Raw genomic sequence first — 115,343 nt, forward strand, 5'->3', positions numbered from 1 at the left:
CGAATGCCTGCACGCCGAGCGGCAGGGTGAAGGTGTCCTCTCGGTTGAGGATGAAGAGCGGCAGCAGGTAACTGTTCCAGCTCGTGATGAAGGTCAGGATGGCCACGGTGATGACGCCCGGTCTGGAGAGCGGCAGCACCATGCGCCAGAAGAAGCCCAGTCGGCTGCAACCGTCCATCGACGCCGCCTCCTGGATCTCGTTCGGGATGGCACGTACGAACGGGACGAGGATGATGATCGTCATCGGGATGGCGAACCCGATCTGCGGGAGGATCACCCCGGGCAGCGTGTTCATCAGGCCGAGGGTCCTGACCAGGATGTAGAGCGGTGTGATCGCCACGGTGAGCGGGAACATCAGACCAGCGGCGAACAGCGAGTACATCGCCCCCCGTCCCCGGAACCGGTAGCGGGCGAGGATGTAGCTCGTCATGAGGCCGAGCGTGACCACGCCTGCGGTGGTGCATCCGGCGACGATGCTGGAGTTCACCACCTGACGCCAGAACACGTCGCCGGTCAGGACGTCGAGGTAGTTGCCGAACTGCCACGGACTCGGCCATCCGGCCGGGTCGGTGGTGATCTGCGCGTTCGTCCGGAAGCCACCGATGACGATGTAGACGATCGGTGCCAGCATCGCCCCGATGAGCAGCAGCGCGACGAAGTACACACCCGGGCTGCCCCACGCCGCCTTCCGGCTGGCCCTGGTTGCCCTGCGCGCTGCTACGGCAGTCGCGGCCATCAGATCCTCCCCCCGGTGATCGCGCCCTCGGTGTCACGGCGCAGGACAAACCGTTGGTAGAGCAGCGCCGCGACGAGCGAGATGAAGAACAGGACCACGGCCACGGCGTTGCCGTACCCGTACTCCCCCGCGATGCGCCCGTTGGCCACCATGTACGTGGCCATCGTCGACGTTCCTGCCGTCGACGCGACGTACTGGCCCCAGATGATGTAGACGAGGTCGAACAACTGGAGGGCACCGATCATCGACAGGAACGCCCAGATGCGGATCGTCGGCCCGAGCAGCGGCAGCGTGATACGGCGCTGGATCTGCCAGTAGGACGCCCCGTCGATCGCCGCCGCCTCCATCAGCTCGTCCGGGATGCCCTGCAACCCGGCGAGGAAGAGGATGACGGCGAAGCCGATGTACTTCCAGGTGAGGATGCCCATGAGGGTCCAGATCGCGGTCTCGGGGTCGGAGAGCCACTCGTTCTGCAACCAACCGAGCCCGACGCTCTGGAGGAAGGAGTTGACGGCGCCGCTGCCCTGCAACATCAGGCTCCAGCCGGTGCCGACGACCACCTCGGAGATCACGTAGGGGATGAAGACGAGTACCCGGATGAGGGTCTGGCCCCGCATCTTCCGGTTCAGCAGCAGTGCGAGCAGTACGGCGGCCGGTCCCTGGATCACTAGCGACAGGACGACGATCACGGCATTGTGCTGTAGGGCGTCGACGAACGTGCCGTCCTGGAAGATCAGCACGTAGTTGCGCAGGCCGACGAACTCGGTGGGTGGACCGTAGCCCTGCCAACTGAAGAACCCGTAGTACGCGGCCATGGCCACGGGGAAGATGACGAAAGACAGGAACACGATCAGCGTCGGCCCCGTCATCAGCGCAATTTCCAGCCGGGCGGGCCACCCGATGCCCTTGCGTGCACGGCGCCCGGTCGGGGGCGACGCGACAGGCGCGTCACCCCCGACCGTCGTCAGCCCCACCGACCGGTTCTCTACGAGCTGTACGCTCTCGCGGTCTGTATCGAACATGACGTACTGGTCTAGGACCTCTTGGCGGCGGTCTTGACCGCGTTGACGATGTCCTCGGGGCTGCCCTTGCCCGCCAGCAGGTTCACCACGGCGGTGTTGAGGGCGTTTCCGACGTTCTGCCCGTAGACCGTGTCGAGCCACTGCGAGACGAACGGCGCCTTGCTGTAGGCCGCGAGCACGGACTTCAGATGCGGCTCGGTCACCACGCCCTGCGCCTCGCTGTTCACCGGCGGCGCCTGGAACGCCTTGTAGTAGGCCTCCTGCACGCTCGTCTGCACCATGAAGTTGAGGAAGGCGGTGCACGCCGCCTTGGGAGCCTTCGCGGAGCAGGAGTAGCCGTCGACGCCACCGAGGATGGCGCCGGGCTCTCCCGCGCCGCCCTCGATGCTGGGGAACGGGAACCAGTCCAGGTCGGGAAGCGGCTTCTGGTCCGGCGTCAACGAGCCGATGACACCCGGATTCCAGGCGCCCATGAGTTCCATCGCCGCCTTGTGGTTGGCGATGAGCCCGGCCGAGCTGCCCGCGCCCTGCTGGGCCGACGTCGTCAGGAAGCCGTTGTTGAACGGCTGCGTCGCGGCGAAGCGCTGCACGTCCTGGCCGGCCTTGAGCCAACAGGGGTCGTCGAAGGTCATGCTCTTGGCGGTCTCGGTGACCGTGCTGGTGCTGCACTCGCGCAACGCGAAGAAGTAGTAGTAGAAGGCGGCCGGCCAGGCGTCCTTGGCCCCGAGGGCGATCGGCTGGGTACCCGTGGCCTTCAGCTTGTCGACCGCGGTCTGCAAGTCGGCGAGCGTGGTCGGCGTCTGGGCGATGCCGGCCTTGGCGAACAGGTCCTTGCTGTAGAAGAAGCCGCCGGGCAGGACGGCCACCGGCATCGCGTAGACCTTGTTGTCGATCGTCTGCGCCTTGAACGAACCCTCCGAGACCACCTTCTTGGTCGCGTCGGTGATCCCGCCCGTGATGTCCATAAGCTGGCCGGCCTTGACCATCGCGGCCATCTTGCCGCCGCCGCGCTGCATGAACACGTCCGGGGCGTCTCCGGAGTTGAGAGCGGTCTGGAGCTTGCCGTCCAGGTCCTCGTTCTGGATCGACTGGATCTCGATCTTCACGTTCGGGTTCGCGGCCTCGAAGTCGGCGACGGTCTTCTCCCAGAAGGCCCTGCCGGGCCCCGTCGTGGCGTTGTGCCAGAAGCTCATCGTGGCATTGCCGCCGCTACCACCGTCGCCTTCCGAGTCCCCGCCACCGCAGGCGGCTGTTCCCAGGACACCCATCGCCAGAACTACCGACACCGTCAGTAGTTTCGTTGCCCTCATCAACCCTGTCCTCTCTGCCGGATGTGCCCAGACGAGGCTCCCTCCGGGCGAGCGGAACGGCCGGTCCCGGTTGTCCGCGGCGGACGCGAGGCTGCCGTTCCTCCTGTCGACAGGCGCCGGTCCGGCGGCCGGACCGCAGCCACTCACGGTTGTCACTAAGTCCGTCGGACGTCACATCTGCTGTCTATCGACGCGCAAAGATTCGCAGACCAGACCGAAAAATACAAGACACGTTTCTGAAACTTCCAAGACCCACGGAAGCCCTGCGTAGCGACACCATCGCAGCGCGGGACACCAGCGCCGCCGCGCCCTCCTCCGAGGTGAAGCGACCGTACGACGATGCACACCGCCAGCGCAGCCGACCCGCGCACCACATCCCGGGTAGTCCATCGCGTTCGCTTATAGGCAATATGTCAAAACGTATACCCGAGGCCCGTCAGGTCTTGTATCGGAGAAGTTCCGGAAATGCTAGGGTGCCCGCAACCGCTGCCGGGTCCGTGGCGAGGGTCGGTCACGGCCGGGCACTGCTGCACCTGACCTGGAGTAGGACGACAGCAGTGCCGCCGTGGCCGAGTTGCGCCCGCTCGACTCGGCCGTCGACGTCCAGCGGGCCATCGCGCTCGGCGCAACGGCGGCCGGCACGGGTTGCGGCGGCGACGGAATTACGGGGTCTCCGGAGCGGGCAGATCATCCACCTGAAGGGTCCCGTACGCCGGCCGGTGCAGGCCGCGGTGCTCGCCGTCCCGCCGGTACTCGTCCTGCTGGTGCTCTTCGGCGACGGCCCGCCCGTCGAGGCGGAGGTGGCGCGGCTTGATCTGACCAAGGCGGAGTACGACATTCTCGCCGTACTGCGGTCGCCGGGAAAGCGCTATCGGCTGCGTCCGTCGGTGCTGACCCAGCGGCTCGTGCTGACCTGTGGTGGCACCAGCAACGTGCTTCGTCGCCTCGCCGTCGCGGACCTGATCGAGCGCGACCCCGATCCGTCCGACGCGCGTAGCTCGTGGGTACGGCTCGCGGCGAGCGGGGTGAGCCTGGCCGAGGAGGCGGTGCGCGCCGCCAGCGCCGCGCGGGCCGCCGCACTACGCGGCGTGGCACCCGCACACCACCCGTGCTGCCAACGAAGCCCTTCGGGACGTGCTGGTCGCGCTCGGCGATACGGCGACGTAGGCCGCGCGACATCCTGATGCCGGCGCGCCAACCGTCACTGAGACACCGACGGATCTGCCTGCCGATCAGCACGAATGCGCTCGAACAACTCGACACGCGCGAACACCCCGGCCCCCGATAGAGAACCTGCCGGGGTGGTCGCCGTTCGACCTGCCCGAATCAGCTAGCGCAACGCCTGATCGCGCGGCTGTGCACGCCGGAACCGGTGCGCGAACCGCGCCAGCAGATCAGCCAGGCCCGCCCGCAGCCCGCCGACCGTCAGTGGCAGTGCTGTTGAGGCTGTGCGCCGACCGGCCCGACTCCTGGCCTGGTCCATTGCGGCACGGGTCGGCCGTCCCTGCGCCACCTGGTGTAGCTGGGTTCCTGCGGCCAGCCCTCCGGTGAGTCCTCCCAGACCTCCTGCCGGCCGTAGACGGTCATGTCGAGCAGTTTGTGCGACGACATGATCGCTTCGACGCCCCGGCCGGTCGTCTCGTAGGTCAGGAAGAATCGGTCGTCTCGCCGGAGGAAGCAGGCGATCTCGCCGCCGCCGGCATAGGCGGGGTCGTCGATGCCGTGCGTGGAATACCACGGGTGCGGGTAGCCCATGAAGTCCCGGAATGGCGCCAGCTCTTCGTAGGGCCCCTCGCAGAAGACCGCGAAGGAGATGCCGCGTTCCTCGAGGTAGGCCGCGTTCTGGAAGTCCCAGATGCTGGCCGTGCAGCCTTCGCACTGATCCTCGAACGGCTTTCCGAGGTGCCACATGTGCCGGTAGACGACGAGTTGGTCACGGCCGGCGAAGATGTCCTGTAGTGGTGTCGGGCCGTGCGCTCCGATGAGCGGGATCGGAGTTACCTCGGTCATCGGCAGGCGCCGCCGGGCGGCGGCTATCGCGTCCCCCTCGCGGGTGTGCGCCTTCTCGCGGACGAGCAACGCCCCGCGCTCGCGGAGCCAGGTCTCGCGGTCGACGACCGGAGGAGCAGAGGTCGTGGTCTGGATGATTGCCATGTCGATATCCTAAGCATAGTGTGCACTTGCTTGACCATAGCTAGAGGAAAGGCAGTGAGACGGTCATGCCGACCAAGCGGACCTTTCGAGACCTCGGCGACGCCTGCCGGGCCGCGAACGCTCTCGACCTGGTGGGCGATCGATGGACGCTGATCGTGGTGCGTGAGCTGATTCTCGGGCCCAAGCGGTTCACCGACCTGCAGGAGTCGGTGCGTGGCATCACCCCGGCCGTTCTCACCGACCGGCTGCGGTCGCTGCAGGAAAACGGGATTGTCGAGCAGGTCGTCCTCTCGGATCTGGCCCGCACCCGCGCGTACGTCGCGACGGACTGGGGACGCGAGTTGGAGTCCGTCCTGGGATCGCTCGGGCGTTGGTACTCCGCCGGCCCCGACCCGAGGACGGACGGCGGCATGACCCCTGACGGAACGATCCTCGCCATGCGGACGATGGTTCCGGAGGTGCCCGGCGAGGTGCCGGTCCTGGCCCTCCGCCTCTACGACGGCCGGCGCTCCGACCCGCCGATGTGCGACTACCGGGTTGCCGCGATCGACGGGCGCCTGGACGTCCGGGCGGTTGTCGCCACGGAGCCGGCGGCGACGGTGACCGCAGAGTCGACGGTCTGGAGCAGCCTCCTCTTCGAGGATGTGCCACTCGCCCAGGCCGAGCGCGACGGGACCGTACGCGTCGAGGGCGACCGGGAGACAGTCGTACGGATCCTGCGCCTCTACTGCTGAGCAACGTTGGCGTGCGGCCGGGAAGCTTGGCTCCGGTCAACAACCCGTCGCCGCGCGACGTGCGATCAATCATCGACGGCTTGCCGCAGGGCTACTCGTCGAGCACGGGTGGGTTGGTAGTCGAACCAGTCGAAGGCGGCTTCACCTGCGGTGACATACATCCCGATGACGGCTGGGTCGGTCCAGCGCGTTTCCGATCTGCTGCCAGTGCGCGAGGTCGAGGCTGTGGAACACGGAAAGTCCGGGGAACTACTCGAAGCTTGAACACACGAGGTAGCAGTCCGGGCCGTACCTACACACGCTGGGATCGCGGAAGAATCCAGGGATCACGGGATTGTCCAGGGACATTACGACAACCGCCCTTCGACGCTTTCAATCGCACTCCGGCAGGAGGGTTCCCGGCTCATGCGTCCGGCGTGTCGAGGCCGGTGAGCTCGGCCGACAGTGTCCAGAGCCGGGCGGCCTCGGTACCGTCGGCGGCGTCGCCCTCGACAATCCGGCGATCCGTGTAACAGTCGCCACCGGCACCGTCGAGCTGGCGCGAGGTCGCGGCCCAGACCTGGGTTGCCGCGCCTTGCTCGACACTCCTGAAGAGACCGGGTCTGGCGGTACCGTCGGTGTCGATCCAACCGGCGGCGACCATCTCGTCGAGCTCAAGGTGTCGTTGTAGCGGAGTGAGGATCCAGCCGGGATTGACCGAGAATGCCTGGACGCCGTGCCCCCGACCGAGTACGTCGAGATGACGCGCGAACAGTATGTTGGCGAGCTTCGACTGCGCGTAGGCTTCCCACTTGTCGTACCCGCGCTCGAAGTGCACGTCGTCCCATCGGATACGCCATGCCGGCGTCCGGCCGGAGGCGACCGAGACGACCCGGGCCGTTGGTGCCTGGGTCAGGGCCGGCCAGAGCAGGTTCGTCAACGCGTAGTGGCCAAGATGGTTGGTCGCGAACTGTGCCTCCCAGCCCGGACCCACCCGCGTTTCGGGACACGCCATGATCCCGGCGTTCGCGATCAGAATGTCGAGGGCGTCGTGCGTGTCGAGGAACCACTGTGCGAAGGCGCGTACCGAGGCGAGGTCCGCGAGGTCGACCGTCACGAGCTCGACGCCGGTCGCGGAGGCCAGCGCCTGCTGTGCCGCGTCGGGCCGGCGGGCTGGAACGACAACTCGTGCGCCCGCGTGGGCGAGCGCGCGGGTCGTCGCCAGGCCGATGCCGGAGTACCCCCCGGTCACCACCGCGGTCCTGCCGGTGAGGTCGATTCCGTCGAGGACGTCGGAGGCGGTGAGGGGGGCACCGGAGTTCGGTTGGGTTGCGTTGCCGTTCATGGCGGCGAACGCTAGATGCTAGATCTGGGTCTAGGTCAACAGATAGCCTCTCGCGTCATGACGGAGGCGACGCTGAGCATCGGGCAGGTGGCCGAACGCACCGGTATGAGCGTTCACGCGTTGCGGCTCTACGAACGCCGCGGGCTCCTGGCCAGCGAAATACGGCGCGACGCGGCGGGCCGGCGTCTCTACACCGGCGGGGACGTCGAGTGGTTGACGAACTGCGTGAGGTTCCGGGCGTCCGGGATGTCACTGGAAACCATCGGTCGTCTGGCGGAACTGGTCCGACAGGGCACCGGCAACGAGGCAGAACGGCTGGAGCTACTGCGCGAGCACCAACGAAGAATCAACGAGCAGCTTGACCAGTTGCGGGCCTGCCTTGACATCATCGACGCCAAGGTGTCCGGCTACGAGCGACATCTCGCGTACGGGGTCACCGGAGATCCGTGGCAGTCCCACGTCCCGGCTTGAAGGAACCACACCGGCCACCGGACTTGTCGGGTGCCGCGACGCCGGCATCAGGTCAGGATCTGACCGGAGTCGCTGTGAGGCTTTGCGCCATGAACAATGAAGTCCTACTTCCACCGGAGTCGGTGCCCGGCGGTGGCGCAGTGCTCAACCCGTTCGTGATCGTGGACGACGCGGCCGGTCTCGTCACCTTCGTATCCGAGGTCTTCGGCGCTCCGGAGGACACCGAGGCGAGGACACCGATGCCGGACGGCAAGCTGATCCATGCCCAGCTTTCCCTGGGTACCGTCGATTTGATGATCGCCGACCGGCTCGACGGCTGGCCGCTGCGCCCCGGCCTGCTCCAGGTGTGGGTTCGCGACGTGGCGGCGGCGTTGGAGCGCGCCAACGCTCGTGGCGCCACCACCATCACCGAACCGACCCCGTTCTACGGCGAAACGACCCTCGGCAGGATGTCCGACCCCTGGCAGAACATCTGGTGGCTCTGGGCACCGGCACCGGGTCAACCCGATCCGGCACCAAGCTGGGAAGCCGGCTCGGACGTCATCTTCAGCACGCTGGACGATGCCCTCAAGTCGTTGACCGCCTGAACCGAGCCGTATCCGCCGCACCCGCCGCACTGATCTCGTCACGACCTCGCGTCGAGGTCAGTGCGGCACCCGTTCCGTTCCGCGCGGCGGCAGCAGCATGATAGATCTGGATCGGTTCGGGCGGCGGGACGAGCAACGGGTACGGGGGACGGACTGGTGACCGGAAGCCATGGCATGTATACGCCAGAGTTCTTCGCCGACCCGCACCCGGCGTACGCGCAGCTTCGTGAGCAGGCGCCGGTGCAGCGGCTCCGCAATCCGAACGGGTTGGAGTACTGGCTCGTCACCAGGTATGACGAGGCACGCGCGGCATTCGCCGACGGTCGGCTGTCGAAGGATCCCCGCCGCGCCTGGGACGCGCTGCGGGCGGCCGGGGTGGTCACCGGTGAGCCGGGCGACGCGACCTTCGACCTGCACACCACCGACCCGCCAGAGCACACCAGACTGCGGGCGCTGGTGGGCCGGGCGTTCACGGCGCGACGGGTGGCCGAGCTGCGGGAACGGACCCAGCAGATCGCCGACGACCTGCTCGACGCCGTCGCCGAGCGGCAGACCGCAGACCTGATCGAAGACTACGCGTACCCGTTGTCGCTCACCGTCATCGCCGAGCTGCTCGGGGTACCGTCGATCGATCATGGCCGGTTCCGGACCTGGACCGTCGCGGCGATGCGTCCGCCGTTCGTGACCGACGCCCCGATGTCCCGCGAGGAGGGTCGCCGGCTGCTGCGGGAGTACGTCGTCGAGCTGGTGGCGCGCAAGCGTGCCCAGTCGCGTAGCGGTGATCCGGACGACGTGCTGACCGCGCTGCTCGCGTAGGTAACTTGCACCGGATCACCCCCGCATGCGCGGGGAGCGGTCCTACGCGTAGTGGCCGGCCGAGTCCCAGTCGGGATCACCCCCGCGTGCGCGGGGAGCAGGGCACCGTGACGCACCTCGTCGACCGGTGGCGGGGATCACCCCCGCGTGCGCGGGGAGCAGGGCCGGATTGGCCTCCTACAGCCGACCCCGTACGGATCACCCCCGCGTGGGCGGGGAGCAGAGAACGATCCAGATTGGGGTGCCCAACACCACGGGATCACCCCCGCGTGCGCGGGGAGCAGACTTCCTGACCTGCTGCGCTAAAGATCAACTCCATCATTTTTCTTCACTTTGGTCCGCAGGATCAATCTCCTTGCTTACCGCGCCTCGGCGTGCGGTGTGCGCTGCTGTACCGGCTCCCCAACCTCAGCCTCGCCTGCGCCCCGGACGAGCTGAACCGGCTCCCCTCCCCCGTCGTCCGTGGACTGGCGACCCTGCCCGTACGGGTCAGCTAACGCGGTAACTGGCACATTCGTCGCTACTACCGTCGAGGCCCACGACGTACGTGCAGATCGAGCTGTGAGCGACAGCGACACTATCAGTTCGGCTGTCATCGACCTCCTCGACCGGTGACCTATGTCCACTCTCGCGACAGCTAGGCAACACCTACCGCCAAGGCTACCGTCTGACGACCGACGGTCGACAAAGCGAATCGATCAGTCATCGATTCCGATGCGTCGGCACCGCCCCGGCCGGCAGAACAGAGGAGTTTGCCAAAGGTGCGCGGTCGCTACGCTCACCCAACTGATGCAGGGAGTGCCGTGATATCCGTGCGGCGCTCCGCCGTACGCCCTTGGAAGAGGTGTGGTGAGTCGCGCGGAGCGTTCGGACTACTGGCGTCGGGTACGTCAACGCTGGGACGCCGCCGAGGGCGCCATCAGCACCGAGCGAACCCGGACGGCGACGGTCGACAGGTCACTGATCCGGTCGCTGGCGACCCGGTTCCTCGGCCCCGAGGCAACCATCGTCATCACCGGGGAGCGAGGGGCGGGCAAGACCGAGTTGTACCGAACCCTCACCGGCGCGCTGCCCAGGCGAAGGGTCGGCCGAAGTGACCGCCGAGAGGAACTGCGCGCGGGACTGCGTACCGAGGCGCAGCGGATCCGCTCCACGTTCTTCGTCGTACCCGGACAGGACTCCGACCCGCAGGGCACCTCGTTGGAGGAACTGTTCTCCGGCGATCGCGCGCCTCGGGGTGTCGTCCATCTGGTCACCGGCGGCTACGACTGGGTCTGGGGAACCCGGGAGCGCGCCCTGGTCGAGGAGGGGCTTCTCGCCGAGCAACGCATGCGGGCAGAGGAACTGTCGCGGCTGGATCCCGACCAGCCCGGCGACGCCGACCGGCTCGCCGAGCTGACCTCGTTGCAGGAACACCCGCTGCTCTGGCACCTGCGGCAGAACCAGATGGAAAACGAACTCCGCCGCTTCCAGGAGCTGTGCCGTGACTACCTGCGGCCGGCCTGGACCAGGCCGGCCACCGCCAACCGCCCGATCTGGCTGATCGTCGGCGTGGTCAAGTGCGACCTCTGGTACGACGAACGAGCTGCCGTCCGCGACCACTACCTGCCGGGCGACGCGACCCCCGACACCTCGTTCCGGACCGAGCTGCGGAACCTGGTGAACGAGGTCGGTGCCGCCCGGCTCGCCCAGCTCGCCGTCGTGCCGGTGGCCAGCTATCCGCAGCCGTACGCGCTCACGCCGAGAATCGGTGAACATCGGCCGGCCCTGGGCAAGGAGGAGACCGACAGCTTGGTCAACCACTTCCGGAACCTGGTGGGAGAGTTCTGTGGCACCCCAAAGCACTGACCAGGAGGTGCCGGTGACCACCGGCGCCGAATTCGAGGAGGCGCTGGCCCAGGCCGAGGTCCTGCTTCGGCAGGCAGACGCCGCCCGCCAGGCGATCGGGCGCTACCGGACAATGAGCGTTCTCGGTTGGGGGGCGGCCGGGGCGGTTGTCGCGACGCTGCTCGCCCTCACCCCGGATCTGGCACTGCTGCTGCCTGCCACGGCGCTGATGACGGCAGCGAGCGCGACGCTGACCTGGGCGATCGGCAAGTGGGGCATCAACCCGCTGCGCGACGTCGTACGGCGCGACGAGCGCTGCGCGGCTGCGACGGTGAGCCTGCTGCGGGAGATGTTGCCGTTCGTGGCGCGAGAAGAGCAATGGACGCTGTTCCGTACCGAGCGCGCCAAGCTGCGCTTCGGGCGGTTCCCGATCCGGGGCGGGAGGGCCTGAGTGTCCGAGCGCAGCGTCTGGCCTTACCTCCGCAACCTCACCACGATCCTGAGCCTGGCCAACGTCGTCTCCGCGTACGCCGAGAAGACGGTCAGCGGCACCAGGAGCATCACCGCGATACTCGACGACCCGACCGTCCGGACCCGGTTCTGGATAACCGCCGTACTCCTCGGCCTCACCGGGCTGCTCGCCCTGGTCTATCTGGTACGCAGCACCGGGGACATGGCCGGCGACCTGGGTGACGGCGTGATTCGACAGCGGATCATCGCGCTCGCGTTCGGCGCCGGCCAGGTGCTGCTCGCCATCGGGCTGGCGACGCTGCTGATGCTCGTACCCTGAAAGCGGTCGGCCTCCCGGCCGGCGCCGAGAGAGTCGGTCAGGTGATTCCGCCGACGTTGTCGACGCGCGGCGACGCGACGTGAGCGCCCCGCCGCCGCACCGCCGCCGCCGCACCGTCACCGAGCAGAGCCGAACCACGCTTGCGGGTCAGGCGTTCGGCGTGGTGCGAACGTCATGCTCGCGCAGCGCTTCCAGAGCGGTCAGCGCGCGGCGTTGCTCGTCGTGGTCCTGGGTGTCGGTGGCGATGGCCAGTGCGGCCCGGTGCGCAGCAAGCGCTTCCGGGCGCCGTCCGAGGGCGCACAGGGCCTCGCCTATACCGTTGCGCGCACTGGCCTCGCCGTAGCGGTGGCCGGTCTCCTGGAAGATGCGTACCGCTGTGTCGAGGTCGTCCAGGGCGGCGTCAGGGGTGCCCAGCCGCAGCTTCAACTGTGCGAGGTTCGTTCGGACCACCGCCTCGCCGTTGCGGTGCCCGGCGGACTCGAAAAGCGGCAACGCCTCGGTCAGCCGCTCGCCGGCACGGGTGTACTCACCCAGTGTCAGGAGCACGTCGCCCAGGTTCGACAGGGCGGCGGCCTGCCCGGTCGGCTCGGCCAGATCGTGGAAGATCGCGTACGCCTGCTCGAACGCGTCCGCCGCGCGCTTCGGCTCGTCCTGTCCGCTGTACGCGTTGCCCAGATTGACCAGGACACCCGCCTCACCGCGACGGTCGCGGCAGCGGCGGTACAGGGTGAGTGCCTCCTGGTGGTCGCGGATCGACCCGGTGTGGTCGCCGAGCCGCTCGGCGACGATCCCGGACGCCGACAGCGCCCGCGCCTGACCGTGCACGTCGCCGGTCCGGCGGTGTCCGGACAGCGCCTCACGCAGGTGGGCGGCGGCCACGTCGTAGTGGCCGAGCAGCCGGTGAATCTCCCCGATATGGGTGCACAGGTGCGCCACGGCGGCGTCGTCACCGAGGTCGCGCGCGGCCGTCAGGGCGAACGCGTGGACCGTGAGCCCGTTTCGGTACCTGCCGCCCTCGAAGTGGCGTTGCAGGTTCACGGCGATCCCGATGGCCTGTCGCGGCCATCCGTTGCGCGCCGCGTGGGCGCACAACGCGCTGAGGTTTGCCTGCTCGCGGTCCAGCCACCCCACTGCGGCGGCGTCCGACAGGTCCGGGGCGGATGGCGTCCGGGCCGTGGACGGCTCGGGAAGGTAACCGTGCCAGGTCGGGTACAGCACCGCGCGGGCCCGGCAGACGCCGCCGAAGTAGTGGTCGAGCAGGCGTTCGGTTGCCGCCGCGCGGGCCGCCGGCACATCGAGTTCCCGGGACAGTTCCTCGGCGTACGCGCGCATCAGGTCGTGCATCCGGAATCGTCCGGCCCGACGCTGCTCGACGAGGTGACTGCGGGCGAGCACCGCGAGCGCCCGGTCCGCCGCTCGGTCGTCCAGCTCACACAGCGCGGCCACCGTCGCGCCGTCGAACTCGGGACCCGGGTGCAGCGCGAGCCGGCGAAACGCGAGCGCCGCCACGCCGTCCACGTGGTGCAGCGACCAGGAAAGCACCTCACGGACGGCGGCGTTGCTGTCGCCGCCGGCATCGAGAAGCTCCAGTCGCGCGTGCCGATCGGCCAGTTTTCCGACGATGCTGGCCAGGCTCTCCGCCGGCCACGAGGCGGCGAGCTCGGCGGCGACGCGCAGCGCCAGCGGCAGGCACTCGCACTGCTCGACGAGAGTGCTGGCGCTGTCGGGATCGTCGGCGACCCGGCCGCCGATCAGCCTCCCCAGCAACGCGATCGCGTCGGAGGTCGGCAGCGGCGCCAGCTCGACGCGGCTCGCGCCGTCCAACGCGACCAGCCCGCCGAGGCGGTCGCGGCTGGTCACCACCACCATGCTCGGCCCGCTGCCCGGCAGCAGCGGTCGGATCTGGTCGGCGTTCGCGGCATTGTCGAGCAGGATGAGAAGGCGGCGACCCGCCGACTCGGTGCGGAACAGCGCCGCCCGTCCGGCCGTGTCGACGGGCAGTTCGGCCTCGGCCCGGCCCAACGCCACGCACAGGTACCCCAGCGCGTCCAGTGCGGACAGCGGTGTTCCCGTCCCGTAGCCGCGCAGGTCCAGATAGAGCTGACCGTCGGGGAACCGGTCCCGGGCCCGATGTGCCCACCGCAGCGCGAACGCCGTCTTGCCGACGCCGGCCGCGCCGCAGACCACCACGGTCACCGGGCGGTTTCCCGGCTCTCCCGCACCGGCCAGCAGCCGGTCGAGGTGGTCGAGTTCGGCGCCGCGCCCCACGAAGGCGGATACCTCGGCGGGCAACTGCCGTGGTATCCCTCTCCCGCTCTGCGCCAACTCCGTCGGCGGCCGTTCCTGATGCGGTGGCGGCAGGGGTGGGTCGGGTTCGGCGCGCAGCAGCTCGCTCAGCGCGGCGGCGAGTTCGGGGCCGGGTGTGACGCCCAGTTCCTCGGCGAGGTGCTGCCGTGTCCGGTGGTACACAGCGAGGGCCCGATCGCGCTGGCCCATCGACCGGTAGACGCGGACGAGCCGGGCCTGGGCGGACTCGTCGAGGGGGTTCTCCGCAGCGTCGGCCACCGCCGCACTCACGACCCGGGCGCCACCGCCGGTGCTGACCATCGCGTCGACGTACCGGGCCAACGCACGCCGTCGGTCCAGTCCGACACCGAGCACCCAGCGGTGCTGGGCCAGCGCCGGAACGTCGGCCAACGCCGGACCGCGCCACAGCCCGAGCGCGTCGCCGAGCAGCGTGGCCGCCTCCGCCTGATGTCGGCTCTGCTCGGCCCGGTCGGCAGCCGCGACCAGGTCCCGGAAGTGTGTCAGGTCGACGCTGGCATCGTCGGTGACGAGTCGGTACCCGTCACCGACCGTCCAGATGCGCCGGCCGGGCGAGCGCGCGACCCGGGTCGGCTCCAGCAGCCGCCGCAGGTGCATGACGTGCGCCTGCACCACGTTGGCGGACGAGCTCGGCGGGGCGTCACCCCACAACGCGTCGACCAGTTCGGCACGGGTGACCGGGCGCCCGCCGGCCAGCACCAGGAGCCCCAGGACAGCACGTCGGCCGGGTGGACCGAGCGGAATCTCGTCGGTGCCGTGCCAGACCCGGACCTGTCCGAGGACTTGCAGCACCAGCACCAGCACCTCCGATGCGCGACATGCGGAGCCTAGTGTCGCGTGATCAATCGGTGCAAGTAAACGTCATCGATCTTTCTGTCATCGATCGGAACCGAATCGTCAGTCGGTACCAACTGAATGTTCAGTCGTGACCAGTGGCCGTTCAGAGCGCCTATCTACCGTCCGGCACACCTGCAAAAAGATCAGGAGGTAAGGATGGAGAAGATACGGGGACAGTTTCACCGGCGACGGGTGGCCGCCGGGCTGGTGCTGTCCGTCACCGCGGCCGGTTCCATGGTGGTCGTCGGGCCGTCGCCGGCTGCGGCGCAGCGACCTGCGGCCTCGGCCGTCACGGTCACGGAGAAGCCCGCGAAGGAGGTGCCGGTCGACCCGGCCGCGCTGCTCAAGGGACTGGTGTTCGGGGTCGGGCCGGCCGCCGAGAGGTATCCGGACCTGGCCCTGACCTCGGTACCGGCGACGCCGGAGAACATCGCGGCCATCGACCGGCTGCTGGCCGACGGAGAGAAGGTCGAGCCCGGATTCGTCGACCGGTTCGCCGCCGCGATGCGCAGCGGTGACCACGTCGAAATCCAGCTCGGCCTCGAGGACGCGGGCGACGTGATCGCCCGGGTCGTCGAGGTCGAGGCCCGCGCGCAGATGCAGGACGGCACCGGTACCGGCCAATGCGCCGCGATCACCCTCGCCGTCAACATTCAGACCGCCGTGAACATCACGACGGCTATCGCGGTCCTGATCATCAACTGGATTGCAGTGATCAACATTCAGTACATGATGATGTCCCCGCCAGTCGACAGTTCCGAGGTCCGCACGCTGCCCGTCGAGAAGTGGGTCGACGCGGTCGCCCGCACCCTGTGACCCCGACGGTACGGGTCGGGACGCGCGGAAGCCGTGCCGACCCGTACCGCCTCCAGCATTCCGGAAGGACGACGACATGACACAACCGGACGCGACCCCGGGCACGCGGCGGCTCGGCGCCGTGGCACTCGCGCTGCTGGTGGCGGGCGCGGCGCTGGCCGGCTTCGTGGTGCACGCGCAACTGCCGGCCAACGCGGTCTCGCTGCCGTTCGAGGAGTCCGCCCGCACGCCGGTACGGCAGATCCTGCCGCAGGGCTGGGCGATGTTCACCCGCAACCCACGCGAGCAGGACGTGCTGGCATTCGTGCGCAGCACGGACGGAGGCTGGCACAGCGCCCTGCGCGGGCCGCACTCCCAGCCGCACAACGCCTTCGGGTTCAACCGCGCCTCCCGTACCCAGGGAGTCGAGATCGCCACCATGACCACCCGGCTCACGGCGGAACAGTGGCAGGAGTGCCGACGTGGGATACCGGCCTGTATCGAGCGGGCCGTGCCCGTTCCGATGGACAACCCCAGTCTCGACCCGACATTGTGCGGTGACGTGGGCTTCGCCGGCCAGGTACCGGTGCCGTGGGCATGGAGCGGGTCGGACCGCACGATCAGCATGCCGGCGCAGGTGGTGCGGCTGGTGGTCACGTGCTGACCCGGCTCGGTGCCGCAGCCCTGCGGTGGACGGAGCACGCGCCCTGGACCAACGTGTACGGCCTCGCGCGCACCCTGCTCGCCCTCGGCACGATGGGAACGTTGGTGTTCAGCCAGCCGAGTGCGTTGTTCGCTCCGGTGGCCGGGATGCCGAACGCCCCTTACTGCGACGGGTTGGGGCAGATCAGCCTGTTCTGCGTGGCACCCGACCAACCGGGTGTCGCCCGGTACGTCGCCATCGCGCTGCTCGCCGTCGTCGCGTCCGGCTGGCGGCCACGGTTCACCGCACTGCCGCACTGGTGGGTGTCGTTCAGCGTGCCCGCGTCGGTCAGCATTCCGGACGGTGGTGACCACGTCACCCAGGTACTCGCGCTGCTGCTGCTGCCGGTGGCGCTCACCGACCGGCGCCGCTGGCACTGGGCCGCGCCGCCCGAGGGCACGCGGCGCAGGGAGACGACGCTGCTGGCCGTCGCCGCGCTGGTGCTGATCCGCGTCCAGGTCGCCGGCATCTACCTGCACGCCAGCGTGGCCAAACTCGGCGTCACCGAATGGCGGGACGGAACGGCCCTCTACTACTGGCTCGTCGATCCGATGTTCGGCGCTCCGCTGTGGATCCGAGATCCGCTGATCGGCGTCCTGAGCCACGGAACGGCGGTCGCCGCACTGACGTGGGGCTCGATGGCACTGGAGTTCGCGCTCGTGTTCGGCCTGTTCGCGCCCCGCCACCGGTGGCCGCTGCTGCTGGCCGGTGGGGTGGCGCTGCACCTGGGCATCGCCGTCCTGATGGGACTGTGGAGCTTCGGACTGGCGATGTTCGCGGCGCTGGTGCTCTACCTGCGTCCGGTCGACCTGCCGTTTCCGATGCCGGAACGGGTACGCGCGGCAGCACTTGCCGTTGCCGGGCGGATCAGGCGGGCGACCCCGTCGCGCATCAGCGCGGTGCTGCCGGTCCGGGCGGTGACTCGTCGGCCGTGACGCGGAAAGTCGACAGGGCGTTGGTGTGTGACCGGTCCGAGGGAGGGCGCCGCGCCGCTTTCCCTCGGCGTCTACCCTGATCGCGAATCGCGCGAATCGCGCGGTGAGCGACGGCGGCGCTGTCAGTTCGGCCATCGTCGACCTCCCGGCCGGTGATCTGTGCCCGCTCCCGTGACAGACAGGCAACACCGACCGTCAGGGGCAGGTCTCACGTCCACTGGTAGCCACGGCAACAACTTCGCCGCTGCGACTACAGGCAACTCCGGCGCCCGACCACTGGTCAGGTCCTGCACCGCCGCCTGACATCCGCCGACCAGCCGACTATTGTGCCGGGACTCGGCGGGACGCCGCCCGGCTCGGACGAAACACGGAGACATTCGAGCCGGGTGTAACTGGCGACTTGCGTGGCGAGCAGGGCTCGTACATCGCAGACAAGCAGAGGGACGGGGGCACCTCGCGTGCGCGGGGGCAGTGCATGTCCGCCTCCAGCGCCGTCCGGGCGGCCGGATCACCCCCGCGTGCGCGGGGAGCAGAAGGACAACGACGGCCGCCGGCTCTACCCGGCGGGATCGCCCCCGCGTGCGCGGGGAGCAGTGCCGTGGTGAATGCCGGCAAGTCTGCCTGGAGGGATCACCCGCGCGCGGGGAGCAATCGCGGCCCTCCCGGGCGCCGTCCGGCCAGCCCGGATCACCCCGGCGTGCGCGGGGAGCAGCGGGCCAAGTCGGTACCGCACGGCAGCACCCCGCGATCGCGTGCGCGGAGAGCAGCTGAGCAGCGGCGCGTACCCGGACGGCAGCTTCGGATCACCCCCACGTGCGCGGGGAGCAGATCGGCCTGTTGGCCGTGAAGGAGGAAGAGATGGGATCACCCCGCGTGCGCGGGGAGCAGGTCCGGCTCAAGGGGCGGGAGGTCACGATCTGCGAATCACCCCCGCGTGCGCGGGGAGCAGGGATCGACGTGGTTCTAGAGTAATGAAGAATGTGGATCACCCCCGCGTGCGCGGGGAGCAGGCTTCTCGCGTGAAGCCAAGCGCGTTGCCCAGAGGATCACCCCCGCGTGCGCGGGGAGCAGTGTTTCTGGTTGCTGTGAATGCTCACTTTGGCTGGATCACCCCCGCGTGCGCGGGGAGCAGACTTCTTGACCTGGGGCGCTAAAGATCATCTGCGCCATTTTTCTTCACTTTGGTCCGCAAGATCATCCTCCTGGAACCACGCCCGAGCGTGTGGTGTGGCTAGCTTGAAGCCTGAATTCAGCGTACAGGGACCTGGGCGGTGCCCAGCGACTGAATCTCCGGGCACAGCAAGCTGTCAGCGTTCGTACGGACTGGCACGGGACATTTCAGTCGGGCGCCAGCCGGTTACCCACATCCGACGGTCGGAGGTGGATCGCCGGCTTCGTACACAAAGGGTGCGATAGCTCGGATCGGCGATTCACGCGACATCGTCAGAGCACAAAGAACCTACGAGGACAGTTGCCCGTGCCTCGTGAGAGCGACGAACCCGCGCCACGGTTGAGGGTTGAACGTCAGGACTGGCCCCTGCGGGTCCTTGCTGTCGCGTACGAGGACGCGGCCGGGGAGGTTGTCGGCTACCTCGACGCAGGTCCCGCTGTCGCTACGCGTTGACTTACGCCAGTTCGGGGCGGTGCTCACGTCCATTTCTCAGCCGTCCTCATGATCAAGTCTAGGCTCTGGTTACCGGGTAGAGCGTAGTCCCGGATGGCCTCCCAGGCGCCTTCAAGGTCCATCGTGGCATCCGGACTCTCTACGACACGGCCCTTGAGATGCCCCTCCAGGAAGCCGACCGAGCGGCCGTCCACGGTCGCGATCGCCAGCGGGCCGTCGAGCCCGGCGTATGCCCCAGCGTCGAACGGGACGACCTGCACCCGCACATTGGGGTGATCGCACGCCGCCACCAGGGCCTTCAACTGATCGCGCATGACCGCCGCGTCGCCCACCCTGCGGTGCAGGACTCCTTCGTCGACGACTGCAACCAACTGGCAGGGATCAGGCCGACGATGCAAGATCTCCTGCCGACCGAACCGCGTCGCGAGTATGCCTTCCACGGAATCCGCTTGAACACGATAGCCGGCCAGCACGGCCCGTGCATACGCCTCGGTTTGCAGAATCCCCGGTATGAGAAGCGGCTGGTAGACCCTGAGCAGGCTCGCCCGGCCCTCGTACTCGATGAAGGGCCGGTACCAGATCGGGGCATGTTCGCCCTTCACGAACATCCGGTAGAACTTCATGAACGCAGTGCCGAAGGCGCGGTCGACGGCGCCCAGGTAGTCCGGGAGTGCCGGTCGTTCGCCGCGTTCAACTGCGCCGACATGCTTAGCAGAGAAGTGGATTCGCTCGCCCCACGCGTCCTGGGTCAGCCCGATCAGCTCGCGCGTCCGACGAAGGTCCTCTACCAGATATTGACTCGCAGACATAGGTTTTCACGTCCCCCAAATCACTTCGGCTTTCATGGTCATGACGAATGGCGTGCCGACGGGTTACCCACGCCCGACCAGCATCTTCCGACCAAACGGGGCCACAGTCCAGGGTGGAATTAAGGCACTCGCCCGCCCCCGTGACCTTCTCATCCGGGTGGGTGCCCACGGCGGCGGTGTCAATGGTCGGAGCCTGGCGCCGCCCCCGTCCCATTTCCCGGACGGAAGGCATCGATCATGAAGCTCTGGCGCAGAATCAAGCCCTATCACCGCCGCGACTGGCGCCGATTCTGGCGCTACTGCCGATGCGGTTACCGGTGGCGCTGTCCGGACTCGGTCGAGCTGGTGCCGATGCCCTATCAACCACCGCCGCCACCGCCACTCTCCCGAGCGAACTACCGGGCTGCCCTCCGCGCGGCACCTGCCGACCCAACCCGAACAGCCACGCCGTCCCGTCGCCCGCGGCCGACCAACCGCCGCGACCCCTGGCTCGCGCCCATCCACGCCCACCACACCAACAGCCGTACCGCCGACCTCACCTCAGCACGACAGCACCGAGGCCAACCCACCACCACTACCGCCTGGGCGTGACAGGTGATCGGGCCGCAGGAGCGCTGGTACCGGGCCGTACGCCGGAATGCTCGCCGCTCCCCCGCCGGCCGGCACAGCCCGGCACGGACGTACCAGTGTCAGACCTGCCACGACCCGTGGCCGTGCGCGGCGGCCCGCCTTGCCCTCCTCATCGGGTTCAAGGGTGATCGGGCGGGTCTGATGATGTACCTCGCCGCCCACCTCACCCGCGCGCTGCAAGCGCTGCCCGACACCCACCCCGCACTGATAACCGGTCAACTGCTCTACTGGGTGCCCCGGCGACGCTGAGACCCGCCTCGTCACCCGCCGGCCCGCCCTGGACCCAGGTCCCCGGTCCGGGGCGGGCTGCGTGCAAGGTACATCGGCCCAGCCTGGGCGCCATACCTCCGATGTATCCGCTCGATCACCCCCGGCAGTCCCGCCCATACAAGGTTCAAAAAGATCGTGGCCAGGGATTGACGGATGCAAGACATCCAATGTTAACTGCAAATCACAGACATGAGTCGATGGTTACCCGGAGGTCAGCGGACCCCTGGGTGGCTCACCGACTCGGTCCGTCTCGACGTCGCTCCCCGTTTTCGGCGGATGGGGAGCTGCACCGGCCTCCGGGGCGCGAGACGCAAGCCATTGGACGATCTAGAAGGGGATCGTGTCGATGAAGGTGAGTACGCCGATCCGCGTCATGCTCGCCGCCCTGCTCACCGGTGGTCTCGTTGCCACCGGACCGGCCGCACCGGCCGCAGCGGCGCCCACGGACGCCGCGTTCAATCAGAGCACCGGCACCTTGAACGTCAACTACGCCAACTACATGTCGAAGCACGACATCGTCTACAACCGGCCGAACACCAACCCGATCCACGGGCTGACCGTCGGCAACGGCAAGACCGGGGCGATGGTCTGGAACCAGAACGGCCTGTCGATGCAGGTCTCCAACGTCGACCTGGCGCAGCAGTCGACCTACGCGGCCGGCAACGTCAACCTGTTCAGCAACCCGCAGATGGACACCGGCTACACCACGTTCCAGCAGCGGCTATCGCTCTACGACGGCACCCTGACCACCAAGTATGACAACAACCGCACCGTCACCATCATGGGCTCGCCCAACTCCGAGGTGATGGGGATCAACGTCCAGGACACCCGGTCCGGCGTGACCAGTGTCGGGCTCGACCTGAGCCTCTGGGACCTGAACAGCGTCCAGAACATCGCGGACGTACCGAACCTGACGACCTGGCGTACCGCGAGCACGTTCGCGGACTCGACCGGCGTCGGGATCAGCCGGGGCCAGGCCGACCCGAACAACTTCGGCTACACCCTGGCGGCCACCGTCGAAGGCGCGAGCTACACGTCGCAGACGGTCAACGGCACCCGGGTACGCCTGAACATCACCCCGACCAGCAACTACACCATCTGGTTCACCGCCGCCTCCCGGATCAACTCCCCCGGGCTCAACTCGGTGCAGCAGGCGAAGAACCAGCTCGCGGCGGTGAAGGCGACCGGCTACGCCACCACGCTCAACAACTACCGCAACTGGTGGCACAACTTCTGGGCCAAGTCGTTCGTGCAGTACTCGAACTCCGGCGGGGACGCCGACTACCTGGAGAACGTCTACTACCTGGCCACCTACATGATCGCGGCCGGTGGGTTCGGCAACTACCCACTCCACTTCATCAACGGGGTGTTCCGGGCCACCCAGGACAACTCGAAGTGGAGCAACGGCTACTGGTACTGGAACCAGCGCGACGTCTACAACTCGTTCCTGGCCAGCAACCACGTCGACCTGATATCCGGCTTCAACCGGCTCTACAGTCGCAACCTCTCCGCACTCAAGTCCTACACCACCACCCGCTACGGCAGTGACGGGCTCTGGGTGCCGGAGACGATGGGCTGGGACGGCAACGCCCGGGGCACCATCAACAGCGACTACGTCAACGACCTCTACTCCACCGGCACCGAGGCCGCCTACAACATGTACCTGCAATACCGGTACACGAACGACGAGAACTACCTGCGGAACACTGCATACCCGTACATGCGGGAGGCGGTGAAGTTCTACGAGGACATCCTGAGCCGGGACTCCTCCGGCCGCTACTACATGGCGAACTCGAACGCCCACGAAACCTACTGGGACGTCCGGAACGCGATCACCGATCTCGCCGCCGTCCGGCTGCTCTTCCCGCTGACGATCCAGGTCAGCACGCAGCTCGGGCTGGACTCCGGACTCCGCGCCAACTGGCAGAACATCGTGAACAACCTGGCGCCATACCAGATCTCGAACGGGGCGTACCTGCCGCACGACCCGCCGTCGTCGCCGACCCGTAACGGCGAGAACGTGGCGTTGGAGCTGGTCTGGCCGTACGACCTGACCGGGATCGGTTACCCGGACTACCAGACCGCGGTGAACACCTTCAACGTCCGGCCGCACCCGTACGGCAACGTCTGGGCCAACGACCACGTGCACGCCGCCCGGCTGGGCCTCGGCAACCAGGCGTTCCAGGGCATGAAGACGATGCTCCAGAAGTACCAGAACTACCCGAACGGGATGACCAACAACACCAACGGCGTCTTCGAGTACCTCGGCATCCACCTGGCGGCGATGAACGAGTCGCTGATGCAGTCGTACAACGACAAGATCCGGGTGTTCCCGGCGGTGCCGACCGACTCCAGTTTCGTCGGCAAGTTCACCCTGCTGGCCAAGGACGGCTTCCTGGTCAGCTCGGAGCGGGAGGCCGGCGAGATCAAGTACGTCGGGCTGCGCAGCCTGCACGGCAAGCAGGCCCGGGTGGTGAACCCGTGGGGCAACCAGGAGGTACGCGTCCGGCGTACCTCGGACAACGCGATCCTGACGACCAGCACGGCCGGCGAGATCACCTTTGGCACGGCGGCGAACACCAACTACGTGGTGGAGCGGACCGGCAAGCCGCTCTCGAACTACTCGGCCACCACGTTGACCGGCAGCGCCAACCAGGGCGCGAAGTCGCTCTCCGGTACCGCCTCCACGCTCGGCCTCGGCGGCGGCTCCGGCAACCCGGGCGGCGGCGACCTGGTCAACAACACGATGCTGACCTACGACGCCAACTGGCACCTGACCAACGCCCGAGGGTACGGCGACTACAACGACGACACCCACCACAGCAACACCGTCAACGCCGCCGCGTCGTACACCTTCACCGGGACCGGCGTCGAATACCTGTCGGAACGGTTCAGCGACATGGGCAACGTCGACGTCTACCTGGACAACGTGTTCCAGGCCAACGTCAACCTGAACGCCTCCGGCGCCCGCCAGGTGCAGCAGGTCGTCTGGCGGCGGACCGGGCTGACCAACGGTCAGCACACGATCCGGATCGTCAACAAGACCACCTCGGTCGGCATGATCGACGCGCTCCGGATCCTGACCGGCGGCACCCAGCCGACCGGCGCGGTGGCGCTGCGCGCCCAGGCCAACGGCCAGTACGTCAGCGCCAGCAACGCGGGCGCCGGCAACCTGATCGCCAACGCCGCCGCCGTCGGGTCGTGGGAGCAGTTCGACCAGGTCGACCTCGGCAGCGGCAACATCGGGTTACGCGCCCGGGTGAACAACCAGTTCGTCTGCGCGGCCGACGCCGGGGCCAGCCCGCTGATCGCGAACCGGCCGTCGACCGGCCCCTGGGAGACGTTCGCCCTGATCCGCAACTCGGACGGCTCGGTCAGCCTGCGGGCCAGCGTGAACAGCAAGTACGTCGTCGCCGAGAACGGCGGCGCGGCGGCCCTGATCGCCAACCGGGATTCGATCGGCCCCTGGGAGAAGTTCGACCTGGTTCCCGCCTGAGCACCCCCCGGCCGGCGGGTTCCGCCGACGACTCGCCGGCCGGGCCGGGTCACCCCACCGCACCACCTCGACCCCGAGCCGGGGCATCGGCGGCCCTGGCTCGGTCCGCACCCGCCCGACCCGGCTGACGCGTACCCGATCGGGGGCTGCCGCCCCGGGCCACGCGCCCTGCCGACCAGGCCGGGCCCACCGTTCCCACCCCACACCGCCGGAGCGAATGATGAACCGAAGAACCCCACCGCGTCGTACCATCGCCGGCGTCGTGCTGGCCACGGTCGCGGCGCTGCTGCCGCCGCTGGTCGCGGTCAGCGTCGCCGCCCCGCCCGCGACGGCGGCACCGCCGCCGACCACCCAGTTCGAGAAGGTCAAGCTCGACGGCGGGCTCTCCATGGGCGAGCCGATCGAGCTTTCCGTGCTGCCGGACGGCAAGGTGCTCTACATCAACCGGGGCACCAGCTCCGGCGGCGGCCAGGTCCGGCTCTACAACCCGGCCACCGGCTCGACCACCGTCGCGCTGACGTTGCAGCTCGACGCCCGGTTCGAGGACGGGCTGATCGGGATCACCCTGCACCCGCGCTTCGCCACCAACCGCTGGGTGTACCTGTTCTATTCGCCGGTCGCGAACCCGCTGGTCAACCGGATCTCCCGGTTCACCTTCAACACCAGCACCCTGCAACTGGGCAGTGAGACCAGGCTGATCGAGTGGCCCACCGAGCGGCGGCTCTGCTGTCACTCGGCCGGCTCGATGACCTGGGACAGCGCCGAGAACCTCTACTTCGCGGTCGGCGACAACACCAACTCCGGCGGCGACTCCGCCGGGATGGCGCCGATCGACGAGCGGTCCGGCCGCGACCCGCAGTACGACGCGCAGCGGACCTCGGGCAACACCAACGACCTGCGCGGGAAGATCAACCGGATTCATCCGGAGGACAACGGGACCTACACGATCCCGTCCGGCAACCTCTTCGCGCCGGGTACGGCGCAGACCCGGCCCGAGATCTACATCATGGGGGTACGGAACCCGTACCGGATCTGGGTCGACAAGAAGACCTCGAACACCCTGTACTGGGGCGAGGTCGGGCCGGATGCGGGTGCCACCATCGCCAACCGGGGGCCGGCGGCGTACGACGAGTACAACCGGGCCACCGCGCCGGGCAACCACGGCTGGCCGTACTGCGGTGGGCCGAACGTCGCCTACAACGACTGGAACTTCGCCACCAACCAGCCGCGCGGCTGGTTCCCGTGTGGCGGCAGCACCGGCCCCGTCAACAACTCGCCGAACAACACCGGGCAGCAGCAGTTGCCGGCGACCCGGGGCGCGCTGGTCTGGGAGCAGCACGGCGGCAGCCGGGAGTGGCCGGCGCTGGACAACCCGGGCGGCTGCGGCTCGCCGAACCACGCCGAGGTCTACCACTACGACCCGAACCTCAACTCCGAGGTGAAGTGGCCGGCGTACTACGACAACAAGCTGATCATCACCGAGTACTGCCGCAACTGGATCAAGGAGGTCCAGTTCGACAACGGCAACCCGCGTACCGGCAACCCGACCATCATCGAGCCGGTCCTCGCCGGGATGCAGTTCGTGCACCCGATCGACATGGAGTTCGGCCCCGACGGCTCGCTCTACCTGCTGGAGTACGGCAACGGCTACTTCTCCGGTGACGTCGCCGCCGGCCTCTACAAAATCAACTACGTCGCCGGTGGCCGCTCCCCGACCGCCGTCGCCACCGCCAACCGGGACAACGGGCTCGCCCCGCTCCAGGTCAGCTTCTCCAGCGCCGGCAGCTCCGACCCGGACGGCAACCCGCTGACGTACGCCTGGGACTTCGACAGCAACGGCACCGTCGACTCGACGGCCGCGAACCCGACGTACACCTACACCACAAACGGTGACAAGCGGGCCCGGCTGACCGTGAACGACGGTACCGGCCGGTCCGGCACCACGCAGATCGCCATCGTGGTCGGCAACAACCGGCCGACGGTCACCCTGGACGGGCTGCCGAACGGCGGCATGATCTCGTGGAACGAGAACATCACCTCCACCGGTACCGCCACCGACCCGCAGGACGGCACCGTGCCCTGCGCCAACGTGGTGATCCGGGCCGCGCTCGGGCACCAGGAGCACGCGCACGAGGAGGGCCAGGGCACCGGCTGCGGCTTCACCGTCAACACCGGACCGGTGCACGCCGGCCCGGACTCGGTGCTCTTCTTCGTGCTCCGGTCCAGCTACACCGACCGGGGCGCCACCGGCGCGGTCCCGCTGACCGGCGAGAAGGAGATCACCCTCTGGCCGAAGCAGTGGCAGGCCGAGCACTACGTCTCGCTCAACGGCCCGCAGGTGATCAACGCCGCCGGCGCCGAGGGCGGCCGGCGGCTCGGTGACATCCAGACCGGCGAGTACGTCCGGCACCACGCGGTGAGCCTGAAGGGCATCACCGGGGTACGGGCCCGGGTCTCGTCGGACAAGGCCGGCAACGTCGTCTCCTTCCGGTACGACTCGCCGACCGGCCCCGAGGTCGCTCGGGTGACCGTGCCGAACACCGGCGGCTGGGACAACTACACCGAGGTCACCGCCCCGGTCACCAAGCCGGACGACGGTACCCACGACCTCTACGTCGTCTTCACCGGCGGCAGCGGCGGCGCCCTGCTCGACCTGGACAGCTACACCTTCACCGGCGCCGGGGTCAGCACCCCGGTCGGCGGCGGCGGTACGCGTACCGGGGCGATCCGGGGCATGAACAAGTGCGTCGACGTCAACGCCGGTGGCACCGCCGACGGTACCCGGGTCCAGATGTGGGACTGCATCGCCGGCTCGGCCAACCAGACGTGGACGCTGCCCGGCGACGGCACGATCCGGGCGCTCGGCAAGTGCCTGGACGTGGCGGCCAGCGGCACCACCAACGGCACCCTGGTGCAGCTCTGGACCTGCAACAGCAGCGGGGCGCAGCAGTGGGTGGCCGGTGCCAACGGCAGTCTACGCAACCCGCAGTCGAACCGCTGCCTGGACATCCCCGCCTCCAACCCGAGCAACGGCCGGCAGTTGCAGATCTACGACTGCAACGCCTCTGGGGCGCAGAACTGGACCCTGCCCTGATTTCGCTCGGCTGATCCGTCCGCTGGCCGGTTACCCCCGGTGCCGGCCAGCGGCACCGCCGCCCGGAACGGGTGGCGGACGGCCCGGAGGGCTGCCCCTCGGCAAGGCGGCCCTCCGGGCACCGAACCCCCGCTAGCTAGGAGCTTCCATGCGCAGACGTCTCCTCACCGGCGTGGCCGCGGCCCTCGCCGCCGGTCTCGCCCTGGCCGCCGGGGTCACGGCGGTGGCACCGGAACCGGCCGAGGCCGCCCCGCTGACCCGGGTACTGGTCTTCTCCAAGACCGCCGGCTTCCGGCACTCCGCCATCGCACCCGGGATCGCCGCGATCCGGCAACTCGGCACCGCCAACGGCTTCACCGTGACCGCCACCGAGGACGCGGCGGCGTTCAGCACCGGCAACCTCGGCCAGTACCAGGCGGTGGTCTTCCTGAACACCACCGGCGACGTACTCAACGCCAGCCAGCAGACCGCGTTCCAGTCGTACATCGCGGGCGGTGGCGGGTACGTCGGGGTGCACGCCGCCGCCGACACCGAGTACGACTGGGCCTGGTACGGCGGGCTGGTCGGGGCGTACTTCGCCTCGCACCCGGCGACCCAGCAGGCCCGGATCAGGGTCGAGGACCGGGGCAACGTCTCCACCTCGCACCTGCCGGCAACCTGGACCCGCACCGACGAGTGGTACAACTACCGGACCAACCCCCGGTCCCAGGTGAAGGTGCTGGCCAGCCTGGACGAGTCGTCGTACAGCGGCGGGTCGATGGGTGGCGACCATCCGATCACCTGGTGCCAGAACTACGGCGGCGGACGGTCCTGGTACACCGGACTCGGGCACACCGACGAGTCGTACTCGGATCCGAACTTCACCCGGATGCTGCTCGGTGGCCTGCGGATCGCGGCGGGGGCCGCGCCGGCCGACTGCCGGCCGGAGACCGGCTACACCGCGATCTTCGACGGCACCCAGGCCACCTTCGGGCAGTGGCGGCAGGCCGGGCCGGGCGGGTTCACCCTGGCCGACGGCACGCTGACCTCGTTCGGCGGGATGGGGCTGCTCTGGTTCCCGGTCCGCACCTACGCCAACTACTCGCTCAAGGTCGACTGGATGATGCCGGGCGACGACAACGGCGGCGTCTTCATCGGCTTCCCCGACCCGGCCGGTGACCCGTGGCGGCCGGTCGACGCCGGCCACGAGATCCAGATCGACGCCACCGACGCCGACCCGTCCCGGACCACCGGCAGTGTCTACAGCTTCTCCGCGCCGAACGCCACGATCCGCAACGCCGCGCTGAACCCGCCCGGCTCGTGGAACACGTACGAGATCGGCGTACACGGCCAGCGGGTCGAGGTCTGGCTCAACGGCGTCAAGGTGAACGACTACACCAGCACCCGGAACATCGCCAACGGCTACATCGGACTCCAGAACGACGGCGCCGGGCTGGACATCAACTACCGCAACGTCCGGATCAAGACCGACGGGCCGACCCAGCCGCCCGCGACCGACCTGGCCCGGGGCAAGTCCGTCACCGCCACCAGCGTCGAGCCGGGCAGCCCGCACGTGGCGGCGAACGCGGTCGACGGCAACTCCGGTACCCGCTGGGGCAGCGCGTACTCCGACCCGCAGTCGATCACAGTCGACCTCGGCGCGGCGTACCCGCTGAACCGGGTGCGGCTGAACTGGGAGACCGCGTACGGGCGGGCGTACCAGATCCAGGTCTCGCCGAACAACTCCACCTGGACCCAGGTCTACGCGACGACCACCGGTGACGGCGGCGTCGACGACGTGCCGATCTCGGCCAACGGCCGGTACGTCCGGATCACCGGTACCCAGCGGGCCACCCAGTGGGGCTACTCGCTCTGGGACCTGAACGTCTACGGCGGCTGACCCCGCCACTCCCCTCGTCCCCACCACGCGTGGGCCGCGTCCCGCGATCCGGGGCGCGGCCCACGCACCCCCGCCACCAGAAGGAAGGTCCCCGTGACACCGCACCCCACCAGACGACGGCCGTGGTCGTTGGCGACCGCGACCGTCGCCACCGCCGCGGCGGTCTTCGCCGCGCTGCCGATGGCGGCGGCCCAGGCCGACCCGGTCCCCGCCGCCGACTACCAGCAGGTCACCCTCGCCACCGGCTCGGCCGAGATCGGCGAGGCGATGTCCCTGGCCGTGCTGCCGAACCGGTCGGTGGTGCACACCGCCCGCAACGGCACCGTCCGGGTCACCGACGCGGCCGGCAACACCAAGGTCGCCGGCAACATCCCGGTCTACACCCACGACGAGGAGGGGTTGCAGGGCGTCGCCGCCGACCCGAACTTCGCCAGCAACCGCTTCGTCTACCTCTACTACTCGCCGCCGCTGAGCACCCCGGCCGGGGACGCCCCGACCACCGGCACCGCCGCCGACTTCGAGCGGTGGAAGGGGCACCTGCGGCTGTCCCGGTTCACCATGAACGCCGACGACACGCTCAACATGGGCAGCGAGCGGGTGGTCCTCCAGGTGCCGAACGACCGGGGGCAGTGCTGCCACGTCGGCGGCGACATCGACTTCGACGCCGCCGGCAACCTGTACCTGTCGACCGGTGACGACACCAACCCGTTCGAGTCGAACTCGTACACCCCGATCGACGAGCGGACCAACCGGAACCCGCAGTTCGACGCGCAGCGCTCCTCCGGCAACACCAACGACCTGCGCGGCAAGGTGCTCCGGATCAAGCCGCAGGCCGATGGCACGTACACCGTGCCGTCCGGCAACATGTTCGCGCCGGGCACCGCCGGAACGCGGCCGGAGATCTACGCGATGGGCTTCCGGAACCCGTTCCGGATGAGCGTCGACAAGGCGACCGGGATCGTCTACCTCGGTGACTACGGGCCGGACGCGGGCGTCGGCGACGCCAACCGGGGTCCGGGCGGACAGGTCGAGTTCAACCGGATCACCGGGCCGGGCAACTACGGCTGGCCGTACTGCACCGGCACGAACACCACGTCGGAGACGTACAACGAGTACACCTTCCCGTCCGGGCCGTCGCAGGCGAAGTACAACTGCGCGGGCGGGCCGACCAACAACTCGTTCCGGAACACCGGCCTGACCACCCTGCCGGCCGCCAAGCCGAGCTGGATCAAGTACGGCGACGCCGGCTCGCCACCCGAGTTCGGCGGCGGTTCCGAGTCGCCGATGGGCGGCCCCGTCTACCGGTACGACGCCAACCTCAACTCCAGCATCAAGTTCCCGGCCTCGCTCAACGGCCGCTTCTTCGCCGGTGAGTACGGCCGGCGCTGGATCAAGGCGATCGCGGTCAACGCCGACGGCTCGCCCGGGGAGATCAGTGACTTCCCGTGGCGGGGTACCCAGGTGATGGACCAGGCGTTCGGCCCGGACGGCGCGCTCTACGTGCTCGACTACGGCACCGGCTCGGGCAACCAGGCGCTGTACCGGATCGAGTACATCGGCGGCGGCAACCGCAGCCCGATCGCGGTGGCGAACGCCAACCGCACCTCCGGACCGAGCCCGCTGACCATCAACTTCTCCTCGGCCGGCAGCTCCGACCCGGAGGGCGGGGCGCTGAGCTACCTGTGGACGTTCGGCGACGGTACGACGTCGACGGCGGCGAACCCGACGAAGACGTACACCACGAACGGGCGGTACACGCCGACGTTGCGGGTCACCGACCCGGCCGGGCTGACCGCCACCGCCAGCCTGGTGGTCACGGTCGGCAACACGGCGCCGACGATCAACCTGACCGTGCCCGGCAACGGTGCGCTGTTCAGCTTCGGCGACACCGTCCCGTACCAGGTGACGGTGAGCGACCCGGAGGACGGCACCATCGACTGTGCCCGGGTCCGGGTCGGGTACGCCCTCGGGCACGACAGCCACGCCCACGACATCACCTCGAAGACCGGCTGCTCCGGAACCATCGCCGTGCCGGTGGACGGTGAGCACGACGCCGCCGCGAACATCTACGGCGTCTTCATCGCCAGCTACACCGACAACGGCGGCCTGACCTCGCAGAGCAGCCGGACGCTGCAACCGAGGCACCGCCAGGGTGAGCACTTCGGCGCCCAGTCCGGCGGGGTGCAGACCGCCGCGCACGCCGCCGCCGAGGGCGGTGCGACGGCCGGGTTCATCGACAACAACGACTGGATTTCCTACCAGCCGTACCAGCTCGGCAACGCCACCCGGTTCACCGCGCGGGTCTCCTCCGGCGGCCCCGGCGGCACCATCGAGGTCCGGGCCGGCTCGGCCACCGGAACCCTGCTCGGCACCGTCGCGGTGGCGAACACCGGTAGCTGGGACACCTTCACCAACGTCGCGACCAACCTGACCAACCAACCGTCCGGGACGACCACGCTCTTCCTGGTCTTCAAGGGCGGCGCCGGCAACCTCTTCGACGTGGACTCGTTCACCTTCGCCACCGGCACCACCGGCGGCACCGGGACGGGCCTGCGGGCGGGGGCGAACAACCAGTTCGTCAGCGCCGTCGGCGCCAGCCCGCTGATCGCCAACAAGGCGACCATCGGCACCACCGAACAGTTCGACCTGGTCGACCTGGGCGGCGGCAACGTGGCGCTGCGGGCGCGGAGCACCGGAATGTACGTCTGCGCCGAGAACGCCGGGGCGAACCCGCTGGTCGCCAACCGGGCGTCGGCCGGCTCGTGGGAGACGTTCGCGCTGGTCCGCAACTCGGACGGCACGATCAGCCTGCGGGCCACCGTGAACAACATGTACGTCGCCGCCGACAACGCCGGGGCGAACCCGCTGATCGCCAACCGGACCGCGATCGGTCCGTGGGAGAAGTTCACCACCGTCACCGGCTGAGCACCGCCGGGCCGGGCCGGTGCAGTCGGCGTCCCCCGACCGCATCGCCCGGTCCGGCGTCACTACGGAGGTAATGCCATGTACTCGAAAACACGCTGGCTGCGGAGCGTCGCCGCCACCCTGCTGCTGGCGGCCGGGCTCACCGCACCGGCCGCCTCGGCGGCAGCCGCCGCGCCGCCGGGCACCGAAGCGCCGATCGCGGCGGCGGCACCGCCGCAGACCGCCGACAACGTGCACATCTTCTACTACTCCTGGTACGGCAACCCGGCCCATTCCGGCAGCTACCGGCACTGGCAGCAGGGCGGGCACACCCCGCCGCAGGACATCGGCGCCAACTTCTACCCGACGCTGGGGGCGTACGACTCCGGTGACCCGGCGGCGGTGCGGCAGCACATGGCCTGGATCAGCCGGGCCGGCGTGGGCGTGGTCGTGCACAGTTGGTGGGGGCAGGGCTCCTTCGAGGACAACCTGACTCCGGTGGTACTGGACGCCGCCGCCGAACACGGCCTCAAGGTCGCCTGGCACATGGAGCCGTACACCGGGCGGACCGCCGCCTCGACCGTCGCCGACATCAACTACATCCACAACCGGTACGGCGGCCACCCGGCCTTCTACCGGGACGCCGCGCACGGCAACCGGTCGGCGTTCTACGTCTTCGAGAGCCTGCGGATCACCGACTGGACCCCGTTGGAGCAGGTCAAGGGGAACAGCATCGTGCTGGCCCAGACCACCGACACCACGAAGGTCGCGCACTTCGGCGGGATGTACACCTACGACGGCATCGCCGGGGCGACCGCGCCCGGCTGGGCCAACGCCAGCGCCTTCTGCAAGGCCAACGGCCTGGTCTGGGCACCCTCGGTGGCACCGGGCTACCTGGACGACCGGGCGGTACCCGGCAACACCACCCCGACCGTGGACCGGGCCAACGGCGCGGCGTACGACCGGCAGTGGGGCAACGCGCTGAACGCGGCGAACGGCTCGCCGACCTGGGTCTCCATCACCTCGTTCAACGAGTGGCACGAGGGTTCCACGATCGAGCCGGCCCGCAGCAGCCCGCCGGCCGGACACGGCTACCTGACCTACTCCGGCGCGTACGGGCAGACCGGCACCGCCGCCGAGACCGCGTACCTGGACCGGACCCGGTACTGGGTGCGCCAGTTCAACCCGGCCGTCGGCCCGGGGACGGGACCGGATCCCAACCCGGTTCGGCCGGTGAGCCTGCGCGCCCACGCCAACGGCCGGTACGTCACCGCCGGCACCGCCCCGCTGATCGCCAGCCGGACCGCGATCGGTACGGCGGAACAGTTCGACCTGGTGGAACTCGGCGGCGGCAACGTCGCGCTGCGCGCCCGCGCCAACGGCCAGTACGTCGCCGCCGAGAACGCCGGGGCCGCGCCGCTGGTCGCCAACCGGGCGACGGTCGGCGGCTGGGAGACGTTCGCGCTGGTCCGCAACGGTGACGGCAGCGTGAGCCTGCGCGCCCTGGTGAACAACCGGTACGTGGTCGCCGAGAACGCCGGGGCCGCACCGCTGGTCGCCAACCGCACCGGGATCGGCCCGTGGGAGCGGTTCGACCTGGTCGGCGGCTGACCGGCCACGGCGGGTGGCCCCGGCCAGGGCCACCCGCCGTGCCCCGGCCGGCGGTTCCGCCGCCGGGCTGGGTTTGAGTACCGGCCGGCGCGACCCGAGCCGACACAGATCCGCACCCTCGGCCGCGACGGCCCCCTCGACCTCGTTCGGGTCCGTGGTCACGGACTCCGGCGGCTGGTCGGGCAGGCATGTCAAGGCCGGCCGATACTCCTTCCGCTGTCGGATGACGGCGGGGCACCGGGCGACGGACGACCTTGCGACGCTTCTTCGCGTCACCATAGCGTCACCGACAGACATCGATCCCTCGGCTACCGGCAGCCGGGCACGGCACGGCGTCCCGGCATCCGCCCGGCCGGGGTAGTTGCGTCGGAAGGACAAGCATGGCAAGTACCCCTCCGCGTGCCCGTCGTACGTCGATCGGCGCGAGCCTGGCGGTGGCGGTCGCCACCCTGCTGGCCGTCCTGAGCCCGAGTCCCGCCTCCGCCGCCGTCGTCTTCGCCGACGGCTTCGAGAACCCGGTCATCTTCAACGACTTCACGACCTTCGCCGCCGGCCAGCAACTGGGCCCGTGGACGGTCGCCGCCGGCACCGTCGACCTGACCCGCGACTGGCAGCACGCGGAGGGCAACCAGTCCCTCGACCTCAACGGCTACAGCCCGGGCGCGGTCGCCCGAAGCCTGCCGACGACCGTGCTCACCACCTACCGGGTGCGCTTCGCCCTGGCCGGCAACCCCGACAACGGCCCCGTCGTCACCAGCGGCACGGTGACCGCCAACGGCCAGACCATCGACGACCTCACCTTCGACACCACCGGCCAGAGCCCGTCCGACATGGGCTACGTGTACCGGACGGCGTACTTCACCAACGTGCTCTCCCACTCCACCACCCTCCGGTTCACCAGCACCACACCAGGCGCGTTCGGTCCGGTCGTCGACGCCGTACGCGTCGAGAGCTGCCTGCTCGTCGTCTGTCCCGCGAGCGCGACGAGGACCGCGATCCGGATCTCCTGACGGTCGTACGGTGGGCCGCCCCGCCGCCGTTCCGCCGGGGCGGCCCGCTCGCCCGATGGCGTACGGGGCGGGCAACGGGTAGAAACATGTCAACCTTCTTCGTTCGGCGGCGGGTACCGCCGGTCGGGTGAGAGAGCGCTCTCTGACCCGCCGGGGCACTCCGCCGCCGTCCGTGAGAGGCGACCCCACCCCGTCGCTGCGACCGGAGCCGCCGCTCCGGCCAGCGGAAAGGACGGACGAACCGCATGACGACCTCCTCCCCCGGCCTCCGGCGGCGCTCCCCGCGCCGGACGCTCCGCCGGGCGCTCGTGCTCGGCCTCGTACTGGTCACCGCCAGCACCGCGACGAGCGCACCCGCCAGCGCCACCGGCCCGTCCCGGCACGGTACGCAGGACCTCGGGCGCAACGTCACCGTCTTCGACCCGAGCATGCCGGTCACCGAGATCCAGGCGACCCTCGACGCGACCCACGCCCGACAGGTCGGCAACGAGATGGGCACCGACCGGTACGCCTACCTCTTCAAGCCCGGCACCTACGGCAGCGCCGAGCAGCCACTACAGATAAAGGTCGGCTACTACACCGAGGTCTCCGGGCTCGGTGCCTCCCCCACCGACGTCGTCATCAACGGCAAGGTCGAGGTCTACAACCGCTGCCTCGAAGGCGGCGGTACCGGCAACTGCATCGCCCTGGTCAACTTCTGGCGTACCCTCTCCAACCTGTCGATCAACATCATCGCGACGGGCCAGGACGGCTGCCGGGCCTCGGCGAACTTCTGGGCGGTCTCGCAGGCGGTCTCGCTGCGCCGGCTGAACATCGGCGGCGGCGGACTGTCCCTGATGGACTACTGCACCGCCGGCCCGCAGTACGCCAGCGGCGGCTTCATCGCCGACTCCCGACTGCCGGCCACCACCAACGGCTCCCAGCAGCAGTGGCTGACCCGCAACAGCGAGGTCGCGAGCTGGTCAAACGCGGTGTGGAACCAGGTCTTCGCCGGCGTGGTCGGCGCACCCGACGACGCCGAGTTCCCGAACCCGCCGTACACCACGCTGGAGAGCACGCCGCTCAGCCGGGAGAAGCCGTACCTCTTCGTCGACGCGTCGGGGAAGTACCAGGTCCGGGTGCCGGCCGTACGCCGGGACACCCGGGGCATCACCTGGGGCGACGGCATCACGCCCGGCCGGACCATCCCGTTGCGGGACTTCTTCGTCGCCAAGCCGTCCGATTCGGTACACGTGATCAACCGCGAGTTGGCACGCGGCCGGCACCTGCTGCTCACCCCCGGCGTCTACGACGTCGCCCGCAGCATCGAGGTCAAGCGTCCCGACACGGTGGTGCTCGGCATCGGGCACGCCACCCTCACCGCCGTGAACGGCGCCACCCCGCTGGACGTCGCCGGAGTACCCGGCGTGGTGGTGGCCGGCGTCACCGTCGACGCCGGACTGCGCGAGTCGCCGGTGCTGCTCCGGGTCGGCGACCGGCACGGCCGCGACCACAGCACCCCGGCCAACCCGATCACGCTCTCCGACGTGTACTTCCGGGTCGGCGGCCCGCACATCGGCAAGACGCACATCGCGCTGGAAGTGAACAGCGACCACGTCCTCATCGACCACACCTGGGTCTGGCGCGGCGACCACGGTGTCGAGGGCTTCACCGAAGGAGTCAACGGCGACACCGACCGCTGGCGGACCAACACCGGACGCTACGGCGCCGTCATCAACGGCGATCACGTCACCGCGACCGGGCTGTTCGTCGAGCACTTCCAGCGCTACAACACCGTCTGGAACGGCGAGGACGGCACCACCATCCTCTACCAGAACGAACTGCCGTACGACCCGCCGACCCAGGCCGACTGGATGAACGGCGACGTCGAGGGCTGGGCCGGCTACAAGGTCGGCGACCGGGTGAAGCGACACACCCTGCACGGCGGCGGTGTCTACGTCTTCAACCAGAACAACCCGACGATCCACACCGAGAACGGCTTCGAGGTGCCGGAGACGCCCGGCGTCAAACTGCACCACATCATGACCGTCAACCTCAGCGCCGGCATCATCGACCACGTGGTCAACGGCGTCGGCGAGGCGGCCGACACGACCCGGATCGGCGCACCCGTCTACCTGACCGAATACCCGGCCCCGTAGTCGGACAGCGGCACACCGGGCGGCGGTCGGTCGCGGTACGGACCAGGCCGACCGCCGCCCCGCACCGTGCGGCGCGGTCAGCGACAACGACAACGACAACGACAACGACAGCGACAACGGCAGCGGGCGGAGCGTCGCCGACCCGGAGCACGCTCGGCTGACCGCGACGACGACGGGGCGGCTTCGGTGAGGTCGAACCAACGCGCGGTGCGCCGGTCGGCTCAGGCTGGAAGAGTCCGGCGGAGCAGCGCCGCCAGCTCGGCCGGGCGGGTCACCGGCGCGAGATGTACCGAATCGGTCCGCAGCACCTGCCAGCCGAGCCGGTCGGCGGTGGTCGCGTCGTCGTCGTATGCCGCGCTCAGCCGCAGGTACACCTGTGCTGCGTGATCGGGCACGGTGGCCGTCGGTGCCGGCTCGGTCAGCAGGCCGAGCGGCGTGGCCACGAGTTCGGCACGGAAGCGCCGTCCGGGCGGTCCCGACGGCAACTCCCGGTCGAGTGCCCCGGCCGGGAACCAGGTGTCCCACGGAGGCAGCAGGCCGTCCGTGGCCAGCCCGCGCAGCCGGTCGGCCCGGTGCTCGTCGAGCGAGTCGAGCCAGCTCCGACCCGGATGCGGCAGCCGGGCGTCCACGAAGACCACGGCGGCGACCCGTGCACCGAGTACCTCGGCGACCGCCGGAAGCAGCGGACCGGCGGCGCTGTGTCCCAACAGCACGACCGGCCGGTCCGGATGGTCGCCGGCCGCCGACAGCACCACGTCGCGGAGCCCGGTGTAGTAGGGCGGGCGCCGGATCAGGGCCGGCCGCAGATCGGGTACGACGACGGCGTACCCCGCCCCGCCCAGCAGCGCGGCGGTCGGTGTCCAGCCAGCCGGCCCGAGCAGCGGGCTGTGCACGAACACCAGCGGGTACCCGGTCATCGGCGGCCACCTCCGGCGGTCAGGATCGCACGCACCGGCCCGGCCGGCACTACCTCCGCGCCGGTCCCCGGTACGGCAGCGTCTGCCGGTAGACCACGCTGGTGGTGGTACTGCCGAATTGGGCCAGGTCGTCGACGACCTGCTCAAGATGACCCATGTCGTCGGCGGTGACCTTCAGCAGGTAACAGTCCTCCCCGGTGGTCCGCAGGCACTCCAGGATCTCCGGGCGGCCGTCGAGCAGCCGGTGCAGCGGCTCGTGCCGACTGCCGGGATACTTCAGCCGGACCACCGCGAGCACCGGATAGCCGACCTTGGCCAGGTCGACCTCGGCCCGGTAGCCGGTGATCACGCCGGTCTGCTCCAGCCGTCTGACCCGCTCGGTCGTCGCGGACGCGCTGAGGTTGACCCGCCGGCCCAGCTCGGTGAGCGGGACCCGGCCGTCCCGTTGCAGTTCGGCCAGGATGGCCCAGTCGGTCGGATCAAGGTCCTCGGCCACCCGGCCACACTACCGGCAGATCCACGGCGCCTGTCCGACTACGCCGGCAGAAACTCCTTCCTGCCGCCGCACCTCACTGGCTAGGTTCTCCGGATGCGAATAGGTGTCAACGTGCCCAACTTCGGGCCGGGGACGGATCCCGACCTACTGCGCCGATGGGCGCAGACGGTGGAGGGACTCGGCTTCGACCTGCTGATGGTCTCCGACCACGTGGTGGTGACCCCGGACGTCGCCGAGCAGTATCCGGCGCCGTTCTACGAGCCGTTCACCACCCTCGCCTGGCTGGCCGGGATCACCAGTCGGGTCCGGCTCGGCACGACGGTGCTGATCGTGCCGTACCGGCATCCGCTGCTGGTCGCCCGGATGGCCGCCAACCTCGACCGACTCAGCGGGGGCCGGCTGGTCCTCGGCGTCGGCGTCGGCTGGGCCCGGCAGGAGTTCGCCGCCCTCGGCGTACCGTTCGAGCGGCGCGGCCGGCTCACCGACGAGTACCTGGCGACGATCCGGGCGGCCTGGGCCGACGACCGGGACCTTCGTGCCGGCCACATTCCGATGTGGGTCGGCGGCAACAGTGACGCCGGCATGCACCGGGCGGTACGCCTCGGCGAGGCATGGCATCCGCTCCGGTTCCGCCTCGACTGGTTCGCCGACGCGGTGCGGCGGTTGAAGGCCATCGCCGACCAACAGGGACGGCCGGTCCCCGCCCTGGCGCCCCGGATCGTGCTGCGGATCACCGACACACCGCTGGTCGGGCCGGACCGGCTGGCCGGCGAGGGCAGCCTCGACCAGGTGCTCGACGACCTGGAGACGCTCCGCCTGCTCGGCGCCGAGACCGTCGTGCTGGACCCGTTCGGCGGAGATCCGGCCGAGACGCTGACCCCACAGGTGGCCTGGCAGGCACTGGCCACCGTCGCCGCCGCCCGGCGGCATCCCGACACCGACCGGACGGAGAACCCGTGACATCCGACGACGAACGCCTGCTGCGCCGGGCCATCGCACTCGCCGCCGAGGCGCGGGCGGCCGGCAACCCGCCCTTCGGCTCGCTGCTGGTCGGCCCCGACGGCACGGTACTGGCCGAGGAGCGGAACACCACCATCACCGACCGGGACATCTCGGCGCATCCGGAGCAGAAGCTGGCCCGGTGGGCGGCCCGGGAACTCGCGCCGGAGATCGTGGCGAAAACCGTGCTCTACACCAGTTGCCAGCCCTGCGAGATGTGCACCGGGGCGATCGACCGCGCCGGCCTCGGCCGGGTGGTGTACGCGCTTTCCGGCGCCCAGCTGGGCACCCTGAAGCCCTCCGGCGGCTTCCCGCCGGTGCCGCAGGACGGTCCGGCGCTCTTCGACGAGGCCCAGGCTCCGGTGGCCGGCTACTACCACTGAGCCCGGCGGTACGACACCGCCACCCGCCCGCCCCGGCGGCAACTCCCCTGTCCGCCGCCGGGGCGGTCACGCATCCGGCCCCCGACAGACCACGGCCGATCGCAGAAGATCGCCGGGTGGCGATGTTGGCCGAAACGCCGTCCGGGCGGGCGACACGGACATGCCACCGCCGAGGTGACATACCCGAGGAATAGACTCGGAGAAATCCTTGCGGGGGAGGCAGGGAATGCGTTTCGGCATCCTCGGACCGCTGGAGATCCACTCGGCCCACGGGCCCGTGCGGATCGGTTCCCACCGGCAGCGGGCACTGCTCGCCACCCTGCTCGTCCACCCGGCCGAGGCGGTCGGGGTCGACGAACTGGTGGAGGCCATCTGGGGCCCGGACGGGCCGGAGAACCCCCGCGCCGCCGTACACACCTGCGTGACCCGGCTGCGCCGAAGCCTCGACAGGGCCGGCGACGAACCGGTCCGGATCGAGCGTCAGATGGCCGGCTACCGGCTCGCGGTCGACCCGGAGGACGTCGACCTCGGCCGGTTCGAGACAGCGCTGCGGCGGGCCGAGGCGGCCCGGGAGGCCGTCGATCCGGCGACCGAGGTGGCGGCGCTGCGGGCGGCCCTCGGCCTGTGGCGGGGCGAGCCGCTAATCGACGTGGGCTCGGACTTCCTGGACCGCGAGGTCGTACCCCGGCTGGTCGAGCTGCGGTTGGCGGCGCTGGAGCGGCGCATCGACCTCGACCTGCGGGCGCCGGGCGACCAGTCGGCGGTGGTCGCCGAGTTGCACGGACTGACCGGCCGGCATCCGTTGCGGGAACGCTTCTGGGTGCAGCTCATGCGCGGGCTGGCGGCGAGTGGCCGGCGGGGCGAGGCGTTCGCCGTCTACCGCGAGGTCCGACGGCGGCTCCGCGAGGAGTTGGGGGTCGACCCCGGCGAGGAGGTGCAACAGGTCCACCTCGCACTGTTGCGCGGCGACCCGGCGCCCGCCGACGACGCCACTCCGGCGGCCCCGGCCGCTCCACCGTGGACGGTCTCCTGTCAGTTGCCGCTGGACGTCCGCGACTTCGTCGGTCGGGACACCGAACTCAAGCAACTCCTCGACGAGCTGCGGCAGCCCTCGGGCGGCGGGCCGGCGGTCGTGATGATCAGCGGACCGCCGGGGGTGGGCAAGTCGGCGCTCGGGATCCGGGCCGCCCACCAGGCATCCGCCGACTTCCCCGACGGCCAGTGGTATGTCCGGCTGCACGGGGCAGGGCCGGACCGCCGGGACGCCGCACACGTACTCGCGGAACTCTTGCGCACCGCCGGGGTGAACCCGGCCGGCCTGCCGGACGGGACGGACGAGCGCGCCGCACTGCTGCGCTCCCGACTCGCGGACCGTCGGGTGCTGCTGCTGCTCGACGACGCCGCCGACGCCGCGCAGGTGGCTCCGCTGCTGCCCGGCCGGCCCGGCAGTGCCGTGCTGCTCACCAGCCGGTCGGACCTCGGCGGGATGACCGCGCTGTACGGTGCTCGCCGGCTCCAGCTCGGCCTGCTCGTCCCGGACGAGGCGCACCAGTTGCTCCGCCGGATCGTCGGGCCGGACCAGCTCGACGCGCGGGAGGCGGCCGAGCTGGCCGATCTGTGCGGCCGGTTGCCGCTGGCACTGCGGATCGTCGCGGCGAACCTGGCCGGGCGGCCGTCGCTCGACCCCGCGCGATACGTCCGGCAACTGGCCGCCGGGGACCGGCTGGCGAAACTCACCGCCGACGGCGACCAGAGCCTGACCGTACGCTCGGCGTTCGACCTCTCCTACGCCGGCTCGGACGAGGCACAGCGACGGGCGTTCCGGCTGTTGGGGCTGGTGCCCGGGCCGGACGTGTCGGTGCCGGGCGCGGCGGCGCTGTTCGGGCTCGACGAGGAACACGCCGGTCGGCTGCTCGACCAGCTCGCTGCGGCGAACCTGGTGGAGCGGCACACCATGGAGCGGTTCCGCCTGCACGACCTGCTCCGGCTCTACGCCGCCGACCGGGCCGGCGTCGACGATCCGGCGGAGGAACAGGCCGCCGCGCTGCGCCGCCTCTTCGACTGGTATCTACACGGCGCCAACGACGCGACGATCCGGTGCTATCCGATGATGTACCCGGCCGATCCGCCCGCGCCGCCGCCCGGCCTGCGGACACCGGTGCACGACTCCGACCGGGCGGCGCTGGACTGGCTCGACGCCGAGCGGGCCGGCATCTGCTCCGCCGTCCAGCACGCCGCGCTGCACGGCCCCACGGAATACTCCTGGCTGCTCACCTACGCGGTACGGCCGGACATGCTGCTCCGCTACCACCTGGCCGAACTGGACGCGGCGAGCGGGGCCGCGTTGGACGCCGCCCGTCGTACGGCGGACGAGCGGGCCGAGGCGATGATGCTGCTGACCCGGGGCACGCTGGCGTTGGTCACCAACCGGTTCCAGGAGGCGCTCAGCCATCTCGCCGCCGCACAACCGCTGGCCGAGGCCCACCAGCAGGCCGAGTTGGCCGCCAGCATCGCCAACATCTGGGGCCTGGTCCACCTCAACCTCGGTGAGCTGGCGCCGGCCGCCGCGCAGTTCGACCGTTCGCTGCGCTGGGTCGACGTGATCGGCGAGTCGGCTCGGGTACGCACCATCTCGACCCTGATCAACCTCGGCGTCGCCCGGCTCGAACTCGCCGAGCTGGACCGGGCACGGACCTACTTCTCCCGCGCGCTCGAACTGGCCGAGACGCACGGGGCGCTGTTCAGCGCGGCGACCGCGCTGGTCAACCTGGCCGGGGTGGAGTTGGAGCTGGGCAACCTGGACAGCGCGCTGGCCCTCTTCGAGGACTCGCTGGGCAGATACCAGCAGTGCGGGGCACGCCCCGAGGAGGCGATCGCGCGGCAGGGCCTGGCGACGGTACACCGGGACGCGGGGCGCTACGACCGGGCCGAGGAGCAGGGCCGGCTCGCCGTCGAGCTGACCGAGCAGATCGGACACCGGCGGTACGCCGCCGACTCGCTGGCCACCCTCGCCTCGGTCTACCTGGCGACCGACCGGCCGGCGCTGGCGCTGGCGCACTACGCGCGCGGTCACGACCTCGCGGTCGAGCTGGGCTATCCCCGGGTCGAGATCGAGTCGTTGGCCGCGCTCGCCCTGTTGGAGGCCGTCGACCCCGATACACCGGGACCGGCCGTTATGGAGCCGGCATCCGCCCGGCCCGACGCGGTGACCCGGGCGAGGGCGGCTGGGCTGCGGCTGATGGAGGCGAAGGCGCTGGTGCTGCGGAGCCGACTGCGGCTGCGGCAGGGCCGGGGCGACGAGGCGGCCGACGACGCCGAGCTGGCGCTGCGCCTGCACCGCGAGTCCGGCTGCCGGCTCGGCCAGGCGCAGGCGCTGGTCCTGCTCGGCGAGATCACCACCGCCCGGGGGCGCCCGGAGGCGACCGGGTACTGGCGGGAGGCGGCCGACCTGTTCACCGGGATCGGTTCGCCGTTCGCCGCGCAGGCCCACGCCCTGCTCGCCCGGCACGCCCCCGACCCGGCTTGACCGCCGTCCCGGGCACCTCGCTCAGCCCGACCCGGCCGCCCGGGCGCGACGGTGCGCGTCCTCCGCGCTGCCCATCGTCTCCAGCGCGATCTCGATCAGCGCCGCCCGCCGTTCCCGCTCCTCGCCGAGCCCGTCCACCAGCAGGTCACCGACGTGCAGACAGCAGACGGCCAGGACCCGGCGAAGTTGTACGCCCAGCGGCTCGTCCGGCGCGACGAGCAGATCCAGTGCCCGCCGCATCCGGGCGGCCAACCGCTGCCCGCCGGGCAGTGCGTCGACGACACTCCGGTTGCGTGCGACGAACCGGCTGATCTGCGCCTGCCGGCCGGACTGGTACAGGCCGGTGGCGTAGCGCTGGACGAACTCCCGGTGCATCCGTACCGGGTCCGGCTCACGCTCCGCCCATTCGATCAACTCGTCGAGGGCGTCGATCCGCTCTTCGAGGAGGCTGTCGACGATGTCCTCCTTGGCCGGGAAGTGGTAGTAGAGCGCCGCCTTGGTCACGCCGAGCCGGTCGGCGACCTCGCGCAGCGAGGTCCGGTCGTAGCCCTCGCTGACGAAGAGGTCGAGCGCGACGTCCTGGATCCGGGCCCGGGTGTCACCGGCGCGCAGCGGCCCACGCCGGCCGGCCGCTCCTGGTCCACCGGCCGCTCCGGTCGCTGCCGGTTCGGCGGTCATTCCGCGGTCGTTCCGGGTCATTCCGCGGTCACGTAGCCGAGGGCGGCGCGGACCAGCTCGGCGAGGGACCGCTCCGGGTGGTCGGTCCAGTGCGAGGTGGCCGCGCGCAGTGCGTGCAGGAACGTCCCGGCGAGCACCCGGGCCCGCAGCGGGCTCTCCGGCTCCGCCGGCAGCCGACGGGCGATCTCGGCGGTGAACTCCTGCTCCACGGTGCCGTACGCGGCGATCTGGTGGGCGGCCAGGCTCGGATGGCTGCGGATCAGCCGCCGCTGGGCCAGCCACAGCGGGTCGACGTCCTCGCTCTCCCGGGCGTGTTCCTCGGCGGCCCGGGTGAGTGCGGTCCAGGGCGGGGTGTCGAGCGGCTGGGCGTGCACCAGCTCCAGCAGCCGGCGAATCCGCACCAGATCTGCGTGGAAGAGCGCTTCCTCCTTGTTTGCGAAGTAGTTCGAGAACGTCCGGCGGGAGACGTCGGCGGCGTCGGCGATCGCCTCCACGGTCACCCGGTCGGGCCCCTGCTCGGCGGCGAGTTGGAGTGCCGCCCGGTGCAGTGCCTCACGCGTCGCGGCCTTCTTGCGCTCCCGCCGCCCCACCGTCTCATCCATCGGGACCAGCCTACGTGGCGGTGACTCATTTCTCAACGAGAAAACTTGCACACTGCGCAGCCATTCGTGATCCTTGTATGCGACAACCAACCGCCGTATGCCACGACCGAGCGCCCGGGGAGGCGAGGTGGACAGCAGCAGTGTCCGGCACACCGAGCTCGGCGACCGGCTCCGCGACCTGATGTCGGCCCTGCGGCTGATCCGGCAGCGGCGCGCGGTCGAGCGGCCGGCCGTACCGTCCGGCATGGTCGGCATGCTGCTCCAGATCGACGGGCTGGCCGACCGGACGCACGGCTGTCACGCCAAGGAACTGGCCGACCGTTCCGGACTCGACCCCTCGACCGTCAGCCGGGCGGTCGCGGCACTGGTGGCGCGGGGCCTGGTGGCCCGGCGCAGCGACCCGGCCGACCGGCGGGCGAGCTTCCTCGTACTCACCGACGACGGCCGTACGGCGCTGGCCGACGCCCGCGAGTGGTACGGCGACCTGCTCGGCGCCGCGCTCGCCGACTGGAGCCCGGCGGAGATCGACGCGCTGACCGGCGCACTCGACAGGTTCGTGACGGACATCCAGGGCAGCCTCGACCGGCGCCCCGGACAGATCAACCCTCAAGAAAAGCTGGAGGCCGCGCGATGAGCGCACCCACCACCCTTCCACCCGCGACCGAAGCGGAGCCGATGACCCATCGGCGCACCCTGGAGGCGCTCAGCGGCCTGCTGTTGGTGCTCTTCGTCGCCCTGCTGAGCAGTACCGTCGTCTCGACCGCGCTTCCGAAGATCATCGGCGCGTTGAACGGCTCGCAGACCCAGTACACCTGGGTGGTCACCGCCACCCTGCTCACCGCGACCGCCACCACCCCGATCTGGGGCAAGCTGTCGGACCTGTTCAACAAGAAGATCCTGGTCCAGACCGCGATCGTGATCTTCGTACTCGGCTCCGTGGTGGCCGGGCTCAGCCAGAACGCCGGCCAGCTCATCGCGGCCCGCGCCTTCCAGGGCATCGGGGTCGGCGGGTTGCAGGCCCTGGTCCAGGTCGTCATCGCCGCGATGATCCCGCCCCGCGAGCGGGGCCGGTACAACGGCTACCTCGGCGGCGTGATGGCGCTGGCCACCGTCGGCGGCCCGCTGCTCGGCGGACTGATCGTCGACACGTCCTGGCTCGGCTGGCGCTGGTGCTTCTTCGTGGGTGTACCGATCGCGATCATCGCCCTGCTCGTCCTACAGGCCACCCTGCACCTGGTCACGGTACGCCGGGAGAACGTCAAGATCGACTACCTGGGCGCCACGCTGATCGCGGCCGGGGTGAGCGTACTGCTGGTCTGGATCTCGTTCGTCGACAGCTCGTTCGGCTGGCTCTCCTGGCAGACCGGCGCGATGGTCGGCGCGGGTCTGGTCCTGCTCGCCCTCGCCGTCGTGGTCGAGTCCCGCGCCGCCGAGCCGGTCGTACCGCTCGACATCGTCCGGCAGGGCACCACCGCACTGGCGATCGTCGGCAGCCTCGCGGTCGGGATGGCCATGTTCGGCGGCGCCGTCTTCCTCGGCCAGTACTTCCAGATCGGCCGAGGCTACAGCCCCACCGAGGCCGGCCTGCTCACCATCCCGATGATGGTCGGCGTGCTCGCCTCGTCGATCGTGGCCGGGCGGCTGATCACCCGCAGCGGGCGGATCAAGCCGTACATCGTGGTCGGGGCGATCGTCCTGGTCGCCGGCTTCCTGATGCTCGGCACCATCGACCACGAGACCTCCCTGGTCTTCGTCGGCGCGGCGATGCTGCTCGTCGGGATCGGGGTCGGGATGACCATGCAGAACCTGGTCCTCGCGGTGCAGAACGCCGTACCGCTGCGGGACATCGGCGCCGCGAGTTCCACGGTGGCCTTCTTCCGTTCCCTCGGCGGCACCATCGGCGTCTCCGTGCTGGGCGCGGTACTCGCCCGCCAGGTCACCGAGCAGATCACGCACGACCTGACCGCGGCCGGCATCCCGGCCTCCGGGGCGGGCAGCGCGGGCGGCAGCCTCAACCTGGCCGCACTGCCGGACGCGGTGGCGCACATCGTGCGCAACGCCTACGGCGACGCGACCGGGCAGATCTTCCTGATCTCCGCCGCGATCGCGGTGGTCGGGGTGATCGCCGCCGCGCTGCTCAAGCCGGTCACGCTGCGGACCAGCCTCGACCTGCCGGACCCGGCGACCAGCGCCGCCACCGCGGCCGGCGCCATCGACGGCGCCCCCACGGCGACCGACCCCACCCCGGACGGGGCGGCGGCCCGCCGCTGACCGCGCGGTGCCCCACCGGCCGATGACCCGGTCGGCCGGGGCACCCGTGCATCCACTACAGACACAGAGCGGGGGTACTCGGTGCGCCCCGCTGGCCGATGACCCGGTCGGTCGGGGCACCCGCACCGGGCCGGACGACCAGCCCCACCGGGTGGTCGTCCGGCCTGCGCCGTCCCCGCCTCCCGTCCGCCCCGCGACCGGAGAGCGGTCAAGCGGGGCAGCGGTCAGGCCGGAATGTCCGCGAGGGTGTTCCAGAACAGGGTCTCGTAGTCGTGCAGCAGGCGGGCGTAGCGTCGGGCGTACGGGAAGTGCCGTCCCGCGTCCAGCCCGGCCTGCGCCGCGTCGACCGCCTGCCGTGCCAACTCCGGCGCGGGCGTGGCGAAGAAGTCCAGGAAGGCGCAGGCTCCGTCGTCCCACCCGTACCGGTCGCGCAGCGCGCGGGCCAGCGTGGCGCAGTAGCCACCCCAGGCCGCGAAGTTCACCGCCAGCGCGAGCGCGACCTCGGCCGGATCCGCGTTGAGTGCGAGCCAGGCGACATGATTCGCGTACGCCTGACAGCCCGCCCGGGGCTCGTAACCGGCCAGCTCCGGCGCCGTCATCCCCGCGCCGGCCGCCATCGCCGGCAGCAGCGGAAGCACCACGCCCTCGCCCCGGGCCAGTGTGCTGAAGAAGTCGACGCTGGCCGGCTCGGTTGCCCGAGCGGCCAGCAGCAGGAAGGCGCGTCGGTCCCCCGGGACGATGTGGTGCTCCTCGGCGGCGAGCGCGGCCAACGCCGCCAGCGGCGCCCGCCCGTCCACCACCGCCGACACGAAACGGTTCTCCGCCGGTGCGGTCGTCAACCCCGTACGCATCGACTCCAGCAGTTCCCGAGCGGTGTCCGCCATTGTCCGGCCCTCCCGATGTCGGTGCCCGTGTTGGTGCGCGCTCACCCGTCGGCCGGCGGTTCGGTGGTCCGCTCCTGCTGACGCAGCCGCCTCGCGTGGTCCGCGAGCGGTTCGAGCCCGACCGAGCGGCGCCGGTCGTCGACTCCGGCGGGGTCCTCGATCGACCATGGCTGGAGCTCACCGTCGCCGTCCGGGCCGTACCAGAACTGGGTGCCGTACCACTGCGAGCGGCCCTCGGCCAGCCGGACCCGGTCGGTCAGGTACGCCAGGTGCGCCGGCTCCGCCTCGCCGGCCCGTACCGCCTCGGTGAGCAGGGCCAAGCAGCGGCGCTGGAACTGCCGGTCGAGGTCGGCGTGCTGCGCGAGCAGCCAAGCGGCGCCCGAGGCCTCCTCGCCGACCTCGCTGCGGCGGGGCCAGCCGTGCCGGTCGAGCAGCGCGGCGAACCAGGCGGTGTTCTCGACGTCGATCGCCTGGATCCGAGCCCAGACGTCCCCGTCGACCCGGCGACCGACCGCCTCGGCGCGGGCCTGCTGGTCGCGATCCATCCGCGCGACCAACTCGGCCGCGAGCCCGGCGTCCGGCATCTGTCCAGCATGGCCACCGTCGGGCAAGGTCACCAGAGCGCGGCCGGTCAGCCGGCCGACCCGCCGATCGGGCCGGACGCGGCCGACGGGTTCGCAGGTTCGACACGTTCGACAAGTTCGCGAGTACGGCGAGTACGGCGAGTACGGCAACCCCCTCTGACTCGAAGGGTTCTTTACATTTAGGTCGGTGGAGTAGTTAGACTCTTCTATGCGTCGAGGTCTCGCACTCGCGGTCGCCGTACTCGCGGCCAGCCCGCTGCTGGTCAGCCCCGGGGTCGCCGCCGCCGCGACGGTGCCGGCGACGCTCGTCATCGGCAGCGACTTCCCCGACCCGGACGTCATCCGGCACGGCAGCACCTACTACGCCTACTCGACGAACAACGCCAACGGAAACGTCCCGGTCGCCACCGCCAGCTCCCTGACCGGGCCGTGGACCCGCCGCCCGGACGCGATGCCGACCCTCGGTGCCTGGGCCAGCGGCGGCCTGACCTGGGCGCCGGACGTCTCGGCCCGGGCCGACGGCAGGTTCCTGCTCTACTACACCGCCCGGAGCCGGGCCGTCGGCCGGCAGTGCATCGGCGCGGCGCTGGCCACCTCACCGCTGGGCCCGTTCACCGCCGTCGGTACCGCGCCGCTGGTCTGCAACGGCGACGAGGGCGGCGACATCGACGCGTCGAGCTTCGTCGACGGCACCGGGCTGCGTTACCTGCTCTACAAGGACGACGGCAACGCGATCGGGCAGCCGACCAGCCTCTGGCTGCAACGGGTCGCCGCCGACGGGGTGACGTTGCAGGGTGCCCGGGTCGAACTGCTGCGCAGCGGTCGCCCCGAGGAGGCCGGTGTGATCGAGGCGCCGGTGCTGACCCGGGTCGGCTCCCGCTACGTGCTGTTCTATTCCGTCGGCGGCTACGGTGGCGCCGGATACCAGACCAGCTACGCCACCTCGACCTCGCTGACCGGGCCGTACACCAAGGCGTACCGGTCACTGATCACGACGGCGACGACCGACGGCCACGTCACCGGACCCGGCGGCGCCGACCTGGTACGCGAGCCCGGCGGCGACTCCATCGTGTTCCACGGCTGGTTGCAGAACGACACCGTGCGCGGCATGTACGTGGCAGCACTCGGCTGGAGCGGCGAGAACCCCGTGGTCCGGGGCAGTCGGGTGCGCTACGAGGCCGAACGGGGACTACTCAACAACTGCGCCGTACGCAGCAGCGCGAGCGCGTCGCAGGGGCAGGCGGTGGCGTACCTCGACCACCCGGACAGTTGGATCGAGGTCTCCGTCTTCGCTCCCCGGGCCGGCGCCTACACCGCCCATCTCGGCTACGCGGCCGGCTACGGCGACGCGCAACACACGCTCACCGTCAACGGTGCCGCGGCCCAGGTGGTCAACTACCCCAACTCCGGCTGGGAGAACTGGCGGCAGGTCGGGGTCGACGTCACCCTGACCGCCGGGGTCAACACGCTGCGGCTGACCTACCGCAGCCGCTGGGCCGAACTGGACCACATCGAGATCGCCTGACGGCGCCACCCGTACGCCCCGCCTACTGTTCCGCTCCGGGCACCGCGTCACCCTCCGGCACGGATTCCGGCGGCACGGGACCGGGCGCGATCGTCGGCGTCACGGGGTCGGGCGCGACTGCCGGCGTCACGGGGTCGGGCGCGACTGCCGGCGTCACGGTCCGGGCACGATGCCGGCGTCGTAGGCCCGGACGATGGCGCCGGCCCGGTCCCGGACGCCGAGCTTGAGGAAGATCGCCGAGACGTGCCCCTTGACGGTCCGTTCACTCAGGTGCAGCGACGCGGCGATCTCGAGGTTGTTGGCGCCCGACGCCACCAGGCGGAGCACCTCCAGCTCGCGGCCGGTCAACGCGGCCACCGACGACGCCGGCCGGCCGGCCCGCCGGCCCCGGACCAGCGCCAGCACCCGCGAGGCGACCTGCGGATCGAACCACGAGCCGCCCCGGGCGGTGACCCGGATCGCGCCGACCAACTCCGCCGCCGGTGCGTCCTTCAGCACGAAACCGGCCGCGCCGGCCTCGATCACCCCCCACAGCACCTCGTCGTCCTCGAACGTGGTCAGCGCCAGCACCGGCGGGCCACCCCCGGCACCGGTCAGTAGCCGGGTCGCCTCGATCCCGTCCAGGACCGGCATCCGGATGTCCATGAGTACGACGTCCGGCTGCTGCCGCCGCACCAGGTCGACCCCGGCCCGGCCGTCGGCCGCCTCGCCGACGATGGCGAGGTCGTCGTGGGCCGACAGGATCAGCCGCAGTCCCGCCCGGACGAGTTCCTGGTCGTCGACGAGTACGACCCGGATCACTCCGGCACCTCCGCCCCGGCGCTCCGCACCCGGGGCGACGCCTCCTCGACATGCCGCACCGGCAACGACGGCTCCGCAATGTGCCGCACCGGCATCGGTGGCTCCTCGGTACGCCGTACCGGCAGCGACGCCTCCACCAGCCACCCGTCGCCGTCCGGCCCGGCCGACACGGTCCCGCCGAGCGCGCCGACCCGCTGCCGCATCCCCTCCAGCCCGGTACCGCCGGACGCGCTGACCCGCTGCCGCATCCCCTCCAGCCCGGTACCGCCGGACGTGCCGACCCGCTGCCGCATCCCGTCCGGCCCGGCACCGCCCCGGCCGGTTGCCGGCCCGGGCCGGTACCGCTCGTCGTCCACCCCGGTCGGCTCCACGCCGCCGGCCGGAGCGCCGTTGCGTACGGACACCGTGAGGTGGTCGGGGTGCCGGACGACCCGTACCACCGCCTCCGCCCCCGGCGCGTGGTGCTGCACGTTGCTAATCGCCTCCTGCACGATCCGGTACCCGACGAGCCCGGCGTAGGCGTCGACGGCCCGCAGGTCGCCGGCCACCTCGGCGCGGACCGGCAGGCCGGCCGCCGCCGCGTCCCGGACGAGGTCCACGATCTCCGCCGCGCCGGGCTGCGGCGGCCGTGCCCCGGACTCGCCGGGATCGCGCAGCAGGCCGACGATGGCGCGTACCGAGCGCAGGCTGTCCCGACCGACCTGCTCGGCCCGGTCCAGCGCCTCGGCCGCCGCCACCGGATCACGCTCCAGCACCTGCCGGGCACCGACCAGGTTGAGCAGTACGACGGTCAGCCCGTGCCCGACCGCGTCGTGCACGTCGTGGGCGATCCGGCGGCGCTCGGCCGCCGCGGCGGCGACGTCGAGCCGGTCGTGCGCCTCGGTCAGCGCGGCCACGAGCTGCCGCTCCCGGCGCAGGATGCGGCCGACCACCCAGGTGAAGAGCGTTCCGGTGCCGAAGAAGACCACGGCCGGGTAGTCCTCGCGCCACTCGCCCTCGACCGCGACGAGCGCCACCGGCACGGCAACCGCGCCGACGCAGGCGACCGCCTCGGCCGGCCACGAGCCGCCCATCGCCGCCAGCCGGGTCACCGTGAGCAGGGCCAGGAAGATCGCGCCCGGCGCGTCGTACCAGAAGGTGACCAGCGCGGGCACGCCGACGCCGAGCACCGCCATCGGCCACGGCCCGACCCGGACCTGGCCGGCCAGCAGCGCCCACGGCACCAGGGCGACGACGAGCATGCCGACCAGGCCGACGCTGACGCCGGCGGTCAGGAAGACGAGCAGCGCCGCTGCCAGGGCCGCGAGCGGCAGGGCCAGGCCCGTCGTGGACGACCCACCCCACGACCGCAAGCCCGTCTGCTCCACGCCCGCAGACTACCGCCGGGCGCGGCCGGAAAACCCCGTCCCCGGGTACACCCCGACCCGGCCCCCGGTACGGGTCCGGCCCCGGCCCGAGCCCGGTTCCGAAGCGATCTCCGGTCCGATGTGGCCGGACGGTGCCGGCGCAGACGATGGGCGCATACCCATTCCCCGGCCCTCGGGAGCACACCGTGTTCAGCAGAATCGGTCAACTCGTCGTCCGTCGTCGCCGCCTGGTGCTGGCCCTGACCGTCCTCTTCGTCGTCGCCGCCGGAGCGGTCGGAACGGGGCTGTTCGGCCAGCTCGGCGGGGGCGGCTTCGCGGACCCGGATGCCGAGTCCACCCGGGCCGAAGCCTTCCTGACCGAGGTCGGCGCCCCCAGACCCGAACTGGTGCTGCTGGTCGAGGCCGACGGCGGAAACGTCGACGCCCCGGCGGTGGCTGCGGCCGGTACGGCGTTGACCGACGACCTCGCCGACGAGCCCGGGGTACGGAGCACCGTCTCGTACTGGTCGACGGGTCGGCCGGCGGCGCTCCGCTCCACCGACGGCACCTCGGCACTTGTCGTCGTCGACCTCGACGGGACCGAGGAGCAGGTGGAGGAGGCGGCGGCCGGCGTGGCCGAGCGGCACGCCGGTACCCACGGCCCGATCACGGTCCGGGTCGGCGGCGGGTACGCGATCGACGAGGCCATCGGCAAGCAGCTCGAAACCGACCTGCTCCGGGCCGAACTGCTCGCCGTACCGGTGACGCTGGTGCTGCTGTTGCTCGTCTTCGGCGGACTGGTGGCGGCGACGCTGCCGCTGGTCGTCTCGGTGGTGTCGGTGGTCGGCGCCTTCCTGGCCCTGTTCGGCATCGCGCAGCTCACCGAGGTCTCGGTCTACTCGATCAACCTGATGACCGGGCTCGGGTTCGGGCTCGCGATCGACTACTCGCTCTTCGTCCTGAGCCGGTTCCGCGAGGAGTTGGCCGCCGGCCGGTCGACGGACGAGGCGGTACTGCGGACCGTCGAGACCGCCGGCCGTACGGTCGCGTTCTCGGCGCTCACCGTGGCCGTCTCGCTCTCGGCGCTGCTGGTCTTCCCGCTGTCCTTCCTGCGCTCCTTCGCCTACTCCGGTGTGGCGGTGGTCTGCTGCGCGGCGGCCGGCGCGCTGCTGACCCTGCCGGCCCTGCTGGCGACCCTCGGCCCGAGGGTGAACCGGTCGTCCGCCCCATCGACCGGAAGCCGGATGGCCGGAAGAATCGCCGGTGCGCTGCGACAGGGTACGGCCAGGCCGGTCGAGGCGGGCTTCTGGTACCGGCTCGCCTGCGCGGTGATGCGTCGGCCGGTGCCGGTCGCGACCGGAGTCGTCGTCTTCCTGCTGGCGCTGGGCATCCCGTTCCTCGGCGTCAACCCGGGACTTCCGTCGTACCAGGCGCTGCCGCCGTCGAACGAGGCCCGGCAAATCGTCGAGGCGATCGAGACCGGGTTCGCCGGCAACCGGACCGAGGAGTTCGGCATCGTGCTGCCCGGCGTCGACGCCGACGGTGCGGACGCCGAGGCCGTCACGGCGTTCGCCCGCCAGGTCGGCGCGGTCGACGGCGTCGCCGAGGTGACGGTGCAGACGGCGGTGGCCGGCTCGTGGCTGAGCGTGGTGCCCTCGGTGGTGCCGCGCTCCACCGAGGGCGAGCACCTGGTCGAGCGGATCCGCGCCCTGGACCCGCCGTTCGACTTCAACGTCGGTGGGGATGCGGCCGAACTCGTCGACGCCAAGGCCGCCATCGCCGACCGGCTGCCGTTGGCGCTGGCCATCATCGCGACCACCACCGGGCTGCTGCTGTTCGTCGTGTTCGGCAGCGTCCTGGTACCGGTCAAGGCGGTCGTGCTGAACCTGCTGTCGCTGACCGCGACCTTCGGCGCGATGGTGTGGATCTTCCAGGACGGCCATCTCTCCGGGCTGCTCGGCTTCACCGCCACCGGGCAGCTCGACGTGTCGATGCCGATCCTGATGTTCTGCGTCGCCTTCGGCCTGTCGATGGACTACGAGGTGTTCCTGCTCTCCCGGATCAAGGAGGAGTACGACCGCACCGGCGACAACCGGCAGGCGATCGCCGCCGGGCTGGCGAAGACCGGACGGCTGATCACCGCTGCGGCCGTACTGCTGGCCGTCTCCTTCGCCGCCTTCGGCGTCAGCGGGATGAGTTTCCTGAAGCTGATGGGGATCGGCCTGACCCTGGCGATCCTGATGGACGCGACCGTCGTCCGTGGGCTGCTCGTGCCGGCCGTCATGAGCCTGGCCGGCCGGGCCAACTGGTGGGCGCCGGCTCCGCTGCGGCGGCTGCACTCCCGGTGGGGTTCCCGGGAGCAGCGGTGGAGTCCCCGGACGAGCCCGGCCCACGTCCCGGTCGAGGGAGATCGGGTCGACGAGGACCGGGCGGAGAAGGATCGGACGGAGAAGGATCGGGGCGAGGAGGATCCGGTAGAGGCGGATCGGGTCGATGAGGAGCGGATGGGGCGGCGTCGGTGAGCGGGCGGGTCGCCGGGATCAGGAAGAGGGCGGGGAGCAGGACGAGTGGCACGACCAGCAGGGCCCGCAGGGTGCCGACGTGGTCGCCGAGCAGCCCGACCAGCGGCGGCCCGGCCAGGAAGGCGGTGTAGCCGATCGCCGCGACCACGCTGACCCGGGCGGCGGCCCGGGTCTCCTGGTCGGCGGCGGCACTCATGCCGACCGGGAAGCCGAGCGCCGTGCCGAGTCCCCAGAGGACCACGCCGGCCATCGCCAGCGGCCACGGGCCGGCCAGCACGGCCGCGACCGCGCCGATCGTGGCCAGCACGGTGCTGCCGAGCAGCACCGGCACCCGGCCCCACCGGTCCAGCGCGACCGTGCCGGCGGTCCGGCCGAGCGTCATCGAGGCGACGAAGACACCGAAGGCCACCGCGCCGACCGCGTCGGTCACCCGGTGACCGTCCACGAAGGCCAGTGCCAGCCAGTCGTTGGCGGTGCCCTCGGTGAAGGCCATCACCAGCACCAACAGCCCGATCAGCAGGGTGCGCGGCTCACGCCAGGCAGCCAGCGGCCGGCTGCCCCGGGTCGGTCCGGTCGTCGGGTCGGGCGGTGCGGCCTCGGTCGCCGGCAGGAACACCCGGGCGGCGGGCAGCGTACCGGCCAGCATCAGCACGGCGGCCAGTCCGAGGTGCAGCCCGATCGGCACGTCGAAGCGGGCACTGCCGGCCCCGGCGACCGCACCGGCCACCGTACCCAGGCTCCAGGCGGCGTGGAACCGGGGCATCACGGTACGGCCGAGTCGCCGTTCGACCGCCGCCGCCTCGACGTTCATGGCGACGTCACAGGTGCCCGAGCCGTACCCGAGAAGGAACAGCCCGACCGCGACGGCCGGCACCGCCTGCCAGCCACCGGCGGCGACGCCGGCCAGGGCCAGTCCGAGCGCGGCCAGTCCGGTCCCGAGCGCCACCGTGCGGGTCGTGCCCAGCCGGTTCGCCAGCACCCCGGCGGCCGGCAGCGCCAGCAGGGCGCCCGCGGAGAGCGCCAGCAACAGCAGACCCAGCCGGCCCGGGGTGAGGTCGAGGGCGTCCCGGGCCGCCGGCACCCTGGCGAACCACGAGGCGACGGCCAGACCGTTGAGCCCGAAGACGACGGCGACCCCGGTCCGGGCCGTGGTGACGTATCGCGGCACGGCCGATGGTCGCGGCGTACCGGTCGACGGTTCCACCTGATGCCTCCCCGCTGCGTCGACTTCCGGCGGACCGGCCGCCGACTCGATCGCACCCCTGGGAACGCTCTCGGCGCAAGCCGTTAACCAGCCGGGCCGCCGATTCTTCCGGCGCTCCCACCCCCTCGCCGACGCGTGCGTCCCGGGTGCATGATTTTCGTATGCGCCAGCCCGTTCTCTCCGCCGTCTGCCCATCGTGCCCGAGCCGGGTCGCCCCGGGGAGCCGACGTGGTTAGGCCGGTGTCGCGCCGGGCGACCCTGGAGGACGTGGCGCGGATGGCCGGCGTCTCCCGGTCGACCGCCTCCCGGGTCATCGCCGGCTACGGCGCCGCCTCGGCGACCGCCCGGGACCGGGTCGTCGCGGCGGCCGAGCAACTCGGCTACGCCCCCGACCCGGCGGCCCGGGCCCTCGCCACCGGCGCCGGGGTACGCCTCGTGGTGGCCGTCGCCGGGGCGACACCGACGGTGTTGAACGACCCGTACGTCGACCGGGTGGTCCGGGCCGCCGCCGAGGTCTGCGCGCACCAGGAGGTCGGGGTCGCCCTGGAGTGGCTGCCGATGCACGCGCCGGTCCGGCTGCGGCGACTGGCCGAGGACCGTGGCGTGCGCGGGGTGCTGATGGTCAACACCACCGAACTGATCCTGGAGTCGGTACCGGCCGCGCTGGAGGGCCGGGCGGTGTCGATCGGCATCGGCTCCCGGACCGTACCGTCGTTCGACGTCGACAACGGGGGTGCCGCCCGGACCATCGTCGGCCACCTGCACGGGTCGGGGCGGCGCCGGATCGCGATGATCAGCGGTCCGGAGTGGCAGCCCTGCACCCGGCGGCTGGTCACCGCCTACCGCGAGGTGATGCGGGCGGCGGGGCTGCCGGTCCGGCTGGTGCCGGGCGACTTCACCGCCCCCGGTGGTCAGGCCGCGATGCTGACGATCCTGGAGCGCTGGCCGGACACCGACGCCGTCTTCGCGAGCAGCGACGCGATGGCGCTCGGTGTGCTGGCGGCGCTGCGCCGACGCGGGATCGACGTGCCCGGGGACATCGCCGTCGCCGGCTTCGACGACGTGCCGTTCGCCGCGTTGAGCGCACCGGCGCTGACCACCGCGAGCCATCCGGTCGAGCAGATCGCCACGGCCGCCGCGAGGGCCGTACTCGACCGGGTCCGGGTGCCGCCGGCCACGGCGTACCCGTCGGAACTGATCCTGCGGGAGAGCGCCTGACGACGAGCTGACCGGGGCGGGACCGGGCCGGACCGACATCGGCATCCAGTTTCAACTTGCACACATTGCAATGTACGCATACTTTGTTTCCCGACGGCATCGACGGCGGGAGGCTGGGCATGGGCGCAGGCCACGACCACGGCGGCCAGGCCATCCGGGCAGGCGTTCGGCACCGCAAACCGCTGTGGGCGGCGGTGGCCGTGCTCGGCGGCGTCATGCTGCTCGAAGCGGCGGCGGCCTGGTGGACCGGCTCGCTGGCCCTGCTCTCCGACGCCGGGCACATGTTCACCGACGTGCTCGGCATCGGCCTGGCCCTGGCCGCGATCACCGCCGCCAGCCGGGCCGCCCGGCACGCCCAGCGCACCTTCGGGCTCTACCGCCTGGAGGTGCTCGCCGCGCTGGCCAACGCCGTACTGCTCTTCGGCGTCGCGCTCTTCGTCATCGTCGAGGCGGTACGCCGGTTCGACGACCCGCCCGAGGTGCTGGCCGGGCCGATGCTGCTGGTCGCGGTCGTCGGGCTGGCCGCCAACGTGGTGGCGTTCCTGCTGCTGCGGGCCGGCGCCAAGGAGAGCATCAACGTCCGGGGCGCCTACCTGGAGGTGCTCGGCGACCTGCTCGGCTCGGTCGGGGTGATCGTCGCCGCCGTGGTCATCGCCACCACCGGCTGGCGGTACGCCGACCTGGTCGTCGCGGTCGCCGTCGGCCTGTTCATCCTGCCCCGCACCTGGCAACTCGCCCGGGTCGCGATCCGGGTACTCGTGCAGGCCGCGCCGCCGCACATCGACGTCGCCGCCGTCGCGGCCAGTCTGACCGGCGTACCCGGGGTCGCCGGAGTCCACGACCTGCACGTCTGGACGCTGACCTCCGGGATGGACGTCGCCTCGGCGCACCTCGCGCTGGCCCCGGGCGCCGACGTGGCACCGGTACTCGCCGCCGCCCGGGAGCGGCTGCACGACGGCTTCGGCATCGACCACTGCACCCTCCAGGTCGAGCCGCCGACCACCGAGAAGGTCTGCCAGGGCGCCGAGTGGTAATCGCCGCCCTCCGGACCGCACGGCACGACACCCTCGACGCCGGCACGACACCCTCGACGCCGGCATAACAGGCTCAGGCCGGCACGACAGGCTCAGGCCGGCACGACAGGTTCGGCCGGGACACCAGGCTCACGCCGGGACAACAGGCTCAGGTTAGGACGACAGGCTCACGCCGAAACAACAGGCTCACGCCGGGCGGCGGCCGACTGGCGCGGGACGGTACTCGACCTCCGGCCGGCCCGGGCCGCCGTAGCGGGGGCTGCGGACCACCCGCCCGGTCTCGGCCAGGTGTTCCAGGTAGCGGCGGGCGGTGACCCGGGAGGCACCGATCCGGGCCGCCACCTCCGCCGCCGACAGGCCGGACCCGCCCGGCGCCGCCCGCAGCGCCCCGAGCACCCGGTCCAGGGTGCCGACGTCCAGCCCCTTCGGCAGCGAGTCCGCCGGCACGGCGCGCAGGGTCGCGAAGACCCGGTCGATCTCGTGCTGCGCCGCCACCTGGCCCGCGCCGAGCAACTGGTCGCGGTAGCGGGCGTAGCTGTCCAGCTTGTCGCGGAACGCCGCGAAGGTGAACGGCTTCAGCAGGTAGTGCGTCACCCCGAGCGCGGCTGCGGCCCGGACCATCGCGATGTCCCGGGCCGAGGTGACGGCGAGGACGTCGGTGTCGCTGCCGGCCGCACGCAGCGCCCGGCACACCTCCAGGCCGGGTACGTCCGGCAGGTTCAGGTCCAGCAGCACCAGGTCGACCGGCTCGGACCGGAGCGCGGCCATCGCATCCCGCGCGCTGAGCGCGACGCCGACCACCTCGAAACCGTCGACCCGTTCGGTGTACGCCCGGTGCGCGTCGGCGATCAACGGCTCGTCGTCGACCACCAGCACCCGGATGGCGGTCACCCCGGCACCGGCAGCCGGACCGTCACCACCGCACCGCCGGCCGCCCCGGTCGACACCTGGTAGCTGCCGCTGTACCGCTCGACGACCTGCCGCACCAGGGCCAGTCCGAGCCCCCGCCCCTGCTGCTTGGTCGTCCAGCCCCGGTCGAAAGCGGCGGCGGCCTGCGCTCCGGTGAGCCCCGGACCGGTGTCGGTGACCCGGACGACCACCTCGGCACCGGACCGGGCGACCAGCACCGTCACGCTACGTGGCGGATCGGTTCCGGCCACCGCCTCCAGCGCGTTGTCGACCAGGTTGCCGACCACGGTCAGCAGGTCCCGGCTGGGCAGCGGTTGGCCGTCGATCCGGGACTCGTCGTCCACGACGAACTCCACGCCCCGCTCGCTGGCCTGGGCCGACTTGCCGAGCAGCAGGGCGGCCAGCGCCGGCTCGGTGACGGCGCCGACGACCTGGTCGGTGAGCTGCTGGGCCAGCGCCAGTTCGGCGGTACCCAGCCGGACCGCCTCGTCGGTGCGGCCGAGTTCGACCATGGTGAGTACGGTGTGCAGCCGGTTCGCCGCCTCGTGCGCCTGGGCCCGCAGCGCGTCGGTGAGTCCGCGTACCTGGTCGAGTTCGCCGGTCAGGGCGCGCAACTCGGTATGGTCACGCAGCGTCAGCACGGTGCCGAGGATACGTCCCTCGAACCGGGTCACCCGCTGGTTGGCCACCAGCACCCGGTCACCGGCCAGCACCGGCTCGTCAGCGGCGGTCCGCCGGGAGCGGAGCAGGTCGGCGATCTCGGACGGCAGGTCGAGGTCGTCGGTGTGCCGGTCCAGCGGGGCGTCTCCGGCCAGCCCGAGCAGCCGCCGCCCCTCGTCGTTCACCAGGGCCACCCGGCCGTCCCGGTCCACCACCATCAGGCCCTCGCGCACCGAGTGCAGCACGCCGTCGTAGTACTCGTACATCCGGCGCATCTCGGCCGGGCCGAGCCCGTGCGTCTGGCGGCGCAGCCGTCGGCTGAGCAGCCACGCTCCGGCTGCGGCCAGGGCCAGCGCCGCCACCGTCGCGACGGTCACGGCGGGTACCTGGCGCAGCAGTTTGCGGTTGATCGCCTCGGTGGTGATGCCCACCGAGACCAGCCCGACCACCCGGCCGTCGGCGGCCCGGACCGGTACGACGGTCCGCACCGACTCCCCCAGACTGCCGGTGTACTCCTCGACCACCGTCCCGCCGTCCAGCGCGGCGTCGACCGACCCGACGAACGGCTGGCCGATCAGCCGGGTGTTGGGATGGGTGTACCGGGTCCGGTCCGGTGCCATCACCACCACGAAGTCGGTGCCGGTGGCGACCCGCACCGACTCGGCGTACGGCTGGAGCCGGACGGTCGGGTCGGGAGTACGCAGTGCGTCGGCAACCTGCGGAGAACGGGCGATCGTCTCCGCCACGGCGGTGACCTCCTCGATCGCCGCATTGCGGGCGTCGTCCCGGGCGAGCAGCACCGCGCCGGCCATCCCGACCGCCACCAACAGGGTCACCACCAGCACCTGGAGCACGAACAGCTCGCGGGCGATGCTCCAGCGTCGGGTCATCGGCATGTTTCCGGTCCGGGTCCTCGTGATGAACAGAATGAACGCAATGATGCCTCGGACTGAGACACCGACCACAGTCTGCGACATGCAGACCCCCAGCCCTCCCCCGCCGGTACGCCGGGACCGGACCCACTTCCTGTACCTGGCCGTGATCGTCGCGGTCCTCGCCGGCATCGCGGTCGGTTTCCTCGCCCCCGACGTGGCCAAGGAACTGAAGCCCATCGGGACCGGCTTCGTCGACCTGATCGGGATGATGATCAGCCCGGTCATCTTCTGCACCATCGTGCTCGGCGTCGGGTCGATCCGGCAGGCCGCCAAGGTCGGCAAGGTCGGCGGCCTGGCGCTCGGCTACTTCCTGCTGATGTCGACGGTAGCCCTGGCCATCGGCCTGGTGGTCGGCAACCTGATCCATCCGGGCACCGGCCTGCACCTGGACGCGTCGGTCGCCGAGGCCGGGCAGAACGCCGCCGGCAGTTCGCCGGACAAGAGCACCGCCGAGTTCCTGCTGGGCATCATCCCGACCACCCTGTTCTCGGCGCTGACCGGCGGCGAGGTGTTGCAGACCCTGCTGGTGGCGCTGCTGGTCGGGTTCGCGGTGCAGTCGATGGGCGAGCGGGGCCGGCCGGTACTGCGGGCCGTGGGGCAGCTCCAGCGGCTGGTCTTCAAGATCCTCACCATGATCATGTGGCTGGCTCCGATCGGTGCCTTCGGCGCCATCGCCGCAGTGGTCGGCGCGACCGGCGTGGACGCGCTGAAGAGCCTCGCCCAGATCATGCTCGGCTTCTACGCCACCTGCTTCATCTTCGTCTTCGTGGTGCTCGGCCTGCTGCTGAAGCTGGTCTCCGGGATCAACATCTTCAGCCTGCTGCGCTATCTCGGCCGGGAGTTCCTGCTGATCGTCTCCACCTCCTCGTCGGAGTCCGCGCTGCCCCGGCTGATCGCCAAGATGGAGCACGTCGGGGTCAGCCGGCCGGTCGTCGGGATCACGGTCCCCACCGGGTACTCCTTCAACCTGGACGGCACGGCGATCTACCTGACCATGGCCTCGCTCTTCGTCGCGCAGGCGATGGGTGACCCGCTCTCGGTCGGCGAGCAGATCTCGCTGCTGGTCTTCATGATCATCGCCTCGAAGGGCGCCGCCGGGATCACCGGGGCCGGGCTGGCCACCCTGGCCGGCGGGTTGCAGAGCCACCGTCCCGACCTGGTCGACGGGGTGGGGCTGATCGTCGGCATCGACCGGTTCATGTCCGAGGCACGGGCGCTGACCAACTTCGCCGGCAACGCCGTCGCGACCCTGCTGATCGGCACCTGGACCGGCGAGTTCGACCGGGACCGGGCCCGGGTGGTGCTGGCCGGCGGCGACCCGTTCGACGAGAGCACCATGCTCGACGACCACGGCGCCGAACCGGCCGACGAACCGAAGCCGACCCCGGCCGAGCAGCCGGCGGCGGACCCGGCCACCGAGCAGACACCCGCCAAGGTCTGACAATTCCCGCGTACGGCGTCATCCGGTTGGATCCCGGGTGGCGCCGTACCCGTGTTCAGCGTCGTGGCGGTGCGGTGCTCTCCCGGACCACCAGTTCGGTGACCAGGTCGATCCGGCTGGTCGACAACTCCGCGCCCCGGGCCAGGTCGAGCAGCATCTGGGTGGCGGTGCCGGCCATGTCCCGCAGCGGCTGGTTGACGGTGGTGAGGGCCGGCCCGATCCAGGCCGCCACCGGCAGGTCGTCGTAACCGATCACCGACAGGTCCGCCGGCACGTCCAGCCCGAGCTGCCGGGCCGCCCGCAGCACCCCCATGGCCTGCATGTCGGAGCCGGCGAAGATCGCCGTCGGCCGGTCCGGCCGGGTCAGCAACTCCATCCCGTGCTGGTAGCCGGCCTGCGCGGAGAAGAGACCGTACCGGACCAGTTCGGGTTCGACCGGGATGCCGGCCTCGTCGAGCGCGGAGACGAAGCCGGCGGCCCTGGCCCGGCTGCACAGTACGTCCTCCGGGCCGGAGATGCAGGCGATCCGGCGGTGGCCCAACTCCAGCAGGTGACGGGTGGCGAGCAGGCCGCCGTTCCAGTTGTTGGAGCCGACGGTCGGCACCGAGGCCGAGGTGGCGCTGTCGGTGTCGACGACCACCAGCGGAATCGACCGGCGCTGGAGCTGCTGGTGCTGCGCTTCGCTCAGGTGGCAGAGCACCAGCAGTACGCCGATCGGGCGCCGGAGCAGTACCCTCTCCAACCACTGCTGCGAGGGCCGGTGCCGACCGCCCGAATGGGACAGCACCACGTCGACCTTCGCGGTGCTGGTGACCGCCTCGACACCGAGGATTATCTGCGTCGCCCAGGCCGAGTCGAAGGCGTGGAAGACCAGGTCGATCTGCTGCACCTCGGTCTGTTGGCGCTTGCCCCGGCGACGGTACCGGTGCCGTTCGAGACTGGCCTCGACCCGGGCGCGGGTTTCCGGCGCGACGTCCGAGCGTCCGTTGAGGACCTTGGAGACGGTGGTCAGGGAGACGCCGACCTCGTCGGCGATGGTCGCGATCGTCGCGGGGCCAGATTCGACGATCCGCCGGGACCTCGTCATCAACAGCCTCCGCAACTATCCGAAAGTTTCGGTGCGAAACCCTAACACCGGACCGACGGACGACGGTTCGATCTTGCGGTGACATCCGGCTGGCCGTCCGGACCGCTCCGGGCACGATACGCCATCTCGGCACGGATACAGCAGTTCAGACACCCTTGACACATCTTCGCCATGGGACATAAGTTCCCCCGCACAGGTAACGCGGATATTGCCGAAAGTTTCGAAGACTCGCCGGCCTGACCTGCGGTCTGTCCGGACCGGACAGTGCCGTGGTCGGCCCGAAGGGGTGGCATGAAGAGCCAGTTGCCCGTGGCCGACGGCGCCACGACGGACGTCGCCGCGCCGTGGCGCGATCCGCGACTCTCTCCCGTCGAGCGGGCCGAGGCGCTCGTTCCACTGATGACACTGGAAGAGAAGGTCGCCCAACTCGTGGGAGTGTGGGTCGGTGCCGACGCCTCCGGTGAGGGGGTCGCGCCGTACCAGTTCGAGATGATGGACGACGCGCCGCACTGGGACACCGTCATCCGGCACGGGCTCGGCCAGCTCACCCGTCCGTTCGGCACCGCGCCGGTCGACCCGGTCGCCGGGGCGCGTTCCCTGGCCGCCTCCCAGGCGGAGATCGTCGCGGCGAGCCGGTTCGGCATCCCGGCCCAGGTGCACGAGGAGTGCCTGACCGGGTTCGCCGCCTGGCGGGCCACCGTCTACCCCGCCCCGCTGAGCTGGGGCGCCTCCTTCGACCCGGAGCTGGTCGAGGAGGCGGCGGGCCGGATCGCCCGGTCCATGCGCGCCGCCGGAGTGCACCAGGGGCTGGCACCGGTGCTGGACGTGACCCGCGACTACCGGTGGGGCCGGACCGAGGAGACCATCGGCGAGGACCCGTACCTGGTCGGCACGATCGGCGCGGCGTACGTCCGCGGCCTGGAGAACGGCGGCGTCGTCGCCACCCTGAAGCACTTCGCCGGCTACTCGGCCTCGCGCGGCGGGCGCAACCTCGCCCCGGTGCCGATGGGCCCCCGGGAACTCGCCGACGTCATCCTGCCGCCGTTCGAGATGGCGCTGCGGTTCGGCGGCGCCCGTTCGGTGATGAACTCCTACGCCGAGATCGACGGCGTTCCGGTCGGCGCCGACGAGGGGCTGCTGACCCGGCTGCTCCGCGACGAGTGGGGCTTCACCGGCACGGTGGTCGCGGACTACTTCTCGATCCGGTTCCTCCAAACGCTGCACGGGGTGGCCGGCGAGGCCGGCGACGCGGCCCGGCTGGCGCTGCGGGCCGGGATCGACGTCGAACTGCCCACCGTGGACGTCTTCGGCGCTCCACTGGTCGAGGCGGTCCGCGCCGGCACCGTCGACGAGGCGCTGGTGGACCGGGCGCTGCGCCGGGTACTCGCGCAGAAGGCGGAGCTCGGCCTGCTCGACGAGGACTGGCAGCCGCTGCCCGAGGACGTCGAGGGGCTGCGGCTCGACGACGAGGCCGCGCAGGACGTCTCGCTGCGGCTGGCCCGCGAGTCCGTGGTGCTGCTGCGCAACACCGACGGCGTACTGCCGCTGGGCCCGGAGCGGCGGGTGGCGCTGGTCGGCCCGCTCGCCGACGACCCGATGGGCATGCTCGGCTGCTACACCTTTCCCGCCCACATCGGAGTCCGGTATCCCGGAAGCGGGATGGGGGTGGAGATTCCGTCGCTGCGCGACGCGCTCGGCGCGCTGCACCCGGAACTGCGCTACGCGGCGGGCTGCGACATCACCGGCGACGACACCTCCGGCTTCGCCGAGGCGGTGGCGGCGGCGCGGGAGTCGGACGTCTGCGTACTCGCCGTCGGTGACCGGGCCGGACTGTTCGGCCGGGGCACCTCCGGGGAGGGCTGCGACGCCGTCGACCTGCGGCTGCCGGGAGTGCAGGCCGAGCTGGTAAGCGCTGTCCTCGGCACCGGCACCCCGGTGGTGCTGGTCCTGCTGACCGGTCGGCCGTACGCGCTCGGCGCCGAGTTCGACCCGGCCGCCGCCGTCGTGCAGGCGTTCTTCCCCGGTCAGCGGGGCGGCCAGGCGCTGGCCGAGGTACTCACCGGCGCCGTCGACCCGTCCGGGCGGCTGCCGGTCAGCGTGCCCCGGGACGCGGGCGGGCTGCCGACCAGCTATCTCGCCCCGCCGCTGGGCCGCCGCTCGGAGGTGTCGTCCGTCGACCCGACCCCGGCGTTCCCGTTCGGGCACGGGCTCGGCTACACCACGTTCGAGTGGAGCGACCCGGAGATCGTCGGGCCGGACGGCCACCCGCAGCAGGCCGCCGACGACAACGGTGCCGGAACGGAGTGGCCGGTCGACGATGCGGTGACCGTCCGGATCACCGTCCGGAACGCCGGGTCCCGGGCCGGCACCGAGGTCGTACAGCTCTACCTGCACGACCCGGTCGCGCAGACCACCCGGCCGGTGGTCCGGCTGGTCGGCTACACCCGGGTGCCGCTGGAGCCCGGCCAGGCAGCGTACGCGACGTTCACGGTGCCGGCCGACGTCACCTCGTTCACCGGGCTGCACGGCCGGCGGATCGTCGAGCCCGGGGACGTGGAGCTGCGGTTCGGCCGGTCGAGCGGCGATCCGGCGGCGACGGTACGGCTTCGGCTCACCGGCGCCGAGCGCGAGGTCGGCCACCGGCGCCACCTGCTGTCGCCGGCCCGGGTCGAGCCGGTTCCCACGCTTCCGTCCACCGTCACGGAGGTACCAGGATGAGCGCACCCACCACCACCGGCCCACCACCCGTGGCCGCCGAACCCGCCGGACCGGCCCCCGGGGCTCGGCGCAGGACCCGCAAACACCGGCGGAGCTGGCGCCAGGCGTTACGCCGGGACTGGCAGCTCTACTCGCTGGCGATCCTGCCGCTGCTGTTCTTCCTGGTCTTCCGGTACCTGCCGATGCTCGGCAACGTCATCGCGTTCCGGCGCTTCCAGCCCGGCGGCAGCATCTTCGGCGAGTACTGGGTCGGTCTGCGGTACGTGAAGATGTTCCTGACCGACCCGACGTTCTGGGAGGTCTTCACCAACACCCTGATCCTGGGCACGCTGACCCTTATCGTCTGCTTCCCGCTGCCGATCGTGCTGGCGCTGCTGCTCAACGAGGTACGGACCCGCCGGCTCAAGCGGTTCGTCCAGTCGGTCTCCTACCTGCCGCACTTCCTGTCGATCGTGATCGTGGCCGCGATGGTGATGCAGTTGCTCTCCACCGACGGCACGGTGAACCAGATCGTCCAGGCCACCGGCGGCGATCCCGTCCCGTTCCTGCAACGGCCGGAGTGGTTCCGGACCATCTACGTCTCCTCCGAGGTGTGGCAGACGGTCGGCTGGGGCACGATCCTCTACCTCGCCGCACTGACCACGATCGACGACAACCTCTACGAGGCGGCCCGGATCGACGGCGCCAACCGGTGGCGGCAGACCTGGCACGTCACGCTGCCCGGCATCCGGCCGACGATGGTCACGCTGCTGATCCTCAACATCGGCACGTTCATGGCGGTCGGCTTCGAGAAGATCCTGCTGCTCTACAACCCGTTGACCTACCCGACGGCGGACGTGATCTCCACGTACCTGTTCCGGATGGCCTTCCAGTCGAGCAACTTCAGCTACGCCGCCGCGATCGGGCTGTTCGAGGCCGTGATCGGGCTGGCCCTGATCCTGTCCGCGAACGCGATCTCCCGTCGCACAGTGGGGACGAGCCTGTGGTGACAGTGGACTCCAGCACCGTCGAGCCCGAGACCGTCGAGCCGGGGAAGGCCGTCGAGCGGCTGAACCGGCCCCGGCGACGGCGGGGCATCCAGACCACCCGGGGCTACCGGGTCTTCCAGGTCGTCAACGCCGTCGTGCTGACCGGCGTCGTGGTGGTGACGCTCTACCCGTTCCTCAACATCGTGGCCCGGTCGCTCAGCGACGAGGCGTACATCATCGCCGGCGAGGTGAGCCTGGTGCCGCGCGGGTTCAACATCGACACCTACCAGTTGGTGATGTCGGACTCGCTGTTCTGGACGAACTACCGCAACACCGTGGTCTACACCGTCGTCGCCACGGCGATCGCGATGGTGATGACCACCTGCTTCGCGTACGTGCTTTCCAAGCACCACCTCAAGGGCCGTACGGTGCTGATCGGCATCGCGGTCTTCACCATGTTCTTCAACGGCGGCCTGATCCCGAACTACGTCCTGATCAGCAGCCTGGGCATGACGAACACCATCTGGGCGATCGTGCTGCCGAACGCGATAAGCGTCTTCAACCTGCTGGTGATGAAGGCGTTCTTCGAGAGCCTCCCGGTGGAGTTGGAGGAGGCCGCCGCCGTCGACGGGCTGAACACGTACGGGATCCTGCTGCGGATCGTGATCCCGCTGTCGAAGGCGCTGATCGCCACGATGGTGCTTTTCTACGCCGTCTCCTTCTGGAACTCGTGGTTCGCCGCGTTCCTCTACATGGACCGGCAGGACCTGCTTCCGGTCACCGTCTACCTGCGCAACCTGATCGCCGGGGCAGTCGGCGCGGAGAACGTCGGCGCCGTCTCCGAGGCGAACGAGGTACAGGCCGAGGCGACCCTGAAGGCCGTGACCATCGTGCTCACCACCCTGCCCATCCTGTTGGTCTATCCCTTCGTGCAGCGGTACTTCGTGTCCGGCGTCATGCTCGGCGCGGTCAAGGGATAGTCCGGCCGACCACAGCCCCGCCTGATCGACCCACGAACCACCAGCGAAAGGAAGCCCGATGTTCCAACGAGTTCGGCGTCGTGCAGCGGTGGTCGCTGCCGGCGCGCTCACCCTCTCCCTCGTCGCCTGCGGCAGTGGCGACGATTCCGAGGCCGAGGACCTCTCGGCGAACCGCGCTGGCGCGATGTCCGAACTCGGCGTCGACCAGCAGTTCAAGGCGACGGAGCCGGTTTCCTTCTCCGTGCTCTACAACAACCACCCGAACTATCCCCTGAAGAACGACTGGCTTTTCTGGACCGAGCTGAACAAGCGGACCAACGTGACGCTCGAACCGGTCGCGGTGCCGCTGAGCGACTACGAGCAGAAGCGCAGCCTGCTGATCGGTGCCGGCGACGCGCCGTTCATCATCCCGAAGACGTACCCGAGCCAGGAGGACGTCTTCGTCTCCTCCGGCGCGATCCTGCCGGTCAGCGACTACCTCGACCTGATGCCGAACTTCAAGGACAAGATCGCGAAGTGGAACCTGGCGCCTGAGATCAACCAGCGCCGCCAGGCGGACGGCAAGTTCTACCTGCTACCCGGGGTGCACGAGAAGCCCTGGCACGACTACTCGCTCGTGGTGCGGACCGACATCCTCGAGGAGCTGAACCTCCAGGTCCCGAAGACCTGGGACGACGTCTACACCATGCTCAAGGCGATGAAGGCGAAGTACCCGAACACCATTCCGTTCTCCGACCGGTACAGCCAGCCGAACCCGGCCGGCAACCTGCTGAACCTGCTCGCCGCCTCCTACGGTATGGAGGGCGCCGGCTGGAACTTCCAGCACATCAGCTGGGACCCGACCGGCAAGAAGCTCTTCTACACCGGCGCCAGCGAGCAGCACCGGCAGATGTTGACCTACCTCAACAAGCTGGTGAAGGAGGGGCTGCTCGACCCGGAGTCGTTCACCCAGACCGACGACACCGCCCGGCAGAAGCTGGCCAACGGCAAGTCGTTCGTGATCAGCGGCAACGCGCAGGGCCTGGTCAACGACTACCGCCCGGACCTGGCGAAGACCCTGCCGAACGCGAAGCTGACCAAGATCCCGCTGCCGATCGGTCCGGCCGGCGAGATCAACCCGGCCCCCCGGCTCGAGAACGGCATCATGATCTCGAAGAAGGCCCGGGACAGCAAGAACTTCGTCGCCATGATGCAGTTCATCGACTGGCTGTTCTACTCCGACTCCGGCCAGGAGTTCGCCAGGTGGGGCGTCGAGGGCACCACCTTCACCAAGGACGCCTCCGGCAAGCACTCGCTGGCCGCCGACGTCAACGTCATCGGCCTCAACCCCAAGGCACCCAAGCACCTCCAGAAGGACTTCGGCTTCTACAACGGCGTCTTCACCTACGGCGGCAAGCCGGAGCTGGTGCAGGCGTTCTTCTCGCCGGAGGAGCAGGAGTTCCAGAAGGTGATGAACGCCAGGACGCCGCGCGCGGTGGCGCCGCCGTACCCGTTCACCGACGAGGAGCGCGAGCAGGTGTCGCTCTGGCAGACGCCGCTGAAGGACTTCGTCTACCAGGCGACCCTCCAGTTCATCCTCGGCCAGCGGGACCTCGCCCAGTGGGACGCCTACCTGGCCGAACTCAAGGGCAAGAACATGGACGCGTACATGGACAAGGTCAACGAGGCGTACGAGCGGTACCAGAAGGAACACGGCTGACCACCCCGGTCCGGTCGGGTCCGTCGGGGCCCGACCGGACCGGAGTTCGGACGACCAGGGTAGGAGCAGGGATGAACGACACCGTGCGGGTCGGCGGCCGGTTCGGCACCGGGCCACTGTCCCGGGCCATGGCACTGGTCTACAGCCTGCTGGTGGTGGAACTGCTGCTGGTGCTGACCACGCTGCCGGGACTGCTGCCACTGCTCCTGCTGCTGGACCGGGACGCCAGCAACCTGCCGCTGGTCGCGCTCTGCCTGCTGCCGGTCGGCCCGGCCGTCTCCGCCGCGCTCTACGCCCTCCGGCACCACCGCCCGGACCTGGCCGACCTGCGGCCGGCGGCGCTGTTCTGGCGCGGTTACCGGGCCAACGTCCGGGGCGTACTCGCCATCTGGCTGCCCTGGCTGCTCTGGCTGACCGTCGTCGGGCTGAACCTCAACAACTTCGGCGCCGCCGGCGTACCCGGCTGGTGGCGGGTACCGCTGCTGCTGGTCGCGCTCGGCGTCACGCTGTGGGGCATCAACGCGCTGGTGATCACGTCGCTGTTCACCTTCCGGATCCGGGACGTGGCCCGGCTGGCGCTGCACTTCCTCGGCCACGCCCCGGGGGTGACCCTGGGCAACGCCTGCCTGCTGGTGGTGGCGGCCGGGATCGTCTGGCTCTCCTCCGAGGCGGTACTCGGGCTGCTCGGTTCGGTGCTGACGCTGGCCCTGCTCCGCAACTCCCGCCCGCTGGTCGGCAAGGTCGAAGAGGAGTTCACCGCATGAGCCTGCCCGCCACCGGGAAGGTCGCCTTCGGCGGGGACTACAACCCGGAGCAGTGGCCGGAGGACGTCTGGAAGGAGGACTACCGGCTCTTCGACGCCGCCCGGATCGACACCGTGACGCTCGGCGTCTTCGACTGGGCGCTGACCCAGCCCGCCGAGGACGTCTACGACTTCGCCGTGCTGGACCGGATCGTCGAGCGGGCCGTCGCCGAGGGCCGGCAGGTCTGCCTGGCCACCGGCACCGGGGCACATCCGGCCTGGTTGGCCCGGGCGCATCCGGAGGTCACCCGGACGGACTTCGAGGGCCGGAAGCACCGGTACGGCCAGCGGCACAACTCCTGCCCCAGTTCCCCCGTCTTCCGTCGACTCGGCACCGAACTCGCCCGCCGGATCGCCCGGCGGTACGCCGGCAACCCGGCCGTGGTCGCCTGGCACGTCGGCAACGAGTACGGCGGGGCCTGCTACTGCGACCTCTGCGCCGCCGGCTTCCGCGACTGGCTGCGCGACCGGTACGGCAGCCTCGACGCGCTCAACGCCGCCTGGTACACCAGGTTCTGGTCGCACACCTTCACCGACTGGGCCGAGATCGAGCCGCCGTCGGCGCTGACCGAGCACTGGCGCGGGCCGAACCACACCGCGTTCCAGGGCATCACCCTGGACTACCTGCGCTTCATGTCGGACGCGATGCTGGCCAACTTCACCGACGAGAAGGCGGCCATCCGCGAGTCGAGCCCGAACGTCCCGGTCACCACCAACTTCATGGGCATGTACCGGCCGATCGACTACCACCGCTGGGCCCCGCACCTCGACTTCGCCTCCTGGGACAACTACCCGCCGGACGACAACTCGCCGGCCTGGATGGCGCTGGCCCACGACCTGATGCGCGGCCTCAAGGACGGTCAGCCGTTCTGGCTGATGGAGCAGACGCCGAGCTACACCGCCGCCCGGGACGTCAACCCGTTGAAGCGGCCCGGAGTGATGCGGCTGTGGAGCTGGCAGGCGGTGGCGCACGGCGCCGACGCGGTGCTCTTCTTTCAGATGCGCGCCTCCCGGGGCGCCTGCGAGAAGTACCACGGCGCGGTCATCGGGCACGCCGGGCGGCAGGACACCCGGGTCTTCCGCGAGGTGGCCGCACTCGGCGCCGAGTTGGACCGGCTCGGCCCGGCGACGCTCGGGGCCCGGACCCCGGCCCGGGTCGCGCTGCTCTTCGACTGGGACAGTTGGTGGGCGCTGGAGATCTCCGACGGCCCGTCCCGGCTGCTGCGCTACCAGCAGATCGTGCACGCCTACTACCGGGCGCTCTGGGAGGCCGGGGTCGACGTGGACGTGCTGCCGGTGACCGCCGACCTCGCCGGCTACCAGGTGGTGGTCGCGCCGGCGCTGCACATGGTCAAGGGTGACCTGGCGGAGCGGTTGGCGGCGGTGGCCGAGCGCGGCGGCTCGGTGTTGACCACCTTCCTCTCCGGACGGGTCGACGAGGACGACAACGCGTTCCTGACCGACGTGCCGGGCCCGCTCGGGCCGCTGACCGGCATCCGGATCGACGAATGGGACGCCCGCGACCCCGAGGTGGTCAATCCGGTACGCCTGCGCGGCGCCGAGCCGCAGGCCGAGATCGAGGTCGAGGCGCGGCTGCTGTTCGAGCTGGTGATCCCGCAGGGTGCCGAGGTGGTCGGCACGTACCAGGCGGACTTCTACGCCGGTACTCCGGCGGTCACCCGCAACGACTACGGTGCCGGCCACGGCTGGTACGTCGCCACCGGTCTCGACCAGCCGGGCGTCTCCTGGGTGGTCCGGCAGGTGCTGGCCCGGCACGACCTGCTGGGGCCGTACGCGGACCTGCCCGGGTTGGAGTCGACGGTGCGGGTCGCCCCGGACGGGACGCGGCTGCTGTTCCTGCTCAACCACGGCACCGAGCCGGTCGAGACGACCGTACGCGTCGGCGGCACCGACCTGCTCGGCGGCGACCGCGTCGAGGCCGGCCGGCCGATCCGGCTCGACCCCTGTGGGGTGCTGGTGCTGCGTGAGGACGCCGACCCGGCCCCGGCGGAGGCGGACCGGTGACCGTGCCCGACGGATCCCGGGGAGGTACCCGATGACCAGCACCGATCCGAGCCGACCCCATCCGGCGTGGCTGCCACCGGAGGCGTTCCGGGCGATCGGCGCGCACCACACGCTGGTCTACGGCGACGGCACCCTTGTCGACACGGTGTACGACGAGGTCGGCCGGGCCCGCGCCCGCTACGGCGGCACCGTACGCCGGCTGTCCGGCCAGGCGACCGAACCGGAGCGGGCCGGTGCCGACGAGACCCCGGCCGACCTCGTGCTCGCACTCGCCCCGACCGGATCACCACCGGCCGGCGGTGCGCTGCCAGCGGAGGTCGGGTCCGAACTTGGTGCCGAGGTGGCCGGGCTCGGGCCGGAGGGGTTCGCGCTGGCCCGCCGGGGCGGTGTCACCGTGCTGCTGGCCGCCGCGCCGGCCGGGCTGCTCTACGGGCTGTTCCACCTGGTCCGGCTCGGCCCGGCGGCGTTCGGTGCCGACCGCCCGGTCGAGGCGCACCGGCCGGCGCTGCGGCTCCGGCTGGTCAGCCACTGGGACAACCTCGACGTGCACCCGGTGATGGGGCAGGTCGAACGCGGCTACGCGGGCGGGTCGATCTTCTGGCGGGACGGTGCGCCGGCCGGCGACCCGGAACGGATCCGCGCCTACGCCCGGCTGCTCGCCGCCTGTGGGATGAACGCGATGACGGTGAACAACGTCAACGTGCACGGCACGGCGACCCGACTGCTCACGGACCGGCTCGACGACGTCGCCGCGATCGCCGACCTGGTCCGGCCGTACGGGATCCGGGTGCACCTGTCGGTCAACTTCGCCGCGCCGGTCAGCCTCGGCGAGCTGCCGACCGCGGATCCGCTCGACGAGCGCGTACGGGCCTGGTGGGCCAAGGCCGCCGGCCGGCTCTACGAGGCGATTCCGGACTTCGGCGGCTTCATGGTGAAGGCCGACTCAGAAGGGCAGCCGGGCCCGTACCGGTATCGGCGCGACCATGCCGACGGGGCGAACATGCTCGCCGACGCGCTGGCGCCGTTCGGCGGGGTGGTGCACTGGCGTGCCTTCGTCTACAACCACCGGCAGGACTGGCGGGACCGGTCGACCGACCGGGCGCGGGCGGCGTACGACCACTTCACCCCGTTGGACGGCCGGTTCCGGGACAACGTGATCCTCCAGGTGAAGCACGGCCCGATCGACTTCCAGGTACGCGAGCCCGTCTCCCCGGTCCTCACCGCCATGCCCAACACCCGGCTCGCGCTGGAGGTGCAGGCGACCCAGGAGTACACCGGGCAGCAGCGGCACGTCTGCTACCTGGGTCCGTACTGGAGCGAGGTGCTGCGGTTCGCGCCCTGGGGGCCGGGCCGGCCGACGGTCGCCTCGCTGGTGGCCGGCCCGGCGGACGACGGCGACGGTGCACCGGCCGGCAACGGCGGGGGTGCGTCGGCGGGTGGCGGTGGACTGGTGGTCGTCTCGAACGTGGGTGACGACCACTACTGGACCGGGCACCCGCTCGCCCAGGCCAACCTCTACGCCGTCGGCCGGCTCGCCTGGGCACCCGACCTCGACCCGGTGGCCGTACTGGACGAGTGGATCGACCTCACCTTCCCGGCGTCGGCGACCGGTGACCCCGACTCCGAGCCCGGCGCCGGCAGCGACGGCGAGCCCGGGATCGGCAGCGACGGCGAACTCGGGACCGAGCCCGACTCCGGCAGCGACCGGAAGCCCGACGCCGACCGCGAGACGCTGCGCGGGACGCTGCACGCGCTGATGGACGACTCCTGGCGGACCTACGAGCGGTACACCGCACCGCTCGGGGTCGGCTTCATGGTCGCGCCGGGGCACCACTACGGCCCCGACGTGGACGGCTACGAGTACTCGCGGTGGGGCACCTACCACTTCGCCGACCGGGACGGCGTCGGGGTGGACCGTACCCGGGCCTCCGGCACCGGCTTCACCGGCCAGTACCCGCAGCCGTGGTCGGACCGGTACGAGTCGCTCGCCGACTGCCCCGACAACCTGCTGCTCTTCTTCCACCACGTGCCCTACCGGCACGTGCTGCGGTCGGGCGCGACGGTCGTCCAGCACATCTACGACACCCACTTCGCCGGGGTCGACCAGGTCGCCCGGATGCGGCGGCGGTGGGACCGGATCGGCGGCTCGGGGCTGGTCGACGCGGCGCTGCACGCCCGGGTGGCCGACCGGCTCGCCGAGCAGCAGCGCTGCGCCGAGGAGTGGCGGGACCAGGTCAACACCTACTTCCTCCGCAAGTCCGGGGTACCGGACGCGCACGGTCGACGGATCCACTAGGACCGGCGAGCCCGTCCTCGGACCGCACCGGGCCGGCGGTTCCGGGCGGCTCCCACCTGCGGTCCGGGCCGCTGCCTGCCTTGTAGGATGGCGTCCCGGACGAAAGGTGAGGTAGGTGGCGAGCCAAGCCGAGCCCGGCGTCGAGCCCCGGATGCCGTTGAGCCGCGAGCGGGTGCTGCGGGCCGCGGTCAGCGTCGCCGACTCCGGTGGCATCGAGTCGCTCACCATGCGCCGGCTCGCGGAGCACCTCGGGGCCGAGGCGATGTCGCTCTACTACCACGTGACGAACAAGGAGGACGTGCTCGACGGCGTCGTCGACCTGATCGCGACCGAGATCAACGAGGTCGTCGAGCGGATCGACGTACCCGCCGACGGCGCCGACTGGAAGAAGGCGGTACGCCAGCGGATCCTCTCCGCCCGTGAGGTGCTGCTGCGACACCGGTGGGCGCCGGGGGTCTTCGAGACGCGCACCAACACCAGTCCGGCGGTGCTGCGGTACTACGACGCCCTGCTCGGGATGATGCTCGCGGGCGGCTTCTCGTACGACCTGGCACACCATGCGATGCACGCGCTGGGTAGCCGGGCGTTGGGCTTCACCCAGGAACTCTTCGACCCGAGTGGCGGCGGTGGGGCCACCGACCAGGCGGCCGACCTCGCCGAGATGGCCGGACAGTTCCCGCACCTGGTCGGCATGCTGACCGAGATCGCCCACGACGATCCCGACTCGACGCTGGGCTGGTGCGACGACCAGACCGAGTTCGAGTTCGGACTCGACCTGATCCTCGACGGTCTCGACCGGGCCCGCGAAAGGGCCTGACCAGCAAGTTTTCTCGTCCTCGAAGGACGTTCGTCAACTCACCCACCTGACCGCCGGCAGCGGTCCGGCTCGGCACACCCTGGACAACCTTACGCCGTACGAGTACCTTACGTTGTACGACTTACAGCGTAAGAACGGCCGACGATCCATCCGGGACGTTCGTCCGTACACCCCCGCCGCACGACCGCACCGGACGAGGAGACGATCATGAAGGCGGCAGTCCTGCATTCGTACGGTTCCCCCGACCTGCTGGACCTCACCGAGGTCGAGCGGCCCTCCCCCGCCGACGACGAGGTGTTGGTGCGGGTCCGGGCCACCTCCGTCAACCCCTACGACTGGCACATCATCCGGGGCGAGCCGTACGTCGCCCGGCTGATGCCCGGCATCCTCGGGCTGCGCCGCCCGGCGATCGCCATCCCCGGCTGCGACATGGCCGGCCAGGTCGAGGCGGTCGGCCGGAACGTCACCGGGTTCCGCCCCGGCGACGACGTCTACGCCCTGCTGGAACAGGGCGGCTTCGGCGAGTACGTCTGCGTCCCGGAGCACCTGCTCGCCCCGAAGCCGGCCAACCTGTCGTACGAGCAGGCGGCGGCGGTGCCGATGGCCGCCGTCACCGCCCTGTTGGGCCTGCGCGACACGGGCCGGATCGAACCCGGCCAGCAGGTACTCGTCAACGGCGCCTCGGGCGGGGTCGGCACGTTCGCCGTACAGCTCGCCAAGGCGTTCGGCGCCACGGTCACCGCCGTGTGCAGCGGCCGGAACGTGGACCTGGTCCGCTCGCTCGGCGCGGACGAGGTGGTCGACTACACCACGGAGGACTTCACCCGACGCGGGCGCCGCTACGACCTGCTGCTGGACAACGCGGGCAGCCGGTCCGTGCCGGCGTACCGGCGGGTGCTCAGCCCGGACGGCACCCTCGTGGTGGTCGGCGGGCCGGCCGGCCGCTGGCTACAGCCCGTCGGTTGGATGGCCGCGACCCTCGCGGCGGCACCGCTGGTGTCGCAGCGGATCGCCCGGGCCGACGCGGTCGCCTGCCCGGACAAGCGGCAGGCCCTGCTGACGCTGAACGGGTTGATCGAGGAGGGCAAGGTCAGCCCGGTGATCGACCGGCGCTACCCGTTCGCCGACATCCGGGCGGCCGTCCGCTACCAGGAGCAGGGACACAGCCCGGGAAAGGTGGTCGTGACGCTCTGACCGCCGCCAACCACCCGACCGCACGGCCGGTGCCGTGCGGTCGGTGCCGTGCAGTCGGCCCGGCGCTGCCCGACGACCGGATCGCACCGGCCGCCAGGCAGCGGGAAGCGGGGTGACCGGCCACCACCACGTTCAAGCAGATTGGTCCGGCGCACCGGGTCGTCGGCTGTCGGCCGCCGGTCGGGCGGATCGCCGGTCAGCCGCCGTCGACCGGGCGGAACTGGTCGACCGAGTGCCGGGCCTTCGCGGTACGGTTGGTGGTCGACGCGATCGTGTTGAACATGACCCGACCGAGTACCGCGTGCGCCTGCACCGCCGGATGCGTCGCCCCGTAGTTGTCCAGGTCGCGCAGGGAGTCGGCGAACATCGCGTACGTCAGCGTCGGTGCCCCGGCCGCGTCGAACATGATGCCGGCCTCGTGCCGGGCCGCACCCAGCTCGTCGTAGTCCGCGCCGTACTTGGTGGCGACCCGGCTGCGCTCGGCCGAGGACATGTTGCGGCGGACCCCGTCGTGGTAGCCGTTGATCCAACGCAGGATGCCGAGCAGGAAGTCCGCCGACCTCGGCGTCAGGATCGTCTTGTTGGCCAGCCGCCACAGCAGGTCGTGGGTCTCCCGGGGCGTGGTGACGCCGAGGAAGAACCGGTTCGGGTTGGCGACCGGTTCCACCCGGGTGTGCGTGAAGCCCTTGCTGGCGAGGATCTCGTTGATCTCCAGCGCCGGCACCACCCGGCCGCACATCCGCACCGCCGTGTTGTCCGAGACGAGCAGCAGCGCGGTGAGGAAGTTGGCGACCGTGATGTCGTCGCCCCAGACCGTGTGCAGGAAGTAGATGCCGGTGCCGCCGAGGATGATGTCGGCGGTGAGGTCCAGCTTCTGGTCGAGCCGCAGCTCACCACGGTCGATCTTGTCCATCACCGCCACCGCGACGGCGAGCTTCTGCACGCTGTAGCCGTGGGTCACCTTGTCGACGTCGTCCGCCACGACGACCTCCAGGGCACCGGCGGCGTTGACCATCGCGATGTGCGAGTGCCACACCCCACCGGCCCGGGCCTTCTGCTCGGCGTACGCCTGACGGATCGTCGTCTGGGCGGTGCCGGTGGCGCCGAGCGGCCCGACCGGTCCGGTGGGTCCGGAGACCGGCGCCCGACCGACCGCCACCGTCGTGGTCGGCCCGGCCGGCGCGGCGGCGGCGGGCCGTCCGCTCGCCACCAGTGCGGCCGCTGCCGCCCCCATCCCGATCGCCGCCCGGCGACTGACCTGATCCGGCACTTTTCCTCCCCCATGATCACCGACAGTTGTCGTGGGGAGCGTACCGATCGGGATTTGCGGCAACAACCCGGGCAATGCCCACCAGGCCAGTCAGACCCCGGCTGACCAGCCCGGACGGGCACGACTCAGTCGGCGAAGTGCGCCTTGCGGATCACCCCGTGCACCCCGACCGTGCGGTCGACCACCTGCGACACCTCGAAGTCGACGGCCGCCGAGAGGTACGCGTAGCCGACCGCCCGGTCCAGCCCCAGGTCGTGCTCCAGGAAATCGAGCGCGTTGACCACCGCCCGGCGCATCGCGATGTCCAGATCGCCGCCCTGGCCGCCACGGACGCCGTCCGGATCGGAGAGACCGACCGGCACCCAGGCATCCGGTGTCTCCGCGAACGGATAGCCGAAGGCCACCGACGGCGCGTCCCCGGAGCCGGGCTTGCAGACGGTCAGCCGGAAGGTGCCGCGCAGCGACCCCTCCAGCGCGGTCAACGCCACCTCGCCGTTGCCCATCGCCAGGTGCGGGTCGCCGACGTGGAACAGCGCCCCCTCGGCGAATACCGGGAGGAAGAAGGTGGAGCCCACGCCGAGCAGGTTGATGTCGATGTTGCCGCCGCCCAGGGTCGGCGGGATCGAGTTCAGTTCCGGCGCGGTCAGCTCGGTGGCGGCGGCGAAGGCGACGCCCAGCACCCCCATGAACGGGTCCAGCGGAAAGGCGACCCGGCCGGCGCGACCCCGGGGCAACACCCCGGTTAACTCCCCCTTCCGGCCCTGCCGGACCGGGGTGAAGACCGAGACGTTGCCGTACCGGGTGGGATCACCGGTGCTCCGGCCGTCCGTACCGACCGGCGGCATGATCTCGGCCTCGGTGATCCCGGCCGGTACGGCGCCACCGGCCAGCCGGGGCAGCGCACCCTTGCCGTGCCGGCTGGACACCACCCCGTACGGCACCCGGGGCAGCATGGAGAGCATCTCCACCTTGAGCACGTCACCCGGCTCGGCACCGTCCACCCGGATCGGCCCGGTGATCACGTGTGGGCCGTCGACGTCGAAGTTCCGGGGAGTCCGGGCGTAGTCACGGGCGATCTCGACCGCGTCCCGCAGCACCTCGGAACGGGGTACGCCGTGGCCGGCGAAGTACTCCACCGGATCGCGGCCCTGGTCCTCCAGGATGCCCTCGTGCGACACCGTGTCGATGGTGACCGTCTCCCCCGAGCGCATCCGCAGCACGGGCTGGCTGCCGATCGCCGGCAGGTAGCCCCAGCGCACCTGGTCGGGTCGGGACCGCAGGTAGTGCTTGCCGTGGATCGGGCCGCTCCCCGGCTGGAGGATCTCCCGGGGAGCGGCCGGCGGCCGGGCCCCGTGCCCCGCGTACGCCGGGGCGGCACCGGCCAGCGGGGCCATCCCGGCGGCGGCACCCACCGCCGCGCCGGCCCGGAGGAAGTCGCGCCGACCGATCCCGCCGACCAGCGCGTCCCGTACCGCACCTGGCTCGTCCACTATCGACATGGGTACTCCTCGCGCCTCCGGTCGCCGACCGGCGATCATCCGTGCTGACCCGGCCGTTGTACCGACGGCGGATTTCGATCTCTGGTCCGGCCCACTTCCGGCCGATTACCGTCCGTTCACCACGCCGGACGGAGAAACGGCCCGGACCGGTACCCCGGGCGTAGGCTGGGCCACGTGGATCAAGAAGACCGGATCGCCCTCTTCCTCGACTACGAGAACCTCGCGCTCGGCGCGCGGGACCACCTCGACGGTCTGGTCTTCGACTTCCGCCCGATCGCCGACGCGCTCGCCGAGCGGGGCCGGGTGGTGGTCCGCCGGGCGTACGCCGACTGGTCGTTCTTCGGCGACGACCGCCGGATGCTCACCCGGTCGCACGTCGAGTTGATCGAGATGCCGCAGCGGATGGGTGCGAGCCGGAAGAACGCCGCCGACATCAAGATGGCCGTCGACGCCGTCGAGCTGGCCTTCGAACGCGGCTACATCTCGACCTTCGTGATCTGCACCGGCGACAGCGACTTCACCCCGCTGGTGCACAAGCTCCGCGAACTCAACAAGCGGGTGATCGGGGTCGGGGTGGAGAAGTCCACCTCGGCGCTGCTGCCACCGGCCTGCGACGAGTTCCTCTACTACGACCGCCTCGAAGGCGTCGACATCCCCTCGGCGCGGGGCCGGCGCGGCCGGCCGGCCCGACTGCCCGGCCCGGAGACCCCGCAGGTGGAGCAGGGCCAGCGGGTCGAGCTGGAGCAGCAGCCGGAGCCGCCGCAGGGGATCGAGGAGCCGGTACGCGACGTCGACACGCTCGCCGAACTGGTCGCCCAGACGGTCGCCGGCCTTCAGGGCAGTTCCAGCGGCGGCGAGGTGACCGCCTCCACGCTCAAGCGCACGCTGCTGCGCAAGGACCCGACGTTCAGCGAGTCCGACTACGGCTTCCGCGCCTTCGGGGAGCTGCTCCGGCATCTTGCCGAGCAGAACGTGGTCGAGCTGACCGAGGGCCCGGCCAAGGGCGACCCCGAGGTCTCGCTGCCCGAGCACGGCGACCGGGAGGTGGCGTTCGGGCTGCTCCGGACCGTGATCCTCGACGTCGCCGGTACGGACGGCGCGGTGGCGCTCTCCGGGCTAAAGAACCAGCTCCGCCGGGCCCGTCCCGACTTCAGCGAGAAGAAGCTCGGCTACCGCAGCTTCCTCCAGTTCTGCAAGGCCGCCGCCACCAGCGGTACGGTCGAACTGCGGTGGAGCCCCGAGACCGACGACTACCTGCTCACCGCACACACCTCGTGACCCGGCCGTACCGGGACGGCGCCCGGGGTGCGGCGTCGCCCCGCCGCCGTCGGCCGGACGACGGGTGGCAGTAGGGTTCTGGCCCATGCGGTCGAAGCAGGAGCTGGACGCCGCCATCCGGCGGGAACGCCGGGCGGCGCTGGTCGTCAACGCCCGCTCCCGCCGGGGCCGCCGGCTCTACCAGGAGGCGCGGGCCCGACTGACCGGAGCCGGTTTCACGCTGCTCGGCAGCTACCCGACCGACCGCCCGGGAGAACTCGAGGCGAGCCTGGCGCGGGCCGCCGAGCTGGCCCCGGACCTGCTGGTCGTCGGCGGCGGTGACGGCACCATCGGCGCCGCCGCACGGCTGCTGGCGCACCGCGATATCGCACTCGGGCTGCTGCCGCTGGGCACCACCAACAACTTCGCCCGGACGGTCGGCGTCCCGATCGACCTCGACGCGGCCGTCACGACGCTGGTGGACGGGAAGGTGATCGACGTCGACCTCGGACTCGCCGACGGCATGCCGTTCGCCAACCACGTCGGCATCGGCCTCTCCGCCGACGTGATGGCCCAGGCACCGGCCCGACTCAAGCGGGTCACCGGTCGGCTGGCATACCCGGTCACCGCCCTGGCGCTGCTCACCGGGCACCGCCCGATGCGGGTCACCGTACGGGCCGACGGCCGGTCCCGGGAGTACGTCACCCACCAGCTCTACGTGGCCAACGGCGGTTTCCAGGCCGGCCGCCCGATCACCGCGGACGCGAACGCCGACGACCGGCTGCTGGTGGCGTACCCGGTGGGTGGGCCGACCCGCCGCGACCTGCTGCGCGCGACCGCGCGCAACGCGGCGACCGGACACCGCCGCACCCTCGACGACGAGCCGTTCCTCACCGCCGGTGAGATCCTGCTCGACACCGACCGGCCGGCACCGGTCGAGGTCGACGGCGAGGTACGCGGCCGGACCCCGGTCCGGATCGGGCTCGACGCCAACGCACTGCGGGTGATGGCCCCCGCCGACGTCCTCGACCACTGACCCTTCACCAAGTCCGGTGGAATCAGGCCCCTCTGCCGAGGCTGGCCCTTCACCAAGGCCGGTGGTTCGGGCGCCCCCACCGAGGCCGGTGAGATCAGGCCACCTCACCGAGGCCGGTGGATCGGAGTCGCTTTTGTCGAGGCCGGGTGGATCGGGTCGAGGCTGGGGGGATCAGGCGGCGAAGAGCAGTAGCAGGCCGACCGTCGTGTAGAGCACCATCAGCACCAGCAGCGGAAGCTGGCCGACGACCGCGCTGCGCCGGTCGAGCAGCCGGAGCGCCCGGTCGTGTGCGAGCACCGTGCCGAAGACGTGACCGATCACGATCACGGTCACCTGGAGCATCGCCGTACCGGCCGGCGAGGTGCCGAGCGCCCGGACCTGCCACGAGCCGGTACCCAGCCAGTCCGCTCCGGTGCCGAGCGGATCGCTGAGCAGGGCGAGGGTGCGCTGTCCCTCCAGCACGAAGAGCGTGAAGTAGTGGGCGACCAGGTATCCGACGGCGATCGGCACGACCGAGTGGGCCAACTCCCCCGCGAACTCCCGCCCGGAGCGACCGGCGGGACGGGCGGCCAGCGCGGTCGCCACCAGGTAGGCGGCGAGTACCAGACCGATCACCAGGGCGAGTCCGACCGTGCCGACCAGCGGGGCCGGTACGGCACCGGACTGGAGGACGCGGACCCAGAACGGGGCGTTGGAGACGCTGTCGTACATGGTGGAACCGAGCAGCACCACCACGAACGCGACCAGGCCCGGTGCCGGTCGCAGCCCGGCGATCCCGTCCAGCGGATGCCGACGGACCAGCGTCCCGTCGGGCTGCCGGGCCAGCGGTGCCAACCGCCCGACGACGTCGCTGTAGACCTCGAACGCGTCTCCACGGTCGAACCAGCGGGACCCGTACACCACCGCGCCGGCCAGCGTGGCGACGGCGTACCCGGCCAGCCAGCCGCCGATGACCGGCAGACTCACCCGGTGCGGCGCCACCAACTCCAGCCAGACAAAGGCGAACAGTCCGGCGGCGGCCGGCCAGTAGCCGAGTCCGGACGGCAGGTCACGGAGTCCACGGGTCGGGTCCCGGCGCAGCGCCAGGCAGGCCAGCAGGTGCAGGGTGCGCAGCGGGTTCAGGGCGCGCCAGACCGGGCCGAACAGCAGCGACAGCGGCAGCAGGCCGACCCAGAACAGGACGTACAGGACTCCCGCCGTCGGGTTGTCCACCGTGTCCGGACCGGCCAGCGCGAGCCCGAGGTACGCCGCGACGACCAGTCCGACCAGCCGCCACAGCCACGACCAGGCCCGGGCGGTCACCACCCGCTGGACGGGTTCCGGCAGCGGTCGCGGCGGGCTGGTGTCGGCGCCCAGCCGTGGCTCGCGCCAGAGGGCGCCCAGCGCCACGAACGACACCACCAGGGCGACCAGAGCGCCGGCCAGCGCGAGACCGAACGGGATGGGCAGGTCCTGGCGTCCGCCGACCCCGTGTGCGAGCCACAACGCCGGCTACCGGACGACGAGCTGGAACAGTTGCAGGTCCTGCCCGTGTGTCTCGACCTCGTAGAGCCCGTCCCGGTCGGCCACGAACTCGACAGTGCCGGCGACCCCGGCCTGCAGGGTCACCGACTTGTCGTACCCGTGCACGTGCACCATGTCGGCGACGTCGCTGGTGGTGGTGATCCGGACGGTCTGGCCCCGGGACACCTCGATCCGGCCCGGAGCCGGCGACACGGTACCGCCGGTGATGGAGACCGTGACCGACTCGACGGTGCCGGTGACGGCCGGCTCGCCGTCCCCGCACGCGGTCGGTCCGATCAGGAGCAGTGCGAGCAGCGCGGCGGCGCGGTACCTCGACCGGTGTCGCCGGGGGTGGGACGGCATCATGACGGTTCTCCAGGGACGGTCAGGCGGGGCTGGTGGCGGTGCGAGGGATGACCGGCGACGCTCGCGGGGACGGTCAGCGGCGCTTGCGGCGGTTCGAGGTCGCGGCGGGGCCGGGCCGGCGGCGGGCCGGCGTTGCCGTGGAGCCGCCGCGCGAGCGGGACGCGGCGTCCGGATCGGCGGAACCGGACCGGGCACCCAAGCGGGCGGAGGAGCCCGAAGCGGCCGAGCGGGCCGAGGAGCCCGCGCGGGCCGGCCCGGGTCGGCGGCGGGCGGGGGTCGACGCGGGCTCGGCGGGTCGGCGGGCGACCCCGCCGATCAGGACGGCGGCCCCGGCCAGCAGCAGCGCCGGCACCAGCCAGACCCAGATGCCCGGACCGTCGTCCGACGGCGCCGGGGCGCCGGCCGACGCGGACGGCGGTGCCGAGGCCGGTGTCGACGCCGCGACGGTCGGCCGCGTCTGGCCGGCCGCCGCGACCAGCTCCGGGCTGGGCTGGTCGGTGGGAGCCTGCCAACCCGCCGGGGCGGGCGTACTGGCGCCGGTGTAGTTGAACTTCACCTCGCCCTCGACCTCCTCCCCGTCGGAGGCGACCGTCTGGTAGCGCACCACGTACCGGCCCTGCTCGGGCCAGTGTGCGACCGGCACCTGCACCGTGAATCCGACGTGGTAGAGCTGCGGTTGCCAGACGCCGTCCACCCGCTGGTACTCGCGTACCGGCTCGTCGAGGCGGATCGGTGCGCCGGTCGACCAGCGCTTGTCGACCCGTACGCCGCTCGGCGCGGTCACCGTGAAGTACGCGAACGGTGCGGGTTGTTCGGTGAACGCCAGCGTCAACGACTCGGCCGGCGTTGCCAGGGTGCCGCCGTCGGCCGGGGTGGAGACGGCGAGCTGCCCGTGCGCGAGGGCCGGTCGAGGCTCCACGATCGTGGCGCCCAGGGGGACGGCGACCAGGCTCAGTGCAACGGCGGTGAGCAGGCGCCTTACCGCACGACCCATCGCGTACCTCGGCTCTCGGTAGAAACCTTCCGCGAGGCTAACTGCTTTTGCTTGATCTGAACAGACTTTTCGATGTCCCGACGAAACTTCGGTTCGACCGGCTCGTACTGTCCATTTGCCTAGGTTGCCGATAGGTTTTGCCGAGATACTCGTCGCCGGACGAAGGGCCGCCCCGCCATGAGCTTCCTGTGGTTCCTGCCGACCTCCGGCGACAGCGACCAGATCGGCTCGGCCACCGTCGCCGCCGGTGCGGCCACGCACTCCCGGGCGGCCACGGTCGGCTATCTCAGCGAGGTGGCCCGGGCCGCCGAGGAGTCCGGCTTCACCGGTGCCCTCACCCCGGTCGGCTCGGGCTGCCCCGACCCGTGGATCGTCTGCGCCGCCGTGGCCCAGCACACCGAGCGGCTCCACCTGCTGGTCGCGGTACGGGCCGGCTTCGCCCTGCCGACCCTGCTCGCCCAGCAGGCGCACTCGTTCCAGCAGATCTCCGGCAACCGGCTCGCCCTCAACATCGTGACCGGAGGCGATCCCGTCGAGCAGCGGGCGTACGGCGACTTCCTCGACCACGACGCCCGCTACGCGCGTACCGCCGAGTTCCTGGAGGTGCTCCGGCTGGCGTTCGGCGGGCAGCGGTTCGACTACGCCGGCACGCACTACCGGGTCGACGGGGGCGGCCCGTTCGCACCGGCCGCCGTACCACCGCCGATCTACTTCGGCGGCGCGTCGCCGGCCGCCGAGGCGGTGGCCGGGCGGCTCGCCGACACGTACCTGATGTGGGGTGAACCGCCGGCGGCGATCGCCACCCGGATCGCCCGGATCCGGCACGCCGCAGCCGGCCGTCCACTTCGGACCGGGCTGCGCCTGCACGTCATCGCCCGGAAGACCGCGGCCGAGGCGTGGGCCGAGGCGGACCGGATGCTGGCCGGGATGAGCCCCGAACGGATCGCCGCCGCGCAGGCCCGGTTCGCCCGGATGGACTCCGTCGGCCAGGCCCGGATGGCCACCCTGCACGGCGGTACGACCGACGGGTTGACCATCGCACCGAACCTCTGGGCCGGCGTCGGTCTGGTCCGGGAAGGGGCAGGTACGGCGCTGGTCGGCAGCTACGCCGAGGTGGCGGCCCGGATCGACGAGTACGCCGACCTCGGCGTCGACGAGTTCGTCCTCTCCGGTTGGCCGCACCGGGAGGAGGCGCTGCGGGTCGGCCGGCACGTACTGCCCAGGACGGCGCTCGGTCGTTCCGTCGCCGGGCTCAGCGGCGCCCGCTGACCCGCACGGCGACCCCGCCGTCGAGGCCGGGCGACCAGCGGGTCGACGCCCGAGCCGGCGGTGACCAGGCCGGCGGTGGCGAGTGCGCGACGGGGTCGCAATGCACGTGTCCAGGATCGGTCAGCTCCCGGCGGGTGCCGGCGAGGTCGGGATCGGGGTGTCCGGCCGTCGACGCCGACGTGCCGCCGCCACGACCAGGTCCACGACGAGGAAGCCGAGCAGGGTGACGCCGAACAGCGGCATCGCCCAGCCGAGCAGGAAGACCACCGGCAGGCCGACGACGATCGCCCAGGCGGGCAGCCGCCACCACGCGCCTCTGGCCACCGGCGGGGCGCCGACGACGGCCCGGCGGTCGCCCCGGGTGGGTCGGCGCTGCCACCACATCCGGTAGCCCCAGAAGATCACGCAGAGCAGCCCGAGGGCGAGCACGGCCAGCAGGATCTGGTTGGCCGGACCGAACAGCACGCCCATGTGCGCCTGGACGCCCAGACTGCTCAGCTTCGCCAGGACCGGCCAGTCGGCGTAGTCGTTGCGCGAGACGACGGTGCCGGCGGCGGGATCGACGGCCACCGCGTCCTTGCGGACCGGCCACACGTCGTCGACCTGGGTGACCGCCCACGCCGACGAGGCGTCCGCCGGCGGACCGACCTCGACCGGACCGTCGAGCCCCTCGGCCCGGGCGACCCGCAACACCTCGTCGACGGTGGCCGGGTCCACCGAGGTCCCGCCGGTCGGGCCGCCGTGGTGCCCGCTGCCGCTGTCCGGGCCCGGCGCACCGGTCAGGGCGGTGGACAGTACCGGCCTGCGGGCGTCGAGCGTGTCCAGGGCCGAACCGAAGTGTGCACCGGCGTACCGCGACCAGGTCAGCCCGGTCGCGGAGAGGATGAGCAGCCCGACCAGCAGCCAGACGCCGGTACTGGCGTGCCAGCCCCGGGTCCGGCGTACCCCCTTGCGGGCGGCCAGGTCCGGCAGCAGCAGTCGACGTGCCCTGCCCCGGCTCCCCCGCTGCCGGCGCCACCACAGCGCGAGCCCGCCCAGCGCGATGATCCACAGCCAGCTCGCCGCCAGCTCCGAGTAGTGCCGCCCGACCGCGCCCAGATGCAGGTTCCGGTGCAGGTCGTCCAGCCAGGTCTGCAACGGCGTGGACCCGAACCAGGTGGTCAACTGCCCCTTCACCTGCCCGGTGTACGGGTCGACGTACACGGTGTGCTGTTTCTCCCCCAGGTCCGGCATGTCGAACACGACCTCGGTGGTCTTCCCCTGCTCGCCCGGCGTGACGGTCGCCAGCGTCCCCTCCGGATGGGCGGCGACGGCGGCGGCCACCTGCTCCGACACCGGCCGCGCCGAGCGGCCGTCCGACTCCGCGCGCAGCTCCGTGCCGTACACCATCGCGTCCAACTGCGGGGTGATCGTGTACGCCAACCCGGTCAACGCCGCCACCACCAGGAACGGCGCGACCAGCACCCCGGCGTAGAAGTGCAGTCGCAGCAGCAACGGACCCCACCCGTACGCCCGGCGGCCGGGCGGACCCGGCGCGGCGGATGCCTCGTCGGATGTCGGCGCGGGTCCGGCCGGGCCGGTGGTGGCGGCAGAGGTGACGGACATGACTACTCCGATCGGACTCACTGCCGGCACGGAAGCGCCGGCGTCCTTGCAGTAGTCGTCACCCACCCGTCGTTGGTTCCGTCGTCCGTCGCCGGTTCCGTCGTCCGTGTTCCGATCCACGGTGCTCTATCGGTTACGCCTCCCGGTGTGCCGCCGCCCGCCGCCACCGAAGCCTTGACCGCCGCCGCGCGGCGGGTGGGTTCAGCGGACGGCCGGGCCGACGGTGCGGGAACGCCAGAGCAGCCAGACGAAGTACGGCGCCCCGATCATGGCGGTGACCAGCCCGGCCGGGATCTGCGCGGGTGCGATGACGGTCCGGCCGAGGGTGTCGGCCAGGCTGACCAGGATCGCGCCGACCAGTGCGGCGACCGGCAGCACCCTGGCGTGCCGGCCGCCGACCAGGGCGCGGGCGATGTGCGGGGCGACCAGGCCGACGAAGCCGATCACGCCGACGGCGGAGACGGCGGTGGAGGTCAGCAGCGCGGCACCGGCCAGGGCGACCAGCCGGGTCCGTTCCAGGCGTACGCCGAGCACCCGGGGGGTGTCGTCGTCGAGGGCCAGCAGGTCCAGGTCACGCCGGGCCAGCGCGACGAGCGGGGTGAGCAGCAGCAGGGCGACGGTCACCGGCACCACCTGGGCCGGGGTGCGGCCGTAGGTCGAGCCGGAGAGCCAGGTCAGCGCCTTGGCCGTGTTCCACGGGTCGGAGCGGACGATGACGAAGGTGATCAGGGCCAGGCAGCCGGCCGAGACGCCGACCCCGATCAGCACCAGCCGGTCGGAGTCCAGCCCGCCACGCCAGGCCAGCCCGTAGACCGCCGCGAAGGCCAGCAGCGCGCCGCCGCCGGCCACCGTCGACATCGTCCAGACCCCGGCCAGGGGTACGAAGGTGAGCAGGGTGACCGCGCCGACCCCGGCCCCGGCGGTGACGCCGAGGATGCCCGGCTCGGCGAGCGGGTTGCGGCACACCGCCTGCACGGTGGTACCGGCGACGGCGAGCGCGGCCCCGGCCAGCAGCGCGGCGGCGACCCGGGGGTACCGCTGGTCGAGCACGAAGGTGTAGGCCGCCCCGGTACGCCCGTGCAGCCAGTTGAGCACGTCACCGGTGAGCAGCCAGGTGTCGCCGGCCAACATGCCGAGTACCAGCGCGGCGGCGACGCCGAGTACGCCGACCGCCACGACGACGCCGAGTCGGATGGCGGAGCGGGCGGCGGCCGGCCGGGCGGCCGGTGGCTGCCTCGTCGGTCCGGAGTCGCGGTGCCGGCGGGCGAGCCAGATCAGGATCACCACGCCGAGCAGTGTGGTGGCGACCCCGGTGGGAATGTCCACCCCGGCCTGCCCGCCCAGCGCACCGCGCAGCGCCACGTCGGCGGCGAGGACGAGGAAGGCGCCGGCGATGCCGGACATCGGCAGCAGTGCCCGGTGCCGGTGCAGGCCGGCAACCCGACGGGCGAGCAGCCGGCTGACCACCGGGGCGCCGAGGCCGACGAAGCCGATCGGCCCGGTCAGGGTCACCGCGGCGGCGGCCAGCCCGACCGCGAGCAGCGTACCGACGATCCGGAGCCGGCCGGCGTCGACGCCGAGTACCCGGGCGGTGTCGTCGCCGAGCGCGAGAATGTCCAGCCGGTGCGCGACGAGGAGGCAGCCGGCCGCGCAGAGCAGCACCACCGGGGCGAGTTGGCCGACGGCGCTCAGGTCGCCCTGCACCAGGGAGCCGTTGCCCCAGGCGAAGAGGCCGATCGTCGACTCCTCGAAGAGGAGCAGCAGCAGCGTGGTGAGCGAGCTGAGCGCCATCGCGGTCGCCGAGCCGGCCAGGATCAGCCGGGCCGGTCCGGCGGCACCACCGACGGAGAGCAGCAGCACCAGGCCGGCGGCGGCGAGACCGCCGACGAAGGCGACCGCACCGGCCGGCAGAGCCGGCAGGCTGAGTCCAGCCGCCGCGACGGCGACCACCGCGAGGTGCGCCCCGGCGTTGACCGCCAGGGTGTCCGGGGAGGCGAGCGGGTTGCGGGCCAGCGACTGGAGCACGGCACCGGCGAAGCCGAGGGCCACACCCACGGTCAGCCCGGCCAGCAGCCGGGGCAGCCGGGAGCCGACCAGCACCTGCGCGGCGGCCTCGTCGCCGTCGCCGACGGCCAGCCGGAGCAGGTCACCGACGTCGACCGAGGAGGTGCCCTGGGTCAGGTGCACGGCGGCGACCAGCAGGGTGAGCAGCACCGCCGCGCCGAACACCGCCGCCAGGCGGGTCCGGCCGGCGGGCGCCGGGGCCGGGGCCAGCGGTCGTACCGGCCCCGGCCGGGTCACGAGCTGGCTCAAGACGCGTAGATCCGGACGAGCTGTTCGACGTACTGGATGCCGGAGAGTGGCCCGCCGAACGTCCAGATGCCGTCCGGCATCCGGTGCAGCTTCTGCTGCTGGACGAACGGCATCGACCGCCAGATGGGGTTGCCGGCGAGGCCGCCGGTGAACACGTCGTCGCCGTCCGAGGCGTTGTAGAGGAACCGCACGTCGGCGTTCTTCAGCGCGGTCAGCCCCTCGACGTCGGTCTGGTCGAGGTCCCAGAGCGGGTCACCCTTGCCGGGCCAGGCGTTCTTCAGCCCGAGCTGGGTGCCGAGCTGGGAGACGAAGGTGCCCTGGCCGAACATCCGGATCGACACCGTGCCGCCCTCCAGGTAGCCGTCGGCGATCGCGAACTGTTGACCGGCCGCCCCGGCGGCGGCGATCTTCGCCTTCCCGTCGGCGATCGCGGCGTCGAAGTCGCCGAGTACCTTCTTCGCCTGGTCGGTACGGCCGACGGCGGTGGCGATCATCTCGAACTCCCGGCGCATCCGGCCGACGTTGTCGGTTGCGTCGCTGCCGGCGGTGACCAGGACCGGAACGTACTTTTCGAGCTGTGCCACGACTTCGGCGCCCCGGTTGGCCCGGGCCAGCACTAGGTCGGGTTTCAGGGCCACGATCGAGTCGACGCTCGGCTCCGCCCGGGTGCCGACGTCCTTGACCCCGGGGTCGAGCTTCGCGGCCGTGACCCAGGTGCCGTAGCCCTTGGGGTCGGCGGCGCCGACCGGCATCACGCCGAGCGTGACGAGCTGCTCGGTCTCGCTCCACTCCAGACCGACGACCCGCTGCGCGGGCCGGTCGAGCGTGACGGTCTTGCCCCGGGTGTCGGTGACGGTGACCGGCCCGCCGGCCGTCGCGGTGGGTCCGGCCGAGGTCGGCTCCGGCTCGGTGGTGCCGCACGCACCGAGCAGGAGTACGCCGGCCAGGGCGGCGAGGGCGGTGACACGAATTCGGTTCATGACGCTCATTTCGCAACTGTTCGGGTTCGGTGGGGTCGGACCCACGGGTGTCGTGGGCCGGGGAGAGGTCGTTCGGATGGTGGTCCGTCAGGCCGGCGCGGCGGCCCGCTCGGCGGCGGCGTTCCGGTGGTGCTCTTTCGGGACGCGGCCGACCCGGTGGGTGTGTCGGCCCACCGGTCGGGTACGCGGCCGGCCGGTGACGGGGTCGACGGTCACCTCGATCGGGATGCCGTACGCCCGGGTCAGGGCCTCCTCGGTGAGCACCTCGGCCGGCGTACCGGCGCCCTGCACCTGGCCGTCCTGGAGCAGCACGATCCGGTCGGCGATCCCGGCGGCCTGGTCGAGGTCGTGCAGCACGACTCCGACGGCCACGCCGTGCTCGTCGGCGAGGTCGCGTACCAGGTCGAGGATCTCCACCTGGTAGCGCAGGTCGAGGAAGGTGGTGGGCTCGTCCAGCAGCAGGATCCGGGTGTCCTGGGCGAGGCAGCTCGCCAGCCAGACCCGCTGCAACTCCCCGCCGGAGAGTTCGTCGACGCCCCGGTCGGCCATCCCGGCCACACCGGTGACGTCCATCGCGAAGCCGATCGCCCGGGGCCCGTCCGGGTCTCCGGAACGCCACCGGCCACGGTACGGGTGCCGGCCGTACCCGACGACGTCACGTACGGTGACCCCGCTCGGCACCGGTCGGCTCTGCGCGAGCAGGGTCACCCGGCGGGCGAACCGCTGCGGGCTCAGGTCGAGCGCGGGCGAGCCGTCGGCGAAGCTGACCGTGCCGTCGGTCGGCCGGTGCAGCCGGGCCAGCCCGCGCAGCAGGGTGGACTTGCCGCTCCCGTTCGGACCGACGAGTACGGTGACGATCCCGGGGGCGAGTTGGATCGACGCGCTCCGGACCACCGGGCGTCCGTGGTAGCCGAGGCAGAGTTCCACCGCGTGCAGCCCGTCCGGCGGACCGGAGGCACGTTCCGGCAGGTCATCGCGGATCGACATGGCCGTTAGGTTAGCCTAACCTTTGATCATGTCAAGTAGCGCGCAGGGGTCCGGTACCTCACATCCCGGCGCGCACCGGCTCAGTCAGCCGACCCGGGCGGGGGGCGATCTGGGCGTCGCCGGCGAGCACGCTCCTACTGAGCTTCGTGACCGGCGTCCGACCCCCGGCTGGCCGACGACGCTCCGGCGACGGCGGACGTGATGTTGAGACATGCGACACGCCCGACACACCATATGGTGTTGCCTGTTCCCTGCCACACCCAGATATGGTGTCCCGCGTAGCTGGTTCGGCCAATCCGCACGGGACGGCCGAGGCAAGAGGGAACCCGGTGGGAATCCGGGACTGCCCCGCAGCGGTGAGTGGGAACGACCGCCGTCACCACGCACTGGCGCCCGTACGGGTGCTGGGAAGCGACGGCCAGTAGGCGACGCCCCGGCGTCAGGCCCGCGAGTCCGAAGACCTGCCAGCGCGCCGCACGCCGACCGGTGTGCGGCGGTCGGAGGCCGCGCGGGACGGCCGACGCCACGGCCGGACGTCGCGGTTTGCCGCCGCGTGCCGGTGGCGTCCTCCTGCGCGCCCGAAGACCTTCGGTGCGGCGGGAGGAGGGGCCATGACGGTCATGCAGGAGACGACCGGCAGGCAGGAGACGGTCGGCACGCGGGAGACGGCCGGCGTGGGGCAGCAGCGCCGGCAGGTGATGCAGGTCCGCAAGCGTAACGGTGACCTGGAGACGGTCGACGTCAACAAGATCGTCCGAGCCGTGCAGCGATGCGTCGCCGATCTGGACGAGGTGGATCCGCTACGGGTGGCCACGAAGACCATCAGCGGGCTGTACGACGGCGCGACCACCGCCGAACTGGACCGGTTGTCGATCCAGACGGCGGCCGAACTGATCGGCGAGGAACCGCAGTACTCGAAACTCGCCGCCCGGCTGCTGGGCGCGTACGTTGCCAAGGAGGTGCACGGGCAGGGGGTCGCCAGCTTCAGCCAGTCCATCCGGTACGCCCACGAGCAGGGGCTGATCGGGGACGGCACGGCCGCCTTCGTGGCCCGCAACGCGCGCAAGCTCGACGATGCCGTCGACCCCGACGGTGACCTGCGGTTCGAGTACTTCGGGCTGCGTACCGTCGCGGACCGCTACCTGCTGCGGCACCCGCAGACCCGGCTGGTGCTGGAGACGCCGCAGTACTGGCTGCTGCGGGTCGCCTGCGGCCTGTCGGAGACCCCCGGCGAGGCGGTCGACTTCTACCGGCTGATGTCGTCACTGGCCTACCTGCCCAGTTCGCCGACGCTGTTCAACTCCGGCACCCGGCACACCCAGATGTCGTCGTGTTTCCTGGTCGACTCGCCGAGAGACGAGTTGGACTCGATCTACGAGCGCTACCACCAGGTGGCGAAGCTGTCGAAGTTCTCCGGCGGGATCGGCATCTCCTGGTCCCGGGTACGCGGTCGGGGTGCGCTGATCCGGGGCACGAACGGCCGGTCGAACGGCATCGTCCCGTTCCTGAAGACCCTGGACGCCGGGGTGGCGGCGGTGAACCAGGGCGGCCGGCGCAAGGGCGCGGCCTGCGTCTACCTGGAGCCGTGGCATCCGGACGTCGAGGAGTTCCTGGAGCTGCGGGACAACACCGGCGAGGAGTCCCGGCGTACGCACAACCTGAACCTCGCCAACTGGATCCCGGACGAGTTCATGCGCCGGGTCGAGGCGGACGCGGACTGGTCGCTGGTCGACCCCTCCGACGCCCCGGAACTGCCCGACCTGTACGGGGAGGCGTTCGACGAGGCGTACCGCGCCGCCGAGAAGAAGGCGGTGAAGACGGTCAAGGCCCGGGACCTGTACGGGCGGATGATGCGGACCCTGGCCCAGACCGGCAACGGCTGGATGACGTTCAAGGACCCGTCGAACCGGCTGTCCAACCAGACCGGCGTACCCGGCAACACCATCCACCTGTCCAACCTCTGCACCGAGATCCTGGAGGTCAACAGCGACGACGAGACCGCGGTCTGCAACCTCGGCTCGGTCAACCTGGCCGCACACGTCACGGCGGACGGAGTCGACTGGGAGAAACTGCGGGCCACGGTACGCACGGCGGTCGTCTTCCTGGACCGGGTGATCGACATCAACTACTACCCGTCCGCGCAGGCCGCCGCGTCCAACCCGCGCTGGCGGCCGGTCGGCCTGGGGCTGATGGGCTTGCAGGACGCGTTCTTCACGCTGCGCCTGCCGTTCGACTCTCCGCCGGCCCGGGAGCTGTCCACCCGGGTCCAGGAGGAGATCCTGCTGACCGCGCTGGAGACCTCGGCCGGGCTGGCCGAGCGGTTCGGCGCGCATCCCGCGTACCCGGAAACCCGGGCTGCCCGGGGTGACCTGCACCCCGACCTGTGGGGCGCGCGGCCCGGGCAGACCGAGCGGTGGGCCGCGCTGCGGGCCAGGATCGCCGCGCACGGCCTGCGCAACTCGCTGCTGGTGGCGATCGCGCCGACCGCCACCATCGCCTCGATCGCCGGCTGCTACGAGTGCATCGAGCCGCAGGTCTCCAACCTGTTCAAGCGGGAGACCATGTCCGGCGAGTTCCTCCAGATCAACACCTATCTGGTACGCGAGCTGAAGGCGCGCGGGCTGTGGACCGCCGCGATCCGCGAACGGATCAGACGGGCGGAGGGATCGGTGCAGGGCGTCACCGAGTTGCCCGAGGAGGTACGCGAACTCTTCCGCACCGCCTGGGAGCTGCCGCAGCGGGCGCTGATCGACCTGGCCGCCGCCCGCGCCCCCTACGTCGACCAGTCGCAGTCGCTGAACCTGTTCATCAGCGCACCCACCATCGGCAAGCTCTCCTCGATGTACCTGTACGCCTGGAAAGCCGGTCTGAAGACCAGCTACTACCTGCGGTCGCGCCCCGCGACCCGGATCCAGCAGGCCACCGTCGCCGTCACCCCGACGGCGATCGCCCCGATCTCGGTCGCCGACGCCGACGCCGAGGCGCTGGCCTGCTCCCTGGAAAACCCCGAATCCTGCGAGGCCTGCCAGTGACCACCACCTCCGAACCGACCACCGGCTCCGCATCCCGCACCGGCGCCGCCAGCACGGGTGGTCGGCATCTGCTGCTCGACCCGGGCATGGACCTGACCCTGCGCCCGATGCGGTACCCGCAGTTCTTCGACCGGTTCAAGGACGCGATCAAGAACACCTGGACCGTCGAGGAGGTCGACCTGCACTCCGACCTCGCCGACCTGGGCCGGCTCTCCCCGGCGGAGCAGCACCTGGTCAGCCGGCTGGTCGCGTTCTTCGCCACCGGCGACACCATCGTCGCCAACAACCTGGTGCTCAACCTCTACCAGCACGTCAACTCGCCGGAGGGGCGGCTCTACCTCTCCCGGCAGTTGTTCGAGGAGGCCGTACACGTCCAGTTCTACCTGAACCTGCTGGACACCTACGTACCGGACGAGCAGGAACGGTTCGCGGCGTTCGCGGCGGTGGAGAACATCCCGTCGATCGCCCGCAAGGCCGAGTTCTGCTTCAGGTGGATCGACTCGATCTTCGAACTGCGCGAGCTGAGGACCCGCGACGACCGACGGGCCTTCCTGCTCAACCTGATCTGCTTCGCCGCCTGCATCGAGGGCCTGTTCTTCTACGGCGCCTTCGCCTACGTCTACTTCCTGCGCTCCCGGGGCCTGCTGCACGGCCTCGCCTCGGGCACCAACTGGGTGTTCCGGGACGAGTCCATGCACATGGCGTTCGCGTTCGACGTGGTGGAGACCGTCCGGGCCGAGGAACCGGAACTGTTCGACACCGAACTGGAACGCCAGGTACGCGAGATGCTGGCCGAGGCGGTCGAGTGCGAGGTGCAGTTCGCCGCCGACCTTCTCGACCACGGCGTCTCCGGGCTGTCGCTGGCCGACATGCGGGAGTACCTGCAACACGTCGCCGACCGGCGGCTCGCCGTACTCGGCATCGCCCCCCTGTACGGCAGCGGGAACCCGTTCGCCTTCATGGAGTTGCAGGACGTCCAGGAGCTGTCCAACTTCTTCGAACGCCGGGTTTCCGCGTACCAGGTCGGGGTGACCGGCACCGTCAGCTTCGACGACGACTTCTGATCCGCGCGGTCGTGCCGCTGTCCCGCCCGACACGCAGGGGCGGGACAGCGGCACGACCCGTCGGTTCTCGACGCCCGACCGAAGTCGTCGGCGGTGCTGCCCGAGGCGGGCGATCGACAGCCGAGGCGGACGACCGGCAGTGGCCGGGAGCGTCCCGGGGTGGCGGCAACGGCCTCCGCCTCGACGGTCCCGGTGACATGACGGCGGCGGGTCGGCAGCATGACCGTCGGGTGGGCGATGCTCCAGGCCGCGCCCGTGCAGACCAACTCCTTGATGCGGGCGGCCGACCTGCCCGTGATCGCGGAAGGCTTGGCCTGGTCCTCCGGGGTCACGAACTGGATGATGCCGTCCCGGCGGCCGAGGCTGACGCACTGGAGGTAGTAGCCGATCGGCTTCTCCGGGACCTCGCGGCCGGTCAGCCGCGCGGCGATGGCGTCGGCGGCCTGCCAGGCCATCGGAATCCCCGACGCGCAGGACATCCGCAGGGTCTTGCCGCCCACTCCCTCGGCTATCCCGGCGTCGCCGACGGCGTACACGTCGGGGTGGGAGACCGAACGCATGGTGCCGTCGACGACGATCTGCCCGGTGTCGGCGACCTCCAGGCCGGTGGCGGCGGCGATCGGGTGCGTGCCGAAGCCGGCCGTCCAGACGGTCACCTCGGCCGGGATCCGTCCGGCGGTGCCGGTGACACCGGCCGCGTCGACGCGCGTGATGTCGGTGTGCTCGTGGACGGTGATGCCCAGCCGGGCGAAGACTCCGCGCAGGTGTCGCTGCGCCCGGGCGCTGAGCCAGTCGCCGACGCCACGGCGCGCGGCGATCGCGACGGCCAGGTCCGGCCTGCTCTCGGCGATCTCGGTGGCCGCCTCGATGCCGGTGAGACCACCGCCGACGACCAGCACCGTCCCACCCGCGCCGAGGTCGGCCAGCCGCTCGCGCAGCCGCAGCGCCGCCTGCCTGCCGGCGACGTGGTGGGCGTACTCGGCCACGCCGGGGACGCCGTGGTCGGCGACGGTGCTGCCGAGGGCGTAGACGAGGGTGTCGTAGCCGATCTCGCCGGTACCGGTCCGGTCGACGAGTTCGACGGTCCTGCGGACGACGTCGACGGCGGTCACCAGGGCCGGGCGTACCGTGACGCCGGTGCCCGCGAAGACGTCGCGCAACGGTCGGGGCCGCAGGTCCTGCCCGGCCGCGAGCTGGTGCATCCGGACCCGCTCGACGAAATCCGGATCGGCGTTCACCAGGGTGATCTCGGTGTCGTCGGAGTGCAGTCGCCGGGCGAGGCGCCCGGCGGCGTGGGCTCCGGCGTATCCGGCCCCGAGGACGACGATGCGGTGCTTCATGGTTCCGCCTCCTGTCAGGTGTGCGGTGCTCGCTACCTGAACCGGGCAGCGACGCGATCCCTGACAGGAGAAGCCTGTAACCTGGGTCACCAATCGGTGGCGAGCGGTTCGCCGCGCCCGGACGCGATCCACTGGCGCGTGACGCGCTCCAGCTTGTCGGGGTTGGCCTGGACGTGGATGCCGGCCACGCCGTCGGGGGTCACGTCGAGCGCCATGACGACGACGACCCGGTCTCCGGCCACCGCCAACATCGCGGGGGCACCGTTGACGACGGCGGCGTACAGGGCGAAACTCTCGCCGAAATAGTTCCGCACCATCGACCGCCTGGCCTCGGTCGCCGTGAACAGGCCACGCAGGAACCGCGCGATGGCGAGCGCGCCGACGACCGGGGTACCCCGGGCCGGGACCTGACCGCCGCCGTCGGCCACGCTCACCGCGTCGTCGGTGAGCAGCCTGACCAGCGGCCCGACGTCGCCGCTGAGGCTGGCGGCGAGGAACTCCTCGACGATCTTCCCTGCGGCGGCGGTGTCGGTCTCCACCCGGACCCGACCGGTGGCCATGTGCTGTCTGGCCCGCCGGTAGATCTGCTGGCAGTTCGCCTCGGTGACGTCGAGGATCCGGGCGATCTCGCCGTGCGGGTAACCGAACGCCTCCCGCAGCACGTAGACCACGCGCTCGTTGGCGGAGAGCCGCTCCATCAGGGCGAGCATCGCGATCGAGACCGACTCGCGCTGCTCGGCGGTCTCGGCCGGACCGAGCATCCGGTCCCCGGCCAGCACCGGCTCCGGCAGCCACTGCCCCACGTAGCTCTCGCGCCTGGCCCGCGCCGACGTGAGCTGGTTGAGGCAGACGTTGGTGAGCACCTTCGTCAGCCACGCCTCGGGCGTCTCGATGTGGCCCCGGTCGGCCGCCTGCCAACGCAGGAAGGTGTCCTGGACCGCGTCCTCGGCGTCGGCCGCCGAGCCCAGCAGGCGGTAGGCGATCGCCTCCAGACGCCCCCTGGAGCCCTCGAACAGGTCGACCTCACGCGAGCTGAGCGGCATCGTCCAACAGTTAAGCACGCCGACACGCAACGTCAACGCCCGACGTGCCGTCCACTCCGCACGTACGCCGGGCGGGACAGTCCGGGACTCCTCACCAGAACAAGGCCGAGAGCCTGGCTGGCGCGCTGGGGGTACCATCCCCGATTGATCAACTCCACAGCTCGCATTCCTCGTGATCGCTCCGACCTGGCTCCGGGGCGGGAAAGAGCGCCGTCTTGTCACAGTCGCCCCATCCGTACGGCCAGCCGCCCCCGTCGTACGGCCAACCGCCGACGCATCCGCCGCCCGGGTTCGCGCCGGGCGGTCCGGCGAGCCCGCCCTCGACCGGCTCCGGTCCGGCCTTCGGCCCACCGCCCGGTCAACCGGCACCGCCCCCAGCTCACCCGGCACCGCCAGCGGGGTACCCGGCACCGCCAGCGGGTTACCCGGGCACGCCGGGATACCCGTCCGGCTGGCCGACGGCACACCCGGCACCACCGGCCGGACATCCGATCCCGCCGACGGCCCCGGCACCACCGGCCGGGTACTACACCGCGCCGGCGGGACATCCGGTGCCGCCGGGACATCCCGCGCCGCCTTCGGCGGGTGGCGCGCGTCGTGGCCGGAAGCGCCGGGTGTTCGGCGTGCTGGCCGCGGTGCTCGGCGTGCTCCCGCTGCTGGCCGCCGGAGGACTGGTCTTCAGCGCGGTCAAGAACCACCGGATCCAGACCGGCAACGACGCGTTCATCCCGGCGGCCTGGCACAACCTGCGCACGGACGAGATCTTCCCGGACCTGTTGCGGGATCCGGCGGCCGGCGCAGGACAGTCGACGGGCTGGCTCCGGCAGGGCATCGCCGAGCAGAGCGGCTGCAAGGAAGCGCTGGTGGAACGACTCGCCGAGGTCGCGGTCGCGCAGGGCTGCACGGCCGTGCTGCGGGCGACGTACGTCGACGCCGGTGGCGAGGCCGCGGCCACCATCGCGCTCTGCGTGCTCGGCTCGAACGACCAGGCGCTCGCGATCGAGCGGTCGGGCTTCAGCGTGGTGGCGGATCGCCCGGGACCGATGGTGGTCCCGGTGGCGGTGCCGAAGACCGCCGCAGCGGGATGGCGGACCAAACTGGGGTACGGCGGTGGCACCGACAGCCCCACCCTGTTCGGCCCGTACCTGGCGGCGATCACCGTCGGCCCGACCGACCCGGACCGCCGGTACGGCGACCTGCCCGCCGGCTGGACCGCGACCGAGGAGCAGGAACTGCGGATCTACCAGACGCTGGCCATGGACCTCCTGGGCGCGTACTCACGGTCCTTCGACAGGGCGGTGAACGGACGATGAGCCGGTGGTGTCGGGCGGCGGTGCGGACCGTCGCCGGCGTGGGTATCGGAACGGCGCTGCTGGCGTTCGCGGCGCCCGCCCGGGCCGCCGACCGAGGCTGGGAACTCGACGCGCTCTCGGTGCCGGCCGCGCATCGCATCAGCCGTGGGAACGGAATCACCGTCGCCGTGATCGACAGCGGCATCCGCACCCGCCATCCGGTACTCGCCGGGCGGGCCACCGAGGGGCCGGACTTCCTCGGCGAGACCGACCAGCAGGAGTCCTGGTACGGCAGGCACGGCACGACAATGGCCTCCAACGTGCTGGACGTGGCGCCGGCCGCGAAGGTACTCGGGCTGCGCGCGATCCGGGACGACGAGGACCCCGACTTCAAGACCTGGGAACAGGGGCTCGGAAAGGCCCCGGCCGAGAACGAGGTGGGTGCGCTGGCCAAGGCCATCCGGCACGCCGCGGACGCCGGGGCTCGGGTCGTCTCGCTCTCGCTCGGCTCGGACGCCCCGTTCAGCGCCTACGACGGCGCGGAGCTGGAGGCCGTCCAGTACGCGGTCGCCAAGGGCGTCGTGGTGATCGCGTCCGCCGGCAACGAGGGCGACGAGCAGAACCCGGTCAGCTATCCGGTCGGCTATCCGGGCGTTATCGGTGTGGCCGCGAGTACTCCGACCGGTGACCGGGCGCCGTTCTCCAGCGTGCACTCGTACGTCGACGTGGCCGCTCCCGGTGTGCAGATCTGGGGCGCCAGGTTCGACTCGACCGGTCGGACCTCCGGACAGGGCACCTCGCAGGCGGGCGCGTTGACTGCCGGTGTCGCCGCGCTGCTACTGGCCAAGTATCCGAAGCTGGCCCCGCAGCAGGTCGCCGACCTGCTGAAACGTACCGCCTCGCATCCTGGGCGGCACGATCCGAAGACCGGGTACGGCGTGGTCGACGCCGCCAGGGCGTTACGCGCGGCGGCCAAGGTCGAACCGCAGCCGTTCGCCCTGGTGGGTACGGAGCGCGCGGGCGGGCACTTCGGCCCGGGCGACGACGGTACGCCCCGGCGCGTCGGGCAGCCGTGGGAGGTGGCCACCCTGACCGTGGCCGTCGTCCTCGGACTGATCGCACTGGCCATGGTCGCGGGCGGGTTCGTCCTGTTGGCCAGTGGCCGCCGGGCCCGGCGCAGAGGGGATCCGTCGCCCGTCGCCACGGTCCCGTCCGTGGCGGGCCATCCGCCGCAGCCGCGACCGTGGTGATCGCGGTCGGCGCCGCCGATGTCCCGGATCGCGGGGCACCACGGCGCCGACCACCGGTCAGCGCGGCGAGCTGTCGGCTCGACTCAGCCGTCCGTCCCGAAGTACGTCGAGTACGACGACGGGGCGAGTACCACATGGATCCAGCAGTTCTCGGCCCCGTCCAGGTGTCGAATCGTCACGGGCACCTCGGAGTACGCGGCCGTCACGCCGAGCGCGGCGAAGTAGGCGTCGGTGTCGAAGACGATCCGGTGGGCGCAGCGCTCGAAGACCTTCTCGGTCCAGTCGACGATTTGCCCGTGTACGTCGGTTTCACCGGATGCAATCGATTCCCACCTGTCTCGACCGATACGCTCGATACGGGCTGGCAGCCCGACGGCGGAGCGGCCGTAGACGCCGTCCAACACTCGCGCCGAAACCCTCATGTTTCTCACCCCACTTTTTATCCACACCGTTCGACGCGGCCCACACTCACGCGACAGACATCGCGGATGTCCGAAATGATCGTGTGCTCTGCTATCCGTCGGTCCTCGTCCCGCTACTGCCCGGCCATTGTGACGTTATCGCTGAAGGATGATGCCCGGCGGGCGACGCCGTGATAGTGCGTCGATGGAACGGCTTCCTACCTTGATCTCACACCGGCTGGAGCGACAGGGAACCGGATCGATCGGTGACCGGAAGCGACAGCAGGCCCAGACGACAGTTAGCGGGTCGGAACTCCTCGACGAAGGCAGGTAGGTTCATGCGCAGTCTGTCCAGCATTCGCAGCATCATCGTCGCCGCCGCCGCAGCGGCGGTCATCATCTTCGCCGGCGTCAGCGCGGCCCAGGCGGACGCACCGCCGACCAACCCGCCCACCACATTCGAGGGCACCCCGCTGCCGACACCGACGCCGACCCTCACGAGTGACGAGAACACTCCCTGGGGCTGATCCTCCGGCGGTGCCCGCACAGCAGCACGGCACCGGCGACGCCCCACCGAAGCAGGAGAACTCCGGACCCGCCCACGTTGTCCCACGGGGGGACGACGCGAGGGTCAGGCGGACGTGGCGGGCTCGTCCAACGAGCGCCGCGACTGCCTGGAGATGAACGGTTCGCCACCCGACACGGGTATCGCATAGTCAAGGCCGCCGCGGCCGCCAGCCGCGGCGGCCGCGTCGGCGAGCATACTGAGCGCCTTCGCCTCGAAGCTCGGCGCCCGCATCCCTCGGAACAGTCCCAGCGAGCGCCGCAGCAGGTCGACCGCCTCCGAGGGCTTGGTCTGGGCCAGGGCCAGCTCACCCAGTCCGAGCAGTACCCGCGCCTCGACCAGCCGCTCCCCTGCGGCGCCGGCCAGCCCGAGCGCCTCCTCGAACGCGGCACCGGCCGCCTCGAACGCCTTCTGGCCCAGGTGCACGGCGCCCAGACCGTGCAGCACGTACGCCTCGCCGACCGGGTCGCCGATGTCCCGCACCGCCTCGAGGGCCTGGCCGAACACCTCGACCGCCTCGGTGTAGGAACCCTGCTCCTGGTGCAGGCCGCCGAACCGGTGCAGCACCTGCGCCTCGACCCGGCGGCTGCCGGCGCGCCGGCTGAGCGCGAGCGCCTCGGTGAGCATCTGCTTCGCGGCGTCGAGCCGACCGCCCTCCAGCCGTACCTGCGCCAGGCTGTGCAGCACGTAGGCTGCCGCCACCAGGTCGCCGTCGCGGCGGAAGACCTCCAGCGCGTGTTCGTAGCGGCGCGAGGCCCGGTCGAGGTCGCCGCCCATCCGGTCGAGGAACGCGAGGTTGCGCACCGCCAGCGCCTGGCCCTTGTCGTCGCCGACGGCCTGGAACAGTTCGAGGGCGTTCTCCAGCTCGCTACGCGCGTCGCCGAACCGCTGCTCCACGATGGACAGTGAGCCGGTCGAGTAGAGCATCGCGGCCTGGCCGAGACGGTTGTCCGCCTGCCGGGCGGCGGCGAGCGCGATCTCGTGTGTCTCGCGCCAGTCGTTGAGGTAGAGCCGGGACTCGAACAGCGTCACGGCGGTGATCGCCAGATCCCAGCACAGGTCGACCAGGCCGGCCTGTGCCGCGCGGCGGATGCCGGCCACGATCGTCGAACGCTCCCGCTCGAACCAGCGCAGCGGCGGCGTGACGAGCTGCTCCACCAGCTCGTCGGGGAGCCGCCAGCGGAACGCCGTACTTCCCAGGTGCAGGAAGTTGCCGCCGTAGACGCGCCGGTGCGCCTCGGAGGAGAGGAAGAGCAGCGCGCCGAGCACCCGCTCCAGCGCGGCGTTGCGTTCGGTGACGCACTCCTCCGCCGCCAGGCGCTCGCGCGCGAAGACCCGGATCAGGTCGTGGAAGCGGTACTGGCTGTGCAGCCCGAGCCCCGCGTCGGTGGTCTCCACCAGTTGGGCGTCGGCGAGGCTGTCGAGCAGATCCTGTGCCTCGTAGAGCGGCTTGTCCAGCAGTGCCGCGCTGACCCAGCCGGAGAAGGTGGGCAGGTCGACGACGGCGAGCCGGCGGAACAGCCGCTTTGCCTCGTCGTCGACCGCGTCGTACGCCAGCGAGATGCTCGCCCGGATGCCCATCCCGCCGTGCTTGAGCTCGTCGAGCCGGCGCGTCCCGTTGGCCAGCCGGTCGACGAGCTGTTCGAGAGTCCAGTGTGGACGGGCCGCCAGCCGGGCACCGGCGATGCGGAGCGCGAGCGGCAGGTGCCCGCAGAGTTCGCCGAGCTCCACGGCGGCGTCCGGCTCGTCCAGGACCCGCTCGATCCCGACGATCCGCGACAGCAGCTCGATCGACTGCCGGGCGTCGAACACCCCGACGTCGACGTGGACGGCTCCGGGGATGCCGGAGAGCCGGCTCTGGCTGGTGATCATGACGGCCGAGCGTGGATTGCCGGGCAGCAGGGGAAGCACCTGCGCCTCGCTGTCGACGTTGTCGAGCACGATCAGCACCCGCCGGTTGGAGAGCAGGTCGCGGTACATCTCCGCGCGCTCCTCCAGACCGTCCGGCATCCCGTTGCCAGGCACCCCGAGGGTGCGCAGGAACCGTTCGAGCACCTGCATCGGGCCGACCCGCTGCGAGCCCCGGCCGTGCAGGTCGGCGAAGAGCTGGCCGTCGGGGAAGTCACCGGAGACGCGGTGGGCGACGTGCACGGCGAGCGTCGTCTTACCCACCCCCGGCTTGCCGACCACCACGACGACGGGAACCGCGAGCTGGTCGGGGTTGTCCTGGGCGTCGGCATAGCGCTGCTGGATCGCGTCGACGTGCTTGATCCGGCCGGTGAAGTCGCCGATGTCGGTCGGCAGCATGTTCGGCGCGCCGGGCGCCGGGAACCCCACCGTCACGGCGCGCGGCTCGGCGGGTGCGGGCTCGACCGGCTCGACCGGTACGACGACCGGGACCGGAGTCGAGAGCTGTAGGGACGCGTCCGAGGTGAGGATGCCGTGTTCCAGCCGCTGCAACCACTCGTTCGGCTCGATGCCGAGTTCCTCGATCATCGTGTGCCGGACCGAGCGGTACACCTCGAGTGCCTCGGCCTGCCGGCCCGACCGGTACAGCGCCAGCATGAGTTGGCCGCGCAGCCGTTCCCGCAGCGGATGTTGGGCGATGAGTTCGGTCAGCTCGACGACCAGGTCGCGATGCTGGCCGAGGCCCAACTCCAGCTCTATGCAGTCCTCCGCGATGGAGATCCGCCGCTCGTTGAACCGACTGACCGCGTTCTGCACCACCGCACTGTCGATGTCCTCCAGCGCCGGCCCGCGCCACAGCCGCAGCGCCGCGCGGTACTGCCGTACCGCCTCCTCGGGCTGCCGCGCGTCCCGCGCCCGCCGGGCTCCAGCGACGAGGTCGTCGTACTGGTGCAGGTCGAGCGCGCCCGGTTGGAGCTCCATCACGTAGCCCTTGGAGCGGGTGACGATGGTCTCGGACTGGCTGTGCAGCGCGAACGCCCGCCGCAGCGACGAGATGCAGATCTGGATCTGTGCACGTGAGGTCGACGGAACGTCGTCGCCGTAGATGGCGTCGATCAGCCGGGCGATCGGCACGACCCGGTTTGCCTCGAGCAGCAGGCTCGCCAGGACGATCTGTTGCCGTGACCCGCCGAGTTCGATGCGCCGGCCGTCCGCCAGCGCCTCCAACGGACCGAGCACGCGAAACTCCACACGAAACCCCCGATGCGCCCACGGATGGCCCCCGCCAGCCGTGTAGCGTGTTCAGTGTGTTCAAGCCTTGAGCACATTGACGCGGCAGGTAAAGCGACGGCGTGAGCGGCTAACCGCCACACCGGCCCGGCGACCGCAGCTCATAACCTTTCCCGTGATGACACAACCGCCGGTCGACGACACCTCAATGGATCGACCGCACACAGCCGACGTCAATGCAGAGCGGGACGTCAATGTGCAACGTCTTATTGCTCCCGTGACTTTACCCCAGCCTGCTACACAAAGCGGGACGCTTTCCGCGTAGGGACGATCACCGGAAGGGATCTCGATCCTGACCGTACGGGGGTTGCGCTGCGGGGCACGCGTGAGCAAAATCCACGCCTCCGTGGCAGGCAGGGTGTTCCGTCCCTTCGGTCCGATCGAACCACAATCGACGTACCGCTGTTACGGGCATGCTTCGCCAAAGGCCGATCTCTGGTGTGTATTGACACCAATCAGACGGGCGCGAAAACGTCCGAATCGCACCGGTCCGCCCGTCCCGGGCCACGACGCCGAACCCCGCGCGTCATGTCCACCGTGGCTGCCGCAGCCAGGTCCACACCTCGCCGAAGGGGCAGCCGGTGGTGGCGACTCAGGACGGAACGGGCCGGCACTCCAGCACCGACAACTCGGTGCCCTCGGCGCCGCGTACGGCGTCCAGTGTGAACCCCGCGCCCGCCAGCAGCGCCGTCCACTCCGCTCGGGTCCGCTCGCGCCCACCCACCGCGGCGAGCATCAGCAGGTCGTTGCGGAACACGCCACCCGAACCGGTACCCGGACCGTCGTCCGGGGCCACCCGGTCCACCACGAGCAGCCGGTCGGCGGGCCGGCACCGGCTCAGTATCGTCGCGGCCGTACGGTCCGGCCAGTCGTGCAGCACGCTCGCCAGCAGGTGGACGTCGCCGGCCGGCAGCGGCTCGGTGAACATGTCGGCCGAGGCGAACCGGATCCGCCCGGCGAGGTCGGCCCGGTGCCGCAGCGGCGAGAGTGCGAGCACCGAGGGCAGGTCGTGCAACACCCCCCGCAGCGACGGCCGCGACTCCAGCAGCCGGCGCAGCAGCCCGCCCGTCCCGCCGGCGACATCGACCAGGACCCCGTCCGACGGCCACACCGGCAGGTCGAGCAGGGGCGCGTAGGTCAGCTCGGCGCGGTCGTCCATGTGCTGGTGGAACGACCGCATCGCCTCCGGGGTGGCGGTCAACCGGTCGAACAGCGGCGCGCCGAAGACAGTCGGGTAGCACGGCTCGCCGGTGCGTACGGTGTCCAGGAAACCGGTCCAGAGCCGGAACAGGTCGTTGTCGGCGAACTCGGCGCGCAGGCTGCCGGGGACGTCGGACCGCAGCAGGTCACCGGCGGGCAGCAGGTACCAGGTGTCCTGCTGCTGGCGTACGACGCGCAGCTCGGCCGCCACCCGCAGCACCCGGCGCAGTGCGTCCTCGTCGGCGCCCACCGCCTCGGCCAGCGCGGCGGTGGGCTGCGGCGAGGCCGCCAGCCGGTCGGCGACGCCGAGCGCGCAGAGCGCGTACAGGACGCGTCCGGGCGCGGGGTCGGCGAGCGCCCGCAGTCGCGCGACCTCGGCGGTGACGTCGACACGGACGTCACCGCCCCGCGGTCGCGTGGCCGCCGTCATGCTGCCCGTGGGCCGGTCGTTCCGGACACCTCGACGAGCGCCGCGCAGGCCGCCGCCTCGCTCTGCTCCAGCCGACCCGACCAGTAGCGGTTCAGCCGGCCCTCGAAGACCTTGGCGTAGTAGCCGAGGTAGGTGAGCTGCTGCTGCGGGGTCAGGTCGGGCGTGATGAAGAAGACCAGGTCGGCCGGGACCATGTGGCGCATGCCGAGGATCGGCAGCGGGCTGGTGAACGGCCGGAAGTCCTCGCTGTACAGGCCGGCCGTCTCGTGCTCGGGCCAGAAGTCGCCGAGCATGAAGCCGAGCGAGACGAACTCCTCCTTGAGCCGGGCGTGCACCCGGCCGACCATCGCCTTCAGCTCGGTCTCGGAGTTGCCGAACGGGACGATCAGGTTGACCAGGTAGACGTGGTCGGCGCCGAGTTCGGCGGCGCGCTTGATCATCTTTCCGCGCATCTCGCGGGCGAGCGCGGCGAGCGCGGCGTCACCCTCGCTGGAGTCGAAGTCGACAAGCGTGATGCAGTCCTGGCGCAACGCCTTGACCATGTACGGGCAGACCACCCCGTCACGGCCCAGTTCCGGATGCGGATTCGCGGTGTAGTCGCTGACCCATTGCTGTGCCCATGCGACGCGCTCTGCGACGGACATGCGACGTCCTTCCCCTCGTGGCAGTGCTGAACCCGGCCGACGTTACGGACCTCGGCTATTGATGCCTTATACGAGCGGCTTCGGTCGAGGCCACTGCCGACGGATACGACCTGGATAGCCACGGTCGATAGCGTGCGGACGCTCCCAGCCTTTACTAGGAGGTCGCATGGTCCTCGGTGTCCTCGGCGGGATGGGGCCGTTGGCCTCCGCCGCGTTCGTCAACACCGTCTACCGGTTCGATCCGGCCGACCGCGAGCAGGACATGGCGCGGGTACTGCTGGACTCGGCACCGGCCTGTCCCGACCGTACCGAGGCGATCCTCAACGGGACCGGCGCGGAGCTGGTCTACTGGCTCGACGAGCACCTGGGCCGGTTGGTCGACGCCGGAGCGGACTCGGTGGTGATCGCGTGTTTCACCGCGCACCACTTCCTGCCCCGGCTCGATCCGCGCCTGCGCGCTCCTGTGCGGTCGCTGATCGGTCAGGCGATCAGCACGCTGCGCGAGCGCGACGGAAGGTACCTGTTGCTGTGCACCGTAGGCGCGCGGCGGGCCACGGTGTTCCCGCGCGATCCCGGCTGGGCCGAGGTCGCGTCCCGGGTCGGCTGGCCGGACGAGGCGGACCAGCGTGCCGTGCACGACATGCTCTACCGGATGAAGCGGCACGGCCCGCTGCGCGAGGCGGTCGACATGGTCCGGACGCTGCGTTCGCGGTACGGCTGCACCGGGGTGGTGCTGGGCTGCACCGAGCTGCACCTGGTCAGCCAGGAGCTGTGCGATCTCCTCGGCGAGGCGAACGTGGTGGACCCGCTGCGCGAGATCGCCCGCTCGCTGCACGGTTCCGGTCTCGCACCGGCGCGGACCGACCCGAGGCTGCTCGTCGCGCACTGACACGCCCCGAAGGCGGCACGCCTGACGGTTCAGAGAAGAAGAAGGCTCGGCCGGGGACGTCCCGGCCGAGCCTTCTGCTGTCGGTCGGCTGTTCGCCGCTAGGCGGCGTCCTGCATCACGTTCACCAGGCTGCGCGGGCGCATGTCCTGCCAGTTCTCCTCGATGTAGGCGAGGCTGGCCTCCCGGGTGTCGGACGGGTTCACCACCGTCCAGCCGGCGGGCACCTCGATCCCGGCGGGCCACAGCGAGTGCTGGTTCTCCTCGTTGCTCAGCACCAGGTAGGCGGCGTCGCCGTCCTCGAACGGGTTGGTCTGGCTGCTCATGGCGTGACTTCCTTTCGTACGGCGATTCGGTTCTCGACGATCCTGGCCAGAGCGGCGGCCGGTTCCGGGTCGAGCATCCGGACGTGCCGGCATTCGATACCGGTCACCTCCAGCCGCCCGCCGGTGTACGGCGACCACGCCTGCGGGTCCTGCCGGTCCCCGCCCTCCTCGGTCGCGCGTACCAGCAACACATCGCCGTCGAAGACGCTCGGCGGGCTCGTGTTGACCAGCCTGATGTTGTTCAACATGACGTCCAGCACCCGGTCCCGCTGGGCGTGGTCGAAGTAGCGCAGCTCGTTCTCGCCCCGGCCGAGGTACTCCACCACGGCGGCACGCAGTCGCGCCGGGTCGTCCGGCAGTTCCTCCGGCTCGCCGTAGAGCTGGGCGTACTGGCGGTACATCTGCGGCAGCAGCGCGTCCGGCTCGACGTCGTGCCGCCACTCGGGCGGCACCGGGTACGCGTCGAGCAGCACGAGCAGTTCGACCTCCTCGCCCTCGGCGCGCAGCCGGGCGGCAAGGGCCTGCGCGATGTTGCCGCCGAGGGACCAGCCGAGCAGGTGTCGCGGGCCGGACGGTTGCAGTTCCCGGATCCGTGCGGCGTACTCGGCCACCATCTCGTCCATCGTGGACGCGAGCGGCCCGCCCTCCAGGCCGCGCGACTGCAAACCGACGATCGGGTACGACGCGTCGAAGGCCCGCAGCAGCGACGAGTACCGCCAGCTCGTGCCGCCGACCGGGTGCACGCAGAACAGCGGGTACCGGTCGCCGTCCGGGCGCAGCGGCAGTACCACGTCCATCACGTCCACCGACCGTCGGCCGGAGGCGAGCAGCTCCTCGAGCCGGGCCGGGGTGGGCGCCTCGAAGACCGCCCGTACGGTCAGCGACACGCCGAGGACCTCGCGGACCAGGCTGACCAGGCGGGCGGCCAGCAGTGAGTGGCCGCCGAGGGCGAAGAAGTGGTCGTCGACGCCGACCTCCACGCCGAGTACCTCGCCGAAGAGCCGGCACAGCAGCTCCTCGCGCGGCGAGGCGGGCGGCCGGCCGGCCGGTGCGCTGCCGTAGTCCGGTACCGGCAGCGCGGCGAGGTCGAGCTTGGCGTTCCGGGTCACCGGCAGGCTGTCGACGACGACGATCGCGGCCGGCACCATGTACTCCGGCAGTGCCGCCGCGAGCCGGGTACGCAGGGCGGCCGGCTCGACGGTCCCGTCCTCGTCCGCCACGACGTAGCCGACCAGGCGACGGTCGCCGGGCCGGTCCTCCCGGACCACGACCGCCGCCCGGGCGACGCCCTCGTGCCGGCACAGCACCGTCTCGATCTCGCCCGGTTCGATCCGGAAGCCACGCACCTTCACCTGGTCGTCCGCGCGTCCGGCGAACTCGAGTTCGCCGTCCGCGCGCCACCGGGCCAGGTCGCCGGTGCGGTACATCCGCCCGCCCGGCTCACCGAACGGGTCGGCCACGAACCGCTCCGCCGTCGCGCCCGGCCGGCCCAGGTAGCCCCGGGCCACCCCGGGGCCGGCGATGTACAGCTCGCCGACGACGCCACGGGGAGCGAGCCGCAGCCCGCCGTCCAGCACGTAGACCCGGGTGGCGGCGACCGGCCGGCCGATCGGCACCGGGCCCGGCCCGGCGTCCGGGCGGCAGTCGTGCACGGTGACGTCGACGGTGGCCTCGGTCGGCCCGTACGCGTGCACGAACATCCGGCCCGGCGCCCACCGGGCGATCAGCTCGGGTGTCGCCGACTCGCCACCGGAGATGAGCACCCGCAACTCCGGCAGGTCGGTCGCGGGCACGCCGCGCAGTACGGCCGGCGGGATGTGCGCGTGCGTGATGCGCAGCTCGGCGAGGGCCTGCGCGAGTTCGTCGCCGACCGGCCGGGCCGGCGGGATCACCAGGCAGGCGCCGGAGAGCAGCGCCTGACACAGCTCGACGATCGACACGTCGAAACTGGGCGAGACGAACTGGAGCACCCGGTCACCGGGGCCGAGCCCGTAGCGTTCGCGCTGGTGCGCGGCGAGAGCGGCGAGGCCGGCGTGGGTGACCACGACACCCTTCGGTACGCCGGTCGAGCCCGAGGTGTAGATGACGTACGCGGGCGAGGCCGGGTTCGCGGTCGGCAGCGGCACGCTGCCCTCCACAATCGGCAGCGAGCCGTCGACGGCGGTGGACGCGTCGACGACGCAGGCGACGCCGTCCAGCATCGCCGCCAGGCGGTCGGCCGGCAGGTCGGGGTCGACCGGCAGGTAGGCGCCGCCGGCCTTCTGCACCGCGAGCAGCGCCACGACCAGTTCGACGGAGGCGGGCAGCCGGACCGCGACGACCCGCTCGGGTCCGGCACCCCGGGCGACGAGGGTCCGGGCCAGCCTCTCCGCGCGGGCGTCCAGCTCGGCGAAGGTGAGTACGGCGCCGTCCGAGTCGACGGCGGGCGCGTCCGGTGTCCGGCATACCTGTGTCTGAAACAGCTCCGCCCAGGTCGCCTCGGCCACCGGGGCGTCGCCGGACGTACCGGCCGCGAGCAGTTCCCGCCGCTCCCCCGGCGCCAGTACGTCGGCGGCGCCGAGTGCCGCGTCGGGGTCGGCGGCGACCGCCGAGGCGAGCCGTACCAGCCGGTCCGCGATCGCCTGCGCGGTCTCCCGGTCGAACAGGTCGGCGGCGTACTCCAGGATGCACTCCAGCCCACGCGGTGTGCCGTCGGCGGCCCGGCTCTCGCCGACCACGAACGACAGGTCGATCCGGGACGTGCCGGCGTCGAACCGGTACGGGTCGACCCGCAGCCCGGCCAGTTCGAGCGTCGCGGCCGTGGTGTTCTGCATGGTGAGCATCACCTGGAACAGCGGGTGGTGTGCCAGCGACCGGGCCGGATTCAGCACCTCGACCAGCCGCTCGAACGGGATGTCCTGGTGCACGAAGGCGGCCAGGTCGACCTCCCGGACCCGGGCCAGCAACTCCCGGAAGCTCGGATCGCCGGAGGTGTCGGCCCGCAGCACCAGCGTGTTGACGAAGAACCCGACCAGCCCGTCCAGCGACGCGTCGGTCCGCCCCGCCACCGCCGCGCCGACCGGCACGTCGGTGCCGGCGCCGAGCCGGGTCAACAGTCCGGCGAGGATCGCGTGGAACACCATGAACACCGTCGCGCCCGACGACTTCGCCAGCTCGGCCAGGGCGGCGTGCACCTGCGGGTCGATGGTGACGGCGACCCGGCCGCCGGAATAGCTTGGCGTGGCCGGGCGGGGCCGGTCGGTGGGCAGTTGCAGCAGCTCCGGCGAACCGGCGAGGGCCTGCCGCCAGTACTCGACCTGCTTGCCGGCCGGGCTGTCCGGGTCGTCCGCCCCGGCCAGCAGCGCCTGCTGCCAGACCGCGTAGTCGGCGTACCGGACCGGCAGCGGGGTCCAGAGTGGAGAGTTGCCGGCGGTGCGCGCCGCGTACGCCACCGCGAAGTCGCGCATCAGCGGCGCCAGCGACCAGCCGTCACACGCCGCGTGGTGCAGCAACAGCAGCAGCACGTGCTCGTCCGGGCCGAGCCGGAACAGCACCGTACGCACCGGGATCTCCCGGGCCAGGTCGAAGTGGTGCCCGGCCGCCGCACGCAGCGCGGCCGGCAGCGCCGCCGGGTCAGCCGGGTCGACCTCCCGGACCTCCAGCTCGGGCCGCGCGTCGGCGAGTACCACCTGGACCGGTGTGCCGCCGTCGGCGACCAGCACGGTACGCAGCGACTCGTGCCGGTCGGCCAGGTCGGCGAGCGCCGCCGCCAGCGCCGCCCGGTCCAGCGGACCGGACAGGTGCAGGCTGAGCGGCACGTTGTAGGTGGCGCTCGGCCCCTCGAACTGGTGCATGAACCACAGCCGGCGTTGACCGAAGGAGAGCGGCGCCCGCTCCGGTCGGGGCAGCGAACCGACGGCCGGCCCGGCGACCGCACCGGCACCGAGATGGCGTACGAGCTGCGCCATGGTCGGCGCCTCGAACAGGGTCCGGATCGGCAGCCGTACCCCGAACGCCGCGTGCACCTTGTTGAGGAACTGGATCGCGGAGAGCGAGTTCCCGCCCCGGGCGAAGAAGTCGTCGTCGGCGCCGATCGGGTCGTCGGCCGCCCCGGGCAGGATCTCCGCCACCAGCCCGCAGAGCACCTCCTCGGCCCCCTGCGGTGCCCGGAACGGCGCCCGTACCGGGGCGTCGGACGCGGGCCCGGCCGGTGCGGACCCGACCGGTACCCGGCCGGCGAGCGCGACCCGCTCCGGCCGGGCCAGCAGCGCGGCGACCGGCTCCCCCGGCGCCTCGACGACCGCCCGCAGCGAGTCGGTGAACAGCTCGGCGACGGCCGAGGCGTGCTCCGGCGCGAACAGGTCCGGCCGGTAGTCCAGCCGGACGTGGAACCGGTCCCGGACCAGGCCGGTGACCAGGCGCAACGGGTAGTGCGCGCCGTCCTTGCCGTCGAAGTGCACCAGGCGCAGGCCGCGGGCGGTCAGCGCGCCCCCGGAGGCGTCCATCGGGAAGTTCTCGAACACGGTCATCGTGTCGAACAACTCGCCGGTCCCGGTCAGCCCGGCCAGCCGCTGCATGTCGGCCAGCCGCAGGTACTGGTCGTCCAGCAGCTCGGACTGGCCGGCCTGGAGCAGTTCCAGCGCCTCCGCGACGGTACCCGCCAGCCTGGCCCGGACCGGGATCGCGTTGATGAACAGCCCGACCATCGTCTCGACCCCGGGCAACTGCGGCGGACGGCCGGAGACGGTCGCTCCGAACACGACGTCCGCGCTGCCGGTGAGTTGTGCCAGCGTCAGCGCCCAGGCGCCCTGGGCGAGCGTGTTGAGAGTGAGACCGTGGGTGCGGCCGAACCCGACCAGCGCCTCCGTCGCCGCCTCGGGCAGTTCCGTGTTGACCGTGGCCGGTGGCACCGACCCGTGGCCGTCGCCGGTCTCGGCGGTGCCGTCCGGTGCGACGACGGTCGGTCCGGCCAGCCCGTCCAGGTACCGGCTCCAGCGCGCCTCGGCACCGGTCCGGTCCTGCCGGGCCAGCCAGCCCAGGTAGTCCCGGTACGGCGTGATGGGCGGCAGCCCCGACGCGTCGCCGTCCGCGCCGTAGACCGCGAACAGCTCGCCGATGAGCAGCGGCGTGGACCAGCCGTCCACCACGATGTGGTGGTTGGTGACGGCGAGCCGGTGGTGGGTGGCGTCCAGCCTCACCAGCAGGCAGCGCAGCATCGGCGGGCGGGTCAGGTCGAACCGTTCGGCCAGCTCGGCGGCGAACGCGTCGGCCAGCCGGCCGTCCCGCTCGGCCTCGCCGAGACCGGTCAGGTCCAGCTCCGACCAGGGCATCCGGACGCCGCGCTGGACCACCTGGATCGGCTGGCCGTTGCGGCGCTGCCGGAAGCCGGCTCGCAGGTTCGGGTGCCGCTCCAGCAGGGCGTCCATCGACCGGCGCAGCAGTTCGGCGTCGAGCGGCCCGTCGAGGTGCAGCACGAGCTGGGCGTTGTAGACGTCCGCCGAGGACCGGTCGTAGAGCGCGTGGAAGAGCAGGCCCTCCTGTAGCGGGGCGAGGGCGAGTACGTCCTCGATCGCACTCACCGCCCGCTCGGTCACCCCGGCGGTCACAGCAGGATCCCCATTTCGGCCTCCAACGACTCGATCTCGTCCTGATCCAGGTCCAGCGACAGGTCCGACGGGGTCAGCCCGCTGGCACCGGGCAGTGCGGCGTGCGCCACGATCTCCCGCAGCGCCGCCAGCCACGCCTCGGCGAGCCGCCCGACCCACTCCGCGTCCAGCAGTCCGGCCGGCCAGCTCAGGCTCGCGTGCAGCTCCGGCCCGCTGCCCCGGTCGACCGCCACGGCGTTGACGTCCAGGGTGTGCGCGGCCGGCATCTCCGGGTCGCGCGGCGGAACGCTCGGGGCGTCCGGTGCGGGCGACCACCATCCGTCCGCGCCGCCGCCGCTGGACATGCCGAGGTAGTTGAAGCCGAGCTGCGGAACCGGGCCGGCGGCGAGGGCCGGCGCGGTGGACGGGTTGAGGTAGCGCAGCATGCCGTACCCGTGTCCGTCGCCGGGCACCGATCGGAGCTGCTCCTTCACCGCCCGCAGTGCGCGCCCGGCGTCCTGCCCGCCGGCGTCGATCCGGACCGGGTGCACCTTGGTGAACCAGCCGACCGTCCGGGACAGGTCCATCCCCGGCACCAACTCCTCGCGGCCGTGCCCCTCCAGGTCGACCAGCAGCCCGCCGGTACGCCCGCACCGCTCCAACGCCAGCGCCAGGCCGGTGAGCAGTACGTCGTTGACGTTGGCCCGCAGCGTGGCCGGTACGGCGCCGAGCAGCGGCCCGGTGTGCTCCGCCGGCAGTACCACGGAAAGCTCCTGGACGGTTCCGGCGGTGTCCCGGGCCGGATCCAGCGGTCGGCTCCCGAGCGGCGCCTCCGGGGTACCGAGCAGGCGTTGCCAGTCCGGCAGCTCGGCGACCCGCTCGGCCGAGCCGGCCAACTCGACCAGCCGGGTCGCCCAGCCGCGCAGCGAGGTACCCACCGGGTCGAGCTGTACCGCCCGGCCCGCGACGGCGGCCTCCCAGGCCGCCCGCAGGTCCGGCAGCAGCACGTGCCAGGAGACCCCGTCGACGACCAGGTGGTGCAGCATCACCAGCAGCCGGCCGGCCGCCGGTCCGGCGTCGAACCAGACCACCTGCACGGTGACCCCGGCCCTCGGGCTGAGCCGACCCCGCGCGGCGCCGGCCTCGGCGGCGACCACCGCGACCAGGGCCTCCGGCGCCAGCCCGGCGACGTCCACCCGGTGGACCAGCTCGGCCGCGTCGACCGTACCCGGCTCGGCGACGGCCGCGCCGTCGTCGGTCGTCCGCAGCGCGTCGTGGTGGTCGAGCAGCGCCTGCACCGCGCCGACCAGCGACGGCTGGTCCAACTCGGCCGGCACGGTGAGCACCATCGTCTGGTTGAAGCCGTCGTACCCGCCGAGCCCGCGCATCCAGGCCGCCATCGGAGTCTGCGGCAGCTCGCCCACCCCGTCGTCGACGGCGACGGTCGCCGGCCCGTCGCCGTCGGCCGCCAGCGCGGCGAGCCCGGCCACCGACTTGGCGAGGAACACGTCGCGCGGGCTGAAGACCACCCCGGCCCGACGGGCCCGGGAGACCAGTTGGATGGCCCGGATGCTGTCCCCGCCCAGCTCGAAGAAGCCCTGGTCGACACCGAAGTCGGTGCGGCCGAGCACGTCGGCGAAGGCGGCGTGCAGCAGGTGCTCGCGCGGGGTCCGGGGC

At 71.3% G+C, this 115,343-nt stretch carries 84 protein-coding genes, 2 pseudogenes and 1 riboswitch (2 of these 87 cut by a window edge); of the genes and pseudogenes, 48 read left to right on the top strand and 38 right to left on the bottom strand.

The annotated features are described in order from the left end of the window. The 3 genes from Pen02_RS35460 to Pen02_RS35470 all read right to left on the bottom strand — a co-directional run. Positions 1-736, bottom strand: the 5' portion of a protein-coding gene (locus tag Pen02_RS35460; RefSeq protein ID WP_203870560.1) for a carbohydrate ABC transporter permease. The gene continues 131 nt to the left of window position 1, outside the view; only the first 736 of its 867 coding nucleotides appear in the window; its start codon is at positions 734-736; its stop codon lies off the left edge, out of view. After that, the gene (locus Pen02_RS35465; RefSeq protein WP_239141826.1) at positions 736-1,605 is read right to left on the bottom strand and encodes a carbohydrate ABC transporter permease; all 870 of its coding nucleotides are present in this window, start codon (positions 1,603-1,605) and stop codon (positions 736-738) included. Before Pen02_RS35465 ends, Pen02_RS35460 begins: the two co-directional genes overlap by 1 nt. A gap of 164 nt (positions 1,606-1,769) precedes the next feature. Next, the gene (locus Pen02_RS35470) at positions 1,770-2,951 is read right to left on the bottom strand and encodes an extracellular solute-binding protein (RefSeq protein ID WP_239141827.1); all 1,182 of its coding nucleotides are present in this window, start codon (positions 2,949-2,951) and stop codon (positions 1,770-1,772) included. A gap of 836 nt (positions 2,952-3,787) precedes the next feature. On the opposite strand from Pen02_RS35470, the gene Pen02_RS42240 reads away from it, so the two are divergent. After that, complete coding sequence (locus tag Pen02_RS42240; protein WP_239141829.1) at positions 3,788-4,252, top strand: MarR family winged helix-turn-helix transcriptional regulator; 465 nt, start codon at positions 3,788-3,790, stop codon at positions 4,250-4,252. A gap of 241 nt (positions 4,253-4,493) precedes the next feature. Here the strand turns inward: Pen02_RS42240 and Pen02_RS35480 are convergent, their stop codons facing one another. Then, on the bottom strand, positions 4,494-5,222 hold the full coding sequence (locus tag Pen02_RS35480) for a DUF899 family protein (protein ID WP_203870563.1): 729 nt from the start codon (positions 5,220-5,222) through the stop codon (positions 4,494-4,496). 65 nt (positions 5,223-5,287) lie between these two features. On the opposite strand from Pen02_RS35480, the gene Pen02_RS35485 reads away from it, so the two are divergent. Further along, entirely contained in the window at positions 5,288-5,956 is a 669-nt protein-coding gene (locus Pen02_RS35485; protein WP_203870564.1) for a winged helix-turn-helix transcriptional regulator, read from the top strand. 403 nt (positions 5,957-6,359) lie between these two features. Here Pen02_RS35485 and Pen02_RS35495 read toward each other — a convergent pair whose 3' ends face one another. After that, entirely contained in the window at positions 6,360-7,280 is a 921-nt protein-coding gene (locus tag Pen02_RS35495) for an SDR family NAD(P)-dependent oxidoreductase (protein WP_203870565.1), read from the bottom strand. A 57-nt stretch (positions 7,281-7,337) separates the two neighbouring features. Between Pen02_RS35495 and Pen02_RS35500 the strand changes: the two genes are divergently transcribed. The 7 genes from Pen02_RS35500 to Pen02_RS35525 all read left to right on the top strand — a co-directional run bounded on the left by Pen02_RS35500 (position 7,338) and on the right by Pen02_RS35525 (position 11,771). Next, positions 7,338-7,751 carry a MerR family transcriptional regulator gene (locus tag Pen02_RS35500; RefSeq protein WP_203870566.1) on the top strand — a complete coding sequence of 138 codons (414 nt, stop codon included), beginning with the start codon at positions 7,338-7,340 and terminating at the stop codon, positions 7,749-7,751. Between the two features lie 89 nt (positions 7,752-7,840). Beyond that, the gene (locus tag Pen02_RS35505) at positions 7,841-8,338 is read left to right on the top strand and encodes a VOC family protein (protein WP_203870567.1); all 498 of its coding nucleotides are present in this window, start codon (positions 7,841-7,843) and stop codon (positions 8,336-8,338) included. Positions 8,339-8,512: 174 nt separating this feature from the next. Further along, on the top strand, positions 8,513-9,154 hold the full coding sequence (locus tag Pen02_RS35510; protein WP_203870568.1) for a cytochrome P450 family protein: 642 nt from the start codon (positions 8,513-8,515) through the stop codon (positions 9,152-9,154). A 374-nt stretch (positions 9,155-9,528) separates the two neighbouring features. Continuing rightward, positions 9,529-9,651 (top strand): cytochrome P450, encoded by a 123-nt coding sequence (locus Pen02_RS42245; RefSeq protein WP_239141831.1) that lies wholly within the window; start codon positions 9,529-9,531, stop codon positions 9,649-9,651. 352 nt (positions 9,652-10,003) lie between these two features. Next, positions 10,004-11,002: a hypothetical protein gene (locus Pen02_RS35515; protein ID WP_203870569.1), complete on the top strand. Its 999-nt coding sequence runs from the start codon at positions 10,004-10,006 to the stop codon at positions 11,000-11,002. A gap of 13 nt (positions 11,003-11,015) precedes the next feature. Then, on the top strand, positions 11,016-11,432 hold the full coding sequence (locus Pen02_RS35520) for a hypothetical protein (RefSeq protein WP_203870570.1): 417 nt from the start codon (positions 11,016-11,018) through the stop codon (positions 11,430-11,432). After that, on the top strand, positions 11,433-11,771 hold the full coding sequence (locus Pen02_RS35525; protein WP_203870571.1) for a hypothetical protein: 339 nt from the start codon (positions 11,433-11,435) through the stop codon (positions 11,769-11,771). 147 nt (positions 11,772-11,918) lie between these two features. On the opposite strand, the gene Pen02_RS35530 is transcribed toward Pen02_RS35525, so the two are convergent. Further along, positions 11,919-14,894 (bottom strand): AfsR/SARP family transcriptional regulator, encoded by a 2,976-nt coding sequence (locus tag Pen02_RS35530; protein WP_203870572.1) that lies wholly within the window; start codon positions 14,892-14,894, stop codon positions 11,919-11,921. 195 nt (positions 14,895-15,089) lie between these two features. Here Pen02_RS35530 and Pen02_RS35535 point away from each other — a divergent pair, with 195 nt between their 5' ends. The 3 genes from Pen02_RS35535 to Pen02_RS35545 all read left to right on the top strand — a co-directional run bounded on the left by Pen02_RS35535 (position 15,090) and on the right by Pen02_RS35545 (position 17,366). After that, complete coding sequence (locus Pen02_RS35535) at positions 15,090-15,749, top strand: sporulation delaying protein family toxin (protein WP_203870573.1); 660 nt, start codon at positions 15,090-15,092, stop codon at positions 15,747-15,749. Between the two features lie 76 nt (positions 15,750-15,825). Further along, a complete protein-coding gene (locus Pen02_RS35540) occupies positions 15,826-16,392 on the top strand; it encodes an SdpA family antimicrobial peptide system protein (RefSeq protein ID WP_203870574.1) in 567 nt (188 codons plus the stop codon). Further along, on the top strand, positions 16,386-17,366 hold the full coding sequence (locus tag Pen02_RS35545; RefSeq protein ID WP_203870575.1) for a sporulation-delaying protein SdpB family protein: 981 nt from the start codon (positions 16,386-16,388) through the stop codon (positions 17,364-17,366). The genes Pen02_RS35540 and Pen02_RS35545 overlap by 7 nt, the downstream gene beginning before the upstream one ends. A gap of 1,459 nt (positions 17,367-18,825) precedes the next feature. Here the strand turns inward: Pen02_RS35545 and Pen02_RS35550 are convergent. Next, the gene (locus Pen02_RS35550; RefSeq protein WP_203870576.1) at positions 18,826-19,023 is read right to left on the bottom strand and encodes a DUF397 domain-containing protein; all 198 of its coding nucleotides are present in this window, start codon (positions 19,021-19,023) and stop codon (positions 18,826-18,828) included. Further along, positions 19,014-19,799 (bottom strand): helix-turn-helix domain-containing protein, encoded by a 786-nt coding sequence (locus Pen02_RS35555; protein WP_203870577.1) that lies wholly within the window; start codon positions 19,797-19,799, stop codon positions 19,014-19,016. The genes Pen02_RS35550 and Pen02_RS35555 overlap by 10 nt, the downstream gene beginning before the upstream one ends. Before the next feature lie 594 nt (positions 19,800-20,393). Between Pen02_RS35555 and Pen02_RS35560 the strand changes: the two genes are divergently transcribed. The 8 genes from Pen02_RS35560 (at position 20,394) to Pen02_RS35595 (ending at position 36,831) form a co-directional block, all read left to right on the top strand. Continuing rightward, positions 20,394-20,678 (top strand): flavin reductase, encoded by a 285-nt coding sequence (locus tag Pen02_RS35560; protein ID WP_203870578.1) that lies wholly within the window; start codon positions 20,394-20,396, stop codon positions 20,676-20,678. A 367-nt stretch (positions 20,679-21,045) separates the two neighbouring features. Next, entirely contained in the window at positions 21,046-24,195 is a 3,150-nt protein-coding gene (locus Pen02_RS35565; RefSeq protein WP_239141833.1) for a glycosyl hydrolase family 95 catalytic domain-containing protein, read from the top strand. Positions 24,196-24,415: 220 nt separating this feature from the next. Beyond that, positions 24,416-27,289, top strand: a complete 2,874-nt coding sequence (locus Pen02_RS35570) for a ricin-type beta-trefoil lectin domain protein (protein WP_203870579.1) — start codon at positions 24,416-24,418, stop codon at positions 27,287-27,289. A gap of 148 nt (positions 27,290-27,437) precedes the next feature. Then, on the top strand, positions 27,438-29,168 hold the full coding sequence (locus tag Pen02_RS35575; RefSeq protein ID WP_203870580.1) for a ThuA domain-containing protein: 1,731 nt from the start codon (positions 27,438-27,440) through the stop codon (positions 29,166-29,168). 180 nt (positions 29,169-29,348) lie between these two features. Continuing rightward, positions 29,349-32,093 carry a PQQ-dependent sugar dehydrogenase gene (locus Pen02_RS35580; RefSeq protein WP_203870679.1) on the top strand — a complete coding sequence of 915 codons (2,745 nt, stop codon included), beginning with the start codon at positions 29,349-29,351 and terminating at the stop codon, positions 32,091-32,093. Between the two features lie 78 nt (positions 32,094-32,171). Beyond that, a complete protein-coding gene (locus Pen02_RS35585; RefSeq protein ID WP_203870581.1) occupies positions 32,172-33,683 on the top strand; it encodes a glycoside hydrolase family 99 protein in 1,512 nt (503 codons plus the stop codon). A 380-nt stretch (positions 33,684-34,063) separates the two neighbouring features. Next, the gene (locus Pen02_RS35590) at positions 34,064-34,693 is read left to right on the top strand and encodes a DUF642 domain-containing protein (protein WP_203870582.1); all 630 of its coding nucleotides are present in this window, start codon (positions 34,064-34,066) and stop codon (positions 34,691-34,693) included. A gap of 245 nt (positions 34,694-34,938) precedes the next feature. Then, positions 34,939-36,831, top strand: a complete 1,893-nt coding sequence (locus Pen02_RS35595; protein ID WP_203870583.1) for a pectate lyase-like domain-containing protein — start codon at positions 34,939-34,941, stop codon at positions 36,829-36,831. 221 nt (positions 36,832-37,052) lie between these two features. Here the strand turns inward: Pen02_RS35595 and Pen02_RS35600 are convergent, their stop codons facing one another. Next, positions 37,053-37,748, bottom strand: a complete 696-nt coding sequence (locus Pen02_RS35600) for an alpha/beta hydrolase (protein ID WP_203870584.1) — start codon at positions 37,746-37,748, stop codon at positions 37,053-37,055. 49 nt (positions 37,749-37,797) lie between these two features. Further along, a complete protein-coding gene (locus tag Pen02_RS35605; protein WP_203870585.1) occupies positions 37,798-38,244 on the bottom strand; it encodes an Lrp/AsnC family transcriptional regulator in 447 nt (148 codons plus the stop codon). Between the two features lie 93 nt (positions 38,245-38,337). On the opposite strand from Pen02_RS35605, the gene Pen02_RS35610 reads away from it, so the two are divergent. From Pen02_RS35610 to Pen02_RS35620, 3 genes are all read left to right on the top strand, one after another. After that, positions 38,338-39,204, top strand: a complete 867-nt coding sequence (locus Pen02_RS35610) for an LLM class flavin-dependent oxidoreductase (protein ID WP_203870586.1) — start codon at positions 38,338-38,340, stop codon at positions 39,202-39,204. Next, a complete protein-coding gene (locus Pen02_RS35615; RefSeq protein ID WP_203870587.1) occupies positions 39,201-39,626 on the top strand; it encodes a nucleoside deaminase in 426 nt (141 codons plus the stop codon). Before Pen02_RS35610 ends, Pen02_RS35615 begins: the two co-directional genes overlap by 4 nt. A 226-nt stretch (positions 39,627-39,852) precedes the next feature. Further along, positions 39,853-43,152, top strand: a complete 3,300-nt coding sequence (locus tag Pen02_RS35620) for an AfsR/SARP family transcriptional regulator (RefSeq protein ID WP_203870588.1) — start codon at positions 39,853-39,855, stop codon at positions 43,150-43,152. A gap of 21 nt (positions 43,153-43,173) precedes the next feature. Here the strand turns inward: Pen02_RS35620 and Pen02_RS35625 are convergent, their stop codons facing one another. Next, entirely contained in the window at positions 43,174-43,830 is a 657-nt protein-coding gene (locus Pen02_RS35625; RefSeq protein ID WP_203870589.1) for a TetR/AcrR family transcriptional regulator, read from the bottom strand. A 17-nt stretch (positions 43,831-43,847) separates the two neighbouring features. Further along, the gene (locus Pen02_RS35630) at positions 43,848-44,432 is read right to left on the bottom strand and encodes a TetR/AcrR family transcriptional regulator (protein ID WP_203870590.1); all 585 of its coding nucleotides are present in this window, start codon (positions 44,430-44,432) and stop codon (positions 43,848-43,850) included. A 127-nt stretch (positions 44,433-44,559) separates the two neighbouring features. Here Pen02_RS35630 and Pen02_RS35635 point away from each other — a divergent pair, with 127 nt between their 5' ends. Both Pen02_RS35635 and Pen02_RS35640 read left to right on the top strand, forming a co-directional pair. Further along, entirely contained in the window at positions 44,560-45,066 is a 507-nt protein-coding gene (locus Pen02_RS35635; protein ID WP_203870591.1) for a MarR family winged helix-turn-helix transcriptional regulator, read from the top strand. Beyond that, positions 45,063-46,703, top strand: coding sequence for an MDR family MFS transporter (locus tag Pen02_RS35640; protein WP_203870592.1), 1,641 nt, complete (start codon positions 45,063-45,065; stop codon positions 46,701-46,703). The genes Pen02_RS35635 and Pen02_RS35640 overlap by 4 nt, the downstream gene beginning before the upstream one ends. A 224-nt stretch (positions 46,704-46,927) precedes the next feature. On the opposite strand, the gene Pen02_RS35645 is transcribed toward Pen02_RS35640, so the two are convergent. Further along, positions 46,928-47,587, bottom strand: a complete 660-nt coding sequence (locus tag Pen02_RS35645) for a thiaminase II/PqqC family protein (RefSeq protein WP_203870593.1) — start codon at positions 47,585-47,587, stop codon at positions 46,928-46,930. A 41-nt stretch (positions 47,588-47,628) separates the two neighbouring features. Continuing rightward, positions 47,629-48,171, bottom strand: coding sequence for a DUF6624 domain-containing protein (locus tag Pen02_RS35650; RefSeq protein ID WP_203870594.1), 543 nt, complete (start codon positions 48,169-48,171; stop codon positions 47,629-47,631). A gap of 208 nt (positions 48,172-48,379) precedes the next feature. Here Pen02_RS35650 and Pen02_RS35655 point away from each other — a divergent pair, with 208 nt between their 5' ends. Beyond that, positions 48,380-49,696, top strand: a complete 1,317-nt coding sequence (locus Pen02_RS35655) for a family 43 glycosylhydrolase (RefSeq protein ID WP_203870595.1) — start codon at positions 48,380-48,382, stop codon at positions 49,694-49,696. A gap of 153 nt (positions 49,697-49,849) precedes the next feature. On the opposite strand, the gene Pen02_RS35660 is transcribed toward Pen02_RS35655, so the two are convergent. Both Pen02_RS35660 and Pen02_RS35665 read right to left on the bottom strand, forming a co-directional pair. Further along, entirely contained in the window at positions 49,850-50,497 is a 648-nt protein-coding gene (locus tag Pen02_RS35660) for a response regulator transcription factor (protein ID WP_203870596.1), read from the bottom strand. Beyond that, positions 50,494-51,864 (bottom strand): sensor histidine kinase, encoded by a 1,371-nt coding sequence (locus Pen02_RS35665; RefSeq protein ID WP_203870597.1) that lies wholly within the window; start codon positions 51,862-51,864, stop codon positions 50,494-50,496. The genes Pen02_RS35660 and Pen02_RS35665 overlap by 4 nt, the downstream gene beginning before the upstream one ends. 185 nt (positions 51,865-52,049) lie before the next feature. On the opposite strand from Pen02_RS35665, the gene Pen02_RS35670 reads away from it, so the two are divergent. Beyond that, positions 52,050-54,365, top strand: coding sequence for an MMPL family transporter (locus Pen02_RS35670; protein WP_203870598.1), 2,316 nt, complete (start codon positions 52,050-52,052; stop codon positions 54,363-54,365). Between the two features lies 1 nt (position 54,366). Here the strand turns inward: Pen02_RS35670 and Pen02_RS42250 are convergent. After that, a pseudogene (locus Pen02_RS42250) lies at positions 54,367-55,569 on the bottom strand (MFS transporter); the annotation flags it as partial. 228 nt (positions 55,570-55,797) lie between these two features. Here Pen02_RS42250 and Pen02_RS35675 point away from each other — a divergent pair. Together Pen02_RS35675 and Pen02_RS35680 are read left to right on the top strand one after the other, a co-directional pair. Beyond that, positions 55,798-56,787, top strand: coding sequence for a LacI family DNA-binding transcriptional regulator (locus Pen02_RS35675; protein ID WP_275413650.1), 990 nt, complete (start codon positions 55,798-55,800; stop codon positions 56,785-56,787). A 119-nt stretch (positions 56,788-56,906) separates the two neighbouring features. Then, entirely contained in the window at positions 56,907-57,821 is a 915-nt protein-coding gene (locus tag Pen02_RS35680; RefSeq protein ID WP_203870600.1) for a cation diffusion facilitator family transporter, read from the top strand. Between the two features lie 186 nt (positions 57,822-58,007). On the opposite strand, the gene Pen02_RS35685 is transcribed toward Pen02_RS35680, so the two are convergent. Then, positions 58,008-58,712, bottom strand: coding sequence for a response regulator (locus Pen02_RS35685; RefSeq protein ID WP_203870601.1), 705 nt, complete (start codon positions 58,710-58,712; stop codon positions 58,008-58,010). Continuing rightward, the gene (locus Pen02_RS35690) at positions 58,709-60,280 is read right to left on the bottom strand and encodes a sensor histidine kinase (RefSeq protein ID WP_203870602.1); all 1,572 of its coding nucleotides are present in this window, start codon (positions 60,278-60,280) and stop codon (positions 58,709-58,711) included. Before Pen02_RS35690 ends, Pen02_RS35685 begins: the two co-directional genes overlap by 4 nt. Positions 60,281-60,365: 85 nt before the next feature. Between Pen02_RS35690 and Pen02_RS35695 the strand changes: the two genes are divergently transcribed. Beyond that, positions 60,366-61,766, top strand: coding sequence for a cation:dicarboxylate symporter family transporter (locus tag Pen02_RS35695; RefSeq protein WP_203870603.1), 1,401 nt, complete (start codon positions 60,366-60,368; stop codon positions 61,764-61,766). A gap of 55 nt (positions 61,767-61,821) precedes the next feature. Here Pen02_RS35695 and Pen02_RS35700 read toward each other — a convergent pair whose 3' ends face one another. Then, the gene (locus Pen02_RS35700) at positions 61,822-62,853 is read right to left on the bottom strand and encodes a LacI family DNA-binding transcriptional regulator (protein ID WP_203870604.1); all 1,032 of its coding nucleotides are present in this window, start codon (positions 62,851-62,853) and stop codon (positions 61,822-61,824) included. 291 nt (positions 62,854-63,144) lie between these two features. Between Pen02_RS35700 and Pen02_RS35705 the strand changes: the two genes are divergently transcribed. The 9 genes from Pen02_RS35705 to Pen02_RS35745 all read left to right on the top strand — a co-directional run bounded on the left by Pen02_RS35705 (position 63,145) and on the right by Pen02_RS35745 (position 76,352). After that, positions 63,145-65,571 (top strand): beta-xylosidase/alpha-l-arabinosidase, encoded by a 2,427-nt coding sequence (locus tag Pen02_RS35705; RefSeq protein ID WP_239141835.1) that lies wholly within the window; start codon positions 63,145-63,147, stop codon positions 65,569-65,571. Continuing rightward, the gene (locus Pen02_RS35710) at positions 65,568-66,560 is read left to right on the top strand and encodes an ABC transporter permease (protein ID WP_203870605.1); all 993 of its coding nucleotides are present in this window, start codon (positions 65,568-65,570) and stop codon (positions 66,558-66,560) included. The genes Pen02_RS35705 and Pen02_RS35710 overlap by 4 nt, the downstream gene beginning before the upstream one ends. Then, positions 66,557-67,519: a carbohydrate ABC transporter permease gene (locus tag Pen02_RS35715; RefSeq protein ID WP_239141837.1), complete on the top strand. Its 963-nt coding sequence runs from the start codon at positions 66,557-66,559 to the stop codon at positions 67,517-67,519. Before Pen02_RS35710 ends, Pen02_RS35715 begins: the two co-directional genes overlap by 4 nt. A 58-nt stretch (positions 67,520-67,577) precedes the next feature. Beyond that, on the top strand, positions 67,578-69,218 hold the full coding sequence (locus Pen02_RS35720) for an ABC transporter substrate-binding protein (RefSeq protein ID WP_203870606.1): 1,641 nt from the start codon (positions 67,578-67,580) through the stop codon (positions 69,216-69,218). A 71-nt stretch (positions 69,219-69,289) separates the two neighbouring features. Next, complete coding sequence (locus Pen02_RS35725; RefSeq protein WP_203870607.1) at positions 69,290-69,982, top strand: DUF624 domain-containing protein; 693 nt, start codon at positions 69,290-69,292, stop codon at positions 69,980-69,982. Further along, entirely contained in the window at positions 69,979-72,045 is a 2,067-nt protein-coding gene (locus tag Pen02_RS35730; protein WP_203870608.1) for a beta-galactosidase, read from the top strand. Before Pen02_RS35725 ends, Pen02_RS35730 begins: the two co-directional genes overlap by 4 nt. A 31-nt stretch (positions 72,046-72,076) precedes the next feature. Further along, positions 72,077-74,341: an alpha-glucuronidase gene (locus tag Pen02_RS35735; protein ID WP_203870609.1), complete on the top strand. Its 2,265-nt coding sequence runs from the start codon at positions 72,077-72,079 to the stop codon at positions 74,339-74,341. Positions 74,342-74,456: 115 nt separating this feature from the next. Continuing rightward, the gene (locus Pen02_RS35740) at positions 74,457-75,158 is read left to right on the top strand and encodes a TetR/AcrR family transcriptional regulator (RefSeq protein ID WP_307837760.1); all 702 of its coding nucleotides are present in this window, start codon (positions 74,457-74,459) and stop codon (positions 75,156-75,158) included. A gap of 207 nt (positions 75,159-75,365) precedes the next feature. Then, positions 75,366-76,352, top strand: coding sequence for an NAD(P)-dependent alcohol dehydrogenase (locus Pen02_RS35745; RefSeq protein ID WP_203870610.1), 987 nt, complete (start codon positions 75,366-75,368; stop codon positions 76,350-76,352). Positions 76,353-76,548: 196 nt separating this feature from the next. Here Pen02_RS35745 and Pen02_RS35750 read toward each other — a convergent pair whose 3' ends face one another. After that, entirely contained in the window at positions 76,549-77,622 is a 1,074-nt protein-coding gene (locus Pen02_RS35750; RefSeq protein ID WP_239141840.1) for a serine hydrolase, read from the bottom strand. Positions 77,623-77,747: 125 nt separating this feature from the next. Further along, positions 77,748-79,121 (bottom strand): acetamidase/formamidase family protein, encoded by a 1,374-nt coding sequence (locus Pen02_RS35755; RefSeq protein WP_203870611.1) that lies wholly within the window; start codon positions 79,119-79,121, stop codon positions 77,748-77,750. A 174-nt stretch (positions 79,122-79,295) separates the two neighbouring features. On the opposite strand from Pen02_RS35755, the gene Pen02_RS35760 reads away from it, so the two are divergent. Then, on the top strand, positions 79,296-80,399 hold the full coding sequence (locus tag Pen02_RS35760) for an NYN domain-containing protein (RefSeq protein WP_203870612.1): 1,104 nt from the start codon (positions 79,296-79,298) through the stop codon (positions 80,397-80,399). An 85-nt stretch (positions 80,400-80,484) separates the two neighbouring features. Then, positions 80,485-81,414, top strand: a complete 930-nt coding sequence (locus Pen02_RS35765) for a diacylglycerol/lipid kinase family protein (protein WP_203870613.1) — start codon at positions 80,485-80,487, stop codon at positions 81,412-81,414. A 171-nt stretch (positions 81,415-81,585) separates the two neighbouring features. On the opposite strand, the gene Pen02_RS35770 is transcribed toward Pen02_RS35765, so the two are convergent. From Pen02_RS35770 to Pen02_RS35780, 3 genes are all read right to left on the bottom strand, one after another. Continuing rightward, positions 81,586-82,899: a hypothetical protein gene (locus tag Pen02_RS35770; protein ID WP_203870614.1), complete on the bottom strand. Its 1,314-nt coding sequence runs from the start codon at positions 82,897-82,899 to the stop codon at positions 81,586-81,588. A gap of 6 nt (positions 82,900-82,905) precedes the next feature. Continuing rightward, positions 82,906-83,283: a cupredoxin domain-containing protein gene (locus Pen02_RS35775; RefSeq protein WP_203870615.1), complete on the bottom strand. Its 378-nt coding sequence runs from the start codon at positions 83,281-83,283 to the stop codon at positions 82,906-82,908. A 73-nt stretch (positions 83,284-83,356) separates the two neighbouring features. Then, on the bottom strand, positions 83,357-84,277 hold the full coding sequence (locus tag Pen02_RS35780) for a copper resistance CopC family protein (protein ID WP_203870616.1): 921 nt from the start codon (positions 84,275-84,277) through the stop codon (positions 83,357-83,359). 177 nt (positions 84,278-84,454) lie between these two features. Between Pen02_RS35780 and Pen02_RS35785 the strand changes: the two genes are divergently transcribed. Continuing rightward, entirely contained in the window at positions 84,455-85,546 is a 1,092-nt protein-coding gene (locus Pen02_RS35785) for an LLM class flavin-dependent oxidoreductase (protein WP_203870617.1), read from the top strand. A 120-nt stretch (positions 85,547-85,666) separates the two neighbouring features. Here the strand turns inward: Pen02_RS35785 and Pen02_RS35790 are convergent, their stop codons facing one another. The 4 genes from Pen02_RS35790 to Pen02_RS35805 form a co-directional block, all read right to left on the bottom strand. Then, entirely contained in the window at positions 85,667-87,151 is a 1,485-nt protein-coding gene (locus Pen02_RS35790) for a PepSY-associated TM helix domain-containing protein (protein ID WP_203870618.1), read from the bottom strand. 201 nt (positions 87,152-87,352) lie between these two features. Next, a complete protein-coding gene (locus Pen02_RS35795; protein WP_203870619.1) occupies positions 87,353-89,464 on the bottom strand; it encodes an iron ABC transporter permease in 2,112 nt (703 codons plus the stop codon). Further along, positions 89,461-90,444 (bottom strand): ABC transporter substrate-binding protein, encoded by a 984-nt coding sequence (locus Pen02_RS35800; protein ID WP_203870620.1) that lies wholly within the window; start codon positions 90,442-90,444, stop codon positions 89,461-89,463. The genes Pen02_RS35795 and Pen02_RS35800 overlap by 4 nt, the downstream gene beginning before the upstream one ends. Before the next feature lie 87 nt (positions 90,445-90,531). Beyond that, positions 90,532-91,431: an ABC transporter ATP-binding protein gene (locus Pen02_RS35805; protein ID WP_203870621.1), complete on the bottom strand. Its 900-nt coding sequence runs from the start codon at positions 91,429-91,431 to the stop codon at positions 90,532-90,534. A 266-nt stretch (positions 91,432-91,697) separates the two neighbouring features. Further along, positions 91,698-91,914: riboswitch (cobalamin riboswitch) on the top strand. 137 nt (positions 91,915-92,051) lie between these two features. On the opposite strand from Pen02_RS35805, the gene Pen02_RS35810 reads away from it, so the two are divergent. Both Pen02_RS35810 and Pen02_RS35815 read left to right on the top strand, forming a co-directional pair. After that, complete coding sequence (locus Pen02_RS35810) at positions 92,052-94,463, top strand: ribonucleoside-diphosphate reductase subunit alpha (RefSeq protein ID WP_372445736.1); 2,412 nt, start codon at positions 92,052-92,054, stop codon at positions 94,461-94,463. 86 nt (positions 94,464-94,549) lie between these two features. Next, positions 94,550-95,527 carry a ribonucleotide-diphosphate reductase subunit beta gene (locus Pen02_RS35815; RefSeq protein WP_372445737.1) on the top strand — a complete coding sequence of 326 codons (978 nt, stop codon included), beginning with the start codon at positions 94,550-94,552 and terminating at the stop codon, positions 95,525-95,527. Positions 95,528-95,712: 185 nt separating this feature from the next. Here the strand turns inward: Pen02_RS35815 and Pen02_RS35820 are convergent. Both Pen02_RS35820 and sigJ read right to left on the bottom strand, forming a co-directional pair. Continuing rightward, a pseudogene (locus Pen02_RS35820) lies at positions 95,713-96,867 on the bottom strand (NAD(P)/FAD-dependent oxidoreductase); the annotation flags it as partial. Positions 96,868-96,953: 86 nt separating this feature from the next. Further along, a complete protein-coding gene (gene sigJ / locus Pen02_RS35825) occupies positions 96,954-97,910 on the bottom strand; it encodes an RNA polymerase sigma factor SigJ (RefSeq protein ID WP_203870623.1) in 957 nt (318 codons plus the stop codon). A gap of 614 nt (positions 97,911-98,524) precedes the next feature. Here sigJ and Pen02_RS35830 point away from each other — a divergent pair. Then, positions 98,525-99,223 (top strand): hypothetical protein, encoded by a 699-nt coding sequence (locus Pen02_RS35830; protein ID WP_203870624.1) that lies wholly within the window; start codon positions 98,525-98,527, stop codon positions 99,221-99,223. 38 nt (positions 99,224-99,261) lie between these two features. After that, the gene (locus Pen02_RS35835) at positions 99,262-100,452 is read left to right on the top strand and encodes a S8 family serine peptidase (RefSeq protein WP_203870625.1); all 1,191 of its coding nucleotides are present in this window, start codon (positions 99,262-99,264) and stop codon (positions 100,450-100,452) included. Positions 100,453-100,535: 83 nt separating this feature from the next. Here Pen02_RS35835 and Pen02_RS35840 read toward each other — a convergent pair whose 3' ends face one another. Beyond that, positions 100,536-100,901, bottom strand: coding sequence for a hydroxyisourate hydrolase (locus tag Pen02_RS35840; RefSeq protein ID WP_203870626.1), 366 nt, complete (start codon positions 100,899-100,901; stop codon positions 100,536-100,538). 290 nt (positions 100,902-101,191) lie between these two features. Between Pen02_RS35840 and Pen02_RS35845 the strand changes: the two genes are divergently transcribed. After that, complete coding sequence (locus Pen02_RS35845; protein ID WP_203870627.1) at positions 101,192-101,380, top strand: hypothetical protein; 189 nt, start codon at positions 101,192-101,194, stop codon at positions 101,378-101,380. Positions 101,381-101,484: 104 nt separating this feature from the next. Here Pen02_RS35845 and Pen02_RS35850 read toward each other — a convergent pair whose 3' ends face one another. From Pen02_RS35850 to Pen02_RS35860, 3 genes are all read right to left on the bottom strand, one after another. After that, positions 101,485-104,565: an AfsR/SARP family transcriptional regulator gene (locus Pen02_RS35850; protein ID WP_239141842.1), complete on the bottom strand. Its 3,081-nt coding sequence runs from the start codon at positions 104,563-104,565 to the stop codon at positions 101,485-101,487. 643 nt (positions 104,566-105,208) lie between these two features. After that, positions 105,209-106,246 (bottom strand): methyltransferase, encoded by a 1,038-nt coding sequence (locus Pen02_RS35855; protein WP_203870629.1) that lies wholly within the window; start codon positions 106,244-106,246, stop codon positions 105,209-105,211. After that, the gene (locus Pen02_RS35860; RefSeq protein WP_203870630.1) at positions 106,243-106,890 is read right to left on the bottom strand and encodes a DUF6875 domain-containing protein; all 648 of its coding nucleotides are present in this window, start codon (positions 106,888-106,890) and stop codon (positions 106,243-106,245) included. Before Pen02_RS35860 ends, Pen02_RS35855 begins: the two co-directional genes overlap by 4 nt. A 166-nt stretch (positions 106,891-107,056) precedes the next feature. Between Pen02_RS35860 and Pen02_RS35865 the strand changes: the two genes are divergently transcribed. After that, on the top strand, positions 107,057-107,779 hold the full coding sequence (locus Pen02_RS35865) for an aspartate/glutamate racemase family protein (RefSeq protein WP_203870631.1): 723 nt from the start codon (positions 107,057-107,059) through the stop codon (positions 107,777-107,779). A gap of 98 nt (positions 107,780-107,877) precedes the next feature. On the opposite strand, the gene Pen02_RS35870 is transcribed toward Pen02_RS35865, so the two are convergent. The 3 genes in view from Pen02_RS35870 to Pen02_RS35880 are tightly spaced (each overlapping or abutting the next) and all read right to left on the bottom strand, a layout consistent with a single transcriptional unit that may run on beyond the window. Next, positions 107,878-108,102, bottom strand: coding sequence for an MbtH family protein (locus Pen02_RS35870; RefSeq protein ID WP_203870632.1), 225 nt, complete (start codon positions 108,100-108,102; stop codon positions 107,878-107,880). Further along, a complete protein-coding gene (locus Pen02_RS35875; protein WP_203870633.1) occupies positions 108,099-113,687 on the bottom strand; it encodes a non-ribosomal peptide synthetase in 5,589 nt (1,862 codons plus the stop codon). The genes Pen02_RS35870 and Pen02_RS35875 overlap by 4 nt, the downstream gene beginning before the upstream one ends. Continuing rightward, positions 113,684-115,343 carry the 3' end of a non-ribosomal peptide synthetase gene (locus tag Pen02_RS35880; RefSeq protein ID WP_203870634.1) on the bottom strand. The gene runs 15,575 nt beyond the window's last position, so the window shows 1,660 of its 17,235 coding nt (coding positions 15,576-17,235); its start codon lies off the right edge, out of view — the gene reads right to left on this strand; its stop codon occupies positions 113,684-113,686. The genes Pen02_RS35875 and Pen02_RS35880 overlap by 4 nt, the downstream gene beginning before the upstream one ends.

It is taken from the genome of Plantactinospora endophytica (assembly GCF_016862915.1).
Classification (GTDB): Bacteria; Actinomycetota; Actinomycetes; order Mycobacteriales; family Micromonosporaceae; genus Plantactinospora; species Plantactinospora endophytica.

Excerpts from the sequence above, each read along its gene's own strand:
- Pen02_RS35465 (WP_239141826.1), bottom strand. The coding sequence starts at position 1,605 with ATGACGGGGCCGACGCTGATCGTGTTCCTGTCTTTCGTCATCTTCCCC.
- Pen02_RS35470 (WP_239141827.1), bottom strand. The coding sequence starts at position 2,951 with ATGAGCTTCTGGCACAACGCCACGACGGGGCCCGGCAGGGCCTTCTGG.
- Pen02_RS35480 (WP_203870563.1), bottom strand. The coding sequence starts at position 5,222 with ATGGCAATCATCCAGACCACGACCTCTGCTCCTCCGGTCGTCGACCGC.
- Pen02_RS35485 (WP_203870564.1), top strand. The coding sequence starts at position 5,288 with ATGCCGACCAAGCGGACCTTTCGAGACCTCGGCGACGCCTGCCGGGCC.
- Pen02_RS35495 (WP_203870565.1), bottom strand. The coding sequence starts at position 7,280 with ATGAACGGCAACGCAACCCAACCGAACTCCGGTGCCCCCCTCACCGCC.
- Pen02_RS35500 (WP_203870566.1), top strand. The coding sequence starts at position 7,338 with ATGACGGAGGCGACGCTGAGCATCGGGCAGGTGGCCGAACGCACCGGT.
- Pen02_RS35505 (WP_203870567.1), top strand. The coding sequence starts at position 7,841 with ATGAACAATGAAGTCCTACTTCCACCGGAGTCGGTGCCCGGCGGTGGC.
- Pen02_RS35510 (WP_203870568.1), top strand. The coding sequence starts at position 8,513 with ATGTATACGCCAGAGTTCTTCGCCGACCCGCACCCGGCGTACGCGCAG.
- Pen02_RS35535 (WP_203870573.1), top strand. The coding sequence starts at position 15,090 with ATGGAGAAGATACGGGGACAGTTTCACCGGCGACGGGTGGCCGCCGGG.
- Pen02_RS35540 (WP_203870574.1), top strand. The coding sequence starts at position 15,826 with ATGACACAACCGGACGCGACCCCGGGCACGCGGCGGCTCGGCGCCGTG.
- Pen02_RS35550 (WP_203870576.1), bottom strand. The coding sequence starts at position 19,023 with ATGGACGTGAGCACCGCCCCGAACTGGCGTAAGTCAACGCGTAGCGAC.
- Pen02_RS35555 (WP_203870577.1), bottom strand. The coding sequence starts at position 19,799 with ATGTCTGCGAGTCAATATCTGGTAGAGGACCTTCGTCGGACGCGCGAG.
- Pen02_RS35565 (WP_239141833.1), top strand. The coding sequence starts at position 21,046 with ATGAAGGTGAGTACGCCGATCCGCGTCATGCTCGCCGCCCTGCTCACC.
- Pen02_RS35570 (WP_203870579.1), top strand. The coding sequence starts at position 24,416 with ATGAACCGAAGAACCCCACCGCGTCGTACCATCGCCGGCGTCGTGCTG.
- Pen02_RS35575 (WP_203870580.1), top strand. The coding sequence starts at position 27,438 with ATGCGCAGACGTCTCCTCACCGGCGTGGCCGCGGCCCTCGCCGCCGGT.
- Pen02_RS35580 (WP_203870679.1), top strand. The coding sequence starts at position 29,349 with ATGGCGGCGGCCCAGGCCGACCCGGTCCCCGCCGCCGACTACCAGCAG.
- Pen02_RS35585 (WP_203870581.1), top strand. The coding sequence starts at position 32,172 with ATGTACTCGAAAACACGCTGGCTGCGGAGCGTCGCCGCCACCCTGCTG.
- Pen02_RS35590 (WP_203870582.1), top strand. The coding sequence starts at position 34,064 with ATGGCAAGTACCCCTCCGCGTGCCCGTCGTACGTCGATCGGCGCGAGC.
- Pen02_RS35595 (WP_203870583.1), top strand. The coding sequence starts at position 34,939 with ATGACGACCTCCTCCCCCGGCCTCCGGCGGCGCTCCCCGCGCCGGACG.
- Pen02_RS35600 (WP_203870584.1), bottom strand. The coding sequence starts at position 37,748 with ATGACCGGGTACCCGCTGGTGTTCGTGCACAGCCCGCTGCTCGGGCCG.
- Pen02_RS35610 (WP_203870586.1), top strand. The coding sequence starts at position 38,338 with ATGCGAATAGGTGTCAACGTGCCCAACTTCGGGCCGGGGACGGATCCC.
- Pen02_RS35620 (WP_203870588.1), top strand. The coding sequence starts at position 39,853 with ATGCGTTTCGGCATCCTCGGACCGCTGGAGATCCACTCGGCCCACGGG.
- Pen02_RS35625 (WP_203870589.1), bottom strand. The coding sequence starts at position 43,830 with ATGACCGCCGAACCGGCAGCGACCGGAGCGGCCGGTGGACCAGGAGCG.
- Pen02_RS35630 (WP_203870590.1), bottom strand. The coding sequence starts at position 44,432 with ATGGATGAGACGGTGGGGCGGCGGGAGCGCAAGAAGGCCGCGACGCGT.
- Pen02_RS35640 (WP_203870592.1), top strand. The coding sequence starts at position 45,063 with ATGAGCGCACCCACCACCCTTCCACCCGCGACCGAAGCGGAGCCGATG.
- Pen02_RS35645 (WP_203870593.1), bottom strand. The coding sequence starts at position 47,587 with ATGGCGGACACCGCTCGGGAACTGCTGGAGTCGATGCGTACGGGGTTG.
- Pen02_RS35650 (WP_203870594.1), bottom strand. The coding sequence starts at position 48,171 with ATGCCGGACGCCGGGCTCGCGGCCGAGTTGGTCGCGCGGATGGATCGC.
- Pen02_RS35655 (WP_203870595.1), top strand. The coding sequence starts at position 48,380 with ATGCGTCGAGGTCTCGCACTCGCGGTCGCCGTACTCGCGGCCAGCCCG.
- Pen02_RS35680 (WP_203870600.1), top strand. The coding sequence starts at position 56,907 with ATGGGCGCAGGCCACGACCACGGCGGCCAGGCCATCCGGGCAGGCGTT.
- Pen02_RS35690 (WP_203870602.1), bottom strand. The coding sequence starts at position 60,280 with ATGACCCGACGCTGGAGCATCGCCCGCGAGCTGTTCGTGCTCCAGGTG.
- Pen02_RS35695 (WP_203870603.1), top strand. The coding sequence starts at position 60,366 with ATGCAGACCCCCAGCCCTCCCCCGCCGGTACGCCGGGACCGGACCCAC.
- Pen02_RS35700 (WP_203870604.1), bottom strand. The coding sequence starts at position 62,853 with ATGACGAGGTCCCGGCGGATCGTCGAATCTGGCCCCGCGACGATCGCG.
- Pen02_RS35705 (WP_239141835.1), top strand. The coding sequence starts at position 63,145 with ATGAAGAGCCAGTTGCCCGTGGCCGACGGCGCCACGACGGACGTCGCC.
- Pen02_RS35710 (WP_203870605.1), top strand. The coding sequence starts at position 65,568 with ATGAGCGCACCCACCACCACCGGCCCACCACCCGTGGCCGCCGAACCC.
- Pen02_RS35720 (WP_203870606.1), top strand. The coding sequence starts at position 67,578 with ATGTTCCAACGAGTTCGGCGTCGTGCAGCGGTGGTCGCTGCCGGCGCG.
- Pen02_RS35725 (WP_203870607.1), top strand. The coding sequence starts at position 69,290 with ATGAACGACACCGTGCGGGTCGGCGGCCGGTTCGGCACCGGGCCACTG.
- Pen02_RS35730 (WP_203870608.1), top strand. The coding sequence starts at position 69,979 with ATGAGCCTGCCCGCCACCGGGAAGGTCGCCTTCGGCGGGGACTACAAC.
- Pen02_RS35735 (WP_203870609.1), top strand. The coding sequence starts at position 72,077 with ATGACCAGCACCGATCCGAGCCGACCCCATCCGGCGTGGCTGCCACCG.
- Pen02_RS35745 (WP_203870610.1), top strand. The coding sequence starts at position 75,366 with ATGAAGGCGGCAGTCCTGCATTCGTACGGTTCCCCCGACCTGCTGGAC.
- Pen02_RS35755 (WP_203870611.1), bottom strand. The coding sequence starts at position 79,121 with ATGTCGATAGTGGACGAGCCAGGTGCGGTACGGGACGCGCTGGTCGGC.
- Pen02_RS35765 (WP_203870613.1), top strand. The coding sequence starts at position 80,485 with ATGCGGTCGAAGCAGGAGCTGGACGCCGCCATCCGGCGGGAACGCCGG.
- Pen02_RS35775 (WP_203870615.1), bottom strand. The coding sequence starts at position 83,283 with ATGATGCCGTCCCACCCCCGGCGACACCGGTCGAGGTACCGCGCCGCC.
- Pen02_RS35780 (WP_203870616.1), bottom strand. The coding sequence starts at position 84,277 with ATGGGTCGTGCGGTAAGGCGCCTGCTCACCGCCGTTGCACTGAGCCTG.
- Pen02_RS35785 (WP_203870617.1), top strand. The coding sequence starts at position 84,455 with ATGAGCTTCCTGTGGTTCCTGCCGACCTCCGGCGACAGCGACCAGATC.
- Pen02_RS35790 (WP_203870618.1), bottom strand. The coding sequence starts at position 87,151 with ATGTCCGTCACCTCTGCCGCCACCACCGGCCCGGCCGGACCCGCGCCG.
- Pen02_RS35800 (WP_203870620.1), bottom strand. The coding sequence starts at position 90,444 with ATGAACCGAATTCGTGTCACCGCCCTCGCCGCCCTGGCCGGCGTACTC.
- Pen02_RS35805 (WP_203870621.1), bottom strand. The coding sequence starts at position 91,431 with ATGTCGATCCGCGATGACCTGCCGGAACGTGCCTCCGGTCCGCCGGAC.
- Pen02_RS35810 (WP_372445736.1), top strand. The coding sequence starts at position 92,052 with ATGCAGGAGACGACCGGCAGGCAGGAGACGGTCGGCACGCGGGAGACG.
- Pen02_RS35815 (WP_372445737.1), top strand. The coding sequence starts at position 94,550 with ATGGACCTGACCCTGCGCCCGATGCGGTACCCGCAGTTCTTCGACCGG.
- sigJ (WP_203870623.1), bottom strand. The coding sequence starts at position 97,910 with ATGCCGCTCAGCTCGCGTGAGGTCGACCTGTTCGAGGGCTCCAGGGGG.
- Pen02_RS35845 (WP_203870627.1), top strand. The coding sequence starts at position 101,192 with ATGCGCAGTCTGTCCAGCATTCGCAGCATCATCGTCGCCGCCGCCGCA.
- Pen02_RS35855 (WP_203870629.1), bottom strand. The coding sequence starts at position 106,246 with ATGACGGCGGCCACGCGACCGCGGGGCGGTGACGTCCGTGTCGACGTC.
- Pen02_RS35860 (WP_203870630.1), bottom strand. The coding sequence starts at position 106,890 with ATGTCCGTCGCAGAGCGCGTCGCATGGGCACAGCAATGGGTCAGCGAC.
- Pen02_RS35865 (WP_203870631.1), top strand. The coding sequence starts at position 107,057 with ATGGTCCTCGGTGTCCTCGGCGGGATGGGGCCGTTGGCCTCCGCCGCG.
- Pen02_RS35870 (WP_203870632.1), bottom strand. The coding sequence starts at position 108,102 with ATGAGCAGCCAGACCAACCCGTTCGAGGACGGCGACGCCGCCTACCTG.